General features: G+C 70.6%; 100 protein-coding genes and 1 riboswitch (2 of these 101 running past the window's edge). Of the genes, 33 read left to right on the top strand and 67 right to left on the bottom strand.

The genetic code is table 11. The annotated features are described in order from the left end of the window. The 9 genes from ACH4YL_RS28915 to ACH4YL_RS28875 form a co-directional block, all read right to left on the bottom strand. A protein-coding gene (locus tag ACH4YL_RS28915) for an ABC transporter permease subunit (RefSeq protein WP_398510374.1) crosses the window boundary here: on the bottom strand, positions 1-177 show its beginning. Its footprint begins 1809 nt before the window's first position; the window shows 177 of its 1986 coding nt (coding positions 1-177); the start codon lies at positions 175-177; its stop codon lies beyond the left edge, outside the window. A gap of 37 nt (positions 178-214) precedes the next feature. Beyond that, on the bottom strand, positions 215-1330 hold the full coding sequence (locus tag ACH4YL_RS28910; RefSeq protein WP_398510373.1) for a glycine betaine/L-proline ABC transporter ATP-binding protein: 1116 nt from the start codon (positions 1328-1330) through the stop codon (positions 215-217). Further along, on the bottom strand, positions 1327-2862 hold the full coding sequence (locus ACH4YL_RS28905) for a GMC family oxidoreductase (protein WP_398510372.1): 1536 nt from the start codon (positions 2860-2862) through the stop codon (positions 1327-1329). The genes ACH4YL_RS28910 and ACH4YL_RS28905 overlap by 4 nt, the downstream gene beginning before the upstream one ends. Positions 2863-2922: 60 nt before the next feature. Beyond that, positions 2923-4407 (bottom strand): aldehyde dehydrogenase family protein, encoded by a 1485-nt coding sequence (locus ACH4YL_RS28900; RefSeq protein WP_398510371.1) that lies wholly within the window; start codon positions 4405-4407, stop codon positions 2923-2925. A gap of 134 nt (positions 4408-4541) precedes the next feature. Then, positions 4542-5027 carry a hypothetical protein gene (locus ACH4YL_RS28895; RefSeq protein ID WP_398510370.1) on the bottom strand — a complete coding sequence of 162 codons (486 nt, stop codon included), beginning with the start codon at positions 5025-5027 and terminating at the stop codon, positions 4542-4544. A 139-nt stretch (positions 5028-5166) separates the two neighbouring features. Then, a complete protein-coding gene (locus ACH4YL_RS28890; protein WP_398510369.1) occupies positions 5167-6156 on the bottom strand; it encodes a malate dehydrogenase in 990 nt (329 codons plus the stop codon). 177 nt (positions 6157-6333) lie between these two features. Beyond that, entirely contained in the window at positions 6334-7371 is a 1038-nt protein-coding gene (locus ACH4YL_RS28885) for an XRE family transcriptional regulator (protein WP_398510368.1), read from the bottom strand. A 393-nt stretch (positions 7372-7764) separates the two neighbouring features. Then, on the bottom strand, positions 7765-8346 hold the full coding sequence (locus ACH4YL_RS28880; RefSeq protein ID WP_398510367.1) for a DUF3017 domain-containing protein: 582 nt from the start codon (positions 8344-8346) through the stop codon (positions 7765-7767). Between the two features lie 183 nt (positions 8347-8529). Further along, a complete protein-coding gene (locus ACH4YL_RS28875; protein ID WP_398510366.1) occupies positions 8530-9396 on the bottom strand; it encodes a bifunctional methylenetetrahydrofolate dehydrogenase/methenyltetrahydrofolate cyclohydrolase in 867 nt (288 codons plus the stop codon). A gap of 293 nt (positions 9397-9689) precedes the next feature. Here ACH4YL_RS28875 and ACH4YL_RS28870 point away from each other — a divergent pair, with 293 nt between their 5' ends. Beyond that, positions 9690-10271, top strand: coding sequence for a hypothetical protein (locus tag ACH4YL_RS28870; RefSeq protein WP_398510365.1), 582 nt, complete (start codon positions 9690-9692; stop codon positions 10269-10271). A 92-nt stretch (positions 10272-10363) separates the two neighbouring features. On the opposite strand, the gene purH is transcribed toward ACH4YL_RS28870, so the two are convergent. Next, complete coding sequence (purH, locus tag ACH4YL_RS28865) at positions 10364-11926, bottom strand: bifunctional phosphoribosylaminoimidazolecarboxamide formyltransferase/IMP cyclohydrolase (protein WP_398510364.1); 1563 nt, start codon at positions 11924-11926, stop codon at positions 10364-10366. After that, positions 11923-12576 carry a phosphoribosylglycinamide formyltransferase gene (gene purN / locus ACH4YL_RS28860; protein ID WP_398510363.1) on the bottom strand — a complete coding sequence of 218 codons (654 nt, stop codon included), beginning with the start codon at positions 12574-12576 and terminating at the stop codon, positions 11923-11925. The genes purH and purN overlap by 4 nt, the downstream gene beginning before the upstream one ends. 236 nt (positions 12577-12812) lie before the next feature. Between purN and ACH4YL_RS28855 the strand changes: the two genes are divergently transcribed. Further along, positions 12813-13574 (top strand): hypothetical protein, encoded by a 762-nt coding sequence (locus ACH4YL_RS28855; protein ID WP_398510362.1) that lies wholly within the window; start codon positions 12813-12815, stop codon positions 13572-13574. 43 nt (positions 13575-13617) lie between these two features. Here the strand turns inward: ACH4YL_RS28855 and ACH4YL_RS28850 are convergent, their stop codons facing one another. Next, a complete protein-coding gene (locus ACH4YL_RS28850; protein ID WP_398510361.1) occupies positions 13618-15072 on the bottom strand; it encodes a DUF6350 family protein in 1455 nt (484 codons plus the stop codon). A gap of 116 nt (positions 15073-15188) precedes the next feature. Here ACH4YL_RS28850 and ACH4YL_RS28845 point away from each other — a divergent pair, with 116 nt between their 5' ends. Next, positions 15189-16652 carry a helix-turn-helix domain-containing protein gene (locus ACH4YL_RS28845; protein ID WP_398510360.1) on the top strand — a complete coding sequence of 488 codons (1464 nt, stop codon included), beginning with the start codon at positions 15189-15191 and terminating at the stop codon, positions 16650-16652. 87 nt (positions 16653-16739) lie between these two features. On the opposite strand, the gene sucD is transcribed toward ACH4YL_RS28845, so the two are convergent. The 8 genes from sucD to ACH4YL_RS28805 all read right to left on the bottom strand — a co-directional run bounded on the left by sucD (position 16740) and on the right by ACH4YL_RS28805 (position 26366). Next, complete coding sequence (gene sucD, locus ACH4YL_RS28840; protein WP_398510359.1) at positions 16740-17624, bottom strand: succinate--CoA ligase subunit alpha; 885 nt, start codon at positions 17622-17624, stop codon at positions 16740-16742. 15 nt (positions 17625-17639) lie between these two features. Beyond that, positions 17640-18821 carry an ADP-forming succinate--CoA ligase subunit beta gene (sucC, locus tag ACH4YL_RS28835; protein ID WP_398510358.1) on the bottom strand — a complete coding sequence of 394 codons (1182 nt, stop codon included), beginning with the start codon at positions 18819-18821 and terminating at the stop codon, positions 17640-17642. Positions 18822-19168: 347 nt separating this feature from the next. Further along, on the bottom strand, positions 19169-19978 hold the full coding sequence (locus tag ACH4YL_RS28830; protein WP_398510357.1) for a hypothetical protein: 810 nt from the start codon (positions 19976-19978) through the stop codon (positions 19169-19171). A 109-nt stretch (positions 19979-20087) separates the two neighbouring features. Then, positions 20088-20918, bottom strand: a complete 831-nt coding sequence (locus ACH4YL_RS28825) for a hypothetical protein (RefSeq protein ID WP_398510356.1) — start codon at positions 20916-20918, stop codon at positions 20088-20090. A gap of 93 nt (positions 20919-21011) precedes the next feature. Next, the gene (locus ACH4YL_RS28820) at positions 21012-22187 is read right to left on the bottom strand and encodes a VWA domain-containing protein (protein ID WP_398510355.1); all 1176 of its coding nucleotides are present in this window, start codon (positions 22185-22187) and stop codon (positions 21012-21014) included. Next, positions 22184-24736, bottom strand: coding sequence for a DUF5682 family protein (locus tag ACH4YL_RS28815; RefSeq protein WP_398510354.1), 2553 nt, complete (start codon positions 24734-24736; stop codon positions 22184-22186). The genes ACH4YL_RS28820 and ACH4YL_RS28815 overlap by 4 nt, the downstream gene beginning before the upstream one ends. Further along, on the bottom strand, positions 24733-25845 hold the full coding sequence (locus ACH4YL_RS28810; protein ID WP_398510353.1) for an AAA family ATPase: 1113 nt from the start codon (positions 25843-25845) through the stop codon (positions 24733-24735). The genes ACH4YL_RS28815 and ACH4YL_RS28810 overlap by 4 nt, the downstream gene beginning before the upstream one ends. A gap of 110 nt (positions 25846-25955) precedes the next feature. After that, positions 25956-26366, bottom strand: a complete 411-nt coding sequence (locus tag ACH4YL_RS28805; protein ID WP_398510352.1) for an MmpS family transport accessory protein — start codon at positions 26364-26366, stop codon at positions 25956-25958. Positions 26367-26500: 134 nt separating this feature from the next. Here ACH4YL_RS28805 and ACH4YL_RS28800 point away from each other — a divergent pair, with 134 nt between their 5' ends. Next, a complete protein-coding gene (locus tag ACH4YL_RS28800; RefSeq protein WP_398510351.1) occupies positions 26501-27883 on the top strand; it encodes an SWIM zinc finger family protein in 1383 nt (460 codons plus the stop codon). Between the two features lie 22 nt (positions 27884-27905). Next, positions 27906-29522, top strand: a complete 1617-nt coding sequence (locus ACH4YL_RS28795; RefSeq protein WP_398510350.1) for a DUF5691 domain-containing protein — start codon at positions 27906-27908, stop codon at positions 29520-29522. Between the two features lie 266 nt (positions 29523-29788). Here ACH4YL_RS28795 and ACH4YL_RS28790 read toward each other — a convergent pair whose 3' ends face one another. After that, a complete protein-coding gene (locus ACH4YL_RS28790) occupies positions 29789-30202 on the bottom strand; it encodes a cobalamin B12-binding domain-containing protein (RefSeq protein WP_398510349.1) in 414 nt (137 codons plus the stop codon). Positions 30203-30619: 417 nt separating this feature from the next. Between ACH4YL_RS28790 and ACH4YL_RS28785 the strand changes: the two genes are divergently transcribed. Continuing rightward, positions 30620-31510 carry a lipase family alpha/beta hydrolase gene (locus ACH4YL_RS28785; protein WP_398510348.1) on the top strand — a complete coding sequence of 297 codons (891 nt, stop codon included), beginning with the start codon at positions 30620-30622 and terminating at the stop codon, positions 31508-31510. A gap of 257 nt (positions 31511-31767) precedes the next feature. After that, entirely contained in the window at positions 31768-33378 is a 1611-nt protein-coding gene (locus tag ACH4YL_RS28780) for a M23 family metallopeptidase (RefSeq protein WP_398510347.1), read from the top strand. A gap of 12 nt (positions 33379-33390) precedes the next feature. Here ACH4YL_RS28780 and pcrA read toward each other — a convergent pair whose 3' ends face one another. Beyond that, complete coding sequence (pcrA, locus tag ACH4YL_RS28775; RefSeq protein WP_398510346.1) at positions 33391-35826, bottom strand: DNA helicase PcrA; 2436 nt, start codon at positions 35824-35826, stop codon at positions 33391-33393. Positions 35827-36622: 796 nt separating this feature from the next. Beyond that, positions 36623-36788: riboswitch (cyclic di-AMP (ydaO/yuaA leader) on the top strand. A gap of 1 nt (position 36789) precedes the next feature. Between pcrA and ACH4YL_RS28770 the strand changes: the two genes are divergently transcribed. After that, positions 36790-37959, top strand: coding sequence for an NlpC/P60 family protein (locus tag ACH4YL_RS28770; RefSeq protein WP_398510345.1), 1170 nt, complete (start codon positions 36790-36792; stop codon positions 37957-37959). 83 nt (positions 37960-38042) lie between these two features. Here the strand turns inward: ACH4YL_RS28770 and ACH4YL_RS28765 are convergent, their stop codons facing one another. Beyond that, positions 38043-38396: a hypothetical protein gene (locus ACH4YL_RS28765; RefSeq protein WP_398510344.1), complete on the bottom strand. Its 354-nt coding sequence runs from the start codon at positions 38394-38396 to the stop codon at positions 38043-38045. 388 nt (positions 38397-38784) lie between these two features. On the opposite strand from ACH4YL_RS28765, the gene ACH4YL_RS28760 reads away from it, so the two are divergent. Continuing rightward, entirely contained in the window at positions 38785-39843 is a 1059-nt protein-coding gene (locus tag ACH4YL_RS28760) for an NlpC/P60 family protein (RefSeq protein WP_398510343.1), read from the top strand. Between the two features lie 44 nt (positions 39844-39887). Continuing rightward, positions 39888-40643, top strand: coding sequence for a GNAT family N-acetyltransferase (locus ACH4YL_RS28755; RefSeq protein ID WP_398510342.1), 756 nt, complete (start codon positions 39888-39890; stop codon positions 40641-40643). Positions 40644-40695: 52 nt separating this feature from the next. On the opposite strand, the gene ACH4YL_RS28750 is transcribed toward ACH4YL_RS28755, so the two are convergent. The 3 genes from ACH4YL_RS28750 to ACH4YL_RS28740 form a co-directional block, all read right to left on the bottom strand. Then, positions 40696-41805, bottom strand: coding sequence for an alpha/beta hydrolase (locus ACH4YL_RS28750; RefSeq protein ID WP_398510341.1), 1110 nt, complete (start codon positions 41803-41805; stop codon positions 40696-40698). Positions 41806-42036: 231 nt separating this feature from the next. Further along, entirely contained in the window at positions 42037-42732 is a 696-nt protein-coding gene (locus tag ACH4YL_RS28745; RefSeq protein ID WP_398510340.1) for a LuxR C-terminal-related transcriptional regulator, read from the bottom strand. Next, entirely contained in the window at positions 42729-44021 is a 1293-nt protein-coding gene (locus tag ACH4YL_RS28740) for a PspC domain-containing protein (protein WP_398510339.1), read from the bottom strand. Before ACH4YL_RS28740 ends, ACH4YL_RS28745 begins: the two co-directional genes overlap by 4 nt. A gap of 151 nt (positions 44022-44172) precedes the next feature. On the opposite strand from ACH4YL_RS28740, the gene ACH4YL_RS28735 reads away from it, so the two are divergent. Both ACH4YL_RS28735 and ACH4YL_RS28730 read left to right on the top strand, forming a co-directional pair. Then, entirely contained in the window at positions 44173-45474 is a 1302-nt protein-coding gene (locus tag ACH4YL_RS28735) for a PspC domain-containing protein (protein ID WP_398510338.1), read from the top strand. Continuing rightward, a complete protein-coding gene (locus ACH4YL_RS28730; protein WP_398510337.1) occupies positions 45461-45781 on the top strand; it encodes a hypothetical protein in 321 nt (106 codons plus the stop codon). Before ACH4YL_RS28735 ends, ACH4YL_RS28730 begins: the two co-directional genes overlap by 14 nt. On the opposite strand, the gene ACH4YL_RS28725 is transcribed toward ACH4YL_RS28730, so the two are convergent. From ACH4YL_RS28725 to ACH4YL_RS28715, 3 genes are all read right to left on the bottom strand, one after another. Then, positions 45688-46212 carry a DoxX family protein gene (locus ACH4YL_RS28725; RefSeq protein WP_398510336.1) on the bottom strand — a complete coding sequence of 175 codons (525 nt, stop codon included), beginning with the start codon at positions 46210-46212 and terminating at the stop codon, positions 45688-45690. The two genes, ACH4YL_RS28730 and ACH4YL_RS28725, sit on opposite strands and share 94 nt — an antisense overlap. Positions 46213-46354: 142 nt before the next feature. Beyond that, complete coding sequence (locus tag ACH4YL_RS28720; RefSeq protein ID WP_398510335.1) at positions 46355-47593, bottom strand: hypothetical protein; 1239 nt, start codon at positions 47591-47593, stop codon at positions 46355-46357. Between the two features lie 156 nt (positions 47594-47749). Next, a complete protein-coding gene (locus ACH4YL_RS28715) occupies positions 47750-48538 on the bottom strand; it encodes a class II aldolase/adducin family protein (protein WP_398510334.1) in 789 nt (262 codons plus the stop codon). Positions 48539-48606: 68 nt separating this feature from the next. Here ACH4YL_RS28715 and ACH4YL_RS28710 point away from each other — a divergent pair, with 68 nt between their 5' ends. Then, on the top strand, positions 48607-49047 hold the full coding sequence (locus ACH4YL_RS28710; RefSeq protein ID WP_398510333.1) for a cupin domain-containing protein: 441 nt from the start codon (positions 48607-48609) through the stop codon (positions 49045-49047). A gap of 13 nt (positions 49048-49060) precedes the next feature. On the opposite strand, the gene guaA is transcribed toward ACH4YL_RS28710, so the two are convergent. Further along, positions 49061-50653: a glutamine-hydrolyzing GMP synthase gene (gene guaA, locus ACH4YL_RS28705; RefSeq protein WP_398510332.1), complete on the bottom strand. Its 1593-nt coding sequence runs from the start codon at positions 50651-50653 to the stop codon at positions 49061-49063. 301 nt (positions 50654-50954) lie between these two features. Here guaA and ACH4YL_RS28700 point away from each other — a divergent pair, with 301 nt between their 5' ends. Further along, positions 50955-51251, top strand: coding sequence for a chorismate mutase (locus tag ACH4YL_RS28700; RefSeq protein ID WP_398510331.1), 297 nt, complete (start codon positions 50955-50957; stop codon positions 51249-51251). A 669-nt stretch (positions 51252-51920) separates the two neighbouring features. Beyond that, the gene (locus tag ACH4YL_RS28695; RefSeq protein WP_398510330.1) at positions 51921-52940 is read left to right on the top strand and encodes an LAETG motif-containing sortase-dependent surface protein; all 1020 of its coding nucleotides are present in this window, start codon (positions 51921-51923) and stop codon (positions 52938-52940) included. Positions 52941-53017: 77 nt separating this feature from the next. Here the strand turns inward: ACH4YL_RS28695 and ACH4YL_RS28690 are convergent, their stop codons facing one another. The 9 genes from ACH4YL_RS28690 to ACH4YL_RS28650 form a co-directional block, all read right to left on the bottom strand. Then, on the bottom strand, positions 53018-54859 hold the full coding sequence (locus ACH4YL_RS28690; protein ID WP_398510329.1) for a GMC oxidoreductase: 1842 nt from the start codon (positions 54857-54859) through the stop codon (positions 53018-53020). Between the two features lie 28 nt (positions 54860-54887). Next, positions 54888-56513 carry a succinic semialdehyde dehydrogenase gene (locus ACH4YL_RS28685; protein WP_398510328.1) on the bottom strand — a complete coding sequence of 542 codons (1626 nt, stop codon included), beginning with the start codon at positions 56511-56513 and terminating at the stop codon, positions 54888-54890. 104 nt (positions 56514-56617) lie between these two features. Further along, entirely contained in the window at positions 56618-58735 is a 2118-nt protein-coding gene (locus tag ACH4YL_RS28680) for a protein kinase (protein WP_398510327.1), read from the bottom strand. Further along, the gene (locus ACH4YL_RS28675) at positions 58732-60336 is read right to left on the bottom strand and encodes a serine/threonine-protein kinase (RefSeq protein ID WP_398510326.1); all 1605 of its coding nucleotides are present in this window, start codon (positions 60334-60336) and stop codon (positions 58732-58734) included. Before ACH4YL_RS28675 ends, ACH4YL_RS28680 begins: the two co-directional genes overlap by 4 nt. A gap of 76 nt (positions 60337-60412) precedes the next feature. Then, positions 60413-62008: a serine/threonine-protein kinase gene (locus ACH4YL_RS28670; RefSeq protein WP_398510325.1), complete on the bottom strand. Its 1596-nt coding sequence runs from the start codon at positions 62006-62008 to the stop codon at positions 60413-60415. A gap of 26 nt (positions 62009-62034) precedes the next feature. Next, complete coding sequence (locus ACH4YL_RS28665) at positions 62035-63657, bottom strand: protein kinase (RefSeq protein WP_398510324.1); 1623 nt, start codon at positions 63655-63657, stop codon at positions 62035-62037. Positions 63658-63769: 112 nt separating this feature from the next. Further along, positions 63770-66436, bottom strand: a complete 2667-nt coding sequence (locus tag ACH4YL_RS28660) for a protein kinase (RefSeq protein ID WP_398510323.1) — start codon at positions 66434-66436, stop codon at positions 63770-63772. A 138-nt stretch (positions 66437-66574) separates the two neighbouring features. Then, on the bottom strand, positions 66575-69082 hold the full coding sequence (locus ACH4YL_RS28655) for a protein kinase (RefSeq protein WP_398510322.1): 2508 nt from the start codon (positions 69080-69082) through the stop codon (positions 66575-66577). 271 nt (positions 69083-69353) lie between these two features. Then, complete coding sequence (locus tag ACH4YL_RS28650) at positions 69354-71060, bottom strand: glycerol-3-phosphate dehydrogenase/oxidase (protein WP_398510321.1); 1707 nt, start codon at positions 71058-71060, stop codon at positions 69354-69356. 232 nt (positions 71061-71292) lie between these two features. On the opposite strand from ACH4YL_RS28650, the gene ACH4YL_RS28645 reads away from it, so the two are divergent. Then, positions 71293-72534 carry a nucleotide sugar dehydrogenase gene (locus ACH4YL_RS28645; RefSeq protein WP_398510320.1) on the top strand — a complete coding sequence of 414 codons (1242 nt, stop codon included), beginning with the start codon at positions 71293-71295 and terminating at the stop codon, positions 72532-72534. Positions 72535-72639: 105 nt separating this feature from the next. Beyond that, on the top strand, positions 72640-73128 hold the full coding sequence (locus tag ACH4YL_RS28640; protein ID WP_398510319.1) for a hypothetical protein: 489 nt from the start codon (positions 72640-72642) through the stop codon (positions 73126-73128). A gap of 76 nt (positions 73129-73204) precedes the next feature. On the opposite strand, the gene ACH4YL_RS28635 is transcribed toward ACH4YL_RS28640, so the two are convergent. The 4 genes from ACH4YL_RS28635 to ACH4YL_RS28620 all read right to left on the bottom strand — a co-directional run bounded on the left by ACH4YL_RS28635 (position 73205) and on the right by ACH4YL_RS28620 (position 77722). Then, positions 73205-74329, bottom strand: a complete 1125-nt coding sequence (locus ACH4YL_RS28635) for a GuaB3 family IMP dehydrogenase-related protein (RefSeq protein ID WP_398510318.1) — start codon at positions 74327-74329, stop codon at positions 73205-73207. A gap of 267 nt (positions 74330-74596) precedes the next feature. Next, positions 74597-76096 carry an IMP dehydrogenase gene (gene guaB, locus ACH4YL_RS28630; RefSeq protein ID WP_398510317.1) on the bottom strand — a complete coding sequence of 500 codons (1500 nt, stop codon included), beginning with the start codon at positions 76094-76096 and terminating at the stop codon, positions 74597-74599. A 159-nt stretch (positions 76097-76255) separates the two neighbouring features. Beyond that, positions 76256-76843 (bottom strand): sigma-70 family RNA polymerase sigma factor, encoded by a 588-nt coding sequence (locus ACH4YL_RS28625; RefSeq protein WP_398510316.1) that lies wholly within the window; start codon positions 76841-76843, stop codon positions 76256-76258. 267 nt (positions 76844-77110) lie between these two features. Next, a complete protein-coding gene (locus tag ACH4YL_RS28620; RefSeq protein ID WP_003948568.1) occupies positions 77111-77722 on the bottom strand; it encodes a response regulator transcription factor in 612 nt (203 codons plus the stop codon). A 432-nt stretch (positions 77723-78154) separates the two neighbouring features. Here ACH4YL_RS28620 and ACH4YL_RS28615 point away from each other — a divergent pair, with 432 nt between their 5' ends. Continuing rightward, positions 78155-78478, top strand: a complete 324-nt coding sequence (locus tag ACH4YL_RS28615; RefSeq protein WP_398510315.1) for a WhiB family transcriptional regulator — start codon at positions 78155-78157, stop codon at positions 78476-78478. A 77-nt stretch (positions 78479-78555) separates the two neighbouring features. Here ACH4YL_RS28615 and ACH4YL_RS28610 read toward each other — a convergent pair whose 3' ends face one another. Beyond that, on the bottom strand, positions 78556-79446 hold the full coding sequence (locus tag ACH4YL_RS28610; protein WP_398510314.1) for a LysR family transcriptional regulator: 891 nt from the start codon (positions 79444-79446) through the stop codon (positions 78556-78558). Positions 79447-79525: 79 nt separating this feature from the next. Between ACH4YL_RS28610 and ACH4YL_RS28605 the strand changes: the two genes are divergently transcribed. The 5 genes from ACH4YL_RS28605 (at position 79526) to ACH4YL_RS28585 (ending at position 84768) form a co-directional block, all read left to right on the top strand. After that, positions 79526-80194, top strand: a complete 669-nt coding sequence (locus ACH4YL_RS28605) for an MOSC domain-containing protein (RefSeq protein ID WP_398510313.1) — start codon at positions 79526-79528, stop codon at positions 80192-80194. Between the two features lie 107 nt (positions 80195-80301). After that, a complete protein-coding gene (locus ACH4YL_RS28600) occupies positions 80302-81852 on the top strand; it encodes a multicopper oxidase family protein (RefSeq protein WP_398510312.1) in 1551 nt (516 codons plus the stop codon). A 10-nt stretch (positions 81853-81862) separates the two neighbouring features. Then, the gene (locus ACH4YL_RS28595; protein ID WP_398510311.1) at positions 81863-82636 is read left to right on the top strand and encodes an SDR family NAD(P)-dependent oxidoreductase; all 774 of its coding nucleotides are present in this window, start codon (positions 81863-81865) and stop codon (positions 82634-82636) included. A gap of 94 nt (positions 82637-82730) precedes the next feature. Beyond that, positions 82731-83717 (top strand): hydroxyacid dehydrogenase, encoded by a 987-nt coding sequence (locus tag ACH4YL_RS28590; RefSeq protein ID WP_398510448.1) that lies wholly within the window; start codon positions 82731-82733, stop codon positions 83715-83717. A gap of 121 nt (positions 83718-83838) precedes the next feature. After that, entirely contained in the window at positions 83839-84768 is a 930-nt protein-coding gene (locus tag ACH4YL_RS28585) for a sigma-70 family RNA polymerase sigma factor (RefSeq protein WP_398510447.1), read from the top strand. Positions 84769-84885: 117 nt separating this feature from the next. On the opposite strand, the gene groL is transcribed toward ACH4YL_RS28585, so the two are convergent. The 3 genes from groL to ACH4YL_RS28570 form a co-directional block, all read right to left on the bottom strand. Next, complete coding sequence (gene groL / locus ACH4YL_RS28580) at positions 84886-86514, bottom strand: chaperonin GroEL (RefSeq protein WP_398510310.1); 1629 nt, start codon at positions 86512-86514, stop codon at positions 84886-84888. Between the two features lie 92 nt (positions 86515-86606). After that, complete coding sequence (gene groES / locus ACH4YL_RS28575) at positions 86607-86915, bottom strand: co-chaperone GroES (RefSeq protein WP_266486653.1); 309 nt, start codon at positions 86913-86915, stop codon at positions 86607-86609. A gap of 673 nt (positions 86916-87588) precedes the next feature. Then, entirely contained in the window at positions 87589-88464 is an 876-nt protein-coding gene (locus ACH4YL_RS28570; protein ID WP_398510309.1) for a polysaccharide deacetylase family protein, read from the bottom strand. A 157-nt stretch (positions 88465-88621) separates the two neighbouring features. Here ACH4YL_RS28570 and ACH4YL_RS28565 point away from each other — a divergent pair, with 157 nt between their 5' ends. The 7 genes from ACH4YL_RS28565 to ACH4YL_RS28535 all read left to right on the top strand — a co-directional run bounded on the left by ACH4YL_RS28565 (position 88622) and on the right by ACH4YL_RS28535 (position 93968). Continuing rightward, the gene (locus ACH4YL_RS28565) at positions 88622-89800 is read left to right on the top strand and encodes a methyltransferase domain-containing protein (RefSeq protein WP_398510446.1); all 1179 of its coding nucleotides are present in this window, start codon (positions 88622-88624) and stop codon (positions 89798-89800) included. Between the two features lie 90 nt (positions 89801-89890). Continuing rightward, on the top strand, positions 89891-90280 hold the full coding sequence (locus tag ACH4YL_RS28560) for a WXG100 family type VII secretion target (RefSeq protein ID WP_398510308.1): 390 nt from the start codon (positions 89891-89893) through the stop codon (positions 90278-90280). 27 nt (positions 90281-90307) lie between these two features. Continuing rightward, on the top strand, positions 90308-90607 hold the full coding sequence (locus ACH4YL_RS28555; RefSeq protein ID WP_398510307.1) for a WXG100 family type VII secretion target: 300 nt from the start codon (positions 90308-90310) through the stop codon (positions 90605-90607). Continuing rightward, on the top strand, positions 90607-92328 hold the full coding sequence (locus tag ACH4YL_RS28550; protein ID WP_398510306.1) for an RNase A-like domain-containing protein: 1722 nt from the start codon (positions 90607-90609) through the stop codon (positions 92326-92328). The genes ACH4YL_RS28555 and ACH4YL_RS28550 overlap by 1 nt, the downstream gene beginning before the upstream one ends. A 10-nt stretch (positions 92329-92338) precedes the next feature. After that, a complete protein-coding gene (locus ACH4YL_RS28545; protein ID WP_398510305.1) occupies positions 92339-92998 on the top strand; it encodes a hypothetical protein in 660 nt (219 codons plus the stop codon). A 10-nt stretch (positions 92999-93008) separates the two neighbouring features. Next, the gene (locus ACH4YL_RS28540; RefSeq protein ID WP_398510304.1) at positions 93009-93314 is read left to right on the top strand and encodes an RNase A-like domain-containing protein; all 306 of its coding nucleotides are present in this window, start codon (positions 93009-93011) and stop codon (positions 93312-93314) included. A gap of 12 nt (positions 93315-93326) precedes the next feature. Next, on the top strand, positions 93327-93968 hold the full coding sequence (locus ACH4YL_RS28535; protein ID WP_398510303.1) for a contact-dependent growth inhibition system immunity protein: 642 nt from the start codon (positions 93327-93329) through the stop codon (positions 93966-93968). A 93-nt stretch (positions 93969-94061) separates the two neighbouring features. On the opposite strand, the gene ACH4YL_RS28530 is transcribed toward ACH4YL_RS28535, so the two are convergent. The 7 genes from ACH4YL_RS28530 to tsaB all read right to left on the bottom strand — a co-directional run bounded on the left by ACH4YL_RS28530 (position 94062) and on the right by tsaB (position 99158). Further along, a complete protein-coding gene (locus ACH4YL_RS28530; protein ID WP_398510302.1) occupies positions 94062-94709 on the bottom strand; it encodes a hypothetical protein in 648 nt (215 codons plus the stop codon). A 68-nt stretch (positions 94710-94777) separates the two neighbouring features. After that, complete coding sequence (locus tag ACH4YL_RS28525; protein WP_398510301.1) at positions 94778-96034, bottom strand: RNA polymerase sigma factor; 1257 nt, start codon at positions 96032-96034, stop codon at positions 94778-94780. A gap of 42 nt (positions 96035-96076) precedes the next feature. After that, a complete protein-coding gene (locus ACH4YL_RS28520; protein ID WP_398510300.1) occupies positions 96077-96433 on the bottom strand; it encodes a YciI family protein in 357 nt (118 codons plus the stop codon). A 173-nt stretch (positions 96434-96606) separates the two neighbouring features. Then, a complete protein-coding gene (locus ACH4YL_RS28515; RefSeq protein ID WP_398510299.1) occupies positions 96607-96870 on the bottom strand; it encodes a hypothetical protein in 264 nt (87 codons plus the stop codon). Beyond that, the gene (tsaD, locus tag ACH4YL_RS28510) at positions 96867-97976 is read right to left on the bottom strand and encodes a tRNA (adenosine(37)-N6)-threonylcarbamoyltransferase complex transferase subunit TsaD (protein ID WP_398510298.1); all 1110 of its coding nucleotides are present in this window, start codon (positions 97974-97976) and stop codon (positions 96867-96869) included. The genes ACH4YL_RS28515 and tsaD overlap by 4 nt, the downstream gene beginning before the upstream one ends. Before the next feature lie 40 nt (positions 97977-98016). Further along, on the bottom strand, positions 98017-98472 hold the full coding sequence (gene rimI / locus ACH4YL_RS28505; protein ID WP_398510445.1) for a ribosomal protein S18-alanine N-acetyltransferase: 456 nt from the start codon (positions 98470-98472) through the stop codon (positions 98017-98019). A gap of 29 nt (positions 98473-98501) precedes the next feature. Then, positions 98502-99158, bottom strand: a complete 657-nt coding sequence (gene tsaB, locus ACH4YL_RS28500) for a tRNA (adenosine(37)-N6)-threonylcarbamoyltransferase complex dimerization subunit type 1 TsaB (protein WP_398510297.1) — start codon at positions 99156-99158, stop codon at positions 98502-98504. Between the two features lie 102 nt (positions 99159-99260). Here tsaB and ACH4YL_RS28495 point away from each other — a divergent pair, with 102 nt between their 5' ends. After that, positions 99261-99812, top strand: coding sequence for a hypothetical protein (locus tag ACH4YL_RS28495; protein ID WP_398510296.1), 552 nt, complete (start codon positions 99261-99263; stop codon positions 99810-99812). A gap of 63 nt (positions 99813-99875) precedes the next feature. On the opposite strand, the gene ACH4YL_RS28490 is transcribed toward ACH4YL_RS28495, so the two are convergent. From ACH4YL_RS28490 to ACH4YL_RS28450, 9 genes are all read right to left on the bottom strand, one after another. Next, the gene (locus tag ACH4YL_RS28490; protein WP_398510295.1) at positions 99876-100055 is read right to left on the bottom strand and encodes a hypothetical protein; all 180 of its coding nucleotides are present in this window, start codon (positions 100053-100055) and stop codon (positions 99876-99878) included. A gap of 182 nt (positions 100056-100237) precedes the next feature. Continuing rightward, positions 100238-100756 (bottom strand): tRNA (adenosine(37)-N6)-threonylcarbamoyltransferase complex ATPase subunit type 1 TsaE, encoded by a 519-nt coding sequence (gene tsaE / locus ACH4YL_RS28485; RefSeq protein WP_398510294.1) that lies wholly within the window; start codon positions 100754-100756, stop codon positions 100238-100240. After that, on the bottom strand, positions 100728-101954 hold the full coding sequence (locus ACH4YL_RS28480) for an alpha/beta fold hydrolase (protein ID WP_398510293.1): 1227 nt from the start codon (positions 101952-101954) through the stop codon (positions 100728-100730). The genes tsaE and ACH4YL_RS28480 overlap by 29 nt, the downstream gene beginning before the upstream one ends. A gap of 10 nt (positions 101955-101964) precedes the next feature. Next, positions 101965-103116, bottom strand: a complete 1152-nt coding sequence (alr, locus tag ACH4YL_RS28475; RefSeq protein ID WP_398510292.1) for an alanine racemase — start codon at positions 103114-103116, stop codon at positions 101965-101967. A gap of 95 nt (positions 103117-103211) precedes the next feature. Beyond that, complete coding sequence (locus ACH4YL_RS28470) at positions 103212-104642, bottom strand: NAD(P)H-hydrate dehydratase (protein WP_398510291.1); 1431 nt, start codon at positions 104640-104642, stop codon at positions 103212-103214. 259 nt (positions 104643-104901) lie between these two features. Continuing rightward, positions 104902-105270: a holo-ACP synthase gene (locus ACH4YL_RS28465; RefSeq protein WP_398510290.1), complete on the bottom strand. Its 369-nt coding sequence runs from the start codon at positions 105268-105270 to the stop codon at positions 104902-104904. 46 nt (positions 105271-105316) lie between these two features. Continuing rightward, positions 105317-107164: a glutamine--fructose-6-phosphate transaminase (isomerizing) gene (glmS, locus tag ACH4YL_RS28460; protein WP_398510289.1), complete on the bottom strand. Its 1848-nt coding sequence runs from the start codon at positions 107162-107164 to the stop codon at positions 105317-105319. 58 nt (positions 107165-107222) lie between these two features. After that, a complete protein-coding gene (locus ACH4YL_RS28455) occupies positions 107223-108032 on the bottom strand; it encodes an ABC transporter permease (RefSeq protein ID WP_398510288.1) in 810 nt (269 codons plus the stop codon). Beyond that, entirely contained in the window at positions 108029-109021 is a 993-nt protein-coding gene (locus ACH4YL_RS28450; RefSeq protein WP_398510287.1) for an ATP-binding cassette domain-containing protein, read from the bottom strand. The genes ACH4YL_RS28455 and ACH4YL_RS28450 overlap by 4 nt, the downstream gene beginning before the upstream one ends. A 173-nt stretch (positions 109022-109194) precedes the next feature. On the opposite strand from ACH4YL_RS28450, the gene coaA reads away from it, so the two are divergent. Together coaA and ACH4YL_RS28440 are read left to right on the top strand one after the other, a co-directional pair. Beyond that, the gene (gene coaA, locus ACH4YL_RS28445) at positions 109195-110184 is read left to right on the top strand and encodes a type I pantothenate kinase (RefSeq protein WP_398510286.1); all 990 of its coding nucleotides are present in this window, start codon (positions 109195-109197) and stop codon (positions 110182-110184) included. A 20-nt stretch (positions 110185-110204) separates the two neighbouring features. After that, positions 110205-111155: a DUF389 domain-containing protein gene (locus ACH4YL_RS28440; RefSeq protein WP_398510285.1), complete on the top strand. Its 951-nt coding sequence runs from the start codon at positions 110205-110207 to the stop codon at positions 111153-111155. Between the two features lie 127 nt (positions 111156-111282). Here ACH4YL_RS28440 and glmM read toward each other — a convergent pair whose 3' ends face one another. The 4 genes from glmM to ACH4YL_RS28420 all read right to left on the bottom strand — a co-directional run. Continuing rightward, positions 111283-112641, bottom strand: coding sequence for a phosphoglucosamine mutase (gene glmM, locus ACH4YL_RS28435; protein ID WP_398510284.1), 1359 nt, complete (start codon positions 112639-112641; stop codon positions 111283-111285). Positions 112642-112783: 142 nt separating this feature from the next. Continuing rightward, a complete protein-coding gene (gene rpsI, locus ACH4YL_RS28430; protein WP_398510283.1) occupies positions 112784-113302 on the bottom strand; it encodes a 30S ribosomal protein S9 in 519 nt (172 codons plus the stop codon). Between the two features lie 44 nt (positions 113303-113346). Next, positions 113347-113790 carry a 50S ribosomal protein L13 gene (rplM, locus tag ACH4YL_RS28425; protein ID WP_398510282.1) on the bottom strand — a complete coding sequence of 148 codons (444 nt, stop codon included), beginning with the start codon at positions 113788-113790 and terminating at the stop codon, positions 113347-113349. A 247-nt stretch (positions 113791-114037) separates the two neighbouring features. Then, positions 114038-115343 carry the 3' portion of an ABC-F family ATP-binding cassette domain-containing protein gene (locus ACH4YL_RS28420; protein WP_398510281.1) on the bottom strand. It continues 314 nt past the right edge of the window, so 1306 of the gene's 1620 nt are visible here — the last part of the coding sequence; the start codon falls outside the window, past its right edge — the gene reads right to left on this strand; it ends in the stop codon at positions 114038-114040.

The following is a 115343-nucleotide window of genomic DNA, read 5'->3' as shown; positions in this document are numbered from 1 at the left end:
GGGCCAGCTGCCGCTGCCCCACAGTGCGACGCCGACGGGTATGAGCACGAGCGCGCCCAGCGCCAGCGCGATGAGCTTGCGCTGGGTGGGATGCGCCAGGAGCTGCCGCCATCCGCCCGTTGTGGGCGTGGCGGCCTTGTCCGGAGCGGTCTTGGTGACGCTGACGGTGGCGGTCATCCGCAACACCGCCCGTCGAAATCCGGCTGGAGCGATGTCACGCGGCCGCCTCCGCCCGGTCCAGGCCGGCCACGACGGCCAGCAGGTCGGTGTGGTCCACCACGCCGAGGCAGGCGCCCGCCTCCATGACGCGCGCCGTCTCGCCGGTGCGGGCAACCGCCTCGATCGCCTCGAAGACCGTCGCGTCCGGCGCGAGGGCCGGTCCGGACTCGCCCTCGTCGCCGACCGCCGGCCGCATGGCCGTACGCACCGTCATGACCTGCTCGCGCGGCACATCGCGGACGAAGTCCCGTACGTAGTCGTCCGCGGGCGAGCCCACGATCTCCTCCGGCGTGCCGAGCTGCACGATCCGTCCGTCGCGCATCAGCGCGATCCGGTCGCCCAGCTTCAGCGCCTCGCTCAGATCGTGCGTGATGAAGATCATCGTCCGGCCCTCTTCGCGGTGCAGCCGGATGACCTCCTCCTGCATGTCGCGCCGGATCAGCGGGTCGAGCGCGCTGAACGGCTCGTCGAACAGCAGCACCTCGGGATCGACGGCGAGCGCCCGTGCGAGCCCGACGCGCTGCTGCTGACCGCCGGACAGCTGGCCGGGACGCCGGTGCTCCAGGCCCTCCAGACCGACCTTCGCCACGACCTCCGCGGCCCTGGAACGGCGCGGGCCCTTGCCCATGCCCTGGATCTCCAGGCCGTACGCGACGTTGTCGAGCACCGAGCGGTGCGGCAGCAGGCCGAAGTGCTGGAAGACCATCGAGGCGCGGTGGCGGCGCAGTTCGCGCAGCCGGGCGCGGTCCATGGAGCGAACGTCCTCGCCGTCGATCGCGATCGCGCCGGACGTCGGCTCGATCAGCCGGGTCAGACAGCGCACGAGAGTCGACTTGCCGGAGCCGGAGAGGCCCATGACGACAAAGACCTCGCCCTTGCGGACGTCGAAGGAGACATCGCGTACGGCGGCGGTGCAGCCGGTGCGGCTGCGCAGCTCGGCGGGCGTGAGCGCGCCGAGTTCGGGGTCGCCGGGTATGCGGTCGGCCTTCGGCCCGAAGACCTTCCACAGGTCGCGCACCTGAAAGACGACCGGCGCACCCTCCGGAACGTTCTCGGCCTCGGCCTGGGCCTCGGATACCGCATCACTCTTGATCACAGTTTCGGGCTTCATCGGATCCCACCTCTTTCCTCCGAAGCCGCGGTCAGCAGCTCGGCGCACTTCTCTCCCACCATCAGGACCCCGATCATCGGGTTCACGGCAGGCATCGTCGGGAAGACGGACGCATCGGCGATGCGGATGCCGTCGAGGCCCCGGATCCTCAAGTCCGGTGACACTACGGCACCCTCATCGGCGACAGCACCCATCCGGCAGGTGCCGGCCGGGTGGTACACGGTGTGCGCGACCTTCCGCGCGTACTCGCTGATCTCCTCGTCCGAGGTGATCCCGGGCCCCGGGCAGACCTCCCGCTTCAGCCACCCGGCGAGCGGTTCGGCGCGGGCGATCTCGCGGGCGAGCTTGATCCCGTCGACGAGCGTACGACCGTCGTAGTCGTCCTCGTCCGTGAAGTAACGGAAGTCCAACGCAGGCTTTACATCCGGATCGGCGCTGGTCAGATACAGCCGGCCGCGGCTGCGCGGCTTCGGGATGTTCGGCGTCATCGACACTCCGTGCGCGGGCCGCTCGTAGCCGAGCCGCTCCGGATTGTCGGTGAACGGGACTTGGTAGAAGTGGAACATGAGATCGGGCCCCGGTGCCTCCGGGTCCCGGCGGACGAACAGCCCTGCGTCGCTGTCCATCGCGGAGTTCTCCGGGATCGGGCCATGTGTCTCCCAGACGATCACCGACTCGGGATGGTCCAGCAGGTTCTCGCCGACGCCCGGCAGTTCGTGCACGACAGGGATACCCAGCGCCTCGAGATCGGCGCGCGGCCCGATGCCGGAGTGCAGCAGCAGCCGCGGCGTGTCCACCGCGCCGGCGCAGACCAGGACTTCGCGGCGGGCCTCGACGAGCCGCTCCTCGCCGTCCTTCGTACGCACGCGCACCCCGGTCGCCCGGGTGCCGTCGAACTCCAGCCGGTACGCCCAGGTCTCCAGCGCGATATGAAGGTTCGGCCGGTCCAGGAACGGGTGCAGATACGCCACGGACGCGGACGACCGCTTGTTGTTCTCCGGGTGGTACGCGAGGTCGAAGAAGCCGACGCCTTCGTGGAACGGCTTCTTGTTGAAGCCGTCGACGCGCGGGACGTCGAGAGCGGCCTGGGCGGCGTCGACGAAGTCGCGGGCGATGGCGTTACGGTCCGCCTCGTCGACGGCGACGACGTTGTTGAGCAGCCGGTCGAAGTACGGGTCCATGGCGGCGGCGTGCCAGCCGTCGGCCCCGGCCTCGGCCCACTCGTCCCAGTCGGACGGCAGCGGCCGGAAGGCGATGAGGGTGTTGTGCGACGAACAGCCGCCCAGCACCCGGGCCCGGCTGTGCCGGATGTGGGAGTTGCCGCGGGGCTGCTCGGTGGTCGGGTAGTCGTAGTCGAGTTCGCCGCCGAGCAGTCCCATCCAGCGCCGCAGGGTCAGCACGTCGTCCCGGCCGACGTCGCTCGGCCCGCCCTCGATGACGGCGACGGTGACGTCCGCGTTCTCGGTGAGCCGTGACGCGATGACGGACCCTGCTGTGCCGCCTCCGACGACGACATAGTCGTACGTAGTCATGTCTTTCTCGTTCTCCAACTGCCTTGCTCCAACTCAGCCCTTGCCTACCGCCTTGTCCGGCTAGCCCTTGAACCAGCGGACGGGGCGCGGGGCGAGGTTCTGGTAGATGTGCTTGGCCTCGCGGTACTCGGCGAGCCCGGCCGGCCCCAGCTCGCGCCCGATGCCGCTCTTGCCGAAACCGCCCCACTCGGCCTGCGGGAGGTAGGGGTGGAAGTCGTTGATCCACACGGTCCCGTGCCGCAGCCGTCCGGCGACGCGCCGCGCCCGGCCGGGGTCGGCGGTCCACACCGCGCCGGCGAGCCCGTACTCGGTGTCGTTGGCGAGAGCGACGGCCTCGTCCTCCGTACGGAAGGTCTCGACGGTCAGGATCGGGCCGAAGGTCTCCTCGCGGACCACCCGCATCCCGCGGTGGCACTGGTCGAGGACGGTGGGCCGGTAGAAGTACCCGTCTCCGTCCGGCCGTTGCCCGCCGGCCCGCAGAACGGCGCCTTCGGCGAGCGCGGACGCCACGTACCCCTCGGTCTTGGCGAGCTGCTGCGCGGACACGAGAGGCCCGCACTCGACGCCGGGGTCGCTGCCGCGCCCGAGGCGGATCTTCTCGGCGCGGCGGGCGAGTTCGCCGACGAAACGCTCGCGGAGCGACTCCTCGACGATGAGCCGGGACCCGGCGGAGCAGACCTGTCCGCTGTGGATGAAGGCGGCGTTCAGGGCCTGGTCGACGGCGGTGTCGAAGGCCTCGTCGCTCTCGCACGCATCCGCGAAGACGACGTTCGGGTTCTTCCCGCCGAGTTCGAGTGCGACCTTCTTGACGGTGTCGGCGGCGGCGCGCATCACCTTCGTACCGCTGGTGAGCCCGCCGGTGAAGGACACCAGATCCACATCGGGATGCTCGGCGAACCGGGCCCCGACGGTGTCTCCGGCACCGGTCACGACATTGGCGACACCGGCCGGCAGTCCGGCCTCCTCGAGCAGCTGGACCAGCTCGACGGTCGACAGCGGAGTGATCTCACTCGGCTTGATCACAAAAGTGTTGCCCGCGGCCAGGGCCGGGGCAATCTTCCAGCTCGCTTGCAGGAGGGGATAGTTCCATGGCGTGATCAGCGCACAGACCCCGACGGGTTCATGCACCACGACGCTGTGTATCTCGTCCGATCCGGCATCGACGACCCGCCCGCCGCTCTCGTTCATGACGAGGTCGGCGAAGTATCGGAAGGCATCGCTGACACAGTCGACGTCGATGCGCCCTTCCTCGACGGTCTTCCCGGCGTCGCGGCTCTCCAGCTCTCCGAGCGCCTCCCGGTTCCGCTGCAGCAGATCCGCGACCCGCCGCAGCACGGCGGCCCGCTCGGCGACGGGTGTACGGGGCCACTCGCCCTGATCGAACGCGGCGCGTGCGGCCGCGATCGCGGCATCGGCATCCTCGGCCGCGCCCTCGGCGACGACGGCGAAAACGGTCGCGTCAGCGGGGTCGATGATCTCTCGCGTACGGCCGGAGAGGGCTCCGCGCCACTCTCCGCCCACGTGGATGGTCTGTTGTGCCGACACGTCGCGTATAGCCTTCCGTTCCCGTTTTGTTCCACGCTGGCGATATCCAGCGAACGGGTCGCCTGCCCTGGCGAATCGAAAGCATGCGCAATGGGTGGCCGAAAGTGGCCCGTGTCACTTATGGGGAGCAGTGATCATTCCGCGCGCCGCCCCGCCTCGGCCCGCCTCCTGACGGCGACCGCCCCCGACGCCACCGCGGCGAGCAGCAGCACCACGACCGCCGGGTTCACCACCCAGGGCACGAAGTCGAGGGTGCGGCCGTCCGCCCAGGTGCACGTCGAGCTCACGGGTATCAGGCTGTCGTGGTTCGACGTGAGCGGAGGTGTGCCCGGCATCTCCGGCCGGCCGTACCGCTCGATCATGCACGCGTGGTACGCGGACTCCAGCCGCAGGCAGCACAGGACCCCGTACGCATACACGGCGAGCGCCGCCGTCCCGCACAGCACGGCCACGTCCCGCCATGTGACGGCGCTGCGCCGGGTTACGAACGGCGGCAGCAGATAGGCGCCCAGCCCGAGCAACGCGGGTACAGCGACGATGACGATCAGCATCGAGACCGGGTTCTGTCCCGTGTCGGTGGCCAGTCGGACGGCAGGAGACAGCGCGGCGGTCAGCAGCATGACGCACATACTGCGCGACGGCCCACCGGACCTGGGCCGCAGGGCCACCGCATGACAAACGCCCCCGGCGGCCTGTCGGCTGCCGAGGGCGTTCGAGTCCGTGCGAGACGGAGAGGGAGACGGATCAGATCAGGTCGGATCAGATCAGGCCGAGCGAACGGACCGCCTCGCGCTCCTCCGTCAGCTCCGCCACCGACGCGTCGATGCGGGTGCGCGAGAACTCGTTGATGTCCAGGCCCTGGACGATCTCGTACTTGCCGTCCTTGGTCGTCACCGGGAACGAGGAGATGATGCCCTCGGCCACGCCGTACGAGCCGTCCGACGGGATGCCCATCGAGGTCCAGTCGCCGTCCGCCGTGCCGTTGACCCAGGTGTGGACGTGGTCGATCGCGGCGTTCGCCGCCGACGCCGCCGAGGACGCGCCGCGCGCCTCGATGATCGCCGCGCCGCGCTTGGCGACCGTCGGGATGAACGTGCCGGCCAGCCACGCCTCGTCGTTCACGACCTCCGCCGCGTTCTTGCCGGCGATCTCCGCGTGGAAGATGTCGGGGTACTGGGTCGCCGAGTGGTTGCCCCAGATCGTCAGGCGCTTGATGTCGGTGACCGGGGCGCCGGTCTTCTTCGACAGCTGGGAGAGCGCACGGTTGTGGTCGAGGCGGGTCATCGCCGTGAAGCGCTCGGCCGGTACGTCCGGGGCCGCCGCCTGGGCGATCAGGGCGTTCGTGTTGGCCGGGTTGCCGACGACGAGGACCTTGATGTCGTCCGCGGCGTGGTCGTTGATGGCCTTGCCCTGGGGCTTGAAGATGCCGCCGTTGGCCTCGAGGAGGTCACCGCGCTCCATGCCCTTGGTGCGCGGGCGGGCGCCGACGAGCAGGGCCACGTTCGCGCCGTCGAAGGCGACGTTCGGGTCGTCGGTGATCTCGATGCCGCGCAGCAGCGGGAAGGCGCAGTCGTCGAGCTCCATGGCGGTGCCCTCGGCCGCGCCGAGCGCCGGGGTGATCTCGAGCAGGCGCAGCTTGACCGGCACATCCGCGCCGAGCAGGTGGCCGGAGGCGATGCGGAAGAGCAGCGCGTAGCCGATCTGGCCGGCCGCGCCGGTCACGGTGACGTTGACGGGAGTGCGGGTCATGGCGATCTCCGTAAGACAGCTGGCGGTGGGGGTCCCTGCCCCTCGTGCGGGACGCCCCTTCGCACCTCTTACGAATCTTGACGTGAAGAGACATCCAGCGGTCAGGCTATCCGACCCCGGCCTCCTCCATTCCCCGGCCCCTTGTGGCGCGGCTCACGGCAACGCTCACGGCTGCGCTCACTGCGGCGTGGTGCAGCCGGTGGCTCCCGTCGTGAGCGTCGCGCAGGCCTTGGCCTCGGCAGGACCGGCCACCGCGGTCATCGGTGTGTACGCGTCGTTGTCCGCGTTGACCAGACCCTTCTGCGCGCCCTTGCCGCCGACGCTGATCTGCACCGTGTCGCCCGGTGCCGCCTGGGTGATGCGCGCCCAGGCCGACTGACAGGTCTTGCTGTAGCGGACCTCGACGAGCGCCTTGCCGACGGTCGCCGACGAGACCGTCTTGGCGAACTCGCCGCCGCAGCCCATCGCCTCCGGGTCCTGGCCCGTGCAGGCCTTGCCGCTGCATTTCACTCCGGCCGGCAGTGGCGGAGCGCTGGTGCTCGGGGCCGCCGACGGCGATTTGGCCGCGGGCTTGCCGCTGTCGTCGCCGTTCCCGCCGAGGTCGGTGAGGAGTACGGCCGCCGCGATCACCAGCAGCGCGCCGACGAGACCGGCCAGGAACACGACGACCTTGCGCTTGCCGCCGGGCGGCGTGGGCGACGGGGAGGGTGCGGGCGTCCCCGGTGCGTTCGGCAGCGGCGCATAGAGCGGATGCTCGGCGGCCGGTCCCGGTCCCGACCCTGGTCCGGACCCTGGTCCCGGTCCCCCGCCCGGTGCGGGCGCGGTCGTCCGCCCGCGCGGTCGCCCGCTGCCGCCCGCCGATGCCGACGCCGGACCGAACTCGCCGAGCGCGGCCCGCGCCTGCGAGATCCGTATTTGCTCCATCGTCATGTCGTGGCGCATCTCGGCACGGCTCCACGCGCGCTCCGCGAGCTCCCACATGGTGCTCAGATGGGCCGGGTTGGTACCGGTCACCTCGGCCAGTGCGACGATCGCGCCCTTGGGCGCGAGCAGCCGCCCGTTCAGATAACGCTCCCACGACGTCTTGCTGTAGCCCGTGCGGTCCGAGATCGCAGCCAGGCTCAGCCCGCTGCGGTCGACCAGCCGGCGCAACTGACTCGCGAACTCCCGGACCTGTGGGTCCAGCTCCTCAGGCAGTGCCTTCCACCGAGGCATGTACTACCCCCCCTTGTCCCCCTGAACGTGCGAACTTTCCCCCGCGCCTACCGCCCCCGCGACGACCCCAGGGAGTCCGTGTACGTCGACACGATGCCGGACTACCCAGTGGGATGCGCAGGGCCAGGATGTCAGTTCCGTTCATCGGCGTGCACGGGAGCATTCGGAACGCAGGTCGCGCCTCTTTGTGCGCCCCGCCCCCGCTGCCGCCTCAGTCTCCCATCCGTAGCCCGACGATCACACCGTGGCGGAATGGTCACTTCCGTGCCACAGGCATCAGTTGTCCCTTGTACGCGGTTGGCGCGTCCATGACTCTGGACACACGACGGCGCCCGTCCTGAACTCGGGGGAGAGGACGGGCGCCGTCACGTTGTCGCCGGCGCGAAAACGGCGCTAGCGGACGGTGAAGTGCACCGCGTCCTCCAGGAACGGCAGGTCCAGCCAGGGCTTGGGCTGCGCCACCAGGGCGAGCAGTGTGATGGCGACGCCGAGCAGTCCGTACGTGACCATGTCGGTGAACCGGGACCGTACGGCGAGCATGCCGACCGACGGCAGAACCCGGCGCATCACGGCACCGGTGATCAGTGCGACGCCGATCAGGATGACGCCGACGCGGAAGGCATCGGCGAAGGCGTTGGTGCCGACGATGATCAGCCCGAGCCCGGCGAGCGCGAGCACGGTGAGCAACGGCCACTGCCGCGCAGGCGCGGACGCGTCCCCGGGAGCTGCCCGCCCACCGCCTTCGGGCCGCGCGGTGTCCCGGGTGAGCGAGGGCGGCCGTCGGGAAGGCGACTTTTCGCCCGCGCGGGCGGAGGCGTAGGCGTGCCCGGCGGTACCGGCCTGGGCCGTGGGGTGCGTGCCGCCCTGCCCGGCGGCCTCATCGGCATCGGCGTCGGGTCCGCCCGCGCCCTCTCCGACGCGGCCCGCGACACCATTCGCGCCCGCAGCACCGTTCGCGCTCGCAGCGCCGTTCATGCTCGCGGCATCCTTCGCACCAGCGGAATCTTTCGCACCGGCGGCGCCATCCACGTCGGCAGCGCCGTCGGCGTCAGCCGCACGCTGTGGCTCGGCATCCGCTCCCACCCCGGTGCCCCTCTCCGGTGTCGGGTCGTCCGAGTCGTCGTTCGTGCGTACCGCCATGGGGTCGGCCTCTCCCCGTCAGACCGCCGCGGCGGCCGCGTTGCGCTCCGCCGCCTCGACCACGTTGACCAGCAGCTGCGCGCGGGTCATCGGGCCGACGCCGCCCGGGTTCGGGGCCACCCAGCCCGCGATCTCCGTGACGCCCGGGTGGACGTCGCCGACGATCTTGCCGTTCTCGTCGCGGCTGACGCCGACGTCGAGCACCGCGGCGCCCGGCTTGACGTCCTCCGGCTTGACCAGGTGCGGGACACCCGCCGCCGCCACGATGATGTCCGCCTGCCGCAGCTGCGCGGAGAGGTCGCGCGTACCGGTGTGGCACTGGGTCACCGTCGCGTTCTCGGACTTGCGCGTCAGCAGCAGCGGCATCGGCCGCCCGATCGTGACCCCGCGGCCCACCACGACGACATGCGCGCCGTTGATCTCCACACCGTGCCGGCGCAGCAGCGCGATGATGCCCGCCGGGGTGCACGGCAGCGGCGCCTTCTCGTTCAGCACCAGCCGGCCCAGGTTCGTCGGGTGCAGTCCGTCCGCGTCCTTCGCCGGGTCCATCAGCTCCAGCACCCGGTTGGTGACGATGCCCTTGGGAAGCGGGAGTTGAACGATGTAGCCCGTGCACTCGGGGTCCGCGTTGAGCTCACGTACGACCGCCTCGATCTCGGCCTGCGTGGCGGTCGCGGGCAGTTCGCGCTGGATCGAGGCGATGCCCACCTCCGCGCAGTCGCGGTGCTTGCCCGCCACGTACTTCTGGCTGCCGACGTCGTTCCCGACGAGCAGGGTCCCGAGACCGGGGACGATTCCACGCTCCTTGAGGGCCGCCACGCGGACGGTCAGATCGGACTTGATCGCGGCTGCGGTGGCCTTGCCATCGAGAATCTGGGCAGTCATGGCCCCATCCTCGCGGATGGACCCGCCCCGGTTCCAATCAGGCCCGTTTCGAGGCGCTGTTTCCTGGCTCCGCGGGCCGCTCCGCCGACGTCGGATCCCTTACGCGCCGGGCCGTAACTGGAGGTTGCACTTGCACAACACATACGGTCTTCGACTGGACAAAAAGTCGACGTTAATACGACGATGAGCCGCGCAGTACCGCGGGCAGTGTTGGGGGGCCAATCCGCTGATCTTGTGACGTTCCTCCGCTCGGACCGCGCAGTCCCCGCATTTTCCAACGGAGGAAAACCGCCATGAGCTTCGGCGACCCGAACAACCCTTACGGCCAGCAGCAGGGCGGTCAGCCGGGCTACGGCTACCCCCAGCAGGGACAGCCCCAGGGCCAGCCCGGTTACGGCTACCCGCAGGCGCCCCCGGTCCAGCCCTACGGCGGCGGTTACCCCGGCGGCCCGACCGAGATGCCGGGCGGCGTCAAGGCGGCCCGCGTGATGCTCTACGTGATCGCCGGCTTCCAGGTCATCGGCGCGATCCTCTTCATCTTCACCGGCGTGGCCATCGACAAGGCCAAGGACGACCCGGCGCTCAAGGACGACGTCCAGTTCCAGGACCTGGCCGACTTCTCGTCCGGCGCGATCTACGGCCTCGGTGTCGCCGTCCTGCTCTGGGGCGCGCTCGCCATCTTCCTCGCCGTCAAGTTCGGCAGCGGCGGCAACGGCATCCGCATCACCACCATGGTCTTCGGCATCATCACGGCGATCCTCGGCATCTACCCGTTCATCATCGTGGGCCTGGCGCACACCGTACTGGCCATCCTGGTCACGGTGTTCGTGGGCAAGTCGGACGGCGGCGCCTGGTTCGAGCGTCAGCGCGTCTGATCCGTACGCTCGCAGCGAGGCACGCCTGAGGGCCGCGCACCCGACTCGGGTGCGCGGCCCTCAGGCTGTACGGACCTCAGGCTGTACGGCCCTCAGTGGAAGAAGTGCCGCGTCCCCGTGAAGTACATCGTCACGCCCGCCTTCTTCGCCGCCTCCACCACGAGCTCGTCACGCACCGAACCGCCCGGCTGCACCACGGCCTTGACGCCCGCGGCCGTCAGGATCTCCAGGCCGTCCGGGAACGGGAAGAACGCGTCGGACGCGGCGTACGCGCCCCGCGCCCGCTCCTCGCCCGCGCGCTCCACCGCCAGCTTCGCCGAGTCGACGCGGTTGACCTGGCCCATGCCGACGCCGACCGACGCGCCGTCCTTCGCGAGCAGGATCGCGTTCGACTTGACCGCGCGGCAGGCCCTCCAGGCGAACGCGAGATCGGCCAACTCGGCGTCCGACAGGGCCTCGCCGGTCGCGAGGTTCCACCTCGAGGGGTCGTCGCCGTCGGCCTGGAGCCGGTCGGTGACCTGGAGCAGCGCGCCGCCGTCGATCGGCTTGATCTCGACCGGAGAGGCGGGCGCGTCGGGACAGCGCAGCACGCGGATGTTCTTCTTGCGGGCCAGCACCTCGACCGCGCCGTCCTCGTACGCCGGAGCGACGATGACCTCGGTGAAGATCTCGGCGACCTGCTCGGCCATCGTCACCGACACCGGGCGGTTGACGGCGATCACGCCGCCGAACGCGGACAGCGGGTCGCAGGCGTGCGCCTTGCGGTGCGCCTCGGCGACATCGTCACCGACAGCGATGCCGCACGGGTTGGCGTGCTTGATGATCGCCACGCACGGCTCGGCGTGGTCGTACGCGGCACGGCGCGCGGCCTCCGTGTCCGTGTAGTTGTTGAACGACATCTCCTTGCCGTGCAGTTGCTCGGCATCGGCCAGACCGCCATTGCCGTTGACGTACAGCGCGGCGCCCTGGTGCGGGTTCTCGCCGTAGCGCAGCACGTTCGAGCGCTCGTACGTCGCACCGAGGAAGCCCGGGAAGTTCGACTCGTCCGCCGACGCGTACGAAGAGGCGAACCAGGACGCGACGGCGACGTCGTACGCCGCCGTGTGCTGGAAGGCCGCCGCGGCGAACCGCTTGCGCAGCCCCAGCGTGAAGCCGCCCTCCCTGACCGCCTGGAGGACCGCGGCGTACGCGTCCGGGTCCGTCACGACCGCGACCGACGGGTGGTTCTTCGCCGCGGCGCGGACCATCGACGGGCCGCCGATGTCGATCTGCTCGACGCACTCGTCAGGAGTGGCGCCGGAGGCGACCGTCTCGCGGAAGGGGTACAGGTTCACGACGACCAGGTCGAACGGCTCCACACCCAGCTCGGCAAGCTGCTCACGGTGCGACTCGAGCCGCAGGTCGGCGAGGATCCCGGCGTGCACGCGCGGGTGCAGCGTCTTGACCCGGCCGTCCAGGCACTCCGGGAAGCCGGTGAGTTCCTCGACCTTGGTCACCGGCACACCCGCCGCGGCGATCTTCGCCGCGGTCGAGCCGGTGGAGACCAGCTCCACGCCCGCCTCGTGCAGACCGCGGGCGAGCTCCTCAAGACCCGTCTTGTCATAGACACTGACCAGCGCTCGCCGGATGGCCCGCGTCCCAGCCTCAACACTCACGGGAAAACTACCTTTCGTCCCTCAATGCGGTAGCCGTTACGGGCCAGACGCCCCACGACCTCGACGAGCAGCGCTCGCTCGACTTCCTTGATGCGCTCGTGCAGAGCGGCTTCGTCGTCCTCTTCCCGGACCTCGACCACGCCCTGCGCGATGATCGGGCCGGTGTCGACGCCGTCGTCGACGAAGTGGACGGTGCACCCGGTGACCTTCGCCCCGTACGCGAGCGCGTCACGCACTCCATGGGCGCCGGGGAAACTGGGCAGCAGGGCGGGGTGTGTGTTGACGCAGCGGCCGCCGAAGCGGGCGAGGAATTCCTTCCCCACGATCTTCATGAAGCCGGCCGAGACGACGAGATCCGGTTCGTACGCGGCGGTTGCCTCGGCCAGCGCACGGTCCCAGGCGTCACGCGTCTCAAAGTCCTTCACGCGGCACACGAACGTGGGCAGCCCGGCGCGTTCGGCGCGCTCCAGGCCTGCGATCCCGTCCCGGTCGGCTCCGACGGCGACGACCCGCGCGCCGAACCCCTGCGGGTCGTCGGCGATGGCGTCGAGCAGGGCCTGGAGATTGGTGCCGGAGCCGGAGACCAGGACCACGAGGCGGGCAGGTCGGGCGGAGGGGGCTGCGGAGGCCACGGCGGGTCTCTTTCTCATGGTGCTTCGCGCGGTGCAGTACGTGGTTTGTGCGGTCGTACGAACGAATCGCGCCCCTCGATACGGGGAACTCTACAAAGGGCCCGACCGTCAGCAACGATACCGGCACACAGCTCGGCCCCCACGGGACGGGGGCGTGGCCGGGAGGTAGCGTCTGGGGACAGGCCCGTCCCTCGGCGGGCACAACGACACAAGACCCCATGTGCGACTGGGTCTGAGGGGAAGACGTTCACCAGATGCCGGACCGACGCCGCCGCTTTACGGACCTCCTGTTGCCGCGGGAGCGCCAGTCCACCGACGACAACAACCCCTTCGCGCCGCCGCCGGAGGGACGGCCCGACCAGCCGTGGCAGCCGCGCCGTCCCGCGAACGGCGACGATTCCTCCTCCTCCGACTCCTCCGACTCATCCGGTTCGGACTCGTCCTCGGGCTCGTCCGACGACCGCAGCGGCCGGGGCAGCCAGTGGAGCAGCCGCCAGCCGGGCCGGTCGGGCGGCGGCTTCGGCGGCCAGAACGGGCCGACCGGCAACAACGGCGGCGACCGCCAGGGCAAGGACGGCGGCGGCCCGGCGCTGCGCTGGGACCCGACCGACCCCGCCCAGCGCCGGGCGCGGTATGCGCTGCTCGCGGGCATGTGGGCGTTCTTCTTCGCGCTCTTCGACTTCCCGGAGATCGCGCTGCTGCTGGGCGCGCTGGCGCTGTACTGGGCGATCAGCTCCCTGCGCGCCAAGCCGCAACTCCGCACCCCGTCGAATCCTGACGAACCCGCGCCGCCGGCGCCGCCGCAGGGCCCGACCAAGCCGCAGCTGACGGCGGCGGTGAGCGGCCTGGTGATGGCGAGCATCGCGCTGGTGATCGTGGCGCTGGGCTTCACGGCGCAGCTGGTCTACCGCGACTACTACACGTGCGTGAACGACGCCCTCACCAAGGACGGCCAACTGGCCTGCAACGACCTGCTTCCGGACCCGCTCGAGGGACTCCTCGGCGTGAAGGAGTAGCCGCGCGGGTTCCGGGGGTCCGGGGCTTGCCGTTGGGGAACTGCTACCGCTCCCCCGGCTCCCGGACCTCCGGCTCCGCCGGGACCTCCGCGTCCGCCGGAGTCACCGCCTTCGCCGGCGGGAAGTCGTACGGATCGAAGTCCGCGTCATCGATGTCGTCCAGGCCCTCGACATCCGGCACCAGCTCCGGTGCCGGTGCAGATGCAGGTGCGGGCACCGGCTCGGGCTCCGGAACCGGCGCCGCCGGCATCCCCCGTCCTCTCCACGCCCGCACCCCCAGTGCCACCGGCACCCCCACCCCCGCCGACCACACCAGCGCCGCCGCCCCGGTCAGCCACCACGCCGGACCGAACTCCGCCAACCGGCCCGTGCCCATGGCGCCGCCCGCCGCAGCGGCCAGCATCGCCGCGAGCAGGGCGCAGCCGACCGCGCCCAGCAGCGCCGTCAGCGCGGTCTCCCGCTTGCCGTACCGCACAGACCCCCGCCCGGCCGTGAACCAGCCGATCACCAGCCCCGCACCGACCGGCACCGCCACCGCCGCCCAGTTCCACAGCGTCCCCGGCCCCTCCGCCGGAATCGCCGCCAGCAGCGGGAAGCGCGGCATCGCCGGGTCGCCGACCAGGGCGAGCGGCGTCGCCGTCGCTCCCGTACCGATCGCGAAACCGGGGCCGAGTCCGTACGCCGCACCCCACACCGCCGCGTTCGGCACCAGTGCCAGCCCGAGCAGCAGCACCGCGAGCCTGCCCGACCACACGGACGAGAGGTGCAGGAACGAGTCCTGTGTCGCGTCCGCGTGCCACACCAGCGACGCGGCGACCAGCAGCGCCCCGCCGCCCAGCAGCACCAGCGCGCCCGCCCCGGCGGACCGCAGCGCGACCGCGATCCGCGTACGGGCCAGCTGCACCCGCACCCGTTCCGGCAGCCATCCCGGCAGCGGTCCGGTCGGCCGCCCGATCGCCGTCCACACGCCGGTCGCCGCGGCAACCACCGTCACCAGCGGCAGATGCAGCAGCGCGCTCGGCGGAACCGGCGCCAGCGGACCGCTCGCCGCGTAGACCGCCGCGGCGGCGCCGACCAGCAGATATCCCACGGTCACCGCCCACAGCGCACCCCGCGGCGACGGCCGCGGCCGTCCTTCGTCCGGCAGCAGCCCGTCCCGCGCGGCCCGGTGCGCCAGCCAGCCGGGCAGCGCGACGAGCAACAGCGGCACCATGCCCACCGGCGCGGGCTGCCCGGACAGCGTGTCGGCGCGTACCAGCTCCGTGCCGTGGGCCAGCAGCCACAGCCCCGCCGCGACATGGAGCGCTCCGCTCGGCCCGCTGTCCGGATACGGGGAGCTGATCCACAACACCATCACCAGGACGGCGAGCGCGCCGAGCCCGAGCCCTGCCGCGGTGGCCCCGCGCACCAGGCACGCGGCCAGCGCGCGCCTCCGGCCGCCCTGCACAAGTACCGGCGCCTGCTGCATCGCAAGGCTGTGATCGGTCGTCTGGGTCACGCGGCCATGCTGCCAACGACACGCGCTTTATCCGCGTAACGGGCGAATGGCCGTTGTGTCGCTCAAGATACGCTTATGTACTTTTTCGCCGAGTGCAGCGCCGCGGGGGGCCCTGGATGACGAAGAGCACCACGCCCTCCGCCATCCCCCTCCCCTCTGCGAAGGAACGGCGCAGGCTGCGCGAGTCGAAGGCGATGAGTGAGCAGGAAGTCGCAGAGGCGGTCGGCGTCACCAAGACGACGGTCCGGTCCTGGGAGACCGGCCGGAGCAACCCCCGCGGACGCAAGCGCGCGGCGTACGCGAGGCTGCTGGCCGCGCTCGAGGACGCGCCGGACATCGCACGGAAGCAGGAACAGGACACGGCGCAGGAACAGAAGAAGGCGCAGGAGCCGATGCAGGCCAAGTCCTCGATCACGAAGCCCGAACCGGCACCCGAGCCCAAGTCCCCGCAGGCCGAGAGCTCACCGGTCAAGTGCGTCCAGACCCTCGCCCAGACCCGCCGCGCCAAGCAGGCCCACTCCACCACCCGGCCCATGGCCGCGGCCAAACGCGCCGCCAAGCCGCCCACGGTCCCGGCCAACCCGGCCCCTCCGCAGCCGCACAGACCGGCGCGGGCGGAGCCGGAAGCGGAAGCGCAGGCGGAAACGCGGGCGCCGTCGAAGGCGCAGACACCCATGGCCGCAAACCGGGACAACCTGGGGCCGCCCGAACCGCCCGAACCTCACGAGCCTCACGAGCCCCAGGGAGAGCCGGTGCCCACATCTCCCGAACCCGTCGGCCTCACCCCCGCCGAAGCCTTCGACGCCCTGTACGCCTACGCCGCAGCCGCCCTCGTACGCCAGACGTTCCTGCTCACCGGCCGCCGCCGGCTCGCCCGCGAATCCGTCGAGCGCGCCTTCCATCTCGCCTGGGAGCACTGGCCCGAGGTCGCCCGCGACCGGGATCCCGTGGGCTGGGTGCGGGCCGCCGCGTACGAATTCGCCATGTCGCCGTGGAAGCGGCTGCGCCGCGCGCACCGCCGCCCCGACACCGCACCGGTCGACGGCGAGCGCCGCGCGCTGCTCGACGCACTGCTCGAACTGCCGCCCTCGTACCGCCGCACGCTGCTGCTCTACGACGGGATCGGCCTCGATCTGCCCGAGACCGCCGCCGAGACCGAGGCGACCACTCCGGCGGCGGCGAACCGCGTACTGCACGCCCGGGAAGCCATCGCGGAGCGGCTGCCGGAACTCAGCACGCCGGAGGCCCTGCACGAACAGCTCGCCGCGCTCGCACGCGACGCTCCGGTGCCGGAGCTGGCTCCGGCCCGTGAGGTGCGGACGCGCGGCGAGCGCCGCGCCAGGCTGTGGACGCGTTCCGCGCTCACCATCGCCACGGTGATCATGGGCGCCACCGCCTTCACGCTGGTGAACGCCCCGACGCGGTACGAACCGCCGCTTCCCGTGGGCCGGCAGGTGGTGGGCGTACCGCCACCGCTCAGCGGTCCGCAGGCGCTCACGAAGCACGCCGAGCAGCTGCGCAAGAAGCTGCTCGACAACCCGGCGCACGGGCCGGAACGACTACGGCCGCAGAACCGCTGAGCATGCGTGTGGGCCCGCGCCTCACAAGGAGGTGCGGGCCCACACGTACATACGGAGTTGCCGCGAAGGTAAGGCGGTAAAGCCGGGTCAGCCCGCAAGAATGGCGCGCGCCAGCTTGGCCGTCTCGGTCGGAGTCTTGCCGACCTTGACGCCCGCGGCCTCAAGGGCCTCCTTCTTCGCCGCGGCGGTGCCGGACGAGCCGGACACGATCGCGCCGGCGTGGCCCATCGTCTTGCCCTCGGGGGCGGTGAAGCCCGCGACGTAACCGACGACCGGCTTGGTGACGTTCTTCGCGATGAAGTCCGCCGCACGCTCCTCGGCGTCGCCGCCGATCTCGCCGATCATCACGATCAGCTCGGTGTCCGGGTCGGCCTCGAACGCCGCGAGGGCGTCGATGTGCGTCGTGCCGATGACCGGGTCGCCACCGATGCCGACGGCAGAGGAGAAGCCGATGTCACGGAGCTCGTACATCATCTGGTAGGTCAGCGTGCCGGACTTGGACACGAGACCGATGCGGCCGGGCTTGGTGATGTCGCCCGGGATGATGCCGGCGTTGGACTGGCCGGGGGTGATGAGACCGGGGCAGTTCGGGCCGATGATCCGGGTCTTGTTGCCCTTGCTGCCCGCGTACGCCCAGAAGGCGGCGGAGTCGTGCACCGCAATGCCCTCGGTGATGACGACGGCCAGCGGGATCTCGGCGTCGATCGCCTCGACGACAGCGGCCTTGGCGAACGCCGGCGGCACGAAGAGGACGGAGACGTCGGCCCCGGTCTTCTCCATCGCCTCGGCGACCGAGCCGAACACCGGTACCTCGGTGCCGTCGAAGTCGACGGTCGTACCCGCCTTGCGGGGGTTCACGCCACCGACGATGTTGGTGCCGTCGGCCAGCATGAGCTTGGTGTGCTTCATGCCGGTGGAGCCGGTCATCCCCTGGACGATGACCTTGCTGTCCTTGGTGAGGAAGATAGCCATGGTGGTCCGAATCCCTTACTTCGCAGCCGCGGCGAGCTCGGCGGCCTTGTCGGCCGCGCCGTCCATGGTGTCCACGCGCTGCACGAGCGGGTGGTTGGCGTCGGACAGGATCTTGCGACCCAGCTCCGCGTTGTTGCCGTCGAGGCGCACGACCAGCGGCTTGGTGACTTCGTCGCCCTTGGCCTTCAGCAGCTCCAGAGCCTGGACGATGCCCTTGGCCACCTCGTCGCACGCGGTGATGCCACCGAAGACGTTGACGAAGACGGACTTGACGTCCGGGTCGCCGAGGATGATCTCGAGGCCGTTCGCCATGACCTCGGCCGAGGCGCCGCCGCCGATGTCGAGGAAGTTGGCGGGCTTGACGTTGCCGTGGTTCTCACCGGCGTACGCCACGACGTCGAGGGTCGACATGACCAGACCCGCGCCGTTGCCGATGATGCCGACCTCGCCGTCGAGCTTGACGTAGTTGAGGTTCTTGGCCTTGGCAGCAGCCTCGAGCGGGTTGGCTGCGTCCTTGTCCTCGAGCGCCGCGTGCTCGGGCTGGCGGAAGTCGGCGTTCTCGTCGAGCGAGACCTTGCCGTCCAGCGCGATGACGCGGCCGTCGGCGACCTTGGCCAGCGGGTTGACCTCGACGAGGAGCGCGTCCTCTTCGATGAAGGTCTTCCACAGGGTCACCATGATGTCCGCGACCTGGTCGGCGACCTCGGCCGGGAACTTCGCCTGGGCGACGATCTCGCGGGCCTTCTCCAGGGAGACACCCTCATTGGCGTCGACCGGGACCTTCGCGAGGGCCTCGGGGTTCTCCTCCGCGACGACCTCGATCTCCACGCCGCCCTGGACGGACGCCATGGCGAGGAAGGTGCGGTTGGTGCGGTCGAGGAGGTACGAGACGTAGTACTCCTCTGCAATCTCCGGCGCGGTCTCGGCGATCATCACCTTGTGGACCGTGTGGCCCTTGATGTCCATGCCGAGGATGTCCGTCGCGCGGGCGACGGCCTCGTCCGGGGTGGCGGCCAGCTTCACGCCGCCGGCCTTTCCACGGCCGCCGACCTTCACCTGCGCCTTGACGACCGACTTGCCGCCCAGACGCTCGGTCACCTCGCGCGCCGTCTCAGGCGTGTCGATGACTTCACCGGCCAGCACCGGTACACCGTGCTTGGCGAAGAGGTCCCTCGCCTGGTACTCGAACAGGTCCACGCGCGTCCGTCCCTTTTCTGATTTCTCGCGGTTCGTTGTCTGCGTGGGCGTGCCGCGAAGGGCAACGTGACTGCGAGTCACAAGGGAGGCGCACACGATGTCCGAGGGCGCGGCATGTCCGTCCCGCAGGTTATCCCCGTGCGGCGTAGGTCCCTAAATCGCAGATCACACATGGGTGGTGATAACAGTCACAGATCGCGACGACGGTCGCTACTCGATCTTGCGCTGCCGCCTGTACGGCTGCGGACGCCTGTCTCACGGAACCGGGCGGCCCTCACCCCAATGAGGACCGCCCGGTCACCGGGCCGGGCCGGTGATTCCCTGTCGCCGCCGCGCGTGCGCGGGACTCAGATGCCGTACGAGGGCGACATGGGGGCGTAGCTCGGAGTCACCGCGGTGACGACGCCCTGGACTCCGCCGACGGCGTTGCCCGCGAGCGGCTGGACATCGGCGGTGACGGTGTCCGTCACGTGCTGCGCGAACGGCCGGACGTCGGAGACCACGCCGCCCGCGAACGGCGTCACATCGCCGACGACACCCGTCGCGAGGTTGCCGGCGCTGCCGCCGACGCCGTGCGTGAGCGGCTGGACGTGGGAGACGACGGTGTTGACGACCGGCTGCACCGAGCCGACGACGCCGCCCGCGAACGGACCGACCTCGGAGACGACGCCTCCGGTGAACGGACCGACCTCGGACACGACACCGCCCGCGAACGGCGTGACGTCACCGACGACCCCGTTGGCGAGCACGCCCGCGTCGCCGACGGCCTGGCCGGCGACCGGCACGACCTCCTCGACGGCGGTGGCGGCGATGGGCGGCAGCACGGCGGTCGCGGTCTCGTCGACGATCGGACCGGTCTGCTCGAGGTGCGGGGCGAAGTCGGCGAGCGGGCCGAAGAGGTAGTCGATCTCGCCCTGGACGTCCTCGACACTCTTGATGTCCTCGACGTCCTGGACGTTCTCGACGCGGTCCTTGACCTCGGTCTTCACGTCCTTGACCTCCGCCTTCACGTCGTCGACGGCGTCGGCCGCCTGGTCCGGCGTGGCGAGCGGTACGGAGACGGGCAGCTCGTCGGCACTGGCGGCAGCGGTCCCAAGGGCCCACACACCAGTGGCTGTCGCGGCTACGGCTATGGAACGGCGAATGTTCTTGTGCATGCTTGCGTCAATTCCTTTGAATTCGTTCGGCTGTCCGGAACATTCCGGATTGGCGGGCAGACCTGTCCCACCCCCGCGCGGGAGGTCTTGGGCGGGTGAACGGACTGCCCTAGCCGGGGAATTCGAGGATGTCGCGGGGTCGTTCGCGGGTCGGCGCCTTTGCCGCGGCACTGCCCGCGCCGGGCACGAGCGCGAACTCGACGCCGTACGCGCCGGCCGCCGCCTGCTGGTCGCCGGAGCGCGGTGAGTGCGTCTCACCGGACTGCTGGAGCGCGCCGGGCACAAAGTCACAGGGCTTGACGGGCGCTTGCGCGGGGCCGTTCCGCTCCTGGCGCGTGTCGCCCTTCGGCCGGTCGAGGACACCGGCGTACGCGTCGCCGCCATCGGCCGGCACGTAGGCGTACCGGAACGCGTCAAGGGTCTCGCTCTCGGCGGAACGCCCGGCGCTCGCGAGGCCGTTGGCGGTGGCCGGGCCCGCGGAGTGGCCCGCGGACGGGTCGGCCGGGAGCGGTGTCGTACCTCCCGGATCCGCGCCACTGCCCGAAGGCGGCAGCGGTGCCGGAAGCACCTCGTCCGGGACCTCGGTGAGCGGTGCGGTGACTGTGTCCACGGTCTCCAGGACCGGTTCGACAGCCACCCGGACGGTCTCCACTGCGGAGGAGGCCGCCGATGTCACGGCTTCCGACGAGTCCTTTGCCACACGCCGAAGTTCCTGCTCCGCGGCGGTACGGGCCGGCGACCCGACGCTCGCCGGGGCGGCAGCCGCGGGCTGCACCTGCACCGGTTGCGTGGACTCGGCCGCGTGCGCCTGGCCGCCGTAGAGAAAACCGGCCGTCAGCAGACCGCCGAGGAACAGCAGCACCCGCACCGCACGACGCTCCACGGCCGCCCGGCGCAGGGCGCGCAGGACGGCAGCGGAACGAGCAGCTGCGGCAGTCAAGACGAGTGGACCTTCCCAGTCGGCGGAAGCGGACCTTCCACGGCGATCGGGACGATGCTCGCACGAGTCTCCCGGGGCTGCGCAAGTCCCCTGTTACTGATGGGTCACCATGTCCGGTATGGGCAGTGGCCGCTTCTCGATCGCCGCCGCCATTACGTCCGGGAAGAGATCCGGCGTACAGGCGAAGGCCGGGGCACCCAGCGCCGCCAGTGCGGCGGCGTGTTCGCGGTCGTACGCCGGCGTTCCTTCGTCGGAGAGCGCGAGCAGCGCCACGAACTGCACGCCCGACGCCTTCATCGCGGCGACCCGCTTCAGCATCTCGTCCCGTATGCCGCCTTCGTACAGGTCGCTGATGAGCACGACGACGGTGTCGGCGGGCCGGGTGATCTGCGACTGGCAGTACGCAAGCGCCCTGTTGATGTCGGTGCCGCCACCGAGCTGGGTGCCGAAGAGGACGTCCACCGGGTCGTCGAGCTGGTCGGTGAGATCGACGACCGCGGTGTCGAAGACGACGAGGCGGGTGGCGATGGACCGCATGGAGGCGAGGACCGCGCCGAAGACCGAGGCGTAGACGACGGAGGCGGCCATCGAGCCCGACTGGTCGATGCAGAGCACCACATCCTTCTTCACGGACTGGCTCGCCCGTCCGTATCCGACCAGGCGCTCGGGGACGACGGTGTTGAACTCCGGCAGGTAGTTCTTGAGGTTGGCCCGGATGGTGCGGTCCCAGTCGATGTCCCGGTGACGCGGGCGGTTGATCCTCGCGGAACGGTCGAGCGCGCCGGTGAGGGTGGACCTGGTGCGGGTGGCGAGTCGCTTCTCCAGATCGTCGACGACCTTCCGTACGACGGCCCTGGCCGTCTCCTTGGTCGTCTCGGGCATCGCCTTGTTGAGCGAGAGCAGCGTGCCGACGAGATGGACGTCGGCCTCGACGGCCTCCAGCATCTCCGGCTCCAGCAGCAGCGCGGACAGCCCGAGCCGGTCGATGGCGTCGCGCTGCATGACCTGGACGACGGAGCTGGGGAAGTACGTACGGATGTCGCCGAGCCAGCGGGCCACGGAGGGCGCGGACGCGCCGAGACCGGCCGAACGGTTGCCGCGGTTGCCTGCCCCCTTGTCGGCGCCGTAGAGCGCGGTCAGGGCCCCGTCCATCGCCACGTCCGTCCCGGCGAGCGAACAGCCGGTGCCGTCGGCCGCCTCGCCGCCGAGCACCAGCCGCCAGCGGCGCAGCCGTTCGTCGTCCGTGGAACGCTCCGTCGTCGGGCTCATCGGGCCACCCCCGCAAGGTCGTTGTCGTCGATGGTGTCGCCGATGCTGTCGTCGACGCTGTCGCTGGTGCCGTCGTCGATTCCGAGGAGCAGCCGGAGCACCGGCAGCACCGCGTCCGCGCGCTGCTCGTCGAGACCGGCGCCGAAACCGGGCACCGTGGACTCGGCCCGCATCGGACCGGAGGCCGGCGCGGGTCCGCGCCGGACGAGCTCGCCGAGCGTGCGCCGCACTCCCGGCTCGTACGCCGAGAACGTGCGGCGCAGCAGCGGCAGTACGTCGGTGAACGCGTCCGCCGGCACACCCGTCAGCCAGGCGTCGACCAGGCCGAGCAGCCGCTCGTCATGGACCAGGAGCATCCCGCCGCCGGCCGCGCCGCCGACGAAGCCCTCGATCCACGCGGCGGCTTCGGCGGGCGGCGTGCCGAGCGAGAGGGCGAGGCTCATGAGCCGCGCGGCCTCGTCCTCTTCGAGCCGTCCGTCGTCCAGCAGGAGCCTCGCTGCCCGCCCGCGTATGACTCCGGGAACGCTGTCCCGGGCGGCGAGCCGGTGCAGTACCGAACCCCAGAGCGCACTCAGCTCGTCCGCCGTCGGCAGCAGGCCGATCGCGGTGTGCACCGCGTCCAGATGGCCGCGCATCTCGGCCGCGCCGTCCCCGTCGAGCCCGGTGCAGGCGGGCGGCAGGCCGACGCAGATCCGGTGGGCGAGTCCGGTCGCGACCTCGGCGAGCGCGGCCGTGTCCGTGGACCGCACATCCCCGTACCGCAGCGAGCGGGCCAGGGCGGGCAGGGCCTGGGCGAGATGGCCCACGTCCGCGTCGAGCGCGGCGCGGTCGGCGAGCGCGCGCATCACGACGGGGAGTGCGTCCGGCAGTTCGGCCAGCAGACACCGCTCAGCCAGGGCGGTGACCTCGGCAAGGGCGGACGCGGACACGGCCTCGTGCTCCGCCCTGGCCGTGGCGGCGGAGAGCACGGTGGTCCCCCACACTCCGGCCTCCGCGACCTTGACGAACAACTCCGGCTCCCAGCGCAGCCGCCAGCTCTCCCGGAACGTGCCGGTGCTGCCGCGTCCCGTCACCGGCTCGCCCCAGCCGACGGAGAGCAGTCGTAGCCGGTGCAGCAGCCGGCTCTTGGCCGCGTCGGTCTCCTTGCGCAGATCGAGCTCCAGCTCCCGCTCCAGCGCCTCCGGTTTGAGCCGCAGACTGCGCTGCAGCCGGCTCAGGTCACGCTGCAGCGGCACGGCCGGCGCTGCGTCCGGCACCTCCCCGAGGACGTCTCCGACGACCAGCCGCTCCCGGATCAGATCGAGCGGCACGTCGGAGCCGTCGCACATCACCGCTCGTACGGCATCCGTGGTCTCGGTCAGCCCTGCAAGTGGCCGTCCGCGCATGGCCGCGAGGGTCTCGGCGAGCCGTACCGCCTCGATCACATGCGCGGACGAGACGATCCGGTCCTCGTCCCGCAGCAGTCCGGCGACCTTGGTCATCCAGCGCTCGACGGGCCTGTCGGGCACCTGGAAGAGATGTCCGTACCAGCCGGGCGAGTCGATGCCCGCTCCGTAGCCACTGTGCCGGGCGAGCCTTCGGTGCGTCCACGGCACCCAGGTCATCTCCGTCTTGACCTTGGGCAGCCCCTTGAGGAGGGCCTTGTCGGCGGCGAGCGTCGTCTTCTCCTGAAGAGCGGGCACATGCCAGGCACCGCAGACGACGGCGACCTCGTCCCCGAACTCCTTGCGCGCGGCACGCAGTTGGATCCGCATATGGGCCTCCCGCGCGAGGTCCCGATCGTGTCCCCCGTGCCCATACATCCCGCGCAGCGCGGCCATGGCCTCCCCGACCGCGGCGAACGGCGCCCGGGGATCGCTCTCGCCGTCCCCGCTCCCCCGGTGCTCGACGACGTCCTCCCACCACCGCTCGGGATCGTCGTACCCGGCGGTCTCGGCGAGCACGGCGATGGGATCGATCCGCAGCCCACGCTCATCGGCCGGACCCCTCGCGCCCTCAGGCACGGCATCCCACTCAGGATCCGCGGCAACCGCCGCCGGGCCGGGCACGACGTCCCACTCAGGATCCGCGCCAACCGCAACCGCGCCGGGCACGACGTCCCACTCGGGATCCGCGGCGACCGCCGCCGGGCCCGGCACGGCGTCCCACTCAGGATCGGCCGCCCCCGCGTCCTCATCGCGCGCCTCCGGCGCGGGCCGGTCCGCCGTCGCGGACTCCTCCTCCGCCGCCAGCGCCAGCGAATGCGCGGCCGGGAGGTCGATGAAGCGCACCGGGACCCCGCGCCCCAGCGCCCAGCGGATCGCCACCCACTCCGGCGAGAACTCGGCCAGTGGCCAGAACGCCGCGCGGCCCGGGTCGTCCACGGCATGCGCCAGCAGGGCCACCGGCGGACGCATCTGGTCGTCCGCCGCGAGGGCCACCAGCGCGTCGCCCTCCGGCGGGCCCTCGATCAGGACCGCCCGGGGCAAGGCCGCGTCCAGCGCCGCCCGCACCGCCCGCGCCGAGCCCGGGCCGTGGTGGCGCACACCGAGCAGCAGCGGGCCGGTCATGCGCTCACCTCGCGGCAGGCGCGGTAGAAGTCCTTCCAGCCGTCCCGCTCGCGGACCACCGTCTCCAGGTACTCCTGCCAGATGACCCGGTCCGCCGCCGGGTCCCGTACGACCGCGCCGAGGATGCCGGCCGCCATGTCGCCCGGCCGCAGCACACCGTCGCCGAAGTGCGCGGCGAGCGCCAGCCCACCCGTCACCACGGAGATCGCCTCGGCCGTGGAGAGCGTGCCCGACGGGGACTTGAGCTTGGTGCGGCCGTCCGCGGAGACTCCGTCCCGCAGCTCCCGGAAGACCGTGACCACCCGGCGGATCTCCTCAAGACCCTCCGGCACGGCCGGCAGATCGAGCGAGCGCCCGATCTGGTCGACCCGGCGCGAGACGATCTCGACCTCGGCCTCGGGCGTCGCGGGCAGCGGCAGCACAACGGTGTTGAACCGGCGACGCAACGCGCTGGAGAGGTCGTTCACCCCGCGGTCGCGGTCATTGGCCGTGGCGATGAGGTTGAACCCGCGGACCGCCTGCACCTCCTGCCCGAGCTCCGGAATCGGCAGCGTCTTCTCGGACAGGATCGTGATCAGCGAGTCCTGCACATCCGCGGGGATACGGGTGAGCTCCTCGACCCGCGCGGTCATTCCGTCGGACATGGCGCGCATGACGGGACTGGGCACCAGCGCGTCACGGCTCGGGCCGTTGGCGAGCAGCTGCGCGTAGTTCCATCCGTAGCGGATCGCCTCCTCGGGCGTGCCCGCCGTGCCTTGCACGAGCAGCGTCGAGTCGCCGCTGACCGCCGCGGCGAGATGCTCGGACACCCAGGTCTTCGCTGTGCCGGGCACGCCGAGCAGCAGCAGCGCCCGGTCGGTGGCGAGTGTGGTGACGGCGACCTCGACGATCCGGCGCGGGCCCACGTACTTCGGCGTGATCACCGTGCCGTCGGGCAGGCTGCCGCCGAGCAGATAGGTCGCGACGGCCCACGGCGAGAGCCGCCAGCGGGCCGGCCGCGGCCGGTCGTCGGCCGCGGCCAGCGCCTTGAGTTCGTCGGCGAAGGCGTCCTCGGCATGCGGCCGCAGGGCCTCGCCGCCGGTGTCTGCACTGCTTTCGGGCGCGGTCATGGATCCCCCTCCAGATCGATCTACCGGATGTGGGTTCCACCGTGCACCATGCCACTGACAATCGGCCGTTTCCGCAGGCTGGAGCCGAAGTCAGCGGCTGGGCAGCCGAGTTACTCGGCGATCGGCGAGACCGCGACGCAGCCGCCGGCGGTCGCCAGACCCTCCCCCTTCGCCTCCTTGATCACCTTGCCCTTGTACGTGATCTTGCACGTGACCTCGGCGCCGGCGGCGTCCAGCGCAACCGGCATGACGGCCGGCGGCATGATGCCTTTCAGCGTCACGGTCTTCGTCCACGGCAGCGCGGGCTTCTGAACGGTCTCGATCTTCGGCTCCATCGCCGTGCCGCCACCGGCGTGGAAGTCGATCGAGTCGACGCCCTTGCCCGTGACCTCGTACGTCACCTCGTACGCCTCGTTCACGGCCTTGTCGACCTGGTCGACGGCCGCGTCGCAGGCGGTGAGGCCGATTGCGAGGCCGGCCGCGGCAAGCGCGCAGGCGGCGCTGCGGATGGTGCGGTTCATCTGGGATCCCCCCTCGGATCGCATGGCTGTGAGCCGCAGCGAATCGCAACGAACGGGCAGCGTCAAGCTGTTGCCGAACGTGCGAATCGGCAGGTCAGGGCCCTTTGTCAGTGGCGGCCCGTACCGTCGTCGACATGCTGCAACTCAACGGGGGAGAACCCCCGCACCTCCCGTCGCAGGGGGTGCGCTGGACGTCGGAACAGGTGCTGGCACTGGCTCCTGACGACGCGTCACGCAAGGCGGGAAACAGACTCGGCATGGCCGGGCCGTGGTCCGACGCGGGCAGCAGCGGCGCGGGAGCCGTGTGGGGCCTGTGCAAGGGCAGCGGCAGCAAGCCGTATCAGACGATCGTGGACACCACCGGGCCGGCGTACAAGTGCAGTTGTCCGAGCCGGAAGTTCCCGTGCAAGCACGCGCTGGGACTGCTGCTGCTCTGGGCGGCGGACGAGGACGCCGTGAAGGTCCGTGCCATCCCGGACTGGGCCGAGGAGTGGCTGGAGGGGCGGCGCAAGCGCGCCACCGACAAGGAGCAGAGCGACGCGGGCGCGGGACAGCCGGCGAAGGCCGCCGATCCCGAGGCTGCCAGGCGGCGGGCCGAGCGCCGGGCCGCGCGGATCACCGCGGGGGCGACGGAGCTGGAGCAGCGGCTGACGGATCTGCTGCGCGGCGGACTGGCGGCGGCCGAGCAGTCCGGGTACGGGCTGTGGGAGGAGACGGCGGCCCGCATGGTCGACGCGCAGGCGCCGGGACTCGCGGGCCGGGTGCGGGAGTTGGGCGCGATACCGGGCTCCGGCCCGGGCTGGCCGGTGCGGCTGATGGAGGAGTGCGCGCTGATCCATCTGCTGGATGCGGCGTGGCTGGGCCTGGAGCGGCTGCCGGAGCCGCTGGCGGCGACGGTCCGTACGAGGGTCGGCCTCACCGCGCCCGCAGAAGGCCCCGCCGTCCGTGACGGCTGGCTGGTCCTCGCGCAGTACGACTCCTCCGACGGCAAGATCACCACGCGCCGTATCTGGATGTACGGACGGAAGTCGGGGCGCACGGCGATGCTGCTCTCGTTCGGCGCGGCGGGCCGTTCGCCACAACTGGCGCTGCCGGTCGGGATGGTGATCGACGCCGAGCTCACGCCGTACGGCGGCGCGGGTCAGCTCCGCGCGGACCTGGGCGAGCAGTTCGGCGCACCGGCCCCGATCGGATCACCACCGCCGGGCGGGCCTGTCGCGGAAGCGCTCGACGCGTACGGGCGGGCGCTGCGCGACGACCCGTGGCTGGATTCGTGGCCGGTGACGCTGACCGGCGTGATACCCGTCCCGGCGGGCGACGGATGGCAACTGGCCGACGCCGACGGCGAGTCCGCGCTGCCCGTAGCACCGGCCGCGCTCGGCCGCCCGGGCCTGTGGAAGCTCGCGGCGCTCTCCGGCGGCGCCCCGGTCACCGTCTTCGGAGAGTGCGGCCACGAGGGCATCACGCCACTCTCCGCCTGGTCCGACGACGCGGCCGAGACGGTTCCTCTCGTCTGAACTCTGAGCGTACGGAGACTCCATGACCAGCATCACCAGCACCTCACTGTGGGAAGAGCTCGTCTCGTCCGCCCTTCTGGGCACAGACCGCCGCACGCCGCCGGACGCCGTCATGAGCCGGGACAAGGACGGGCCGACCGCGCTGCTGGACGCTGCCGCGGTCCATACGGTGCGGCGGCGAGCGGGCCTGCTGCCCGCACCTGCGGCCGAGCGGCCGGAGCCCGCGCCGCACGACGGGCGCCCGGAGCTGCCCGTGCCCGCCCGCCGCCGGCTGGCGCAGCTGCTGGCCGACCGGTCCGCGCCGTCCTCCAGCGGCCGCCGCGGGACGGCTCCCGATCTGACGGAGCTTCTGCCCCAGTGGCTCGCCGCGGCCAACGAGCACGGGTACCAGTCGCCACCGTCCCTGCTCCCCGCGTTGCTGGACGCGGCCCGGGCGCGTACGGATCTGCGGCCGCAGGCCCTCGCCTTCGCCGGGTCGCGCGGGCTGTGGCTGGCCCGGCTCAACCCGGACTGGAAGTTCGCACTGCGCGGCGCGTCCGGCGGCGGTTCGCTGCTTCCGGATCCCGCCGACTGCGCGGCGGTCCAGCAGCTGTGGGAGGTGGGGCTGTTCGCCGAGCGGGTGGCGCTGCTGGCGTCAGTGCGTGCGCAGGACGCCGACCGGGCGCTGGCGCTGCTGACCGCGACATGGACGACCGAGCGTGCCGAGGACCGGCTGATGTTCCTGGACTCGCTGCGCACCGGGCTGTCCGAAACGGACGAGCCCTTCCTGGAGCAGGCGCTGGCCGACCGCAGCCGCAATGTCCGCGCCACCGCCGCCGAGCTCCTCTCCGCCCTGCCGCACTCCGCGCTCGCCGGACGGATGGCGGAGCGGGCGGCCTCATGCGTGAGCCTGGACCGGAGCGGAGACGGGTCGGGAGCGGCGATAGCGGTGGAGGCGCCGCACGAATGCGATGCGGCCATGCAGCGCGACGGCGTGGTCCCGACGCCGCCGACGGGCCGGGGAGAACGGTCGTGGTGGCTGGGCCAGTTGGTGGAGGCCACCCCGCTGGCCACCTGGGCGGGGCGGCTCGGCGGGCGTTCGGCCCGGGAGATCGTCGCGCTGCCTGTCGCCGACGGCTGGGGCCAGGAACTCCACGCGGCGTGGTGCCGGGCAGCCGTGCGCCAGCGGGACGCGGAGTGGTCGCGCGCCCTGCTCGGCGCGCCGGGCAACCCGCCGGAGACCGGGCCCGGCACGTCGTCGCTGGCCGAGCGGGCGAAGCTGCTCGCGACGCTGTCGGCGGCGGAACGGGCGGTCTGGGTCGCGGACTTCATAGCCGCGCACGGCCTGTCGGAGGCGTTCCAGCTGCTCGGGGTCTGCGCGGTGCCGTGGGCGGAGCCGCTCGGCCGGGCGGTCGTCGACGCGCTCGACATCGCGCGGGACGCGGGCAGCTATCCGTGGAGCTTCAGCGGAGTGATGGGCCTGGCGGAACGCTGCCTGGACCCGACGGAGGCGAGCCGCCTGGAGCTGCTGACGGCGACACCGGACGAGGTGGAGGGGGCGTCGCCGGGGGCGGGAGGTTACTGGTCGGAGGCGTTCCAGCGCCTGGTATCGACGTTGCGCCTGCGCGCCGCGATGCGCCAGGAACTACTCGGGGTCTGACGCCGCCGGGCCCCGTCGCGGGGTGCGGCAGCTTCGCGCCGCCCAGAGCCACTGCGGGCTCCGCCCTCTCCAGGTGGAGCGGGGCCGTGCGGGACCGGCCCCGCTGAGGATCGGCGGCAAGACCCGCGTACGCAATGCAGGGCCTCTATGCCGCCGACGGCGAGGTGTCGAGCCCGCAGCGGCCCGGGGCCGGCGCCGGACGAGGGACCCGCAGTCCCGGGAGCAGGGCCCGCACGGACAGACCCGCCCCGCGCGCGACAGCGGGCTCAGGCTTCCGCGGGTGTGCGGACGTGCTCGTTCACCCACGAGACGATGGACGCCGTCGTCGCTCCCGGCGTGAAGATCTCCGCCACGCCCAGGTCCTTCAGCGGCGCGATGTCCGCCTCCGGGATGATGCCGCCGCCGAAGACCTTGATGTCCTCCGCGTCGCGCTCCTTCAGGAGCTCGATCACCTTCGCGAAGAGCGTGTTGTGCGCGCCCGAGAGGATCGAGAGGCCGATCGCGTCGGCGTCCTCCTGGATCGCCGTGTACACGATCTGCTCGGGGGTCTGGTGGAGCCCGGTGTAGATGACCTCCATGCCCGCGTCGCGCAGCGCCCGCGCGATCACCTTGGCGCCCCGGTCATGGCCGTCGAGCCCCGGCTTGGCCACCACCACACGGATCGGACCGGTCACACCCATCACTGCCTCCACAAACCGACTGCGCCGCCATGGGCACGCGTCCCGCGCCGGGAAGGCCCGGGGAAAGTGAACGAACGAAGTGAACGCACGTTATCTACAGCATCCCGCAAGCGGCCGTTTCGCGGTGGACAGCGAGGGGGAAATCACACGTGGGACATGTTCGCTATGCGTCGAACCCCGCACCACGCGGCACACCGGCCGCAACTGTGGCGCGGGGAAAGTCGCAGGGGAGCCGCTTCAGGGTCGTACCCCCGTGCCGTCAGCCGCGCGGCACGGCGGTACGACACCGTTGTCTTGACCCACCGGGCCCACCGCGGGCTCACCTCGGGGCCGGAGACACAGGACCTGACGTGGCAGCCCCATGAGGGCACACGGGGGACGGAGCGGTCTCCAGCGTGCCAGTACGGAGGTCGGCCCATGAAGGCCCTGCCGTTCTTTCCCTTCTTCCTGGACCCCGTGCGACACCTGCGCAACCTCTGCAGCCTGCGAATATCGGCCGCGCTCCTGCGTGCCACCGCCCTCGAGCTGGCGATCCTCGCCGGGCATCTGCTGCTCTACCCCTCCGGCCTCACGCCAGAGCGCCCGCACAGCCCGCAGCGCCCCGGCCGCATCCCCGCCCCCACCCCGGACCCGGACGCGCCTGCCACCGCGACACTGCCGACCGCCGGCCAGGACCACCCGCCGGTCGTGCTCCTGCACGGCTTCGTCGACAACCGCTCCGTCTTCGTACTGCTGCGCCGCTCCCTCGCCCAGCACGGCCGACGGCATCTCGAGTGCCTCAACTACTCGCCGCTGACCTGCGACATCCGCACGGCCGCCGAACTGCTCGGCCGCCATATAGAGGAGATCTGCGCGCGCACCGGCCATCGCGAGGTCGATATCGTCGGGCACAGCCTCGGCGGCCTGATCGCCCGCTATTACGCGCAGTGCCTCGGCGGCGATCAGCGGGTACGGACCCTGGTCACGCTCGGCACGCCGCACTCCGGCACCACCGTCGCCCCGCTCGCGAGCGCGCACCCGATCGTTCGCCAGATGCGCCCCGGCTCGTCGGTGATCGAGGAGCTGACCAAGCCCGCCCCCGGCTGCCGGACCCGCTTCGTCAGCTTCTGGAGCGATCTCGACCAGCTGATGGTCCCCGTCGAGACGGCCTGCATCGACCATCCGGACCTTCTGGCGCAGAACGTACAGGTCAGCGGAATCGGCCATCTCGCACTGCCCGTCCATCCCGCGGTAGCCACCGGCATCCGGCAGGCACTCGAGTCGAGCGACTCCGCGGCGGGCGCTTCCGGAGCGGTCTCCGTCGCCTGATTCGCTCCTGATTCGCGCCCGATTCCGCTCCGTGACGAGTACCAGATTGTCGAACGGTTTTCGAACGTAGGGCCAAAGCTGTGCCCGCAGTCCCCCGAAAGACGGCCGAATGCCCCTTTCCTGATTGCCCAAAACCTGCGGAAGATTGTCGCCGTCGCATACCGCCGGGTACAGTCGCGCCACTGCTTTCCCTCTGGGACCCCTGCGCTCCATGGCCCCAGAACCCAGGTCCTGCTGCCGAGGCGAGAGAGAAGTTGGTGAACGACCAGCACGCCCACGCCGGGTACGTCGGATACGACGGCTATCCCTCCGGCAGCTTCGACACCGACCCGCTCTTCGGTGCGCTCCCCGGGAGCTATGAGGCGGGCTACAGCGGTCAGTACGACTCCACTGGGTGGGACACCGGCTCCCAGCAGGTCGCTCACCACGTTCCGCAGCAGACCGCCGGTTACGACCCGTACGCGGTCCCGCAGCAGACGGAGCAGTACCAGGCGGAGCAGTTCCAGCAGTACGACACGAGCGGCCAGTACGACGCCGCCGCCGTGCAGTACGACACGACCGGCCAGTGGGACGCCTCGGCGTGGAACCAGTCCACGCAGACCGGCCAGTACGAGACCGCTGCCGCGGCCTTCTCGTACGACACCACCGGTCAGTGGGCGGCGCCCGTCTTCGAGACCGGTACGTACGACGCCACCGCGTGGAACGCGGGCACGGAAGCCGTCGTACCGCAACAGTTCACGCCTGAGCACGAGTTCGGCGCCGAGGCGACGCCCGACTACGGGACGCCCGCTCACGGGACTCCGGCCTACGGGACGACGGAGTACCAGTACGAGCAGTTCGAGCCGCACGAACAGCCGGCGCATGAACAGCCCGGCCAGCCGGAGCAGCTCGACCAGCAGGAACAGTTCGCGCAGTACGAACAGCACGAGCACTACGAACAGCACGAGCAGTTCGCGACGGAGACCGAGACCGGACACGAGACCGGACACGAGGCCGGGACCGAGCCGGAGTTCGAGGCCGCCGAGTACGACGAGTACGACGCGGAGCCCGAGCCCGAGCCCGAGGCCGAGCTCGAACCCCTCACCGCCGCCACGCCCGTCACCCCTCGCCCCGTCCGCCGCTCCGGCGGCAGCCGCGGCCGCCGCCGCACTCCGGCGAAGCGTTCCGCCCTTCTCACCGTCGCCGTACCCTCCGCCTGCGTGATGGGCGTCGCCGGCATCGCCGCCGCCTCCGTGGGCAGCCTCGGCAGCAGTGACACCAAGGACGACGCGGTCGCCGCCGCCGACCCGTCGTCCGTGAAGCCGATCGCCGCCAACAACAAGATGGACACACAGCTCGCCGCGCTCAGCGCCGACGCCCGTGACTTCGGCGACCGCGCCTCCCGCACCCAGGAACGCATCGATCTCAAGGCGCGCCAGGAAGCGGAGAAGCAGCGGAAGAAGGAAGAGGCCGAGCGTCGCGAGCGGCTGCGCCCCAAGTTCGCGCTGCCGGTGAAGCAGAACGGCCTCAGCGCTTACTACGGCCAGGCCGGCGTCAACTGGATGTCCCTGCACACGGGCATCGACTTCCCGGTGTCGTACGGCACCGAGGTGATGGCCGCGACCGACGGCACCATCCGTACGCAGTACAACGGCGCCTACGGCAACATGGCGATCGTGACCGCGGCCGACGGCACCGAGACCTGGTACTGCCATCTGAGCAGCACCAAGATCCGGTCCGGCTCCGTCAAGGCCGGCGATGTCATCGCGTACTCCGGCAACTCGGGCAACTCCACCGGACCGCACCTCCACTTCGAGGTCCGGCCCGGCGGCGGCTCGGCGATCGACCCGCTGCCGTGGCTCCGCAGCCACGGCCTCGAGCCGACGTAACCCAGCCGGCGGTCAGAGCTTCTCGACCGGCGCGTACCTCAGCAGCAGCCGCTTCGGCTTGGTGTCGCCGAAGTCGATCGTCGCCTGCGCGTCCGCGCCCGACCCCGTCACTTCCACCACGGTCCCCAGACCGAACTGGTCGTGCGTGACCCGGTCGCCCACCACCAGCGAGATCACCGGCTTGTCGCTCGTACGCCGAGTGGCGAAGCCCGACGAGCCGCCGCGCGAGCGCGAGGACGAGAGCGACGACGTGATGCCCGAAGTCGGGCCCGCCGGCGCGGCCATCGGGCCGGTGCGCTTCCACTCCAGGTGCTGGCCCGGGATCTCCTCCAGGAACCGCGACGGCGGGTTGTACGACGGCTGGCCCCAGGCGCTGCGCATCGACGAACGCGTCAGATACAGCCGCTCGCGGGCGCGTGTGATGCCGACATACGCCAGCCGGCGCTCCTCCTCCAGCTCCTTCGCCTGGCCGAGCGCGCGCATGTGCGGGAAGACGCCGTCCTCCATGCCGGTCAGGAACACCACCGGGAACTCGAGGCCCTTGGCGGTGTGCAGCGTCATCAGCGTGATGACACCGGAGCCGTCCTCGTCCTCGTCGGGGATCTGGTCGGAGTCGGCGACCAGCGCGACCTTCTCCAGGAACTCGGCGAGCGTGCCCGTGCCCTCCTCCTCGGCGCGGTCCTGCTCGAACTCGAGCGCCACGGCCGCCAGTTCCTGAAGGTTCTCGATACGGGTCTCGTCCTGCGGGTCGGTCGAGGCCTGCAGCTCGGCGAGATAACCGGTGCGCTCCAGGACGGCCTCCAGGACGGTGGCCGGTCCGGCGCCGGACTCGACGACCGTACGCAGCTCCTCCATCAGCACGTTGAACCGCTTGACGGCATTCGCCGAGCGGGCCGCCATGCCGTACGCCTCGTCCACGCGGCGCAGCGCCTGCGGGAAGGTGATCTTCTCGCGCAGCGCGAGCGCGTCGATCATCGCCTCCGCGCGGTCGCCGATGCCGCGCTTGGGGACGTTGAGGATCCGGCGCAGCGGGACATTGTCCTCGGGGTTGGCGAGGACGCGCAGGTAGGCCAGCACATCGCGGACCTCCTTGCGCTCGTAGAAGCGCACTCCGCCGACGACCTTGTACGGCAGGCCGACGCGGATCAGGATCTCTTCGAAGACACGGGACTGGGCGTTCGTACGGTAGAAGACCGCGACATCGCCGGCCTTCGCGTCGCCCGCGTCCGTGAGCCGGTCGATCTCGTCGGCGACGAACTGCGCCTCGTCGTGCTCGGTGTCCGCGACATAGCCGGTGATCTGCGCGCCGGCTCCGGCGTTCGTCCACAGGTTCTTGGGACGGCGGCTCTCGTTGCGCTCGATGACGGCGTTGGCGGCGGAGAGGATCGTCTGCGTCGAGCGGTAGTTCTGCTCCAGCAGGATCGTCGTCGCGTCCGGATAGTCCTCCTCGAACCGGAGGATGTTCCGGATGGTCGCGCCGCGGAAGGCGTAGATCGACTGGTCGGCGTCGCCGACGACGCACAGCTCGGCCGGCGGCAGGTCCTCCTGGCCGGCGCCCACCAGCTCGCGTACGAGCGTGTACTGAGCGTGATTGGTGTCCTGGTACTCGTCCACCAGAACGTGCCGGAAGCGCCGCTGGTAGTGCTCGGCGACGTCAGGGAACGCCTGGAGCAGATGGACGGTGGTCATGATGATGTCGTCGAAGTCCAGGGCGTTGGCCTCGCGCAGCCGCGACTGGTACATCCGGTACGCCTCGGCGAGCGTCTTCTCGAAACCGTCGGCGGCCTGGTCGGCGAAGGTCTCCTCGTCGATCAGCTCGTTCTTCAGATTCGAGATCTTGGCGCTGAAGGACTTCGGCGGGAACTTCTTGGGGTCGAGATCGAGGTCGCGGCAGACCAGGGCCATCAGGCGCTTCGAATCGGCGGCGTCGTAGATCGAGAACGACGAGGTGAAGCCGAGCCTCTTGGACTCCCGGCGCAGAATCCGGACGCACGCGCTGTGGAAGGTCATCACCCACATGGCGTTGGCGCGCGGACCGACCAGCTGCTCGACGCGCTCCTTCATCTCGCCGGCGGCCTTGTTCGTGAAGGTGATGGCCAGTATCTGACCGGGGTGGACGCTGCGGGTCCCCAGCAGATGCGCGATCCGGTGCGTCAGCACACGGGTCTTGCCGGACCCGGCCCCGGCGACGATGAGCAGCGGCGAGCCGATGTGCACGACGGCGGCGCGCTGCTGTTCGTTCAGCCCTTCCAGAAGGGCGGCGGGGTCCACGACGGTGCGCGGGGCGCCGTCGCGGTGGTACGGATCCCGGGCCGGGGGCAGGTCGAACTTCCCCTGGAAGAGATCGTCCGGGACCTCCTCCGGGGACGGGTCCTCGGGCGGCGGCGGAGTGTGCTCCGAGGTGGGCTGGAGGTCCGCCAGGAAGTGGTCGTCAAAGAGGCTGCTCATCGCTCTACGAGTCTAGGCGGCGGCACTGACAGCTCGCGGCCGCATTCGGATATGCCACGGGTGCCGGTCCCCCGCGGTCCCCCGGGGCTGGTGGGCCCCACCCCGGCGCGCGCCTGGCGGCGGGCGTGATCCCCTCCCCGCCCCTTCGCGAAACTGGGGGCTCGGCCCCCAGCCCCCTCCGCGGAGGGTCGACGGGGCTGACGCCCCCGCATCCCGCCCGGGTGGCAGCTTCGCGCCGCCCCGGGCGTAGGGGATTGGGCAGCGAGCGCGCCACAAGGACCGCCCGCCGAACAGGGTTGATGCGGGCCGAACCCAGCCCCCTCCGAAGAGGGTCGTCGGGCGCTGTCGGCAGCTTCGCGCCGCCCCGTGCCCGCCGGTTGGCGGGCGAAGCCCCCCAGGCGGCGAGCTCGCGCCACGAAACGACCCATCGGACAGGGTCGGGGGGGGCTGACGCCCCCGCCCCCCGGGCGGCAGGCGCCGCCCCATGCGGACTGAGGGTTGGGCGAAGCCCTCACCTCCACGCCGCGCGCGCACCGCAGGGGCAACCCGCCCGACCGCCGGCCGCAGGCGCGTTGTGGGATACAACACCCCGCGCACACCCCGCGTGGCGGGTTCGCGGCGCAGGGCGATCGCGGTGCGTCCGTAGGTGACCGAAGCAGACGCATATGCGTACGCCAACCGATAAGGTCACGAAAATGTATCGGGCAAATCGAACATCAACCTTCACAGCAGCCACACGAGTTGGCTAACGTGCTCGACCAGGTGGCCCGTACCCCCATGGCGATCAACGCCAATCGGGCGGCCTGCGCCGAATTCGGGCTTTCTTGACGGAAGTTCGGAACCGGGGACCCACCATGCACAACCGGGGTGAATCGGACCGGCTCCAACTCGGTCCGTAGGGCGACCTTCCGTTCCGCCCGAACCCGACAGCTAACCCGGTAGGCGGTCCAACGGAAGAAGGAGTTGTCGGCCTTGGCGTCGCATCGCAAAGCGCGAAGTCGAACCGCGAAGACCTCCCCGGCCGTCGGGTTCACGACGGCCGCCCTCGCGTCCGTCACGTTGCTGTCGACGCAGAGCGCGAACGCGGCTCCCGAGCCGAGGCCCAGTGTCGAAGAGGTGCAGAAGAAGGTCGACGACCTGTACCGGCAGGCGGGCACCGCGACGCAGAAGTACAACAAGGCGAAGGAATCCACCGAGGAGAAGCGGGCCGAGGTCGGACAGCTGCTGGACGAGGCCGCGCAGCGGACCGAGAAGCTGAACGAGTCCCGGCGGGTGCTCGGCAACTACGCCGCCGCGCAGTACCGCACCGGTGCCGTCACGCCGACCGCCGCGCTGCTGTTCGCCGACAGCCCTGAGTCGTACTTCGAGCAGACCCAGCTGATGAGCCGGATGACCGACCGTCAGCGCAACGTCATCACCGACTACGAGACCCAGCGCGCCGAGGCCGCCAAGCAGCGGGCCGAGGCGACCAAGAGCCTGGAGTCGCTGACGCGCTCCCAGAAGGCGCTGCGCACCAGCAAGCAGGACGTGCAGGCGAAGCTCGCCGAGGCGCGCACGCTGCTGTCGAAGCTGACGGCCGAGGAGAAGGCCCGGCTCGCGGCGATCGAGCGCGAGAAGCAGGAGGAGGCCCGCCGCAAGGCCGAGGAGCTGGCCAGGCAGCAGGCTGCGGAGGCCGAGCGTCAGCGCCAGGAGCAGGCGGCGCAGGAACAGGCGGCGCAGGAGCAGGCACAGCAGGAGCAGACGCCGAGCACCGGGACCGACACCGGAACCGACGGATCGAGCACCTCCAAGGCCGACAAGGTGCTGGCCTTCGCCCGCGACCAGATCGGCAAGCCGTACGTCTGGGGCGCGACCGGCCCGAGTTCGTACGACTGCTCCGGTCTGACCCAGGCCGCCTGGAAGGCGGCCGGCGTGGACCTGCCGCGCACCACCTGGGACCAGGTGAAGGTCGGCACGCGGGTCGAGACGAAGGATCTGATTCCCGGCGATCTCGTGTTCTTCTACGACGACATCAGCCACGTCGGCATCTACATCGGCGACGGAAAGATGATCCACGCGCCGAAGCCCGGCACGAACGTCCGCGAGGAGTCGATCTACTACATGCCGATCTACGGCAGCGTGCGCCCCGCGTAACAGAGGCGACAGTCGGACGCCCGGGCCTCGGAAGCGCGCCCGGGCGTTCTCATGCCCGCGGCCCGCTCAATTCCGCGGCCTTCTCACGTCCAGAGCGTCGCGATGAAGATGTTCGCCACCGTCAGGCCGCCCACCACGCCGAACAGCGCCTTCTCCACCTTCTCCTCGTCCCGCTTGACGTACACCAGGCCCAGGATCACCACCAGCACCGCCAACTTGATGCCGACCTTGAGGTTGTTGACCGGCTGATCGTCCGCCTGGTTGAGGCCGACCAGTGCCACGCCCGTGATCAGCATCGTCAGCGCGCCGTGCAGCATCGCCGGCGTGAAGCGGGCCGTTCCCGCGCTCATCGCCTTCATCTGGGTCAGGAAGCCGCCGAGCAGCGACGCGATGCCGATGATGTGCAGGGCGACGAAGACATTGATGAGTACGTCCATGGAGCGGAGCCTAACCACCCCTATACCACCGCCATCCAGGCAGGTATGCCTCATTCGCCGCATCGGTCACAGCGGTGTCCCGGCTGATGCCGATACCGTCCGTTGCGCTCGCAGAAAGCGCACCTGGATGTCCAGGTTCGACCAGTATCGGTCGCTACGCCGCGCTCCCGTGACCCGCCGGTTTAGCGTCCTCCCTCAGGTGGCCGACTCCCCACCGCCGCCGCGCAGCCGGGCGGCAGTCGGTCACCACCGCCGAGAGATCCGGCGGCGGGACGCTACCCCTGTGCGGACCGCCGCCGGACTCGAACCGGACTCGGGCTTCCCGAGGACCGGACCCCGTCGGGGACTCTCGGGACCGCAGGGACGACGGAAGGACGTGGACGCCCTCGTGGCTGCGCACCGGAAACCCAAGCAGCATCCGCTCAGCGGGCCCGCAGCCCGGACCGCCGCCACCCTCGCGCTCGCCGGTGCGGCGACCGCCACCGCCTTCGAAGGGACCGGGTTCGCCGAGCCCACCCTCACCCCGGCGCAGATCAAGGCGAAGGTCGACAAGCTCTACCAGGAGGCGGAGGCCGCCACCGAGAAGTACAACGGGGCCAAGGAGCAGACCGCGAAGGCGCAGGAGTCGCTCGACGCGCTGCGGGACCAGGCCGCCCGCAGGACCGAGCGGCTCAACACCTCGCGCAACGCGCTCGGTTCGATCGCGACCGCGCAGTACCGCGCCGGCGGCATCGACCCCGGCGTCCAGCTCGCGCTCACCTCCGACCCCGACGAGTATCTGGAGCGGGCCTCGATCGCCGAGCGGGTCGGCGAGCGGCAGGCGACCGCCGTCGCCGGAGTCCATCAACAGCTCGTGGAGATCGCCCGGTTGCGCGCGCAGGCCGGCGAGCGGATGAACGACCTCAAGGCCCGGCAGACGGAACTCGCCGGGCACAAGGCCACCGTCCAGCAGAAGCTGGCCGCCGCCGAGAGGATTCTCGCCCGCCTCACCGCCGAGCAGCGGACCGCCTACAACGCCGCGGACGGCCCCTCGGACCAGCGGGCCGACAGCCGCGCCGACCGCTCTCCGCTGCCCCGCGCCTCCCTCCAGGCACCCAACTCGCGTGCCGCACAAGCGGTCGCGTACGCCTACGGAGCTCTTGGAAAGCCGTACGTCTGGGGCGCGACCGGCCCGAGCTCGTACGACTGCTCCGGGCTCACGCAGGCCGCCTGGCGCTCCGCCGGAGTCTCGCTGCCGCGCACCACCTACACCCAGATCAACGCCGGACAGCGTGTCTCCCGCTCCCAACTCGCTCCCGGTGACCTGGTGTTCTTCTACTCCGGCATCAGCCATGTCGGGCTCTACATCGGCGGCGGCAAGATGATTCACGCGCCGCGGCCCGGCGCGCCCGTGCGCGTCGCGCCGATCGACGAAATGCCCTTCTCGGGGGCAACCCGTCCTGCATAGGATCCTCGGCGTCCCAGGATCCCGATCTCGGCAGGAGAGCCCTCGTGGAGCTCGACGTCCAGAACTACGTGCGTACGCTCGCGCTCCGCTCCCCCGACCATGTCCGCGTCGGACCTTTCACCGTGCGCTACAACCCCAACTGGCCGATCCCGCCCGCCAATTACGCCGTACCCGACCACGACGCCGCCCCCACGCCCGAAGAGATCGACGCGCTGATCGCCGTCTTCCGCGAGCGGGACCGGGTGCCGCGGCTGGAGTTCCTGCCGTCCTGCGCGCCCGAGGTCGAGCCCGCGCTCCTCGCCGCCGGTTTCGCGGTCACCGGCCGCGCCCCGCTGCTGGCCTGCTCGCCCGGCGACCTGCGTATGCCTCCTGCGGCGGCCGGAATCACCATGGGTGAACCGTCCGACCTGGCCGGATACACCGCCGCGGCGGGCGTGCAGCATCTCGCGTACGGCGACACCGGCGGGCCGACCGAGGGCGAGATCGCCTGGCTGCGAGGGGCGAACGAGAACGGCGGAGTCGCCGTGCTCGCCACGGACGGCACCGACGGCACTCCGGTCGGCGCTGGCGGCTGCTCGGTCCCGGTCGACGGACTGACGGAGCTCTGCGGCCTCGCGGTCGCCGCCTCGCACCGCCGCCGTGGCATCGGCGCGGCCCTGTCCGCGTATCTGACGGCCGCGGCCTTCGACCGCGGCTGCCGGGTGGTGTGGCTGGAGCCGGGCGACGCGGACGTCGAGCGGATATACGCGGGCATCGGTTACCGCCGAGTGGGCGACAAGGCGGACATGACCCTCGCGTAGCGGGGGCTCTCGACGGCTGGGCCCTCACCGTGCGCCCGCCGCCGCCGCACCGTCAGACCCGCGGCCGCATCTGCTGCGTCAGCCATTCGAACGCGTACGGCAGCTGCCTGCTCCACACCGGCGTCACATGCCCGCCCTTCGTCGCCTTCAGGTGCACCACCGTCGGCGGCTTCGCCACCCGCTGGAGCGCCAGACCCGGCCCGTAGCCGTCCGGGCCCTCGCCCGTCGCCAGCAGCGAGACCCGCGGCGGGGTCTTCGCCGACTTCAGGATGTGCAGGACGTCGTTCTCCAGGCGGAGCTTCGGATCCTTGGCCGTCAGCGAGCCCTTCTCCGCCGCCGGGTCGTTGTAGCCGGAGAGACTGACGGCCGCGCTGTACCGGTCGGGGTGCTGGAGCGCCAGTTTGGCTGCTCCGTGCGCGCCCGCGGAGTAGCCCGCGATGGCCCAGTTCTCGGGGCTCAGCGACACCCGGAAGTTGTCGGCGACCATCTTGCGCACGTCGACGGTGAGCCAGCTGTCCGCGTTGACCTTGCCCGGTATGTTCGCGTATCCGGTGTCCTTGTCGCCGAGCATGGTCCGCGGCGAGACCACAATGAACGGCGCGACCCGGCCGGACTCGATGAGCGGCTGGACGCGGTCCTGGAAGTGGAGCGTACGGAACCAGTTCTTGGACGAGCCGGGGAAGCCGGACAGCACCTCGACGACCGGGAACTTCTTGTTCGCGTACGCCGGGTCGCCGTACTGCGGCGGCAGCCAGACGTACACCTCGCCCTGCACGCCCGAGACCGCTCCCTTGAGTCTGGTCTTCAGCAGGCCGCCGCCGAGCGAAGGATCGCGCACCTTCTCGAACTCCTGGACCACCCTCGGCAGCGAGGAGATCTGCTTGCCGCCCGTGCCGGTCGGCCCGAGGTCGAGCGCGGATTCGACATGGTCGGAGGTGCCGAGCAGATCGCCCCAACTGTCGTAGAGACCGTTGGCGTTGTTCACCGACACGAAGACCACCAGGACGGCCGTGGCCTGTGCGAAGAGCACCATGAACAGCCGGCTCGCGCCGCGCGCCAGCGCGGGTCCGCGCACCCGGCTCCACAGAAGCAGTGGCAGCAGTACGGCGATCACGACCAGGACGACCGTGATCACGAAGAAGGTGTTCCCCGTCAAATTCATCACGCAAAACAAGAGGTGAACCGGGCATAGGGGGTTGCCCGCCTATGTACCAGTTACCTCACAACTGAGCCAGGGCCTGTCGTTTGGATCAGGCCGGATCAGCGAGCGGGGTCTGGCGCGTGCAGCTGCAAGGCGGAGGAAGGAGACGACGCGGAGCGTCGGCGACTGACGACAACGCAGCAGGTGTGCGTGTCAGGGCACGCGAGCCCGGCAAGATCCGAACGACAGGCCCTAGACCAGCCGACGAGCGGTGGCCCAGCGCGTGAGTTCGTGGCGGTTGGACAGCTGCAGTTTGCGGAGCACCGCCGAGACATGCGACTCGACCGTCTTCACCGAGATGAACAGCTGCTTCGCGATTTCCTTGTACGCATAACCCCGCGCGATCAGCCGCAGCACCTCGCGCTCGCGCTGAGTGAGCCGGTCGAGGTCCTCGTCGACCGGCGGCGCGTCCGTGGAGGCGAAGGCGTCGAGGACGAAGCCCGCGAGCCGCGGCGAGAACACCGCGTCGCCGTCCTGGACCCGGAAGATCGAGTCCACCAGATCCGTGCCCGTGATCGTCTTGGTGACATAGCCGCGGGCGCCGCCGCGGATCACGCCGATCACGTCCTCGGCCGCGTCCGACACGGACAGCGCCAGGAACCGTACGGGATGCTCCTGTGCCGCCATCAGCGAGGCGCAGCGCCGCAGTACTTCCACACCGCCGCCGCCCGGCAGGTGCACATCCAGCAGGACGACCTCCGGCCGGGTCGCCGTGATCACGGTGACGGCCTGGTCCACGTCGGCGGCCTCGCCGACGACTTCGACGCCGGTGCTGTCGGTCTGCCCGATCTCCGCCTGCACACCGGTGCGGAACATCCGGTGGTCGTCGACGAGCACGACCCGTACCCGCCGCTCGACGGTCTCTCCCGCAGCCTCGGTCTCGGTCATCCGTCCGCCCTCTCCATCTCGAGCTCCACCTCGGTGCCCCCGCCGGGCACCGAGCGGAGCCGCGCCGTCCCGCCGTTGCGCTGCATCCGCCCGATGATCGACTCTCGTACGCCCATCCTGTCGTCCGGCACCGAGTCCAGGTCGAATCCCGGCCCCCGGTCCCGTACCGACACGAAGACCGTACGGCCTTCGACCTCCGCGTAGACCTGTACGGCCCCGCCCTCGCCACCGTACTTGGCGGCGTTGACCATCGCCTCGCGCGCGGCCTGCATCTGTGCGGCCAGTTTCTCGTCGAGCGGGCAGTCGCCGACGACCACGACCTCCAGCGGGACGCCGTGCTTGTCCTCGACCTCGGCGGCGGCCTTCTTCACCGCCTCGGCGAGCGTGTGCGGCTCCTCGTCCTCGTCCTTGCCGTTGCCCTCCGGCTTGTACAGCCAGTTCCGCAGCTCGCGCTCCTGGGCGCGGGCGAGCCGGCGGACCTCGCCGCCGTCGTCGGCGCTGCGCTGAATGAGCGTGAGCGTGTGCAGTACGGAGTCATGGACATGTGCGGCGACCTCGGCGCGCTCCTGGGCGCGGATGCGCATCGTCCGCTCCTCCGAGAGGTCCTGGGTCATCCGCACCAGCCACGGCCCGGCGAGCAGCGCGACGCCGGCGATGACGGCGATAGCGGCGGTCAGTACGTTGCCGAGCTGGGCGGCCGAGCCGCGTACCACCACGAAGACGGTCAGGCCGAGGCCGACGAGCGCGACACCGGCCAGCGACCGGCCCAGCTGGAGCAGCCTGCGGCGGCGGCCGATCTGGGTCCAGCGGGCCCGCCGCGCGTTGTCCGCCTGCCGCCAGACCAGGACGACACCGGCGCCGATCAGCAGCGTCGGCCAGACATAGCGGTTGGTGCTGCTGCCCATGTCGACATTGGCGGCGAAGATCGCGGCGCCGAAGAGCAGCGCGACCATCGCCACCAGCTGGCCCTTGTCGGGCTTGCGCAGCCGCCGTCTGCCGTCGTCGGTGGTCTCGAAGACGGAGCGCGGCTCGGCGGCCCTGCCCCCGACGCCGAGCGGCACGACGATCCAGAACACCGCGTACAGCAGCACACCGAGGCCCTGTGCCATGAAGAGCCCAAGGAAGACCAGCCGTACCCAGATGACCGGCAGGCCCAGATGGCCGGCGAGACCGCGTGCCACACCGCCGAGGAGCCGGCCGTCGGCGCTGCGGTAGAGCTTGCGCAGCGGCTGCTCCTCGGGCGCGGGAGCGCGCGAGGGTCCGGCGGGTCGGGGCGTGGCGACTGGCATGCACCGATCGTCACACGCACGGGCAGGCAGCGGTATCAGGGTCGTCCCCCAAACCGACCCTGAAAGCGGAGGCGGGTCAGGGGCGGATATCAGGGAAGGGCCAGGGTCGGGGCGGGTGCCGCAGCGGCCGGGCGGCCGTCACCATGGACGTATGACTCAGCCGACCACTCCGCCTCGGGTGCCCGACGGGCCGCCGGACGATCGTCCCGAGGTGCAGCCGCTGCGCCGCGACCCCCGCCAGAAGGTGCTGGCCGGTGTCTGCGGCGGGCTCGGCCGGTACTGCGACATCGACCCGGTGATCTTCCGGATCGTGATCGGCGTGCTCTCGGTGACCGGCGGCATCGGCCTGATCTTCTACGGCTTCGCCTGGCTGCTGATCCCGATGGACGACGAGGAGGAGAACGAGGGCCGCCGGCTGCTGTCGGGCCGGGTCGAAGGCGCGGGTCTCGCGGCCGTGTTCCTCGCGCTCATCGGCTGCGGGCTGTTTCTCACCATGCTGAACAACGGCGGCATCATCGCCTTCGCCGCGCTGCTCTCGCTCACCGTCGGCGGCGCGGCCGTGTGGTCGCAGCGCCGCCGCACCGTCACACCCGACGGCGCGCCGCTCGACCCGGCGACCGCTCACGCGGTGTCCGAGGCCCCGCCGGAGACCAAGGCGCCGCCCGCGCCCGGCACCCCGTCGTGGTGGCGCGACCCGATCATCAAGGACGGCACCACCGGCCCGGTGGCGTCCGGCTATCTGTGGGGTCCGGAGTCGGCGCTCGCGGAGGCGGACGCGCCGCGCCGGGACCGTCCGCGCAGCGCTCCTCCGCAGGCGCGCGGCCCGCGCGGCATCGGCGGCGTGGTCTTCCTGACGGCGCTGGTCGCGGGCGGCCTCGGGACCAGCCTCAGCTGGGACAGCAACCCGCTGGGCACGAGCCTGCAGATCGGTCTGGTCTGCGCGCTGGCGGTGTTCGGCCTCGGTCTCGCGGTCAGCGCGGTGATCGGGCGTACGGGCTTCGGCACGATCATGCTGACGATGATCACGGCGGTGCTGCTTGCGGGTGCGGCCGCGCTGCCGAAGGACATCACCACGGAGTGGATGCGCACGGACTGGAAGCCGGCCTCCGTCACGGCCGTCCAGCCGCACTACGAACTGGGTTCTGGCGTCGCGACCCTCGACCTGTCCGCCGTCACCGTGCCCAAGGGACAGACGGTGACGACCAATGCGGAGGTCGGCGCGGGCCAGCTCAAGGTCGTGCTGCCGAAGGACGCGTCGGTGGAGCTCCGGGCCGAGATGGGCCTGGGCGACATCCGGCTCCCCGAGGACGCGGCCAACGACGTCGACGTCTCGGCGGGCCAGGACCGTACGGCGAAGCTGCCGGCGCCGGCCGGGGCGAAGCCGTCCGGCACGCTGGAACTCCGCCTCGAAGTGGGCATCGGACAGGTGGAGGTCACCCGTGCCACGCAGTGAAATGACTCAGCGCGAGATGTCGCAGCACGAAAGGCCGCGCCGCGAATTCCGGCACGGCTTCAGGCCCGGCAAGCTGGTCGCGGGCATGGCGGTGCTGGCCGCGACGCTGCTGTACGCGGGCGACGCGGCCGGCTCCTGGCAGACCCCGTGGTTCGTGGTCTTCCCGGTGGTCTTCGGCGGTCTGTTCCTGGCAGGCGCGGTGAGCTGGACGCACTACAGCGTCCGGCGCCGCCGTTCAGCCAGGCTCGCGTCGATGGAGAACACCGCGGCGCCGGCGAGCACCAACGGCAGCCAGGCCATCAGATAGGCGAGGTCGTTTCCGTAGTAGTACGGCTCGGTCTGCCAGCTCACCGTCAGCCACAGGCTCAGCGAGATCAGCGCGCCGCCGAGCGCGGCGAGCCGGGCGAGCAGCCCGACCAGGGTGCCGATGCCAACGGCGAGCTCGCCGAAGGCGATGGCCATGCCGAACGCCTCGGGGTTCTTGAGTGAGAGGTCCACCAGCGCCGGAATGGCGGAGGTGTCGCGCACACTGCGCATCAGATCGCCGATGGATCCGGTGCCGCTCGCCGCCATGAACTGGCTGTCCGTGAGCTTGTCGATCCCCGCATAGATGAAAGTGACGCCGAGGAAGAGCCGCAGTGGCAGCAGCGAATAGCGGCGGGCCGTCTCCTTCCAGCCGCCGCCTTGCCCTCCGTCGAGCGATCCGTAGCCGGATGTCGTCCGATATGTGTGTGTCATCGCTGGTCCCGCCTTCGGTTGACCCGTCAACTGACCATACGTACGACGAAGCCGCCAGGCTCACCAGGCGTGCGGCTCACACTGTGACAACCGCACCTTCGGACCCGGGGCAGAGCCCCCGGGCCCGGTCTTTCGCCTCGGCTCATTCAGTGACGTCGATCGGGCAGAGATTGCTCTCCACTCCGGCCGCGGTCACCACCCGCACGTCCACTTTCCCGGGCTCCACCTCGACCGGCAGCGGCACGGTGAGCACCGCGTCCGTCGGGTTGGCGAAACCGCCGGCGACCGGGACCAGCGGCACGTGCACATGCACCGCGCCGATGCGCACGACCGTCCGGGCGAGCAGATCGGGCGCGCCCGCACCCGGCGGCACAAAACCGGTACCGCGGATCTCGATGTCGTCGCCGGTACGGATCGGCGCGTCCAGGTCGCCCGCCTCACGGGCCCGTACGACGGAGAACACCACGGGTCTGCCGCCTTCCGCGTACTTCCCGGCGAAGTACGTCGCCGCTGAGACCGCGACCAGCAGCACCAGACCCCACGGCACATCGGGCAGCTGCTCGGGCCGCCGGGCCAGCCGCACCAGCACGAAGACCGCCGCGACGGCGCCGACCAGTGCGTACTGCACATCCGCGAAGCTGCCGCGGCCGTTGTCGTCGCAGAGCAGATCGGCGGTGCGCGGACGCTCGGCCCGCACCTTCTGCAGCCGCTGCCCGATGACGCGCACGGCCACCACATGCCGTACGACGACGGCAATCGCGCACACCAGCGCCAACGCGGCCAACAGGCCGGCGCCCCGCGCCGGTTCGAGCCCGTCGATCAGCCTGTCGCGGTCCGCGGAGGACGCGAAGGCCAGCCGGAGGGCCAGCACCAGCACGGCGTAGACAACGAGCAGCACCCAGGCCGATGCGACCGCTCGCGAGGTGGAGAGCCGGTTGTCCTCGCCGGTCACCGGCGCGAGCAGGCCGCCGCGCGACCGGTGCAGCCGGGCCGCGCCGGTCAGCAGCCCGCCGACGACGACGGCGGCGAGCAGTCCCGCCGTACGCGTGGCGGTCCAGCCGCCACCGACCGCGGTCACGAGCTGGCCGAGCCCCAGCGCCACGACGCCCGCCCAGACGGCCAGCAGCGAGCGCTGCCATACCAGTTGGAGCCAAGCCTCGCCGGCGGCCCGGCCGCGGTCGGCGACCGTGCGGGCCGACTGGGTCAGCTCGTCCGACACCCACTGGCGCGATGCTCCGGGCGAGTGGGCGACCGCGGCGGGCAGCCCCTGACCTGCGGCCAGCTCGTCACGCTTGGCGAGGAACGCGGCGACCGCGCGCCGATGGCCCTCGCGCGCGCTGTGCGTGCATTCGTCGCACTGTTCCGCTTCTTGCAACGCCACGACCGTACGCCGCCTTCCCAGCCCTAGGCCGAGTAACTTGCTTGTGATTCCTGGGAATTGTGCCGTACGGACGCGGCGTGCGCTCCGGCGGCCGGGGCGTTGAGGAGTGAAAGTCCAGCCGTTCGATTGACCTGGGGTTACTCGGAAGGCGTGTGGCTACTGCAGCAGTTCGGGCTCCGCCCGGCTGATCTGCCGCCACATCGGCTGGTAGTTGATCCACGCCACGAGATCGGTGCCGAGCTGTTCACGGGTGGCGACGGCGTCCCGGTGCTCGATCAGCACCGGCTTGCCGGCCGCCCGCGCCGCGAGCTGCACCTGCGCGCAGCGATCCATCGAGATGAACCACCAGGCCGCCGCGTCGACCGAGTCGCCGACCGTCAGCAGCCCGTGATTGCGCAGGATGACGCCCTTGTACGAGCCGAGCGCGGCCGCGATCCGCCGGCCCTCCTCCTCGTCGACGACCACGCCGGTGTACCGGTCGACCAGTGCGTGGTCCTCGTAGAAACCGCAGGACTCCTGGGTGATCGGCTCGATCAGCTCGCCGAGCGCGGACAGCGCCCGCCCGTGCACGGAATGGGTGTGCGCGACGGCCACGACATCGGGCCGCGCGCGGTGCACCTGGGCGTGCACGGCGAAGGCCGCCTGATTGACGTGGTACCGGCCGACCACGACCTGTCCCTGCTCATTGGCGAGGACCAGATCGCCGGCTGTGACATGCGCGAACGGCACGCCGAAGGGATTGACCCAGTAGCAGTCGGTGAACTCCGGGTCCCGCGCGGTGATATGGCCGGACACCCCGTCCTCGTAACCGAACCGCCCGAAGAGCCGCAGCGCGCCCGCGAGCCGCTCCTTGCGGTACGCGCGCTCCTCGACCACCGATTCGTGCACCGGCGGCATGGCGAATCGGAGCTGGTCAACCGGGATCGGCGCGGGCGTCTCAGTCATGGCTGGAAGCTACCTGGGGGTACCCGAAGTGACCAGAGACTTCACGCGCCTTGTACGAGAATGCGCGCATGACCGACACGACTTCCCCGCTGGTCTCACTTCTCGGCCTCGAACCGCACATCGAGGGCGGATGGTTCAAGGAGACCTGGCGGACGACGGGCTCGACGACCCCGCCCGGCTATCCCGGCGAGCGCTCGTACGCCACCGGCATCTACTTCCTGCTGCACCCCGGCGAGCGGTCGCGCTGGCACCGGGTGCGCTCCGACGAACTGTGGCTGTGGCACCGCGGCGGCCCGCTCCGGCTGCACCTCGGCGGCGACGGCGAGGAGCCGTCGGCCGCCACGACGCTCACGCTCGGCCCGTCGGTGGAGTCCGGCGAGCTGCCGCAACTGCTGGTGCCCGCGGGCACCTGGCAGGCGGCAGACCCGGCGGGAACGGAGCCCGTCCTGGTGACCTGCATCGTCTCGCCGGGCTTCCACTACGACGACTTCGAACTCGAGAAGCCTTAGAGCTTCCTGAGGGCTACTCCCACTCGATCGTGCCCGGGGGCTTGCTCGTCACATCGAGGACGACGCGGTTGACGTCGGCGACCTCGTTGGTGATCCGGGTGGAGATCTTCGCCAGCACGTCGTACGGCATCCGCGTCCAGTCCGCGGTCATCGCGTCCTCGGACGAGACGGGCCGCAGCACGACCGGGTGTCCGTACGTACGCCCGTCACCCTGCACGCCGACGCTCCGGACGTCCGCGAGCAGCACGACCGGGCACTGCCAGATGTCCCGGTCGAGGCCGGCCGCGGTCAGCTCCTCGCGGGCGATCGCGTCGGCCTCGCGGAGCAGGTCGAGACGGTCCCTGGTGACCTCGCCGACGATCCGGATACCGAGGCCGGGGCCCGGGAAGGGCTGGCGCTGGACGATCTCCTCGGGCAGGCCGAGCTCCTGGCCGACCATCCGGACCTCGTCCTTGAACAGCTGGCGCAGCGGCTCGACGAGCTCGAACTCCAGGTCCTCCGGCAGGCCGCCGACATTGTGGTGCGACTTGATGTTGGCGGTGCCGGTGCCGCCGCCGGACTCGACGACGTCCGGGTAGAGCGTGCCCTGCACGAGGAACGCGACGTCCTCGCCGTGCTCGGCCTCGGCGATGATCTCGGCCTGCGCCTGCTCGAAGACCCGGATGAACTCGCGGCCGATGATCTTCCGCTTCTGCTCGGGGTCCGAGACCCCGGCCAGCGCGTCCAGGAACCGCTCCTGCGCGTCGACGACCTTCAGCTGTACGCCGGTGGCCGCGACGAAGTCCTTCTCGACCTGCTCGGTCTCGCCCTTGCGCATCAGCCCGTGGTCGACGTACACACAGGTCAGCTGGGAGCCGATGGCCTTCTGGACGAGAGCGGCGGCAACGGCGGAGTCCACACCGCCGGACAGACCGCAGATCGCACGCTTGTCGCCGACCTGCTCGCGGATCGCCGCGACCTGCTCGTCGATCACATTGCCGGTGGTCCAGGTCGGGGTGATGCCCGCGCCCCGGTAGAGGAAGTGCTCCAGGACCTGCTGGCCGTAGGTCGAGTGCATGACCTCCGGGTGGTGCTGCACTCCGTACAGCTTCTTCTCGTCGTTCTCGAAGGCCGCGACCGGCACGACGTCCGTGGACGCGGTGACGGTGAAGCCCTCGGGCGCGGCGGAGCAGGCGTCGCCGTGGGACATCCACACCGGCTGCTCGGCGGGCGTGCCCTCGAAGAGCGTGGAGCCGGTCTTGCTGACGTGCAGCGGCGTACGGCCGTACTCCCGGGCGCCGGTGTTGTCGACGGTCCCGCCGAGCGACGTGGCCATCAGCTGGAAGCCGTAGCACATGCCGAAGACGGGGACACCGGCCTCGAAGATGGCCCGGTCAAGACGGGGAGCGCCGTCCGCGTACACGGACGACGGACCGCCGGAGAGGATGATCGCCTTCGGCTGCTTGGCCAGCATCTCGGCCACCGGCATGGTGGACGGGACGATCTCGCTGTAGACCCGGGCCTCACGGACGCGGCGGGCGATGAGCTGGGCGTACTGCGCGCCGAAGTCGACAACGAGGACTACGTCCGGGCTGCTGACGGGTGCGGCGGGGGACGCTGGGGACACGGGCGGCCTTCCGGCGGTGGGAGGGGGTCGGTTTTGTCGATTCTACCGGCGTGGCGGGTCCGCTTTTCGTCTCACCATCCGAACCGGCTTGGGCCCTGTCCTCCCGGCGGTCCATACTGCTCCCATGCTCCAGCAGATGACCTTCGTCTTTACCTATGGCACCGGCCCGTCCGGCTGCCATGGTCGTGCTGCTTGAGCAACTGACAAGCGACTTCCCAGGCGCCCCGGGCCGACAAGGCCCGGGGCGCTCTGTCATTTCCGGGACTTGCCGCCACGGGGCCACCCGCAAAGGAGCCCCACCATGACCGTCACGGAGAAGACCGGCACGGAGAAGACCGGCGCCCGCACCGACGAGGCAGCGGGTCTGATCACCGACTCCCGCGAACGCATCGACGCACTCGACGACCGGATCATCGGCCTCGTACAGGAACGGATGGCGGTCTCGGCCGTCATCCAGGAGGCCCGGATCTCCTCCGGCGGCCGCCGGGTCAATCTCTCCCGCGAGATGGAGGTTCTCGGCCATTTCCGCGACGCGCTCGGAAAGCCGGGCACGACGCTCGCGATGACGCTGCTGGAACTGTGCCGGGGCCGCATCTGAGTTCGGGTCCGCTCTCACTCGTACGGCGCGTGACCGCACGCGAGGGCCCTTCGTTGGTACCGGTGTCCGTGCCAGCCAGGGGCGGGCCTCGCAGGAAACCACGCGTGGCTCCGCTGGGGCGTGTGACGTACCGCAGGTACGTCGTGGGACCTCGCCCCAGCGCGCGTGACCGGTCGGCAGGGGACAGCAGCCCGGTCACCCCAAGGGCGGTCGGCTCCGGGGACGCCCGGGGCCGACCGCATCCGGTCGAAACGGTTGCGCACCCCGCAGCCCGTCCAGCACGATGCCAGGACAAGCGCATCCCCCTCTGCGCGACCACACTGCCAAAGGTCGATACCACCCGCGCGCCCCCCGCGCGCCGGGTCGGCGACCCTCCCCCCGCGGCGCTACCCCCCGGTGCCGCGCCTCGGCACCGGCGCTGCCCTGACGTCGGTGCTGACCCCCAAGGGCCCCGCGGACGCACCGTCCGCGGGGCCCTTGCCTTGCGTCCGGCCACAGAGGTCCGTGATCCACGCCACATAAACTTTCTGTCAGATCGGGTGCAACCTTTTCGGCCATTGGTGGGTCAACCATGCGTACCAACGGCCTCACCCGTGCACCCCCGTCTCGGAAGGCCCTTCAGACTCCGTACTGCAGCGATGCAGTACGCCGGACTTCACTGAGGTCTTCATGAAGCTTCGCCGCGCTATGGCCGTCGCAGCAGCGACCGCTGTCATAGCCCCCGCCGCGCTCCTCTCGGCTCCGGCCGCGTTCGCGACGGACACCCCGGGCACGCTCGAGACGTCGCAGTCCGCGACGCCGACCGCGCCCGAGACCTCTGTCTCTGCCTCACCGTCGGACGATGAGTCGACCCCGGCGACGGACACGAGCTCGACCCCGGCCGCGACGCCGAGCAGCCCGGCCGCGGACAGCAGCTCGCCTGCCGCGCCCTCGTCCTCTCCGGCCACCTCGCCGAGCGCTTCGGCCACCACGCCGGACGAGACGTTCTCCTGCGAGGACGGCGAAGAGTCCTCGTACGACGAGAACCTGCAGACCAGCCTCACCGGCCTGCCGTCGAAGATCGTCGCGGGCAGCGGATACCACCAGTTCAAGCTCAACGTCACGAACAAGGGCAAGAACAGCTACAAGCGTGTGGACCTCGGCGTCTTCGCCGCCCAGATCGACGAGGACAGCTGGGAGGAGCGGACCGGCCACCTGTCCCTGCAGTACAAGGACCCCGAGTCCGGCGCCTGGACGGACATCTCCCTCGACACGGACGACAAGGGCGCGGGCTACCTCGGCTACGCGGACATCAAGGCGAAGGAGTCGTTCTCCATCGACCTTCGTGTGAGCGTCGACAAGGCCGCCCCGGCCGGCTTCGGATTCGCCGTCAGCGTCGCCATGTACGCGGACGACAAGGGCAACTGCGTCTTCGGCCACGACGAGGCGTACTACGAGTTCGACATCCTCGCCGCCGGTACGGAGCCGGGTGACGTCGACGACGCCGAGCCGCAGGAGGGTGGCAAGAAGCCGCTTCCGGAGAAGAAGCCTTCCGGCAACACGGAGATCCAGCCGCAGGGCAACCTCGCTGAGACCGGCTCCAGCTCCGTCCTCCCCACCGTCGCCGTCTCCGGCGGCATCGCCGTCGTCCTCGGTGCCGGTGTCGTCTTCGCGATGAAGCGCCGCCGCAACAGCGACGTCACCGCGTAACACAAGCTGACCGCAAGAGCAGAGAGGCCGCTGCACTCGGAGGGGGGTGCAGCGGCCTAGCTGTGTCGTCAGGCAGGTCAGGGCTTCTTCGGCGGGACCGGCGGGATGCCCAGCAGCGGGAGCTTCAGCGCGCCGAAGGCCGATTCCGGGACCGCCGGGGACTTCGGGGCGATCGGGGTGAGGCGTTCGTACGAAGTGCCCTGCGCCGGGCGGGGGTCGGCCTCGCCCTCGTTCGGCCAGAAGGACATCGCGCGTTCCGCCTGTGCGGTGATCGTGAGCGACGGGTTCACGCCCAGGTTCGCCGAGACCGCCGCGCCGTCGACGACCGAGATGCCCGGGTGGCCGTACAGCCGGTGGTACGGGTCGATGACGCCCGACTCCGCGGAGGAGCCGATCGGGCAGCCGCCCAGGAAGTGGGCCGTCAGCGGGGTGCCCATCAGTTCGCCGATGTTGGAGCCGGCGAAGCCGTTGATCTCCTCGGCGAGGAGTGACGCCGCGCGGGTGGCCTCGGGGATCTGGTTCGGGTTGGGCGCGCCGTGGCCCTGGCGGGCCGTGAGGAGGCCTTTGCCCATGCCCTTCGGCTTGCGGTATGTGGTCAGGGAGTTGTCCAGGGACTGCATGACCAGGCCGATGATGGTCCGCTCCGACCAGCGCCGGTTGGAGAGCGAACGGACCGCGAGCCACGGGTGGCGGGCCATGTTGCCGAACCAGGCGGCGACCCTGGCCCGGGCGCTGTAGGGGACTTGGAGGACCGTCAGGCCGCCCATGGCGTTGGAGCCCTTGCCGTACCGCACCGGTTCGATGTGGGTGTTCGCGTCCGGGTGGATCGACGAGGTGATCGCGACGCCACGAGTGAAGTCGACCTTGTCCTTGCCGTGCCGCTTGCGGTACCGGCGGTTGTCGGTCTGTGCGCCGACCAGGGCTTCGGAGTTGGTACGGGTCAGCTCGCCGAGCCGCCCCGAGATCCGGGGCAGCAGTCCGCTGTCCTTCATCCGGTGGAGCAGCGTCTGGGTGCCGTACGTCCCGGCGGCGATGACGACGCGCCGGGCCGTGAACGTACGGGCCGCGCCCTTGCGTTTGTTGTCGCTCGGCAGCGTCTTGACCGCGAAGCCGCCGCGCGAGTCCTCGGTGACCGCGACGACCGAGGTCATCGGGTGGATGACCGCGCCCGCCCGCTCGGCAAGGAAGAGGTAGTTCTCGTTGAGCGTGTTCTTCGCGCCGTGGCGGCAGCCCGTCATGCACTCGCCGCATTCGGTGCACGCCCGGCGGGCGGGACCCGCGCCGCCGAAGTAGGGGTCGGGGACCTCCGCCCCCGGATCTGCCTTCGCCGTGCCGTCGGCGTCCTCACCGTCGCCGAAGAACACCCCGACCGGCGCGAGGTGGAACGTGTCGCCGATGCCCATCGCGTCGGCGGTCGCCTTGAGATGGACGTCGGACGGCGTCATCGTCGGGTTGAGCCGTACGCCGAGCATCCGCCGCGCCTGGTCGTAGTACGGCTTCAGCTCCTCCTGCCAGTCCGTGATGTCCTTCCACTGCGGATCCTCGAAGAAGGGTTTCGGCGGTACGTAGAGGGTGTTGGCGTAGTTCAGCGAGCCGCCGCCCACCCCCGCGCCCGCCAGCACCATCACATTGCCGAGCAGGTGGATGCGCTGGATTCCGAAGAGGCCGAGAGCCGGGGCCCAGAGGAAGTTGCGCAGGTCCCAGGAGTTCTTCGGCAGCGTCTCGCGCGTGAAGCGGCGGCCGGCCTCCAGGACTCCGACGCGGTAGCCCTTCTCGGTCAGCCGGAGGGCCGTGACCGAGCCGCCGAAGCCCGAGCCGACCACGATGACGTCGTAGTCATAGGTGGAGTCGTCCGGATTCTGGGCCGGTTTTTGGGCCGGATTCTGGGCCGGTTTTTGGGCAGGGGGTACCGCTGGCATGGCTCTCCTCCGTACGAAAAGGGACGTACTACCGCAGGCCGACGGCCTTCATCACCTTCAGGCTGCGGCTCATGAACGCGGCGTACTTCTCGTCGTTCATCCCGAACGACGGCGCGAGCGGCATCAGCCGCTGCTGGGCGACGGTCTGCGCCTCCGTGTACTTGAGGATGCCCTCCGAGCCGTGCCGCCTGCCGAGCCCCGAGTCCTTCATTCCGCCCATCGGGGCCCGCACACTGCCGTAGGCCGGCGCGTATCCCTCGTTGATGTTGACCGTGCCGGTGCGCAGCTTCGCCGCGACCTCGTGGCCGCGCCTGCCGTCGCGCGTCCAGACGCTCGAATTCAGGCCGTACGGCGTGGCGTTGGCCAGCTTGACGACCTCGTCCTCATCCGTGAAGCGGTAGATGGAGACGACCGGGCCGAAGGTCTCCTCGGTGCAGACGGCCATCGGGGACTCGACGCCGTCGAGGATGGTCGGCTCGTAGAACAGCGGGCCGATGTCGGGGCGGGCGACGCCGCCGGCGACGAGGGTCGCACCCTTGGCGACGGCCTCCTCGACATGGCGGGTGACGGTCTCCAGCTGGCGCTCGCCGACGAGGGAGCCCATGTCCGCGCCGTACGCGAGGGACTTGCCGAGGCGCAGCGCCTTCGTACGGGCGGCGAAGCGCTCCACGAACGCGTCGGCCACCGACTCGTGGACGTACAGCCGCTCGATGGAGATGCACAGCTGGCCCGCGGAGGAGAAGCAGGCGCGTATCGCTCCGGCGGCGGCCTTCTCGATGTCCGCGTCGTGCAGCACCAACATGGCGTTCTTGCCGCCGAGTTCGAGCGAGACGCCGACGAGACGGGCGGCCGCGCCCTGTGCGACCTCGCGGCCGGTGCGGGTGGAGCCGGTGAAGGAGACATAGTCCGCGTGCTTGACGACCTCGGGGCCGACGACCGGGCCGTCACCTATGACGACCTGGAAGACGCCGGCCGGCAGGCCCGCCTCGATCAGCAGGTCACGGGCCCACAGCGCGGTCAGCGCGGTCTCGGTGTCGGGCTTCATGACGACCGCGTTGCCGGAGACGAACGCGGGCAGCGCGTCGCCGACGGACAGCTCCAACGGGTAGTTCCACGGGGCGATCTGGCCGACGACGCCGCGCGGCTGGCGCAGTTCGGTCGTCTTGGTGAGGACCGGGACGACGCCCAGGTGCCGCTTCGGCTTCAGGTAGGCGGACGCCTTACGGCCGTAGTGACGGGCGGCGACGGCGACGGACTGGACCTCTTCGTGCGCGTGCAGCCTGGCCTTGCCGGTCTCCAGCTGGATGAGGTCGAGGACCTCGGCCTGCCGCTCCAGGACCAGGTCGTGGAAGCGCAGCAGTACGGCGGCGCGGGCGCGGACCGGGAGCGCGGCCCAGGCGGGCTGCGCGGCGCGCGCCTGCTCGAAGGCCTCGGCCACGTCCTCGGGAGTGGACTCGGGCAGGTCCGCCAGCTTCTCGCCGCTGAACGGCGTGTGGTTGGCCGTACGGCCGGAGCCGACGACGCCACGGGTGAGCTGGGCGACCACCTCGGGTGTGACCACGTCGGCGGCGGTACGCGCGCCGGCCGGCGCGGCGGCTGTCGGATTGGTGCCGAGGGCGGCGGCGGGGGCCTTCGAGTCCGTCTGGTCCGTCATGGGGGCGAGAGTATGCCGCAAACGGAGCTTTGGGTACCCGTCGGTAACAGCTTTTCACCGACCCCTCACCACCGTGCCAGCGATCGCTGGCACATCGGCGCTGATCAGGGGCTTGTCTCGGCTTTGCCGAGCTTGAGGCGGTCTCGTACGCCGCGGAACAGATCCTGGCCCTCGGCCTCTTCCTTGCCGCCCTGCGGCATCTCGACGAGGACCGTGTAGCGCTCGCCGGCGTCCGTGACGACATAGAACGCCAGCCGGTGGACGGGGCGGGCGGTGTCGCCCTCCTGCGCGAAGTACGTGACGTCCAGGACGGCCGCGTCCACGCCGTGGTGGTTGGCGCGGTGGACGCTGCCCTTGGCTTCGTTCGCGGTGAACTCGCCGCCGCGCGGCCCTCCTTGCTTCAGCCATGCGAGTTCGCGCTGCGCCCACTGGATGGGGTTTTCCGTGTCCTTCTCACCGCGGATGAGCTCGACCCAGACGGGGTTGCCGCGCTCCTCGAAGGTGATCTCCTTGTCGCTCGCGAGAGCCTTTTGGGAGGTGACGGGTTCGCGCTTGTACGAGGCGGGGACGGAGATCTCGGCGTCGAGCCGGGACTCGAAGTGGGGTCGCCAGCGCCAGGAGTCGGGGGTGGGGATGGGGGTGGTGTTGATGTTGGTGCTGCGGCCGGTGGAGGGGGGTGAGGTGCTGTCACGGGCCGCCGCCCATACGGCGAAGCCGAGGGTGGCGCTTGCGGCGACCGCGCCGGCGACGATCGCGTACCGGGTACGGCGACGGCCGACGCCTGCGGCGGGCCTGCTCCCCTCCCCGCCCCTTCCCGAAACCGGGGGCTCCGCCCCCGGGCCCCCGGCGGGGGCGGAAGGCGTGGGGTCGGGGGTGCCGGTCCCGGCGGGCCGGGCTTCGCCGGCCGAAGCGGCAGGCGTGGCGTCGGAAGTGCCCGCGCGTGCGGGCCGAGGCTCACCGCCCGGGGCAAAAGCACCTGGCCCGGTTTCGCCGGCCGAAGCGGCAGGCATGGGCGCTGCCCCCGGCCCGTCGGCGCGCCCTTCGCGCCGGGCTTCGCCGGCCGAAGCGGCAGGCGTGGCGTCCGAAGTACCCGTCCCGGCGGACCGAAGCTCACCGCCCGGGGCAAACGCACCAGGCCGGGCTTCGCCAGCCGAAGCGGCAGGCGTGGCGTCCGAAGTGCCCACGCCGGCGGGCCGACGCTCACCGGCAGAAGCGAGCGGCGTGGGCTCCACCCCCAGCCCGTCAGGGGCGAACACCCCGGCAGACCCATCAACCACGTCCGGCCGTACGGGCCCTCCGGCCGACGAAGGCGCACGGGGCACCGAGGCGCCGGGGGTGGAGCCCCCCGTCAGAACCACCGTCTCCGAGTCCTCGGCGGACCGCTCCGACACCGCCGACAGTTCACCCTCCACCTCGGCCACCGCCGGGCGGTCGCCCGGGTCCTTGGCCAGCAGGCGGACGATCAGCCCCGACAGCGGCCCCGCCCGCACCGGCTTCGGCGGTTCCGCCTGGAGGATCGCCGCCAAGGTGGACTCCAGCGTCGTACGGCGGAACGGGGACCAGCCCTCCACCGCCGCGTACAGCAGCACACCGAGCGACCACAGGTCCGACTCCGGACCCGCCGGGACGCCCTGCATCCGTTCCGGGGCGATGGATTCGAGCGAGCCGACGAACTCGCCGCTCACTGTCAGCGGCTCCTCACCCTGGATCCGCGCGATGCCGAAATCGGTGAGCACCACCTGGCCGTGCGGCCCGAGCAGCACGTTCGCGGGCTTCACATCACGGTGGACGATCCCCTTCGCGTGCGCCGCGCCCAGCGCGCCCGCGATCGCGAGGCCGATCCGCGCGGTCTCGGCCGGCGGCAGTGCGCCACGCTTGAGGCGTTCGTGGAGGGATTCGCCGCGGACCAGCTCCATGACGATGCACGGGACTCCGCCGTCCATGACGACGTCGTGGACGGCGACGGCGGCCGGATGTTCTACCCGTGCCGCCGCCCTGGCCTCGCGCCGCAGCCGGGCGTACAGCCGCTGAGCCGCGGGTTCGGCGGGGTCGCCGAGGAGTCGCGGTTCCTTCACCGCGCAGTCCCGGCCCACGAGTTCATCGTGAGCGCGCCACACCGTGCCCATCCCGCCGGAGCCGATGCGTTCGACGAGCCGGTAGCGGCCTCCCAGCAGCCGGCCCTCACCGGCCGCCGCGCCGCCGCCCGTTCCCGCGCCGGTCACAGATCCTGGATCTTCAGATGCTCGACGACCTGGTCGAAGAGTCTGTCGCCCTCCTTCGACGCCCAGCCCTCCGCAGGACCGGAGACCCGCAGCCGCCAGTAGACCTCGCTCGCGCCCTTGCCGGTGGCGACGACGCGTTCGTGCCAGCGGTAGCGGACCGGATCGTCGATCGACGTGCTGTATTCCACATAGTCGACGACGGTGTCGAAGGCCTTCTTGCCCTGCTGCGTGGTCTGGGAGGTCGTCACATCCTGGTCCTTGATCTCGGTGCCGTTCGCGCCGCCCTTCTCGTAGTACCCGCGCCACACGTCCTCCGTGGGCTTCAGCTCACCGTCCACGGCCGCAGTCTCGACGCGCTCCAGGAAGACCTGGAAGACGCCACTTGGGTCCCAGTACGTGACGGTGTTGCCGGAGTCGCCCTCGACGCGTTCGTACTCCGACGGCACGGCGACATTCGCGGCCACGACCTCGCGGTCCGGGCGGACCTCCCAGCCGGCCGGGATCGCGTCGCCTCCGAAGGGGTCGGTGAGGAGGAGGACCGTCGCGACGGCGGCGGCCAGCAGTACGCCGCCGAGCCCGAACTGGGCGACGCGGTTGCCCTGCAGCACCGGCGGCACCCACCGGCTGCCGGTGTTCGAAGGCCCTCCCGGGAAGAGTTTCGTCGCGTCGACCGGGACCGGCCGCGCCACGGACTGAAGCGTCTGGCTGATCTCCGCCGTGTCCGGCCGCATCGCCGGATCCTTCCGCAGCAGCTGCATGACCAGCGTGCCGAACGCGCCCGATCCGCGCGCCGGCATCTGCGGTTCGGCGGAGAGCACGGCCTGCAGGGTCGCCGGAGTGTTGGAGCGGCGGTACGGCGACATGCCCTCGACCGCCGCGTACAGCACCACGCCCAGCGACCACAGATCGGACTCGGGTCCCGGGCGCTGGCCCAGCACCCGTTCCGGCGCGATGAATTCGGGCGAGCCGACGAAGGCGCCGGTCTCGGTGAGTCCTTGCTCGCCCTCGACCTGTGCGATGCCGAAGTCGGTCAGTACGACCCGGTCGCCGCGACCCAGCAGCACGTTGCCCGGTTTGACGTCGCGGTGCAGCACTCCGGCCTCGTGTGCCGCGGTGAGCGCGCCGAGTACGGCGAGGCCGATCCGGGCCGCCTCGCGGACGTCGAGCGTGCCGTCCGCCAACCGGTCGGCGAGCGACTGTCCGGGCACCAGCTCCATGACGATCCAGGGCTTGGCGTCCTCGGTCACCACGTCGTGCACGGTGACGACGGAGGGATGGTCGATACGGGCGGCGGCGCGCGCCTCGCGCTGCATCCGCAGGTAGACCTTGTCCCGCTCGTTCTCGCTCAAGTGCTCCGGTACGCGCGGCTCCTTCACCGCGACGTCGCGGTCCACGACCTCGTCACGGGCCCGCCAGACCGTGCCCATGCCGCCGTGGCCCAGGCGGCTCACCAGGCGGTAGCGGCCGCCGATGAGCCGGCCCGTGTCGGGGACGGACGTGGAGGCGGGCAGTCCGGTCGCCTGGGTGGGCACATGCGCGGCGTTCGGCGGCCGAAGTCCGTAGCTGGTGGGCTCGTTCGCCCAACCCCCGTCGTTGGTCATGTTCACATCCTGGCCAACTGTGGTGGTGGATGCCACCGCGGTAAGGGAGCGGATGCAGACCCGTGACAGTGGGCGATCAGGAAGCTCCGGCGGTGAAGGAGTCGAGCGCGGTGTCGAAGTGCCGCCGTGCCTCGTCCACTCTGCCGACCGGCGTGGAGACCCACACGTCGTACATCGTCCCGTTTTCCTCCCAGCAGATGTCGATCGTGGCCCGGTCTCCTTCGGCCTGGGAGAAGCCGTTCCAGGTGAACTCCCACAGGGCCGCGGACAGTCCGTTGTGGGTGGTCTCGGTGACCTTGCCGTCGCGGTAGCCGGGATTGGTGTTCGGACCGTCGGCGTCGGACCGGCGCATCGAGCCGAGCGGCCCGCCGGGCACCGGCTGCTGCAACCGGATGCCGATCCTGATGGCCTTGTCCGCGTCCATGTAGTACACGCGCTTGTCGTCCTCGGAGCGCACGAAGCCCTCCGGGACCGCGAGCGCAAAGCCGTCCGGGTCGGCGACCGAGGCGTATCCGGCGGGCGCGGGCGGCCTGTTGACGACGGTGGCGGAGGTGGTCACGGTCACCGTGGGGGTGGGCGTCGGCGTCGTCGCCGGGGACTGCGTCGTACGCACCGGCGCCGTGCTGCTCGGACTCCCCGTGGCCGACGGTCCCGCCGCGTCGGCGCCGTTGTCCATCAGCAGCGCGACCGCGCCTCCCGCTCCGGCCAGCGCCGCGACGACGGCGGCGGCGACCAGCAGTGGCGTACGACGACGGGGCGAGGGCTTCGCAGCCGGCTCCTGGACCGGCGTACGGGGCATGTCCTGCGGGCCCGTGGGCTGCTCCGGCAGCATCGGCACGGACCCCGTGGTCACGTATGTACGCAGCAGCCGCTCGGCCTCGGACGCGTCGAGCCTGCGCTCCGGATCCCGCTCCAGCAGCCCGAGCACCAGCGGACGCAGCGGCGCCGCCTGCGCCGGCGGCCGGATTTCGTCCTCGACGACGGCGTGCAGGATGCCGCCCAACGAGTCGCGGCGGAACGGCGATTGGCCGGCCACCGCCGCGCACAGCAGCACCCCGAGCGACCACAGATCCGACTCGGGACCCGCCGTGACGCCCTGCATCCGCTCCGGCGCGGTGTACTCCGGCGATCCGACGAACGATCCCGTCTCCGTGATCGTCGTGGACCCGGCGAACCGCGCTATGCCGAAGTCGGTCAGCACGACCCGTCCGGTGGCTTCCTCCAGCAGTACGTTGGCGGGCTTCAAGTCCCGGTGCAGCACACCGAGTTCGTGCGCGGCCCGCAGCGCGCCCAGCAGCGCGAGACCGATCCTGGCCGCCTCGGCGGCATCGACCGGGCCGCGGCGCGAGAGCCGGTCGGCGAGCGAACCGCCGTCGACCAGTTCCATGACGATGTACGGGCGGCCGTCGTCCACCACGACGTCGTGCACGACGATCACATGCGGATGCTTGACCCGGGCGATGGCGCGCGCCTCGCGCAGCGGTGCGGCGGCCGAGGTGTACGGGGACGAGGAGCGGCCGCTCCCGGAGTCCTCCTCCAGGTGGAGCTCCTTGACGGCGACGCGCCGGCCCAGCAGTTCGTCGTCGGCACGCCACACCGTGCCCATGCCGCCTCGCCCCAGCCGGTCAAGGAGCCGGTAGCGGCCCGCGACGAGCCGCGTTTCCTCGGACACCCAACTCCCTCTCGATCAGCCTGCGCTCATTCTGCCGGAGGCCGCCAGCTCTGGAGCATGATGTCGAACTGTTCGCGGGTGGTCGCCCAGTCCTCCGCCGGGCCCGACATGTAGAGCGCGTACTCCGTGCCGTCGTCCTCGTAATAGATCTGGTCGATGGCCCGCCGCTTGCCGGGGTGGGTCTTGCGCTCGGTCCAGGTGAACTCCCACAGCGCGGAGTTCGTCTGGTCCCGGAAGGTGTTCGGCGCGAGCTTCAGCCGCTTGTACTTGGGCAGCCGCTGGAGTTGCTTCTCCAGGTCCAGCATGTGCATGTACGGGTTCTCGAAGTCCGGCGTCTCGTCGCTGCTGATCCGGATGCGGTGTTTGCCGTTGTCGGGCGTGTAGTCGATCTGGTCGCCGTCCAGCTGGCGCTTCCAGCCGTTCGGCACGAGCAGGCTGAAACCGGCCTCGTCGTTCACGCGGTGCCAGCCCGGCCTGCCGGTCGGGGTCTTGCCCGGCGTGTTCGGCGACTGGGTGGTGGTGCCATTGCCCTTGGGGTCCTGGCCGTCGTCACCGCCCGCGTACTTCATGGCAGCCAGGCCCGCGCCGACGCCGACGACGGCCGAGAGCACGACGACGATGACCGCCGTGCGCAGCCTCCCGCCGCGCCGTGGGGCCGACGGCGGGGTGGCGTAGTGCGGGACGTGCGGTGTGGGCGTCGGTGTCTGCATCTGTGCCGGGGCGGGCGCGGGCATCTGAGCGGTCGCGGGACGCGGCTGGCGCCGGGTCACCTGCTGGGCCGGCACCCGCGGCTGCGGCTCAGCCGGGGCGGGCGGCCGTCCCGCCATCGCCTGCTGGAGCATCCGCTCGGCCTGCGCGGCCGACGGACGCGCGGCCGGGTCCTTGCGCAGCAGCGCCATGATCACGGGCGTGAGCAGACCCGCGTACTCGGGATGGCGCGGCTCCTCGCCGACCACCGCCTGCATGGAGGCCAGCGGCGTGCCGCGGCGGAACGGCGACTCGCCCTCCACCGCGGCGTACAGCGTCGCGCCGAGCGACCAGAGGTCGGAGGCCGGACCGGGGTCCGCGCCACGCACCCGCTCGGGGGCCAGGTAGTCGATGGAGCCGACGATTTCGCCGGTCCTGGTGATCGTCGAGTCGCCTTCGATCGCGGCGATGCCGAAGTCGGTGATCAGCGCCCGGCCGTCCCGGCTGAGCAGCACGTTCGCGGGTTTGACGTCCCGGTGCAGCACGCCGGCGGCATGCGCCGCGCCCAGAGCGCGCAGCACGTGCAGTCCGATGCGGGCCGCCTCCAGCGCCGGTATCCGGCCGGACTCCTTGGCCGCGTCGGCGAGCGAAGGACCGTCGACGTACTGCATGACGATCCACGGGCGGGCGTCGTGTTCGAGGACGTCGTGGACGGTGACCACGCCGGGGTGGCTGATCCGGGCCGCGGCCCGGGCCTCTTTCTGCGTACGGGCGTGCAGCACGATCCGGTCCGCCTCGGAGGCGTACCGTCCGGCGGTCAGCTCCTTGACGGCGACGACCCGGTGCAGCACTTCGTCGTGCGCGCGCCACACTTTGCCCATGCCGCCGCTGCCGATGGACTCGGCCAGCCGGTACCGCCCGGCGAGCAGCAGCCCCGCGCCCGTACTTGAAGAGTTTTCCACGTACCCCGCCCCGTTCCTTGGGATCACAGGTTACGGAGGTGAAGTACGGGCGCGGTACCTCGGATGCCTCAAGTGACCGCACCGTAATGCGCGCTGCCCGTTCGGGCGGCTGTCAGCGCAGCGAGCGATACGCGTTGGTGGCCTCGTGGTACGCCTCGGTCACCTTGTCCCGCTGCTCCTCGGGCCCGATGACCTGGATGACGTGGTAGCGGCCGTCGACGACGATCGCGAGATTGCGCACGTACACCTGACGGCCGCTGCTGTCCTGCCAGGTGAACTGGCCCTCGGCCATGGCCTGCTTGCCGACGTCGATCCGGCGCAGCCCGGTCGCGGTCGCCCACGAGGAGTCGCGGAACGGCTGGAGCTCGCGCTCCTTGTCGCGCTGGTAGACGAGCGGATCGTCGCCGTTCGCCTGCACGGTGTCCCGGCCTGGGACGACGATCAGGGTGAAGTCGCCGTCGCTGTAGCGGACTTGGCCGATGTCGTTGATCGGCCGCCGCTGCCAGGTCTTGTCGACGGCGACCTGGAAGCCCTCCGGGTCCTTGCGCAGGGCATAGCCGTACGGAAGGTTCCCGGCCGGTGCCGAGGTCTGCGGCTGCTGCGAGCCCGGCGCTCCGGTGGAGGCCGACGGCGGATCGGCCGGGGCGGAGGGGCCGGGCCCGGGGGCGGAGGCCGTCGGAGTCGCACCGCCCTTGTCCCCCTTGCCCTGGGGCTCGTTCTGCTGCTGCGAGTCGGCCTTCGGCATGAACAGCACGGCATACGCCACGGCCGCGACGAGCAGCAGGAATATCAGCAGCAGCAGCGTGCGGCCGAGCGAGCGAGGTCCGCGGCGCTCACGCCGGGACTTCTTGTGCCGGTGGCGGCCGTGCACCACTTCGGCAGAGCCCGTGCGGCGCTTGCGCACCAGCTCGCCGCGGCGCCGTACGACCGGCAGCCTGCTGCCGTCGACCGCGCCGGCGGGCACAGGAACCACATCCATCCCGGCCTCGGGCTCGGGCGCCGACCGCACCAGCGAACGCAGCCAGCCGCGCAGCTCCTCGAAGTCCGGGCGCTCGGTCGGGTCCTGACGCAGCAGCGACTCGACGACCGGACGAAGTGGCCCGCACTCCTCGGCGAACGCGGGCGGCTCGGCGCAGACGAGCTGGACCAGCTCGAAGGCGCTCTCCTCGGGATAGGGCGCATGGCCCTGCACGGCCCGGTAGAGCAGCGCACCCAGGGCCCAGAGGTCGGTGGCGGGGCCGACGGGGGCCGCCAACTGCCAGTTCTCGTGGACGGGTCCGGCCTGCTCGGGTGCCCATCGCTCGGTGACGGCTCCGACGACCGCGATCCGCGCCTGCCGGGCCCGCTCGGCGGCGAGCGGCGTGTCCGGGCCGCGGTAGGCGGGTGTTTCGGCGCCCGCGACGACCTCGTCCCACCGGCCGGCCGGAGCCTGCGCGGCGGCCGGAACGGGCTGGCGCTGCGCATCGGCACGCAGCGCCTCGGGCCCGGCGCCTCCGCGCTGCCAGCCACCGGTGCTGGGAAGAGCGGGCACGCCGCCGCGGTCGGAGCGCGGGGCGGGCAGGGCCTTGCGCACGCCGTACGGGTCGGTGTCGCGCTGAGGGTGGCGCGTACCGCCTGCGGGGTTTCCGGTGGCGGGGCTGCCGCCCGCGGGCAGCGGGCGGGGGCCGTCCTGGCCCGGGAGCGGGTTGTCGTGCCAGGTGCCGGCGAGCTGGGCGCGGCCCGGGCCTTCGGGGCCGTAGCCGTCGAACTCGTCGTCGTCGAGGTCCTCTTCGATGTCGCTGTGGTGCGCGGCGAGCTGTGGCCGCGGCTCGCCCGGCTTCCTGGCCCACCAGTCCGGGTCGTAACCCGTCTGCACGGGAGGGTCGTCCTGGCGCTGGTCCTCGCTGACCCGCGCCGCGGCCCGGGCGCCCGCGCGGTATGCCGCGATCGCGCCCGCCCGCGCGGCACGCACGTCCGGCGAAGTTCCGTACGGACGTGTCTCGTCCGGGGCGGCGGCGGGTGCGGGCTCGAGGGCGGCAGGGCCGCCCGGCAGCTCGTCGTCGGCCTCGTCGAAGCCGTCATCGAATGGACCGTCCGCGTCAGGCCCGTCCTCGTCAGGCCCGTCCTCGTCGGGACCGTCCTCGTCCGAGTCGGGCGACAGCTCGTCGTACGGCAACTCCTCGTACGGCAGCTCCTCCGGCGGCGCGGGCACCGGTGCGTACCCGCACAGCGCCTCCTCCGCCGCGCCGGACGCCAGTCCGGTCAGCACCACCCGGCCGTCGTCGCAGACCAGGACCGTCCGGGCGGTGATGTTCCGGTGGGTCCAGCCGTGCGCGTGCAGGACGCGCAGCGCGGTCAGCACGTCGGAGGCGACTTCGGCGGCGCGGTAGGGAGTGAGCGGCTTGTCCGCGAGGAGAGCGGCGAGCGGGCGGGCGGCCACGCGTTCGCTCACTATCCACAGCGAACCGCTCTCCGCGAACACGTCGAAGACCTGGTCCAGGCGCGGATGGTCGGGTATCTGCGCGGCGGCCTGCGCGGCCTCCATGGCTCGCCGCACGGCCGGATCGGTGGGCCTGCGGGTCGTACGCCCCTGGGCCCTCCTGGGCACGGCAGCCCCGGCGAGACCCGCAGCCTCGACGACCTCAGCCTCGACGACCTCCGGCAACGGCACCTGCCGGACCAGGACTTCCTGGCCGCTGTATGTGTCGAATGCTCGGGTCTCGACCAGTTCGTACTCGTCGGACGGAGGCAGCGGAAGGCGATAGCGGTCGGCAAGCACCCTTCCCGCATAGTCGTCCACGACGCCTCCCCACGAGCGCGCTGTCCGCCGGCTGGCCCCGGGGACCGCGGTAAAACGTCAATACGTGTCAATTCCGGTCGTTCTGCGGCCCCTTGTGGCTGCGTACCGTCCGCGAGCTCTCACGATACGTGTCCTGACTCAGTCCTTGGGCTTGAATGTGTCGAACGCCGTCTTGCGCAGCGTCGCGCACTCCGTGCCGTCCCATTCACTGGCCTTGCAGGTGATCATGATCGAGTAACCGTGGTCGGCGTCCACCTTGAAGCCCCTGTTGAGGACCCGTACCCGCTCGCCGCGCTGATTGCGCTCGAACTCCCAGTCGGCCACGGTCGGATACCCGTTGTACTCGACCTGCCCGATGCCGATGTGCTTGTATCCGTCGCTGGTGGCCCGAGTTCCGGCCATCGCGGCGGTCCAAGCGGCAACGGCATCGTCCTTGGGGCTGTCGTTGAAGTCGACCTGGACCCGCGGGAATCCGCCGTTCACGCTGAAGATCCCGCCGGAGCTCACGCCTGCCACACCGGTCTGCTTGAAGGCCTTGGGCATCGCCATGGTGAAGTGGAACCGGTCGTTCGACACCATCACGTATCCGGCCGGCAGACCGTTGCCGCCCGCGGGGCCATCGGCCTTCGGCGTCTCGGCCCCCTGCCCACCGTTGTCGGTGCCGGTGTCGCCGCCGCCGTCCTGGCCGGTGTCCTTGGGATCGTCCTCCGTCTTGCCCTTGTCGCCGCTGCCAGTGCCGCTGCTCGTTCCGGCCGAAGCTGTCTTGTCGCCCTTGGTCTTGCTCTGGCCGCCCTCGTCGCCGCCGCCGAGCGTCAGATAGAGCGCGGTGGCCAGCACGGCCAGCACGACGACGACCGCGATGACGACAAGCGTGCGGCGAGGCACGACATCGGTGAGCGGTGCGCGCGGCGGCGTGGGCCGCTGCGGCTCGGGCGCGGGCTTCGGGTCCGTCTTGTCGGTCGCCGCCGCGTTCCGTACGGAGCGCAGCGCACCGCGGACCCGGTCGGCGGCCGGATCGCGCGGCTTGGCCACCGGCGGCGGAGGAATCGGCGGCAGGGCTATGGCCCGAGTGGCGTCCGGCGGCGGCTCCGGCTCGAAGCCACCCTCGGACTCCTCGGGCGCCCGAAGCACATCGGTCAGCAACGCCCGCGCACCCGCGTCGTCGAGCCGCTGCTCCGGATCCTTGGCGAGCAGGCCGTAGATGACCTCCTCCAGCGGGCCCGCGTTCTTCGGCGGGTCGAGCGGCTCGGTCATCACGGCGGTCAGCGTCGCGATGGCGGAACCCTTGTCGTACGGCGGGCAGCCTTCAACGCTCGCGTACAACAGCCCGCCCAGCGACCACAGGTCGGCCGCGGGACCGGGCTTGTGGCCACGGGCACGCTCCGGCGAGATGTACGAAGGCGCGCCGACGAGCATGCCGGTGGAGGTGATCGAGGGGTCGCCCTCGACCTGCGCGATGCCGAAGTCGGTGAGCACCACGCGCCCGTCCTCGGCGATCAGGACGTTGGACGGCTTCACATCGCGGTGCAGGATGCCTTCGCGGTGCGCGGACCGCAGTACGTCCAGAATCGCGAGCCCGACCTCGGCGGCCCGCCGCGGCGTCAGCGTGCCGTCCTCGCGCACGGCCTCGGCGAGGGACTTGCCCTCGACCAGCTCCATCACGATCCACGGGCGGTCGTCCTCGTCGACCACGTCGTACACCGTAACCGCGCTGTTGTTGCGGATCCGGGCGATCGCCTTGGCCTCGCGGAGGGTACGCGTGATGAGCCGGCGCTTCTCCTCCTCGTCGATGCTGTTCGGAAAGCGCAGCTCCTTGACGGCGACAGTGCGCCCGAGGGTCTCGTCCACGGCCCGCCAGACGGTTCCCATCCCGCCGCGGCCGAGGACTCCACCGAGCCGGTACCGCCCGGCAAGCAGCCGCCCTTCGGCCTCCCGCCCATAACTCCGCCCACCGGCCCCGCCGGTGCTCCCCTTGGCGGCCACCGCCACGGCCTCCTTCGCGGAAGCCTGCCGCGGCAGACTGACGGCCCGCTGGACGTCGCCACCGGACGGGCCGTCGGACTCGGCATCAGCCGCCGGGTCGGCCTCGGGCCGAGCTGCCGCCCGCGGTTCGGACCGGGCTCCGCCGCGTACGGGCGCACCGGCCTCGGACTCGGCGTCAGCCGCCGGGTCGGCCTCGGGCCGAGCGTCAGCGCCCGCGTCGTCGTCGCTCGCGTCGTCGCTCGCCTCAGTCACGGCCTTCGCCTCAGCGCCCGCTTCGGACCCGGCGTCAGCAACCGGTGCCGCCACCGCTCCCGACTTCGCCGCAGGCTCAGCCTCGGTCTCGGCGTTCGGCTTCGCATCCGACCCTGCCCGGACGTCCGACCCCGTCTCGGGCTCCGGCTTCGCCGCGCGCTCCGCGTCCGAACCGGCTCCGGTCTCGGCGTCAGCGTCGGTCTTCGGCTCGGCATCGGGCTGCGCACCGCTCGGGCCCTCGGCCACCGCAGGCTCCACGTCCGAACCGGTCCCGGCGTCAGGCTGCACGCCGGTCGCGCCCTCGGCCGCGGCGGGCTCCGCAGAGCCCTGCGGAGGGACCGCCTTCCGGGCCTCACCCCCCGGACCGGCCATGTCCCGCTGGGGTTCCCGCGACTGCTCCGCCTCCGACATGCGTCCCCTCTGCGATCCCTGATCTTCGCCCGCGACTGCCGCTCCCGCGCGATGCGGTAACACGCCCTGGCAGAGCCTCCATTGTCCCTCACTCCGGGACCGGCGTTTCTCCCGGGTCCGCCGACCGCCGGGACGGGTCCGGGAGGCCGGGACCACCCACCATGCCACTACTCGGGGCCAAGCCGGCGCCTTGGCTGGTCGTGGCCCTGCCCGGCCACCCCATGCAACCGGCCGCCCACGCAGGCAGAACGGGCCGATCAGAGCGGGTCGATCAGAGCGGCACGATGTCCGGCGCGCCCAGCCGCGCCGCGTCCGCCGTCAGATCGTCCGGCTGCCGCTGCGACTCGCGCTCCGCCTCCACCCGCTTCTCGTAGTGCTCCACCTCCTTCTCGATGTGCTCCTTGTCCCAGCCCAGCACCGGCGCCATCAGGTCGGCGCACTCGCGCGCGCTGCGCGTCCCCCGGTCGAAGGTCTCGATCGAGATCCGGGTCCGCCGAGTCAGCACGTCGTCCAGGTGCCGTGCCCCTTCGTGCGAGGCCGCGTAGACGACCTCGGCCCGCAGATAGTCCTCCGCACCGACGAGCGGCTCGCCGAGCTTCGGGTCGTCGGCGATGAGCGCGAGCAGCTCCTCGACCATGGAGCCGTACCGGTTCAACAGATGCTCCACCCGGACCACATGAAGGCCCGTCTGCGCGGCGATCCTCGCCCGCGCGTTCCACAGCGCCGAGTAGCCCTCCGCGCCGACCAGCGGCACGTTCTCCGTGACGCAGTCCGCGACGCGCTGGTCGAGGCCGTGCACCGCCGCGTCCACCGCGTCCTTCGCCATCACGCGGTACGTCGTGTACTTTCCACCGGCGACGACCACCAGACCCGGCACCGGATGCGCCACCGTGTGCTCGCGCGAGAGCTTGCTGGTCGCGTCCGACTCGCCCGCGAGCAGCGGCCGCAGCCCCGCGTACACCCCTTGGACGTCGTCCCGCGTCAGCGGCACGGCGAGCACCGAGTTGACGTGCTCCAACAGATAGTCGATGTCCGCGCTGGACGCCGCCGGATGCGCCTTGTCGAGGTCCCACTCGGTGTCCGTGGTGCCGACGATCCAGTGCCGTCCCCAGGGGATGACGAACAGCACCGACTTCTCGGTCCGCAGGATCAGCCCGGTCGTGGAGTGGATCCGGTCCTTGGGCACCACCAGGTGAATGCCCTTGGAGGCGCGCACATGGAACTGTCCGCGCTCGCCGATCAGCGCCTGCGTGTCGTCCGTCCACACGCCCGTCGCATTGACTATCTGCTTGGCGCGGATCTCGTACTCCCCGCCGCCCTCGACGTCCTGAACCCGCGCCCCGACGACCCGCTCACCCTCCCGCAGGAAGCCGATCACCCGGGCCCGGCTGGCGACTTGGGCCCCATAGCTCGCGGCCGTGCGCACCAGGGTCGCCACGTAGCGCGCGTCGTCCATCTGAGCGTCGTAGTACTGCAACGCGCCGACCAGCGCGTCCTTCTTGAGGGCCGGTGCCACCCGCAGCGCCTGCCGCCGCGACAGGTGCCGGTGCACAGGCAGCCCTCGTCCGTGTCCCGACGACACGGACATCGCGTCGTACAGCGCGACGCCCGATCCCGCGTACAGACGCTCCCAGCCCTTGTGCTGCAGCGGATACAGGAACGGCACCGGCTTCACCAGATGCGGCGCCAGCCGCTCCAGCAGCAGCCCGCGCTCCTTCAGCGCCTCCCGGACGAGCGCGAAGTCCAGCATCTCCAGATAGCGCAGCCCGCCATGGATGAGCTTGCTCGACCGGCTCGATGTGCCCGACGCCCAGTCACGCGCCTCCACCAGGCCGGTGGAGAGCCCTCTTGTCGCGGCGTCCAGCGCGGTCCCGGCGCCGACCACGCCCGCGCCGACCACCAGCACGTCCAGTTCACGCTCGGCCATTGCCGCGAGCGCCTCGGCGCGCTCCTCGGGTCCCAGTGTCGCTGTCCTCACTGCGCTGCCTCCCGTCGCCCCCGTGTGCCCTGTGCGGTCAGGCTCACAACGTCGATTCTGTCCGCAGTCGACGACTTCAGCCACCGCCTGTGGATAACACTCGGACAGCCACGAGCTCGCAATACGGCATAACGGTCATATTTACGCCTAGTCTGACATTGCGCCTGCCCGTTCTGCCCACAGGGCTTGCGCTATCGCTCCCCTCCGGTTAAGGGAAGGACGGGCCTACAACATGCCCGCAGATCTCGCCGTCATCGGACTCGGTCACATCGGCCTGCCGCTCGCCCAGGCCGCCGTCGCCGCCGGCATCGAGACCATCGGCTACGACGCCGACCCGCGGCAGCTCAGCGACCCGGCGGCGGGACGCACGCCGGCCGACATTCGCCGCATGCTGTCCGGCGGGTTCAGAACCGTCACCGACCCGGCCGAACTCGGCCGCGTACGCACCGCGGCGATCTGTGTCCCCACCCCGCTCGGCCCGGACGGCGGCCTCGACCTCACGGGCCTCGCCGAGGCCGCTCGCACGCTGGCCGCGCGGCTGCGCCCGCACACCACCGTGGTGCTCGAATCGGCGGTCCAGCCGGGCACGACGGAGACCTTCCTGCGGCCGATCCTCGAAGAAGGCTCCGGGCTGCGGGCCGGCCGCGACTTCCATCTCGCCCACTCCCCCAGCCGCGTCGACCCCGGCAGCCGTACGCACGGCTGTGCCAACACCCCCAAGGTCATCGGCGGCCTCACCCCGGCCTGCACCGAAGCTGCCGCCGCCTTCTACGGCCGCCTCACCGACAAGGTGGTCCGCGCCCGCGGCCCGCGCGAGGCCGAGACCGTCAAGGTCCTCGAAACGAACTTCCGCCATGTCAACATCGCGCTGGTCAACGAGATGGCGGTGCTCTGCCACGACCTCGGCGTCGACCTCTGGGACGTGATCCGCTGCGCCGAGACCAAGCCGTTCGGTTTCCAGGCCTTCCGCCCGGGCCCCGGCGTCGGCGGCCACGGCGTCCCGCTGGACCCCAGCTGCATCCCGCACAGCGGCCGCACGCCGGGCCATCCGCTGCGGATCGTCGGACTCGCGCAGGACATCAACAACCGCATGCCGCAGTACGTCATCCAGCGCTGCGCCTCGCTCCTGAACGAGCACGGCAAATCGGCCCGCGGCGCGCGGGTGCTGCTCCTCGGCATCACCTACAAGCCAGACCTCGCCGACCTGGAAAGCTCGCCGGCCACCGAGATCGCCCGCCGTCTGATGGACCTGGGTGCCGCGGTCAGCTACCACGACCCGTACGTCCCGGCCTGGCGGGTCCGCGAACAGCCGGTCCCCCGCGCGGACTCGCTCTACGAGTCCGCGGCAGCCGCCGACTTGACGGTTCTGCTCCAGCACCACCGCACCTACGACCTCCAGGGCCTGGCGGTGAAGGCCCAACTCCTGCTGGACACAAGAGGGGCGACTCCTGCCGGGGCCGCGCACCGCCTGTAAGGCGGTGCCCGACAACCCAGTGCCGCACTGTCCGACTGGGCTGCTAGTGTCCGGGACTTCCGCTCGCACACCCGTGCATGCATTCGTCCCTGGGGGAAGTCACTTATGAGCCAGCCCGTTCCACCGCCGTCCGGCAACCCGTTCGCCGACCCGGGAGCCGCCTACGCGCCCGTTCCGCCGCCGGCTCCCGCGCGTGACAACGTCGGACTCGGCATCGTCGTCGCACTCGTCGCCGCCCTGGCCGGCGCGGCCGCGTACGGCGCACTCGGCGCTGCCATCGAGCGCGAGATCGGCTACGCGGCCATCGGCGTGGGCGCTCTCATCGGCTTCGCCGCCGGCAAGGTCGGCGGCCGCAACCCGGCGCTGCCCTTCGTCAGCGGGCTGCTCGCGCTGCCGGCCGTGTACCTGGGCCAGCTGATCGCCATCGCGGCCATCGTGGCCGATCTCCAGCAGACCGCGTTCGCGGACATCTTCGTCGACCGGTTCGGCGACCTGGTCGACACGTGGAGCAAAGCGGCGGACGGCATGACGTACGTCTTCCTCGTCATCGGCGCCGTCGCCGCCTACGGCGCCGCCAAGAAGGCCAACGCCTGATCCCGCTGTACGTGAAGGGGCCCGGCACCATCACGGTGCCGGGCCCCTTCACGTACAGCGGGAAAACGAAAAAGCGTCAGCGCTTGTGCTGCGAGTCCGCCACCGTCACCTCGACGCGCTGGAACTCCTTCAGCTCGCTGTAGCCCGTCGTCGCCATCGCCCGGCGCAGCGCGCCGAAGAAGTTCATCGAACCGTCCGGCGAGTGCGAGGGACCCGTGAGGATCTCCTCCGTCGTGCCCACGATGCCGAGGTCCACCAGCTTGCCGCGCGGCACGTCCTCGTGGACCGCCTCCATGCCCCAGTGGTGCCCCTTGCCCGGCGCGTCCGTCGCGCGGGCCAGCGGGGAGCCGATCATCACCGCGTCCGCGCCGCACGCGACGGCCTTCGGCAGGTCGCCCGACCAGCCGACGCCGCCGTCCGCGATGACGTGGACATAGCGGCCGCCGGACTCGTCCATGTAGTCGCGACGGGCCGCGGCCACATCGGCCACCGCCGTCGCCATTGGGACCTGGATGCCCAGCACGTTGCGCGTGGTGTGCGCGGCCCCGCCGCCGAAGCCGACCAGCACGCCCGCCGCGCCCGTACGCATCAGGTGCAGCGCGGCCGTGTAGGTGGCGCAGCCGCCGACGATGACCGGGACGTCGAGCTCGTAGATGAACTGCTTCAGGTTCAGCGGCTCCGCCGCACCCGAGACGTGCTCCGCCGAGACCGTCGTGCCACGGATGACGAAGATGTCCACACCCGCGTCCACCACGGCCTTGGAGAACTGCGCGGTGCGCTGCGGCGAGAGCGCGGCCGCGGTGACCACACCCGAGTCGCGCACCTCCTTGATCCGCTGCCCGATCAGCTCTTCCTTGATCGGCTCGGCGTAGATCTCCTGCAGACGGCGGGTCGCGGCCTCGGTCTCGAGACCGGAGATCTCGTCGAGCAGCGGCTGCGGGTCCTCGTAACGGGTCCACAGACCCTCGAGGTTCAGTACGCCAAGACCGCCCATCTCGCCGATGCGGATCGCGGTCTGCGGCGAGACCACCGAGTCCATCGGAGCGGCCAGGAAGGGCAGCTCGAAGCGGTAGGCGTCGATCTGCCAGGCGATCGAGACCTCCTTCGGGTCCCGCGTACGCCGGCTCGGTACGACGGCGATGTCATCGAACGCGTACGCCCGGCGGCCGCGCTTGCCGCGCCCGATCTCGATCTCAGTCACGTTGTGTGGCCTTTCCCTCTACGTCTGCGCCTACCAGTATCCCCGACGCATGCATGAGGGGCGGGGGCGGGGGGCCCCCGCCCCCCCCCCCCCCCCAGCCGCCGCAGCAGAACACCGGGATTTAGCGGCACCGGCCCCCGGACCGATTGGGGGACGGGGGGGGGAGTGTCGACCCCCCCCGCCCCCCCGCCCCCCCCCCCCCCCCCCCCCCCCGCGGGGGGGGGCGCCCCCCCCCCCCCCCCCCCCGCCCCTCCAAGCACGCGTGCGCTACTTACGGCTGTAGTTCGGCGCCTCGACCGTCATCTGGATGTCGTGCGGGTGGCTCTCCTTGAGCCCCGCCGACGTGATCCGCACGAACCGGCCGCGCTGCTGCAGCTCCGGAACCGTCCGGCCGCCGACGTAGAACATCGACTGCCGCAGCCCGCCGGTCAGTTGGTGCACGACCGCGGAGAGCGGGCCTCGGTAGGGCACCTGGCCCTCGATGCCCTCGGGCACCAGCTTCTCGTCGGAGGCGACGCCCTCCTGGAAGTACCGGTCCTTGGAGAAGGAGCGCTGCTCGCCGCGGGACTGCATCGCGCCGAGCGAACCCATGCCGCGGTACGACTTGAACTGCTTGCCGTTGATGAACAGCAGCTCGCCGGGCGACTCCTCGCAGCCCGCGAGCAGCGAGCCGAGCATCACCGTGTCCGCGCCCGCGACCAGCGCCTTGGCGATGTCGCCGGAGTACTGCAGACCGCCGTCGCCGATCACCGGGACGCCGGCCGCCTTGGCGGCGAGCGCGGCCTCGTAGATCGCCGTGACCTGCGGGACTCCGATGCCCGCGACCACTCGGGTCGTACAGATGGAGCCAGGGCCCACACCGACCTTGATGCCGTCGACGCCCGCGTCGATCAGCGCCTGGGCGCCGTCACGTGTGGCGATATTGCCGCCGATGACATCCACCGAGGAGTTCGACTTGATCTTGGAGACCATGTCCCCGACGAGCCTGGAGTGGCCGTGCGCGGTGTCGACGACGATGAAGTCGACGCCCGCCTCGATCAGCGCCTGGGCCCGCTCGAAGGCGTCGCCCGCGACACCGACGGCCGCGCCGACCAGCAGCCGGCCGTCCTTGTCCTTCGCGGCCATCGGGTACTTCTCGGCCTTGACGAAGTCCTTGACCGTGATCAGGCCCTTGAGCACGCCCGCGTCGTCGACCAGCGGAAGCTTCTCGATCTTGTGCCGGCGCAGCAGCTCCATGGCGTCCACACCGGAGATCCCGACCTTGCCGGTGACCAGCGGCATCGGGGTCATGACCTCGCGCACCTGGCGGCTGCGGTCCGACTCGAAGGCCATGTCGCGGTTGGTGACGATGCCGAGCAGCTTGCCGCCGCGGTCGGTCACCGGGACGCCGCTGATGCGGAACTTCGCGCACAGCTGGTCGGCCTCGCCGAGCGTCGCGTCCGGGTTCACCGTGATCGGGTCGGTGACCATGCCGGACTCGGAGCGCTTCACCAGGTCGACCTGGTTGGCCTGGTCGGCAATGGAGAGATTGCGGTGCAGCACGCCCGCGCCGCCCTGGCGGGCCATCGCGATGGCCATCCGGGCCTCGGTGACCTTGTCCATGGCGGCGGAGAGCAGCGGGATGTTCACCCGCACGTTCTTCGAGATGTACGAGGCGGTGTCGATCTGGTCGGGCGCCATGTCCGACGAGCCCGGCAGCAGCAGCACATCGTCGTAGGTCAGCCCGAGTGTCGCGAATTTATCGGGCACTCCGTCGACGTTGGTCATGACACCTTCCCCAATGGCCTTGATCGGTGCGGATGTCCATGCTAACGGGCTCCGCGGCAGTCTCATTCCACGATCAAGATCACCGAGCAGCTTTGTGCGTTCGTACGGACACATTCGTACACACGCGACCGTACGGCTCCGACGAACTCCGCCGCTCGGTTACTGCTCAGCCAGTGCGCGCAGCCGGCTCAGCGCCCTGTGCTGCGCCACCCGTACCGCGCCGGGCGACATCCCCAGCATCTGGCCCGTCTCCTCGGCGGTCAGACCGACCGCGACCCGCAGCACCAGCAGCTCCCGCTGGTTCTCCGGAAGATTGGCGAGAAGTTTCTTCGCCCACTCCGCGTCGTCGGAGAGCAGGGCGCGCTCCTCGGGACCGAGAGAGTCGTCCGGCCGCTCCGGCATCTCGTCGGACGGCACGGCCGTCGAGCCCGGGTGGCGCATGGCCGCGCGCTGCAGATCGGCGACCTTGTGCGAGGCGATGGCGAAGACAAAGGCCTCGAAGGGCCTTCCGGTGTCCTTGTAGCGAGGCAGCGCCATCAGCACCGCGACACAGACCTCCTGTGCGAGGTCCTCCACGAAGTGGCGCGCATCGCCCGGCAGACGGCTCAGCCTGGTGCGGCAGTAGCGAATCGCGAGCGGATGGACATGCGCGAGCAGGTCGTGCGTGGCCTGCTCGTCGCCGTCGACGGCACGGTGAACGAGCGCACCGATGGCCCCCTGGGCACTCGCCCCGTCGTCGTCGCGCATCGGTCCATGGTGCCTTGGCGGCCGTTCGTCCGTGGCACCGCGTCCAATGTTGTGCACCGAAGCGTTATGAGCAGTGTTTTGAGTAGGTGCGCCGGAACTCATGGCCTGCGCCCTCCCCTTCCGCTCGACCGACTCGTCCCCGAGGAACTCCACATCTCAAGGATGCGGCATCCCGAGCGAAACGAGTGCCCGCGGACGTCCGTCTCCCCGCCCACCGTACGGCGGGCGGGGTCCGGCGTACCCCCGCGGCGGCCCACTCGCCCGGTCCTAGCGGACCAGGCCCCAGCGGAATCCGAGCGCCACGGCGTGCGCCCGGTCCGAGGCGCCCAGCTTCTTGAAAAGCCGCCTGGCGTGCGTCTTCACCGTGTCCTCGGAGAGGAAGAGCTCGCGCCCGATCTCGGCGTTGGACCGGCCGTGGCTCATTCCTTCGAGCACCTGGATCTCGCGCGCGGTAAGCGTGGGCGCAGCACCCATTTCGGCGGACCGGAGTCGGCGCGGCGCGAGCCGCCACGTCGGGTCGGCGAGCGCCTGGGTGACCGTCGCCCGCAGCTCGGCGCGCGACGCGTCCTTGTGCAGATAGCCGCGCGCCCCTGCGGCGACCGCGAGTGCGACGCCGTCCAGGTCCTCTGCGACGGTGAGCATGATGATCCGGGCGCCGGGGTCGGCGGAGAGCAGCCGGCGGACCGTCTCGACGCCGCCCAGACCGGGCATGCGTACGTCCATCAGAATCAGGTCCGAGCGGTCGGCGCCCCAGCGGCGGAGCACTTCCTCGCCGTTGGCCGCGGTCGTCACGCGCTCAACGCCGGGCACGGTCGCGACCGCGCGGCGAAGCGCCTCTCGGGCAAGCGGGGAGTCGTCGCAGACGAGGACGGATGTCATGGCCGCCCTCCGCAGCTGATGCGCGTCACCTTGAGCCTCCAGGCTGGGTACGTTTCGTCACCTGTGCGGTTGAACGCTTTCGGACATGTGCCCGAGCGCTTGTTCCTTCAACCGCCTCCGCACTCTCAACGACGGTCACTCGAAAGAGTTACGGGTCGGACTGCCGCCTTCAGCACTCTATGTGAGGGGTCGTGCGCGGCCGAGAGCTTTGCAGGTCAACGGTCCTTCACTCAGAAGCTATGCCCCATTTAGCGGCTTTTCTTCCCTTTATGTGGTGTCTGTGGCTAGATTCGCAATGAGTCATATTTACATCTACTTACACAGTAGATGTACGGTCGTGGGGCATGGTGCGGGTGCCGGATGCGGCTCGTATCCCCGCTCGCACGCGACCTGACCCGTATCCACTCAGCCAGGTTTCAAGGGGCAAGCGCTATGGCAGATTTCTCCCGCCTTCCCGGACCCAACGCCGACTTGTGGGACTGGCAGCTCCTCGCGGCCTGCCGCGGGGTGGACAGCTCGCTCTTCTTCCACCCCGAGGGGGAGCGGGGCGCGGCACGGAGTGCGCGCGAGAACTCGGCAAAAGAGGTCTGCATGAGGTGCCCGGTCCGCGCGGAGTGCGCGGCGCACGCGCTGGCGGTGCGGGAGCCGTACGGCGTCTGGGGCGGACTGACGGAGGACGAGCGCGAGGAGCTCATGGGGCGTGCGCGGCATCGACTGATCCCCGCGACCAGCGTCACCGGCGCCGGGCGGGGCTGACCCTCAAAGCTCGAAATCGTTCGAAGAAACGTTCCTGCACACCACCCTCGTCCGCGGGCCGGACGAGGGTGGTCGCGTCAGCGCGGAGCGGCCAGCACCAGTTGGTTCAGCGTGGCCGCGACGGCGGGCACCTGGGCCAGATCGGGCAGCGTCAGGGCGACGATCTCGCGCTCGACCTTCGGCTCGACGGTGACGGTGCGCGCGCCCTTGGGCCGTACCGACTCCAGCGCGAGCTCCGGCAGCACCGCCACGCCGAGACCCGCTCCGACCAGGCCGATCACCGCCGGATAGTCGTCGGTGGCGAAGTCGATGCGCGGCGTGAAACCGGCCTCCTCGCAGACCTCGACCAACTGGCGGCGGCAGCGCGGACAGCCCGCGATCCACGGCTCGTCGGCGAGATCGCCGATGGTGACGGTGTCCGCGGCGGCCAGCCGGTGGTTCTGCGGGATCAGCCCGACGAGACGGTCGGTGAGCAGCGGCCGGACGATCAGGTCGTCCCACTCCGTGGCCGCGCCGCCGTAGCGGAAGGCGAGCGCCACATCGCAGTCACCCTCACGGAGCATCTCCACCGAACGCGGCGGCTCCGCGTCGACCAGCGAGACCTTGGTGCCGGGGTGTGCCGCGCGCAGTGCGGCGAGGGCGGTGGGCACCAGCGCGGACGAGCCGCTGGGGAACGACACGAGGCGCACCCGGCCGGCCCGCAGTCCGGCGATGGCCGCGACCTCCTCCTCGGCGGCCGTCAGTCCGGCGAGGATGCCGGAGGCGTGCCGCACGAGCGCTTCACCCGCTTGGGTCAACCGCATCTCCCGGCCTGTACGGATGAGCAGCGGCGTGCCCGCCGAGGTCTCGAGTGCCTTCATCTGCTGGCTGACGGCGGGCTGTGTGCAGCCGAGCGTGCGCGCGGCGGCGGAGAAGGAACCGGTGGCGGCCACTGCTCGCAGCACTCGGAGATGACGGGCTTCGATCACGCACTGAATATAAGCGCCGCTTTGGGCTGGAGCGAATTACTGAGTGGATCGTTTGAGACGGTGGAGTTAGCGTGATGTCATGAAGCTTCTGACCGTGAATGTGGGCCGGCCCAAGATCGTGGAGTACTCCGATGCCCCGGGCGGTGCGACGGGAATCGACAAACGGCCGGCCGAAGGCGCCGTTCGAGTGGTCGACCCCGGCCCGAAGGGCGAAGGCGGCAGCGGGCTCGTCGGCGACACTATCTGCGATCTGCGCCACCACGGCGGGACGCATCAGGCGGTGTACGCCTACGCCCGCGAGGATCTGGACTTCTGGGAGCGGGAGTTGGGCCGCCCGATCTCCAACGGCACCTTCGGCGAGAACCTCACCACGGTCGGGCTCGACGTCGGCGGCGCGAAGATCGGCGAGCGCTGGCGGATCGGCGACGACCTGGTGATCGAGGTGACGAGCGGCCGCCTGCCCTGTCGTACGTTCGCCTCCTGGCTCGGCGAGCAGGGCTGGGTCAAGCGCTTCACGCGGCACGGCGCCCCCGGCGCGTATCTGAAGGTCGTGGAGCCCGGCGAGATCCGCGCGGGTGACGCGATCGAGATCGTGCACCGGCCGGACCACGAGGTGACGGTCGATCTGGCGTTCCGCGCCGAGACCACCGAGCGGGCGCTGCTGCCGAAGGTGCTGGCGGCGGGCGACGCGCTCCATCCCGAGCTGCTGCGGGCGGCGCGCGACTACGTGGAGAAGTACAGCGCGTAGCCGCACGGGTCGTAGGGGAAATCCCTTAGTAAGTAAGGGAGTTGTTGGGGGGCGGGCCGGGGTCGGTCCCCGATGCTCCCGCGAGTGGCCTCCGGGACGCTCGTTGTATGCCTCGAACTCCTCGCCAGAAGCCGCCCCGGCCGAAGCGCTCGGTCCTCAAGCGCATCCTCATTGTGCTCTCGACGGTCGTCGCCGTCATCGCCCTCGCGCTCGGCGGCGGCGCCCTGTGGCTCTACTCCAGTGCCACGGTCTCCACCGCCGGCACGGAGTTCAGCAACGAGCTGGCCGTGCCGCCGCTCGCGAAGTCGACGGTGAAGCGCGACGGAACCCGGGTCTTCCAACTGACCATGCAGAGCGGCCAGAAGGAGTTCACGGCCGGCCGGCAGACGCCCACCTGGGGCTTCAACGGCGACCATCTCGGGCCGACGCTGCGCGCCGCGCGCGGCGAGAAGGTCGAGGTGAAGATCAAGAACACCCTCGGCGAGGAGTCCACCGTCCACTGGCACGGCATGCACCTGCCCGCGAAGATGGACGGCGGCCCGCACCAGATGGTCGCCCCCGGAGCGACCTTCACCCCGCGCTGGGCGGTCGACCAGCCCGCCGCCACCCTCTGGTACCACCCGCATCCGCACGGCAAGACGGAAAAGCATGTGCAGCGCGGACTGGCCGGGATGTTCCTGCTCGACGACCAGAAGTCCGCGCGGCTGCCGCTGCCGAAGAAGTACGGCGTCGACGATCTGCCGGTCATGGTCCAGGACGTGAAGTTCGACGGCGCGAAGTTCGACCACGGGAAGGGGTTGCTCCGGGACACCGGCTTCCTCGGTGACCGCACGATGGTCAACGGCACTCTCGATCCGTACAAGGAGGTCGGCGACGAGCTCGTACGGCTGCGGCTGCTCAACGCCTCGACCGCCCGCATCTACGACTTCGGGTTCGCCGACAACCGCCGGTTCGCGCTGATCGGGACCGACGGCGGGCTGCTGGAGAAGCCGGCCCGGACGGACCGGATCCAGCTGTCGCCCGGCGAGCGCGCCGAGATTGTCGTGCGGATGCAGCCCGGCGAGCGCACCGTGCTGCGCAGCTTCCCGCACAAGAGCTACGGCGGCGGCTGGGAGGCGCGGTTCGCCGGCGGCGACGACACCTTCGACGTACTTCAGCTGCGCGCGGCGAACACGCTGCGGCCCTCGCCCGAACTGCCGGGCACACTCGGCGAACTGGAGGTGCCGGACGGCACCGATTCCGTGCGCGAGCGGTTCTTCGGCCTGCTGACGACCGGCATCAACGGCAAGGCGATGAAGATGAACCGGATCGACGAGACCGTCGTCCGCGGCACGGCCGAGACCTGGACCGTACGCAACGAGCACGGCACTCCGCACAACTTCCATGTGCACGATGTGCAGTTCCGCGTGCTGGAGGTGGACGGAAAGGAGCCGCCGCCCGAGCTGCGCGGCGCGAAGGACACGGTATTCGTCCCTCCGCACAAGACCGTGAAGCTCGCGATGCGGTTCGACGGGCCTGCGGACCCCAACACTCCGTATATGTACCACTGCCATCTGCTGTACCACGAGGACCTGGGGATGATGGGCCAGTTCGTGGTGGTCGAGAAGGGCCAGAAGGCGGGGCAGGTGCGTACGCCGCACTCACACGCGGGGCACTAACGTGCCGCTTATGACGACTGCACTGATTACGGGAGCGACCGCGGGCATCGGCGCCGCGTTCGCGCGGCGGCTCGCCGCCGAGGGACACAACCTGGTGCTGGTGGCCCGCGACACCAAGCGGCTGCAGGAGCAGGCCACCGAGCTGCACGACACGCACGGCATCGAGGCGGAGGTGCTGACCGCGGACCTGTCCCTCGACGACGGGATCAATGCGGTCGTCAAGCGGCTGAGCGACCGGAAGAACCCGGTGGAACTGCTGGTCAACAATGCCGGGTTCGGCAACAAGGGACGCTTCCTCGAGGTGTCCATGGACGACGAGCTGACCATGCTGAAGGTGCACGTCGAGGCGGTGCTGCGGCTCACCGCGGCGGCGACGGAGTCCATGCGCGAGCGCGGCCGCGGCGGCGTGATCAACGTGGCCTCGGTCGCCGCGTTCGTCCCGCGCGGCACCTACGGTGCGTCGAAGGCGTGGGTCGTGCAGTTCACCCAGGGCGCGGCGCGGGATCTGGCGGGGACCGGTGTGAAGCTGATGGCGCTGTGCCCCGGATTCGTACGCACGGAATTCCATGAGCGGGCGGGCATGGGGACGGACAACATCCCGGGCTGGATGTGGCTGGACGCCGACAAGCTGGTGTCGGCGGCGCTGGCGGACCTGGAGCGCGGCAAGTCGGTGTCGATCCCGGACCCGCGGTACAAGGCGCTGATGGGTGTGGTGAAGCTTGCGCCGCGCGGGCTGCTGGGCGGCGTCACCTCCAGGACGGGCCGCAAGTACGGCCCCCAGTAGGCACCGCAGTGAGAACCGGAGTGAGCAACGGAGCAAGAACCGAGTGAGCACCGCGGTGCACGCCACTGACAATCCGCCTGCGGTCCTGCTCGCGATGGGGCCGGGCGTCGCCGAGCGCCTGTTCACCGACCGCCACTACGACCGGCTGAGTGCACTCGCCCGTACCGATCCGCGGCTCGTCGCCCATGACCTCGCCGCACCGACGCCTGCCGTCGAGGCCGCGCTCGCTCAGGCCGAAGTGCTGCTGACCTGCTGGGGCGCGAGCCCGCTGACCGCCGGCGTACTCGAATCCGCACCGAGGCTGCGCGCGGTCGTGCACGCGGCCGGAACCGTCAAGAACCATGTCACCGACGCCTGTTGGGAGCGCGGCATCACTGTGGCGTCGGCAGCCGCGGCCAATGCGCTGCCCGTCGCCGAGTACACACTCGCCGCGATCCTCTTCGCCGGGAAGCAGGTGCTGCACTCGGCCCGGCGCTACGGACAGCGGCGCGCCGGCCACGACTGGACTCGCGAGCCGACGGCACTCGGGAACTACCGGCGCACGATCGGAGTCGTCGGCGCATCCAGGATCGGCCGCCGGGTGATCGAGCTGCTGCGCCCCTTCGACGTACAGGTCCTGCTGTACGACCCGTACGTCAGCGCCGCCGACGCCGACGCACTCGGAGTCTTACGGACCGAGCTCGACGAACTGTGCAGCCGCAGCGACGTCGTCACCGTCCATGCGCCGGAGCTGGCGACGACTCGCCACATGATCGACGAACGCCGGCTCGCGCTGATGACCGACGGCACAACGCTGATCAACACCGCACGCGGCTCGCTGATCGACGAAGAGGCGCTGCTGCGGGAGCTGACGACGGGACGGCTGTACGCGGTGCTCGACGTCACCGACCCCGAGGTCCCGGCCGCCGACTCGCCGCTGTACACACTGCCCAATGTGCTGCTGACCCCGCACGTCGCGGGTTCCCTCGGCAATGAGCTGTACCGGATGGCGGACCGGGCGCTGGACGAGCTGGAGCGGTACGGGCGGGGCCTGCCGTTCGCGGATCCGGTGCTCGCGGGGACGCTGCACCAGTCCGCCTGAGATTTCCGCGCCCGAGTACAGGCCCTGTCACATCCTCCGGGTTTCGTTCGTCAGTCGTATGAGAGGCGCAGCAGCCGAGAGGCGCGACGGCGCGACGGAGGAATGGGAGCCGATGGAAGCCATGGACGAGAACGAGTTTCTGGCGGAGCGCTTCGACGCCGACCGGCCCCGTCTGAAGGCGGTGGCCTACCGGATGCTCGGCTCGCTGACCGACGCGGACGACGCAGTCCAGGAGGCCTGGATCCGGCTCCAGCGCTCCGGCACCGGCGAGGTCGAGAATCTCAGCGGCTGGCTGACGACCGTCGTCGGCCGGGTCTGCCTGGACATGCTGCGCACGCGCAAGGCACGGCGCGAGGAGCCGCTGGACGTACGCGTGCCCGATCCGATCGTGCACAGTGCGGGCATCGGCACGGACGCCGGTCCGGGCGTCGGTCCGGGCGTCGGTCCGGGCGTCGCCGATCCCGAGCACGAGGTGCTGTTGGCTGACTCGGTGGGCCTCGCGCTGCTGGTGGTGCTGGAGACGCTCGGGCCCGCCGAACGGCTCGCGTTCGTACTGCACGACATGTTCGGCATGCCGTTCGACGAGATCTCGCCGATCGTGGGGCGCACGCCGACCGCGACCAGGCAGCTGGCCAGCCGGGCCCGCCGCCGGGTGCAGGGCACGACCACGGTCCCGGACGATCTCAGCCGTCAGCGTGAGGTCGTCGATGCCTTCCTCGCGGCCTCGCGCGGCGGCGACTTCGACGCGCTCGTGGCGCTGCTCGACCCGGATGTCGTGCTGCGCGCCGATGTCGGAGCGATGCCCGGCGCGGTGTCGCACGAGGTCCGCGGGGCACGCGAGGTGGCCGGGCAGGCGCTCACCTTCCAGCGCTTCGCGCAGTTCGCACGGCCTGCGCTGGTCAACGGCGGTGCCGGCGTCGTCACGGCGCCGGGCGGCGAGCCGCTGTCGGTCATGGGCTTCACGATCACGGGCGGCAGGATCGTCGAGATCGACATCCTGGCCGATCCGGAGCGGCTGAGCCGGCTCGACCTGGCGTTCCTCAACGACTGACGCTGGTCGTGGTCCGGAAAAGCACCGGGCCCGGTGCCCCCGCGACGGGGGCACCGGGCCCGGCTTCGTACAGCTGCTCAGCCAGTCAGCTGCTGAGCTACTCAGCTAGTCAGCTACTCAGTGGGAGTGGCCGTGACCGTGGCCGTGACCCGCCTCGGACTCGTCCTCGGCCGGCTTCTCGACGACCAGGGTCTCGGTCGTGAGCAGCAGCGAGGCGATGGACGCGGCGTTCTCCAGCGCGGAGCGCGTGACCTTGACCGGGTCGATGACGCCGGCCTTCACCAGGTCGCCGTACTCGCCGGTCGCGGCGTTGAAGCCCTGGCCCTTGTCCAGCTCCGCCACCTTGGAGGTGATGACGTAGCCCTCGAGGCCGGCGTTCTCGGCGATCCAACGCAGCGGCTCGACCGCGGCGCGGCGGACGACGGCGACGCCGGTGGCCTCGTCACCCTCCTTGCCGAGGTTGCCCTCGAGCACCTTCACGGCGTGGACGAGCGCGGAGCCACCACCGGAGACGATGCCCTCCTCGACCGCGGCGCGGGTCGCGGAGATGGCGTCCTCCAGACGGTGCTTCTTCTCCTTCAGCTCCACCTCGGTGGCGGCGCCGACCTTGATCACGCACACGCCGCCGGCCAGCTTCGCGAGGCGCTCCTGGAGCTTCTCGCGGTCCCAGTCGGAGTCCGTGGACTCGATCTCGGCCTTGATCTGGTTGACGCGGCCCGCGACGTCCGCGGAGTTGCCGCCGCCGTCGACGATGACGGTGTCGTCCTTGGAGATCGTCACGCGGCGGGCGCTGCCCAGCACGTCGAGACCGGCCTGGTCGAGCTTGAGGCCGACCTCCTCGGCGATGACGGTGGCACCGGTGAGGGTGGCCATGTCCTGCAGCATCGCCTTGCGGCGGTCGCCGAAGCCCGGGGCCTTCACCGCGACGGCGTTGAAGGTGCCGCGGATCTTGTTGACGACCAGCGTGGACAGGGCCTCGCCCTCGACGTCCTCGGCGATGATCAGCAGCGGCCTGGAGCCGCCGGCCTGGATGACCTTCTCCAGCAGCGGCAGCAGGTCCTGGATCGAGGAGACCTTGCCCTGGTTGATCAGGATGTACGGGTCGTCGAGGACGGCCTCCATACGCTCCTGGTCGGACACCATGTACGGGGAGAGGTAGCCCTTGTCGAAGGCCATGCCCTCGGTGAACTCCAGCTCCAGACCGAAGGTGTTGGACTCCTCGACGGTGATGACACCGTCCTTGCCGACCTTGTCCATGGCCTCGGCGATGAGCTCGCCGACCTGCTGGTCCTGCGCGGAGAGCGCGGCGACGGCAGCGATGTCGGCCTTGTCCTCGATCGGACGGGCGGTCGCCAGCAGCTCGTCGGAGACGGCCTTGACGGCGGCGTCGATGCCCTTCTTCAGGGCGGCCGGGGAGGCACCCGCGGCGACATTGCGCAGGCCCTCGCGGACGAGCGCCTGGGCCAGCACGGTGGCGGTGGTGGTGCCATCACCAGCGATGTCGTTGGTCTTGGTGGCCACCTCCTTCACCAGCTGCGCGCCGAGGTTCTCGTACGGGTCCTCGACCTCGACCTCGCGGGCGATGGTGACACCGTCGTTGGTGATGGTGGGTGCGCCGAACTTCTTGTCGATGACGACGTTGCGGCCGCGGGGGCCGATCGTCACCTTGACCGTGTCGGCAAGCTTGTTGACGCCGCGCTCGAGGGCGCGACGGGCGTCCTCGTCGAACTTCAGAATCTTCGCCATGGGAGCTTTCTGTCCTCTCAAACGAGCTGCGCCCCTGGCCACCCGGCGACATCAGTGCGGGAGCCAGGGGCGCAGATCAAAACGTGGGTGAATTACTTCTCGACGATTGCGAGCACGTCGCGAGCCGAGAGGACGAGGTACTCCTCGCCGTTGTACTTCACCTCGGTGCCGCCGTACTTGCTGTACAGCACGACGTCGCCGGTCTTGACGTCGAGCGGCAGGCGCTCGCCGTTCTCGAAACGACCCGGACCGACCGCAAGGACGACGCCCTCCTGGGGCTTCTCCTTCGCGGTGTCCGGGATGACCAGGCCAGAGGCCGTGGTCTGCTCGGCGTCGAGCGGCTGGACCACAATGCGGTCCTCGAGCGGCTTGATGGCAACCTTGGAGCTGGCGGTCGTCACGATCCGACCTCCCCCTTCGGAGATCTCACGGGGTTAACTGTCTGAGTGGCGACCAGGTGGATCCGTCGTCGCGGGTGCCGGACCTGCCTGTCGCGCGTTGGCACTCTCCAGTGGGGAGTGCCAGAGCCGAGACTATGACCGCGATTAGCACTCGGTCAAGCGGAGTGCCAATCCACTGCGCTGTGCGAGTCCCGCAGACTGCCCGCGAGGGCCGGGGCGCGGGTGCTCGATCATTGTGCGGCGGTGCGACCCCGATGGGGACAACGCGCGTGCGCGCCACTCCGTTCCGCACGAACGTACGGACATGTGCAGCGGCCCGTCGTCACGGCTGCGAGGCGGAATGAATCCCGTGGATACGGCGCAGCAGACGGGTCGTCGGTTCCGTGAGATCGGGGGCCTGAGGGCCGTCGGTGCGAGGTGACAGGCGGGGGCCGTGGTCCTGGCGGGCGTGGTTCTGGCGGGCGTGGTCCTGGCGGGCATGGTGCGCGGGAGGGCCGGGATCCGCGCCCGCGCGCGGCTGGGCGGGGGCGGAGTACCGGACGGGGCGGAGCAACCCTCTGCACGGCCTTGCTGCCGAGCCGTTCGATGGGATCGACGCACGGCGTACAGCCCGAGGAGGCGAGCAGCGCACCGGTCACGACCGCCAGCGCGGCCGGAATCCGGTGCGCGCCGCTCATACGTAGTCCTCCAGCTTCGCCACCGCGTATCCCTTGTCCGTGACCGTCTTCATCACGCGCCGGATCATGTCGGGCATGGTGCCCTTCCAGTCATCGCGCCCGCGGAAGTGCGTGAGGATGATGTCGCCGGGATGCAGGTCCCGGTCCCATTCCCGCCACTCCATGTGATCGGGAAACGCCTCGGCGGCCCACAGGGGCACGGCCTTGACTCCGCACGACTTGGCGGCGCGCAGGGTGCTCTCGTTGTAGTTCCCGTACGGCGGACGGAAGAGCGGCGGCCGCTTTCCGTAACGCTTCTCGATCTTCGCCTGCTGACCGCAGATCTCGGTCTTCTGCTTGGCGTACGAAAGTCCGGGCAGATAGCGGTGGTTGAGGGTGTGGTTGTGCAGCGAGACGCCGAGATCCTGCATCCGCTTGAAGTAGCCGTAGTTGTCGTTGATCACGTAGTCGCTGAGGAAGGCGCTGTACGGGATCTTGAGCTCGCTCATCATGCGGAGCAGGTTGGGGTCCTTCTCCGCGCCGTCGTCGATCGTCAGGAAGACAATCTTCTCCTTGACCGGGACCGTGGTGAAGACCGGTGGCAGGGACTCGCCACCGTCGACCTCGAAGCCCTTGCGGGTGGTGATCTTCGGCTTGACGGCGGGCGGCCGAGGCGCGGCCAGCGGAGTCTTCGCGAGCCCCCACTTCTTGGCGACGGCGGCGCGCGCGACCTGATCGCGCCGGACCTTCTCCGTGTACGCGGCGAGCGCGGCAGCCGGACCCGCCGGCCCTTCGGCCAGCTGACCCGGGGCGGGCTCCGACCCGTCGCGCTCGTCCGAGGGCCCGGCCGCGCAGGCGGAACCGGCCAGGGCGACGAGGAGCACGCCCGCCATCACCCGTACGTGTCGCAGTTGACGAACCGGCGGGCAATTCACCCGGCTTTTCTGCTTTTGTCTTACTAGCTGCATGGCGCCGCATCCTGTCAGCGCCGGACCCGGACGACCGGCCGACACCGCCGCCACAGGCGCACCATCCCCCGCCTGGCCCACAATGGGTCCGGTGAACGACCTCGACTCATTCGCCGCGCTCCGTACCGAGGAAGGCCGGGCCCTGCTCGCCGAGCTGCGGGACTACGACCCCGCACAGGAACTGGCCGTCGCCACCCGCCTGCGCCGCGAGCACCCGGCCGGACTGGTGTCGGCGGCACTGGGCCAGGCACGGCTGAGGCAGCGGGCCGCGGCGAAGTTCGGGGCCGAGGACGCGCAGCGGATGTTCTTCACGCCCAACGGCGTCGAACAGTCCACCCGCCGCACCGTCGCCGCCTACCGCGCCGAGCGCTTCGCCGCTCTCGGCGTGCGCAGCGTCGCGGACCTCTGCAGCGGCATCGGCGGCGACGCGATCGCACTCGCCCGCGCCGGCATCCGGGTCCTCGCGGTGGACCACGACCCGCTGACCGCGGCCGTCGCACAAGCGAACGCCGAAGCGCTCGGCCTGGACGGACTGATCGAGGTCCGGTGCGCGGACGTCATGGAGACCGACTCGGCCGAGTACGACGCCGTGTTCGTGGACCCGGCCCGCAGAGGCGGCCGGGGCCGCATCTTCGACCCGGAGGCGTACTCGCCGCCCCTGTCCTGGGCCATCACGGCAGCCCGCACCCGCCCGCACGCCGCACTCAAGATCGCACCGGGCATCCCGCACGAGGCGGTGCCGGAGGACGCCGCGGCGGAGTGGATCTCGGACGGCGGCGACGTGAAGGAAGCGGTCCTCTGGTTCGGCACGTCCCCGGGCACAATCACCGCGACCCTGCTCCCGGGCCCGCACTCCCTCACCGGCCGCGGCCTGCCGAACCCACAGGTCCGCAAGACGGGCCGCTTCCTCTACGAGCCCGACGGCGCGGTCATCCGCGCGCACCTGGTCGCCGAGGTGGCACAGGAGCTGGACGGCGGACTGCTCGACGAAACGATCGCGTACATCACGGCGGACGAGCTGCGCCCGACGCCGTACGCGACGGCGTACGAGATCACCGACGAACTCCCCTTCAGCCTGAAGAGGTTGAAGGCCCTGCTGCGGGAGCGGGAGGTCGGCGTCCTGACGGTGAAGAAGCGCGGCTCGGCGGTGGAGCCGGAGGAGCTGCGGCGGAAGGTGAAGCTGCAGGGGCGGAATGCGGCGACGGTGTTCCTGACGCGGGTGGCGGGGGCGCCGACGATGCTGATCGGGCAACCGGTGTAAGCGGGTTCACATGTGCCGCGTCGTTTGCAACCGCCGTGCTGTCAGCGGACGTTGTTAGTGTTCATGGTTGCGCGCCGAGGAGGGGGAACCATGGTGGACAACGCGAATCTTGACGTCTCCGACGAGGATCTGACCCGGTTGGCCGGGGACCTCGATGACATGCAACGCCATCTGGACAACCAGGTACGGCGGATGGACGCGATCGTCGACCGTATCGAAGCCGGCTGGAAGGGCGACGCGGCCAAAGGGTATCGGGCGCTGCACCAGGGCGCGGCGGAGGACGCCGTACGGATCCGGGAGACCCTCGTCGTTCTGGAGGAAGCAATGCGGCTGAGCCGGGACGGCTTCAGCCAGCAGGAGCTGGACACCCTGCGGCAGATGCGCCAGGCGGAGAGCCAGGTGGACGTTGCCCGTGAAGCCCGCGAGCTGTCCGAAGGCACCGCGCCAGTCGCTCCCACCAGCCGAATACTTGGCATCTGACGTCGACTCAAACACGGGGACCAAAAAATGGCCGACGACTACATAGGCGTCAGCTTCACCACGCTGCGCGAAGCCGCGGGCGAGTTGGAGGACATCCTCAAGCAGCTCAACCAGCGGCTCGAAACCCTCTACGGCCGCACGGAGAAGGTCGTCCTCACGTGGCAGGGCGACACACGCGAAGCGTTCGTAGAGGAACTCGACCAGTGGGACAAGCAGATGCAGGACCTCCAGGCCGCACAGGCCTGGCTGCATGAGGTGGTCACGACGGGCCACGCCAACTACGCGGAGGCACACCGGGCCGTGCTGCGTGGGTGGGGCGCCGCCTGATGGGTACGCCTCCGCCGCCGTCCCAGAACGGCACCATCGACGTCAAGCCATCAGACCTGCACCGTGTCTCCGGCGGCTTCGCGAGCCAGCAGCCGATTTACAGCCAGGCCGCGAAGACCCTGCTCACGGCGCTCAAGGAGCACCCTGACGCAGGCGGGTACGGCACGGCCGCGCAGTCCTTCGCCTCCGCCTACGTCAAGGTAGGCAACCGCTTCCTCGAAGTCTGGGCCAGGAGCGTTGTGAGCGTCGGCGGCGCCGCCGTCGGCTTCACCACCACGGCCAACAACTACTCCAAGGCAGAGGCGGCCGCCGACCCGACCGGCAAGAAGCAGCCGGTCGTCCAGCCTGCCCCCCAAGTCATCGACAAGGCACCGGACTACGGCCAGGTCCCCAACCTGAAGTGGGGCGACGACGACGGCGGCGACGGCTGGCTGCGGAGCATCCTGGAGTGCATCCCCGAGGTCGTACGGGACCTGATCCGCCCTGTCCTCAAGCATGCCTTCCGCTGGGGCAAGGTCGCGGATGTCTATCCGTATCCCCAGCAGCACTACCTCAACGACCTGTCCAAAGCCTGGCGGGACATGACGATCGCACTCTCGATGACGGAGAGTTCCCTTACCGGCCAGGTCAGCAGCATCACGCAGCAGAGCAACAGCGAATGGCACGACGCCATGCGGCAGTTCTGCAGCTCGCTGTGGGGTACCACCGCCTGGGGCAAGTCCACGGCCGGGTACGAGTGGAAGCACGACTCCGCCTCGTCGAACACAGGCGCCACCCACCCGGTGATGACGGTGCTGTTCGACACGGCTGTCAAGGTCAGCGATCTGCTGTACGAGTTCGCCCAGGCTGCCGTCGACCTCAACGGCAAGGTCTGGGACATCTACATGGAGGCGGTGCGCGAGGCCGTAGGGAAGATCGATCTCAGCGACGGGGTCGGCATGGACGACGTCAAGGAGGGGGCCAAGACGGCGGGCCGCTTCCTCAAGGGCCTGGTCAAGGGCGCGGCCGAGCTCAGCGTGGAGATCACGCTGAACATCGACACCGCCGCGATCAACGCCGTCGTTGATGCGTACAACACCCGGGTGAACGGTCTGGTGCCGAAGCTCGATGCGCTGATGGAGCCGCTGAACGAAGCATTCATCAGTGCTCCCAGCTTCAAGGCCGAAGAGGCGCGCGCTCAGTCTTTCGGCGCTCGCGCACTGCACGAGTTCAAGCCCGAGCACACCTACACCGTTCCGAACGAGGACAGAAACAACCACTTCTTCGCCATCGACCTGGCCGGCCAGGAGGGAATCGAAGGAAGCCACCCGGTCGACAAACACGTCGGCAAGACGGACGAACAGCTGGCTCAGCGCCTCCGTGATCAGCAGACCGTACGGCCCGATGGAACCGTGGCACCGAGAGCCATCTCTACTTTCGCGGACCACGCTTCAGCACAGCGCCTCACACAGACCGTTCTGGACGATGTAAGAAATGTCCTGCTGATCGAGCGATGGATTGAAGGGCAAGAGAACAATTACAACCCGAGATCAAAGCCGAGTTACAGCCTGTCCTTCCCCAACGAGGTGACCGGCCGATCACTCAGCCGGGCCGACTACGACGCACACGGCATGCAAGCGCAAGCCCAGGACGTACACAGTGTCAAGGTGACACTGAAGTACATAGGCAACAATCAGGACCCTCCATTCATCGTGCTGACGTCCATGCCGGAAGCCCCTTAGCATGCACAATGTGACTACTTACACCGGAGCCGTGTTCAACAACGGGGCGATCTCCAGACTCCTTGAGTTGGCCGTCGCGTGCCGCCGCGACAACACCAAGGTTTTCGAGGACGAACTGGCCCGGTTCTGCCGAACCATCAGAAACTCACCGGAAACCGACTGGGCCATGCCCATCGCCACGGTGTCGGCCCTCCTCGATCTCCTCTCCAATCAGCTCGAATCCGAACAACCGCCGACGCTGCCGGTCGGGTTCTCCGAGAAGCTCGACGAGTCCGCCGGCGATCTCCAGGGGCCAGATTTCCTCAGACTGCTTTCCGGCTTGCTCCGATTGCAGGATCGGGAGCTTATTCCGGACTTCGAGAGCCTGCCGATGGCGACCTGGGAAGCCCACCTTAAGTTCGGAAGAATTCAGCAGTTCTGGTGGTGGGTCGACTCGGGAGAGTATGAGGACTTCGATGAAGGGGTGCGGGCAGGAGTTGCGAGCGAGCATCCGAACGGCTGCCGCCAGGAAATGTCTGCACTGGCGGCCGAGTTGCAGGAGGCTCTGTTGCTCTTCCCTACACCGGAGTCGTTCAGGAATGGGCTCGCCGAGGCGGTCCCATGGGCTTCCCGGCCGGTCCTGCATGCCATCCTCGCGGCCATTCATGTCCACTTTGAAGCACAGCACTGAGGTCAATCCCGTGTCGAATCCGAATCGTTCCGCCACCTACCCCGACCGGGAAACGGCCCAGTGGGCGACCCAGCAGGTGGTGACCGCGAATGAGCAGGTCATCCATCGCTGGCTGGCCCAGTCGACCCGTCAGCGCCTGACCATCGAGGCCGCCTGGCCCTCCCGGCTCGAGCCCGTCGGCCGCGTCCTGCTCCAGGCGATGATGTTGGCCGGCCACGAGCCGGTCGATGTGCGCGCCGCCCGCGTCGTCCTCAAGCGCGACACCGCGAGCCCGCACGGCTTCACCGTCCACGCCACCTTCCCGATCTACCTCTAGAGGCAGCAACCCGTGTCCCTGAAGCCGCGCGAACACGACCGTAAGTACGGCGAGTTGGACCAGGTCATCCGCGCCTATCTGGGCCGGACGGCCGACGACGACGAACCGCTGACCGCCTACCTCCGTCACACCTGGCGCACCCGGCCGTGGGCCATCCCGGTCGCCGAGGAGCAGCTCCGGGCGTATGCCGACAATCCGCCCGGGCGACTGCGGCTGCGCCTCGGCGAGTTCTACCCCGTACCCGACGTCGGCCTGCCCGACTCAAAAATCCAGGCGTGGCTGGTGAGCCTCGCGGACCGGCTCAAGGAAAGCATCGAGGCGGGCCATGCACCGCCGCCCGCGACCCCGCAGACCCGCTGGGAATGGCATGCCCGCTTCCCGGAACTGGCTCAGTTCCTCGGCGGATGGTTCTCGCAGGACATGCCGGACGAGTTCGAGGACCACGACGCCGCCGTCCAGGACTACCTCGACACCACCGACTCGGGCCTGATCGCCCAGCTCACGGGCGAGTTGCACGACCTGCTGACGCTGCCTCTGGACGAGTCGGACTACGCCCTCGCCGTGGCCGAGCTCGGCATGGAGGTCGATCCTCCCGAGCCCTTCGCCCCCGGCGGATGGCTCGCCGAACTGGCCAACAGCCTGCGCCGACGGTGACCCTCCAACTCGGCCCCGGCAAGCTCCAGATCAAGAAGCATGGGAGTCCGAGGCTCCTGGACGGCGGGACGTCGACCGACGGCGCCCAGCCGCTCAGCGGTGCGCGTCGTCCGTCTCCCGCGATGCGACCGTGCCCAACAGCCGCACCGCCCACCGATAGTGGATCACCGCCTTCGCCACGCCCATCAGGCCCGTCAGCCACAGGATGAAGCCCGTCCCCACCGCAAGAGTCACACCCGCGTACGTCTGTTCGCCGCGCCGTGCCGTCGCCGGGTAGGCGATGCACAGCCAAAGCCCGAGAGCGCACAGCAGGAACGACGGCACCAGCCAGAACAGGCTCTCGCCCGGAAAGCGGTAGCGGGCGTCGCGGGCAGGGTCGCGGGCCAATGACGCCCACTGGCCCAGGCGTTCGCGCACGACCTTGTCACGGCGGATGCCGAAGCCGATCGCCAGCCCCGTCGGCACCATGCAGCCGAGGCCCAGGCCCACCATGACCGCGATGATCATGTAGGAGAAGACGTCCACGCTCTCTTCGAAGGACTTCAGAGCCGCGCCGATCAACACCCAGCCCACGACGAATCCCGCTGCCGCCAGCCAGAACAGCAGCAATCGCGGCACCCCGATGCTCAGTCGGCCCAACTCGCCCATCGCCCTGGCCCGGTCGGCGAGCAGCGATTCGTGGTCGGGCCAGGCCCGCATCTCGATGGGCGGTGGAGGGGGCGGCAGCGTACGGCGGGACATATGTACGAGGCTATCGCCTGGTCATGCGGCGGATCGCGTCAGCTCCCCGCTCAAGCCCGGATCCCCGCTCAAGTCCCGGACGACGCCTGGGCGGCCCGCTTCAGAAGAAGCTGACGCTCCCGCTCATTCCGCGTCAGCCCCGCCGCCCGCTCGAACTCCCCCCGCGCCTCCGCCATCCGCCCCAGCCGCGCCAGCAAGTCCCCCCGCACGCTCGGCAGCAGGTGGTACTCCTTCAGCGCCGGTTCGGACGCCACCGCGTCCACGACCGCCAGGCCCGCCTCCGGGCCCTCCGCCATCGAGACGGCGACCGCGCGGTTCAGCTCCACCACCGGGGACGGGGTGAGCGTCGCCAACCGGCCGTACAGGGTGGCGATCGTCCGCCAGTCCGTGTCCTCGTAGCGGATCGCCTGTGCATGGCATGCGGCGATCGCCGCCTGGAGTGCGTACGGTCCCGGTGGTCCGCCCGCCGCGTTCGAGCGGCCGAGGGCCGCGAAGCCGCGGCGGATCAGGAGTTGGTTCCAGCGTGTGCGGTTCTGGTCGGCGAGCAGCACCGGTTCGCCGTCCGGGCCCGTCCTGGCCGATGTGCGGGACGCCTGGATCTCCAACAGGGCCGTCAGGCCGTGGACTTCGGGTTCCTTCGCCATCAGGCCCGCAAGTACCCGGCTCAGGCGGAGTGCGTCCTCGCAGAGGGCCGGGCGGATCCAGTCGTCGCCGGCCGTTGCCGCGTAACCCTCGTTGAAGATCAGGTAGATGACTTCCAGGACCGACGAGAGCCGGGCCGCGCGATCGGGCCCGTACGGCACTTCGAACGGGACGCCCGCCTTGGCCAGCGAGCGCTTCGCGCGGACGATGCGCTGGGCGACCGTCGGCTCCGCGACGAGGTAGGCGCGCGCGATCTCCTCGGTCGTCAGGCCGCCGAGCAGCCGCAGTGTGAGCGCGATCCGCGCGTCGGTGGAGAGCACCGGATGGCAGGCGGTGAAGATCAGCCGCAGCAGGTCGTCGTCGATGTCCTCGGCGCCCGCCGGCTCGGGCGGCGGTGCCACGTCCTCCAGTGCCCGTCCGACCTCCGCGAGCTTGCGCGCGTAGGTCTCCTTGCGGCGTACGAGATCGATGGCGCGGTGCTTGGCCGTGGCCATGAGCCAGGCGCCCGGCTTGTCCGGGACACCTGACTCCGGCCACTGCTCCAGTGCGGCGACCAGAGCGTCCTGCGCCAGCTCTTCGGCGATGCCCACGTCCCTCACGATGCGTGCGACACCGGCGATGATCCGCGCCGACTCGATTCTGAATACCGCTTCGACCGTCTCGGTCGCGCTTGCTGCCGTCACGGCCACCCATCAGAGCACCCGCGAAGCGCGGCAGCAAACAGGTCAGCCTTCGACGATTTCGCGGATCTCCGACGTGACCGTCCAGTGCTCCTCGTGCACCTGCAGGAAGCGCTTGGTCCATTCGAGGACCTCGGCCCTGTCCTTGGCCTGCAGGATGGCGTATCCGCCGACGACTTCCTTGCTCTCGGTGAAGGGTCCGTCGGTGTACGACAGCTTCCCGCCGGACCACGTGACCCTGGTGCCCTCGGAGGTCGGATGCAGACCAGCCGTGTCCAGCAGGACCCCGGCCTTGGTCATCTCCTCGATCAGCTGGCCCATTCGTTCCATGAGCTCGGGGCTGGGGCCCTCGGCGGGTGCGTTCTGCTCGTCGATGCGGACCATCGTCAGGTAACGCGGCATGGTGACTCCTCGGTCGGGAGGGCGGGGCTTTCCCGGCCTCTCACCCTTGCGTCGAACCGCCGGCGGCCGGATCGACAGCTCCACCGGAATTCTTCTGAGAATTTTCCGGGACGGCCACCGGTACGGGCACAAGCACGGTCACGGACACCAGCAGGGCCACCGGTCCCGCCCGGTCAGGCGCCGGTGCCGAGGCTCTCGAAGCGCCAGCGGTGCACCGGCCGCGTGATCAAGTCCGCCGCCGGCTCCGGGAGTTCCGGCAGTTCGGCGCTTGCGTCCGCCGCCTCCCACCACGTCATCACGAGCACCCGGTCCTGCGCCGCGCGGAATGTCTCGCGGCGCACCGGCTCGTGCGCCAGTTCCTGGGCACGGGCCCATTCGAGCAGTTCGGCGGAGCGGCCCTGGACCGCCCGGGCCTCCCACATCAGCGCGACCCTCATGAGTACAGGTTGTCCTTGCTGATCTCGTGCACATGGTCGTGCGAGGGGGCGTGAGTGTGCGCGGCGCCCGGCACATGCGGGTCGGTCACCGGCAGGGACGAGTCCGCGGACAGCTCCAGATCCGAGGCCGGGCGGTTGCGGGCCACCATCTCCGCGCCGAGCGCCGCGACCATCGCGCCGTTGTCGGTGCACAGACCGGGCCGCGGCACCCGCAGCCGGATCCCGGCCCGCTCGCACCGCTCCTGGGCGAGCGCGCGCAGCCGCGAGTTCGCGGCCACTCCCCCGCCGATCATCAGGTGGTCCACGCCTTCGTCCCGGCAGGCCCGTACCGCCTTGCGGGTCAGCACGTCGACGACCGCCTCCTGGAAGGACGCCGCCACATCCCGTACCGGCACCTCCTCGCCCGCCGCCCGCTTCGCCTCGATCCAGCGGGCCACCGAGGTCTTCAGGCCGGAGAAGGAGAAGTCGTACGCCGCGTCCCGAGAGCCGGTGAGCCCGCGCGGGAACGCGATCGCCGCCGGGTCGCCCTCCTTCGCCAGCCGGTCGATCACCGGACCGCCCGGGAAGCCGAGGTCCAGCACCCGCGCGATCTTGTCGAAGGCCTCGCCCGCTGCGTCGTCGATCGTCGCGCCCAGCGGCCGTACGTCCGTGGTGATGTCGGGCGCGAGCAGCAGCGACGAGTGCCCGCCGGAGACCAGCAGCGCCATCGTCGGCTCGGGCAGCTTTCCGTGCTCCAGCTGGTCGACGCAGATGTGCGAGGCCAGGTGGTTCACGCCGTACAGCGGCTTGTTCAGCGCGTACGCATACGCCTTGGCCGCCGATACGCCCACCAGCAGCGCGCCCGCGAGGCCCGGCCCCGCCGTCACCGCGATGCCGTCGAGGTCGCGCGCCGAGACGCCCGCCTCCTTCAGCGCGCGCTCGATGGTCGGCACCATCGCCTCCAGATGCGCGCGCGAGGCGATCTCCGGCACCACGCCGCCGAAGCGGGCATGTGTGTCCACGCTGGACGCCACGGCGTCGGCGAGCAGCGTCGTGCCGCGCACGACGCCGACGCCGGTCTCGTCGCAGGAGGTCTCGATGCCGAGTACGAGCGGTTCGTCAGCCATCAGCAAGCCCAGCCATCAGTCGGTTCAGCGTGTCCAGCCATCAGTGAGTCTCTGTTCCTTGTACGTGAAGCCGCATGACGAGCGCGTCGACATTGCCCGGCTGGTAGTAGCCGCGGCGGAATCCGATGGGCTCGAAGCCGAAGCGCTCGTACAGCTTCTGGGCCCTGGTGTTGTCCACCCGCACTTCGAGGAGCACCTCGTCGCACTCGAAGGCAGTGGCGTGCTGCAGCAGTTCGGTGAGCAGCCGGGAGCCGAGGCCGGTGCCCCACTGCTCGCGGGCGACGGCGATGGTCTGCACGTCCGCGAGATCGCCGGCGGCCGCCAGGCCCGCGTATCCGACGATCTTCCCGTCCGTCTCGGCCACCACATAGCGGCGGGTGGACTGCGGTCCGCGCGCATGCGCGAGCTCGGACCAGAACATCCCGGGCGACCAGGCGTCCTCGGGAAAGAGCGTGTGCTCGAGTTCGAGCACCGGCCCGAGGTCCCACCAGCGCATCTCGCGCAGTCCGGCGGTCGGTGGCACGGTCACTTGGGCGTGACCACCTTGTAGTTCTTGGGCACCTGGGCGTCCGGCCGGCGCAGATACAGCGGCAGCGGCGGCAGGAACTCCTCATCGCCCGCCGCCAGCTTCTCGGCGGCCAGCGACGCCAGCGCACCGGCCGAGACGTACTCGGGCTCGCGGGCGTCCGGGAAGGTCTCCGGATAGAGCAGCGCACCGGCGCCGACGGCGGGCAGGCCGGCGACCTGCGCCGCGATGTCGGCGGGCCGGTCGACGGCGGGCTCGCCCACGCGCGTCCGTGCGGATTCGTACCGCGCCCAGTACACCTCCTTGCGGCGGGCGTCCGTCGCCACGACGAACGGCCCTTCCAGGCCGGAGGCGTACGCAAGCCCGTCCAGCGTGCACAGCCCGTACACGGGCACGCCCAGCGCCGAGCCGAAGGTCGCCGCCGTCACCAGACCGACCCGCAGTCCGGTGTACGGGCCGGGTCCGACGCCGGTCACCACGGCGGTGACGGCGTCGAGTGTCACACCGGCCTCGGCGAGGACGCGGTCGACGGCGGGCAGCAGCAGTTCGCCGTGCCGGCGGGCGTCGACGCTGCTGGACTCGGCGACGACGGATGCGCCGTCGTGGAGGGCGGCGGTGACGGCGGGCGTGGCGGTATCAACAGCGAGCAGGAGCACGCAAACAGCCTACGGCTCCCGCGCCCGGGCCACGGCGCCCCGAAGGACCGTTGGGCTGCTGCTACCGTCACATCTGATACGTCAACCAGAGAGGTGGGCACGGTGGCACGGAGCAGCTCGGGACTGGTGGCCGGGCTCACGGCAGCCGCTCTGGCAGGCGTCGGATTCCTCGCCTACCAGGCGTCGGCGAGCGCCCCCGACCAGCTCGGCAAGCCCGCGACACCGAGTTCGGCGCCTTCGGCGCAGACTCCCAGGGAGAACGCGAAGAACCCGCTCACGCTGCCCGCGAAATCGGGCGTCGGTGTGCGCGTGGTCTATGCGCTGGGTGACCGGCGCGTGTGGCTGGTGGGCCCGAAGGCGAAGGTCACGCGGACCTTCGCGGTCATGCCGTCCACGGTGAGCCCGCCGCCCGGTTCGTACACGGTGACCTCGCGGTCGGGGAAGGTGCCCGGCTCGGACGGCGTGTCGATCGAGCATGTGGTGCGGTTCGCGAACGTCGACGACGTGTCGATCGGCTTCAGCGCCGCGGTGAACGGGTCGATGGCGAGCCCGGACCCGAAGAGGAAGACCGGCGGCGTACGGATGGCCAGGGCGGACGGCGACGCGATGTGGACGTTCGCGACGATCGGCTCGAAGGTCGTCGTCGTTCCGTAGTCGGTCGCGTTCCGCGGCCGGGCGCTGTCCGTGTCCGGGCTCCGCGGATTCCGCTCGTACGAATTACGCGGCGTCGCGCCGTGGTTCACGCTCGCCCGCGTGCTCGTCGCGCGGCGGAGTGGAGACCGCGCTGGCCGCGGCGCAGGACGCCAGCAGATCTCGCATCGACAGGGCCGACGGTGCCGGCGGCATCGGTCTGGCCGACTCCTGCCGTGGCTGGGTCTCGCGCTCGGACGCCGACATGGATGCCTCCTGGGTCTCTCCGGGGGCAGGCCTGGTTAGGTAGACCTAACCAGATCTCCGTACCATGTGACCACGCGCGGCACGGCCCGCGCAACATCTTGCCGACGTCTTGTCGGAACATCCACAGTCCGGATGTACGGACCGGCTCCGAACGGACCTGGCCGCGCTCGGAAGCCGGCGGCTCAGGCTCCCGCCGCTGCCAGGTCCACAGCGGCCCAGCGCGCGCCGAAACCGGTCAGCGTCACGTGTCGGCGGTCGTCGTCCGTATGCGCGACGACCCGGTGGATCACCACATGCAGCCGGTCGTCCGAGAGGTCCTCGACCTTCCCGTCGCCCCACTCCACCGCCACCACCGAATCCGGCAGCGAGACATCGAGATCGAGGTCCTCCATCTCGTCCAGGCCGCCGCCGAGGCGGTACGCGTCCACATGGACCAGAGCGGGACCGCCGGTCAGCGACGGATGCACGCGGGCGATCACAAAGGTCGGGGAGGTGACGGCGCCGCGGACTCCGAGGCCCTCACCCAGGCCCCGGGTCAGCGTCGTCTTGCCCGCGCCCAGCTCGCCCGTGAGCATCACCAGATCGCCGGGGCGCAGCAGCTTCGCCAGTCGCCGCCCCACCTCCTGCATCTGCTCCGGGGTTTCGACGGCGAAACGGGCGACGGCGACGGCCTCAGCCGCCGGGCTGTGCGGTGCTTCCATACGGGCCAACGTTAGCCGGTGCCGGGACCGCTCCGACCCGGGCCAGCAGGTCCGCCAGCCGGTCCGTGACGGCCTCCGGATGCTCCAGCATCACCAGGTGCCCGCCGTCCGGCACGATCACCAGCTCCGAGTCCGGCAGCAGGTCCGCGATGGCCTCGCTGTGCGAGCTCGGTGTCACCAGATCCTTGTCACCCGCGAGGACGAGCACCGGCACCTCGCGGAAGACGGCGAGCGACTCGGCCTTGTCGTGCTCGACGAAGGCCGGGTAGAACTCCGCGACCACGTCGATCGGCGTCGACTCGATCAGCCGCTCGGCGAACCGCGCGACCGCCGGGTCCACATCCCTGGACGAGAACGAGTACCGCTTGATCAGGCCCGCGAACAGGTCGGCGGTGGCACGGCGGCCACGCTCGACCAGCTCGGCCTGCGAGCCGAGTGCCTTCAGCACGCCGGGCAGCACCCGCCGCACCGCGTTCACCCCGGCCAGCGGCAGGCCGTAGTTCACCTCACCGAGCCTGCCGGCCGATGTGCCGACGAAGGCGGCGCCGACGACCCGGTCCCGGATCAGCTCCGGATACTGGTCGGCCAGGGCCATGATCGTCATGCCGCCCATGGAGTGGCCGACCAGCACCAGCGGCCCCTCGGGCGCCGCCGCGTCGATCACCGCCTTCAGGTCACGGCCGAGCTGATCGATGGAGACCGGCACGGCGTCCGGGCCCGCCTGTGCCGCGCCGCGGGCCGACCGGCCGTGGCTGCGCTGGTCCCAGTGCACCGTGCGCACCAGCCCGCGCAGGGCGGCGCGCTGGAAGTGCCAGGAGTCCTGGCTCAGGCAGTAGCCGTGGCTGAAGACGACGGTGACCGGGGCCGGGGCCTTGCGGCCGAAGAGCCTGCGGCGGCGCGGGCCGCCCGCCTCCGGGTCGACCTCGTCCGCCTCGTAGTACAGCTCCGTGCCGTCGTCGGAGTACGCCTTGCCCGGCATTCCGCGCAGCGCGCCGTACGGGCCCGACGCGTCCAGCGCGAGCCTGGCCTTCTTGCGCATGCCGCGGCCCACGGTCAGCCGCTCTATGGCGACGCCCGCGGCCGCGCCCGCGGCGATGACGCCTATCGCGGTGCCGGCGATGCCCGCCTTGCGCCAGTTGCCCGTCGTGGCGGCCGCTGCTGCGGCAACCACGGCGTCCCCCGTGCTGGTCTCGCTCACCGTGCCGCTCCTACTCGTCGGAGTACTCGTTCAGGTAGACGCGCGGAACTCTCGTACCGATGCGGGTGACGATCTCGTACGCGATGGTGCCCGCCGCCTCGGCCCAGTCCTCGGCGGTCGGCTCGCCCCGGCGGCCCGGTCCGAAGAGCAGTGCCTCGGCGCCCTCCTGGACCTTCTTGCCGCCGAGATCCACCACGAACTGGTCCATGGCGACGCGGCCGGCGATCCTGTGCCACTCGCCGCCGACCAGGACAGGTCCCCGGCCGGAGGCATGGCGCGGGATGCCGTCCGCGTAGCCCAGCGGGATGAGGCCGAGAGTGGTCTCGCCCGCCGTGACGTAGTGATGCCCGTAACTGACGCCGTGACCCGCAGGAACGCGCTTGACCAGGGCCACGGAGGCGGCCAGGGTCATCACCGGCCACAGGCCGAGCTCCTCGTGCGTGCCGAGCTCGGGGCTGGGCGAGATGCCGTACATCGCGATGCCGGTGCGCACCAGGTCGAAGTGGGCCTCCGGGAGGGTCAGCGTCGCCGGCGAGTTGGCGATGTGCCGGACCTCCGGCTCGATGCCCTCCTTCTCGGCGTACGCCAGCATCTCGCGGAACACGTCCAGCTGGGCGGCGATGGAGGGGTGTCCCGGCTCGTCGGCGCAGGCGAAGTGCGACCAGAGGCCGGTGACCTTGACGGTGCCTTCGGCCTCGGCGGCGAGCGCGGCGGCGACCAGTTCGGGCCAGTCGGCAGGCTGGCAGCCGTTCCGACCCAGGCCGGTGTCGGCCTTGAGCTGGATACGGGCCGGGCGCCCGGCCTCCCGCGCGGCGGCGGTGACCTCTGTGAGCGCCCACAGGCCGCTCACGGACATGTCGAGATCAGCCTCGATGCCTTCGCGCCACGGGTCGCCGGGAGTCCACAGCCAGCACAGGATGCGGGCGTCGATGCCCGCGGCCCGCAGCGCGAGCGCCTCCTGCGGCGTGGCGGTCCCGAGCCAGCTCGCCCCGGCTTCGAGCGCGGCCTTGGCGCAGGGCACCATGCCGTGTCCGTACGCGTCCGACTTCACCACGGCCATCAGGGCAGCACGGGGCGCGCGGCCACGAAGCGCACGCACATTGGCGCGCAGGGCCGCGAGGTCGATCTCGGCACGGGCTCGAAGAGGCGTTGACTGACTCATCGCGCCCAGTGTCTCAGAGGGGTACGACAGGACTCGTACAACAGGTCGCCGTTTCAACGAGCGAGCGCTGTGCGGTTCCTCACGAGTACGCGGCCTCAGTCCCGTACGTCACGCCAGGCGGACGCGAGCGCGGCGGCCACTTCGTACGAGGTGATCGGCGTGCCTTCGGACGCGGCGTGCCGGGCCGCCAGGCCGTGCAGATAGGCCGCCACCGACCCCGCGTTCCGTGCCTCGAGACCCGCGGCCAGCAGCGAGCCGGCCAGGCCCGAGAGGACGTCGCCGCTGCCGGCTGTCGCCAGCCAGGGAGTGCCCATCGGATTCACCCGCACAGGCGTGTGGTCGGGCGCCGCGACGAGTGTCGTCGAGCCCTTGAGCAGGACCGTCGCGCCGTACCTCGCCGCCAGTTCGCGTACGGAGGCCAGCCGAGCCGACTCCACCTCCTCGCGCGGGACGCCGAGCAGCGCCGCCGCCTCGCCCGCGTGCGGAGTCAGCAGCGTCGGCGCGGACCTGCCTCGTACCGCCGCCGGATCCAGCAGGCGCAGGCCGTCCGCGTCGATCAGCACCGGGACGTCGGACGCCAGCACGTCCTGTACGGGATCGAGTTCGTCGCCGAGGCCGGGACCGACGACCCACGCCTGCACCCGGCCCGCCTTCGCGGGAGGTCCGGCGTGGACAAGCGCCTCCGGGAAACGGGCGATCACCGCTTCGGCCGCGGGCCCGACGTACCGCACGGCGCCGGCGCCTCCGCGCAGCGCACCCGCCACCGCGAGCACGGCCGCGCCCGGATAGCGCGAGGACCCGGCGGCAATGCCCACCACGCCGCGCCGGTACTTGTCGCTCTCCGCGGCGGGTACGGGCAACAGCTGCGCCACATCCACGTGTTGCAGCGCCTCGAGATCGGGCACGGACGGCAGATGCTCCTCGAGCCCGATGCCGACGAGCCGCACCGTCCCCGCGTACTCCCGCGCGGGATCGATCAGCAGCCCCGGCTTGTATGTGCCGAAGGTGACCGTCGCGTCGGCCCGCAGAGCCTCGCCGCGCACCTCGCCGCTGTCCGCCTCGACGCCACTGGGCAGGTCGACGGCGACGACGGCCGCGTTGGAGCCGCGGGCCGCGCGGGCCACCGGCACCGCGTCCGCGCGCAGACCGCCCTGTCCGCCGATCCCGGTGACACCGTCCATCACCAGATCCGCGACGGCCAGCACCTCGAACGGATCGTCCGCGACCCGCCCGCCCGCGCCGAGCAGCGCCGCGAGCCCGGCTTCGTGCGTACGCGACCCGAGCAGCACCGCGGACACCCCGGCGCCCCGGCGGGCCAGCCGCGCGCCGGCGTACAGCGCGTCGCCGCCGTTGTCCCCGCTCCCGACGAGCAGGACGACTCTCGCTCCGTACACCCGGCCGAGCAGATCCGCGCAGGCGGCGGCCAGTCCGGCGGCGGCGCGCTGCATGAGCGCGCCGTCCGGCAGCCGTGCCATCAGCTCGGCCTCGGCGTTCCTCACGGTCTCCACGCTGTACGCAGTACGCATGTCCACGAGTCTGCCGCACCGCACGCTCCCGGGCGCGGAGTTGCGGCCGGGCCCGGTCACGCGCGCTAGGGCCTTTCGTCTGGGTCAGGCCGGATCAGTGAGCCGGTCTGGTGCCATGGGGCCTCCCCGGGCCCCCAGGGCCCAGGGGACGGATCGCAAGGCGGAGGAGGGAGGCATGGCGGAGCCATGCCGACCTACGACAACGCGGCGAGGCGCGGTGCCAGGGCACGCGAGCCCGGCAAGACCCAGACGACAGGCCCTACCCCTCCGCGATCACGACCGCGGAGGCCACGCCCGCGTCATGGCTCAGCGAGACGTGCCACGACCGCACGCCGAGCTCGGCCGCGCGCGCCGCGACCGTCCCGCGCACCCGCAGCCGCGGCCTGCCGCTGTCCTCGACGTACACCTCGGCGTCGGTCCAGTGCAGCCCGCCGGGCGCGCCGAGCGCCTTGGCGACCGCCTCCTTGGCGGCGAACCGGGCGGCCAGCGAGGCATAGCCGCGCCGCTCACCGCTCGGCAGCAGCAACTCCCGCTCCAGGAAGACCCGTTCGGCCATCCGCGGGGTACGTTTCATCGACTCGGTGAACCGGTCGATCTCGGCGACATCGATCCCCACCCCAATGATCATTCGACGGTGACCGCCGTACTCAAGAGCCCTGCTCCGCTCGCTGTGCTCACTCCACCGTCACCGACTTCGCCAGGTTGCGCGGCTGGTCGACCTCGTTGCCGCGGGCCGTCGCCAGCTCGCAGGCGAAGACCTGCAGCGGCACCGTCGCGACCAGCGGCTGGAGCAGCGTCGGCGTGGCCGGGATGCGGATGAGGTGATCCGCGTACGGCACAACCGTCTCGTCGCCCTCCTCAGCGATCACGATCGTCCTCGCCCCGCGCGCCCTGATCTCCTGGATATTGGAGACGATCTTGTCGTGCAGCACCGAGCGCCCGCGCGCCGACGGCACGACGACCACCACCGGCAGGTCCTCTTCGATCAGCGCGATCGGCCCGTGCTTGAGCTCGCCGGCCGCGAACCCTTCCGCGTGCATGTACGCCAGTTCCTTCAGCTTCAACGCGCCTTCCAGCGCCACCGGATAGCCGACATGGCGGCCCAGGAACAGCACGGTGTTCTTGTCGGCGAGCGACCGGGCCAGCGCGCGCACCGGCTCCATGGTCTCCAGGACCCGCTCGACCTCGTCGGAGATCCGCGCCAAGTCCCGGATGACGGCCCGGATTTCGTCGCCCCACTTGGTGCCGCGCACCTGGCCCAGATAGAGCGCCACCAGATAGCAGGCCACCAATTGCGTCAGAAAAGCCTTGGTCGACGCGACGGCGACCTCGGGCCCGGCGTGCGTGTACAGGACGGCGTCCGACTCACGGGGAATCGTGGAGCCGTTCGTATTGCAGATGGCCAGCACCTTCGCGCCCTGCTCGCGTGCGTGCCGCAGCGCCATCAGCGTGTCCATGGTCTCGCCGGACTGCGAGATCGCGATCACCAGCGTCCGCTGGTCCAGGATCGGGTCGCGGTAACGGAACTCGCTCGCCAGCTCCACCTCGCACGGGATCCGGGTCCAGTGCTCGATCGCGTACTTGGCGATCAGCCCGGCGTGGAAGGCCGTTCCGCACGCCACGATGACGACCTTGTCGGCCGCGCGCAGCACGGAGACGGGGATCCGCACCTCGTCGAGCGTGAGCGAGCCCGCCGCGTCGATCCGGCCCAGCAGGGTGTCGGCGACCGCCTTCGGCTGCTCGGCAATCTCCTTGAGCATGAAGTAGTCGTAGCCGCCCTTCTCGGCCGCCGACGCGTCCCAGTCCACGTGGTACGCCCGCACGTCCGCCGGCGCTCCGTCGAAGTCGGTGACCGTCACACCGTCCCGCCGCAGCTCCACCACCTGGTCCTGGCCGAGCTCCAGCGCGGAGCGGGTGTGCGCGATGAACGCGGCCACGTCGGAGGCGAGGAACGACTCGCCCTCGCCGACGCCGACCACCAGCGGCGAGTTCCGCCGAGCGCCCACCACCACGTCCGGCTCGTCCGCATGCACGGCGACCAGCGTGAACGCGCCCTCCAGCTGCCGGCACACCTGGCGCATCGACTCCGCCAGATCACCGCACGACGAGAACGACTCGGCGAGCAGATGCGCCACGACCTCGGTGTCGGTCTCCGACGCGAGTTCGTGTCCGCGCTCGGCCAACTCGGCGCGCAGCACGGCGAAGTTCTCGATGATGCCGTTGTGCACGACGGCAACACGGCCCGCGTTGTCCAGATGCGGATGGGCGTTGGCGTCGGTCGGCCCGCCGTGCGTCGCCCACCGGGTGTGCCCGATGCCGGTGGAGCCGCTCGGCAGCGGCCGGCCCACCAACTCCTTCTCCAGATTGACGAGCTTGCCCGCCTTCTTCGCCGCGGCAAGCCCGCCGTCGGCGAGTACCGCCACACCGGCCGAGTCGTAGCCCCGGTACTCGAGCCGCTTGAGGCCCGCGATGACCACATCAAGCGCCGACTGTCCGCCGACGTAACCCACGATTCCGCACATGTCGGCAGCCTACGGCGTGCACCGCGCGGTGCCCCGGACCCCGGTCGGAAGACCCCGGCTACACCTTCGCCCGGTACGCCCGCATCGCCAGCGGGTAGAAGACGGCGGCTATGCCCGCCGCCCAGAGCAGCGACCAGAGCACCGGCTCGGCCACGGGTCCGCCGACCAGCAGCCCGCGGTACGCGTCCGACAGATGCGTCACCGGGTTGACGTCGCTCCACGCCTGGAGCCAGCCCGGCATCGTGTCGACCACCACGAACGCGCTGCTGGTGAAGGTGATCGGGAAGATGATCGTGAACGCGAACGCCTGCACCTTCTCGGCGTCGCCCGCCAGCATCCCGATCAGCACCGCGCTCCACGACACCGCCGCCGCGAACACGACCAACAGCACCGCGCCGAGCAGGAATCCGTCGAAGCCGCCGGTGAGGTCGAAGCCCAGCACCAGGCCCAGGCCGATCATCAGCAGCATCGCCCAGACATGCTTGGCGAGGTCGGCGGTGATCCGGCCGATGAGCGGCGCGGAGCGGGCTATCGGCAGGCTGCGCAGCCGGTCGAAGACGCCTTTGGTCAGGTCGGTGTTGAGCGCCATCGCGGTGTACATCGTCATGAACAGCGTGTTCTGCACGATGATGCCGGGCAGCGCGTACTCCAGATACGCCTCGGGCGAGCCGGCCATCTGGCCGCCGAGGACGTACGTGAACAGGAACACGAACATGATCGGCGTGATGCTGTAGTCCACCAGCTCCAGCGGGTTGTGCTTGACGGCCACCAGACTGCGCCAGGCCATGGTCAGGGTCTGCTGGAGCCCGGCCAGCGGACGCACCCGGCCCGATTTGGTCAGCGGCGCGGTGATGGTCGTGGCCGTCATGCCGAACTCACCTTCTCGAACTCGCTCTCGTCCACGTCGGTCTCCTCCGGCGCCTCGGGCTCCGCCCGGTGCCCGGTCAGTGTCAGGAAGACCTCGTCAAGCGAGGAACGACGCAGCGTCAGCTCACCCACCGCTATCCCGGCCCGGTCGAGCCGCCGCACCACCGCCGGCATCAGCTCCGGATCCTTCACCGGGGCCGTGACGGACTCGCCCTCGATCCGGGTCAGCCCACCGGCCGCCTCGGTCACCAGCTCGTGCGCCGTCACCAGATCCGCGGAATTGACCGGCCTGAGCTCCAGCACCTGGCCGCCGACCTGCGACTTCAGCTCGTCGGGCGTGCCGTCGGCGATCACCCGGCCCTTGTCGATCACCACGATGTCGTCGGCGAGCACATCAGCCTCGTTCAGATACTGCGTGGTCAGCAACGCGGTGGCGCCGTCGGCGACCAGGCCCCGCAGCATGTCCCACACCTCACCACGGCTGTGCGGGTCGAGACCGGTCGTCGGCTCGTCGAGAAAGAGGATCCGCGGCCTGCCCACCAGGCTCGCCGCCAGGTCCAGTCGGCGCCGCATGCCGCCGGAGAACGTCTTCACCGCCCGTCCGGCGGCATCAGTGAGCTGAAAACGCTCCAGCAGCTCGTCCGCCCGCGCATGCGCCGCTCGTCTGGACAACCCGAGCAGCCTGCCGATGAGCAGCAGATTCTCGGTGCCGGTCAGATTCTCGTCGACCGCCGCGTACTGCCCGGTGAGCCCGACCAGCGAGCGCACGGCCCCGGCTTCCTTCACGACGTCATGACCGGCCACCAGCGCGCGTCCGGCATCGGGCTGGATCAGCGTGGCGAAGATCCGGACCGCCGTCGTCTTCCCCGCCCCGTTCGGCCCCAGCAGCCCGAGCACGGTTCCTGCCCGTGCCGCCAGATCCACTCCGGCCAGCGCCTGAGTGTCCTTGAATCGCTTGGCCAGGCCCTCCGCCTGGATCGCATACGTCATCGGTTTTCCCCTCGCGGGTCCGTGAACGTCAGGCCGGCGCCCACTCCTCACATAACTGTGACCCACGCCACTGACATTCCTCATCGGCCGCCCACAGGACGGGGTGAGAACGGGCGGGAACGAGTGAGGGACGCCACTCCGCGCACGGACCGCCCAGCGCCGACAATGTCCTTGTGATCACTTCGCCGCCACGAAGCAGCCATCGCAGGGCAGAGCCGACGCCGTACGTCGATCTGACCCGCTCCGAATGGAGCGCGCTGCGCGACAAAAGCCCGCTTCCTCTCACCGCCGAGGAGGTCGAGCGGCTGCGCGGGCTCGGCGATGTCATCGACCTCGACGAGGTACGGGACGTCTATCTGCCGCTGTCGCAACTGCTGAATCTGTACGTCCAGGCGACCGGCGAGCTGCGCGGAGCGCTGAACACCTTCCTCGGCGAGGCGGGCAACGGCCACGGCACCCAGCGCGGCACCCCGTTCGTCATAGGCGTGGCCGGCTCCGTCGCCGTCGGCAAGTCCACCGTCGCCCGTCTGCTGCAGGCCATGCTCGCCCGCTGGCCGGAGCACCCGCGCGTGGAGCTGGTCACCACCGACGGTTTCCTGCTCCCGATGAAGGAGCTCCAGTCCCGCGGGCTGATGTCGCGCAAGGGCTTCCCGGAGTCGTACGACCGGCGCGCGCTGACCCGTTTCGTCGCCGACATCAAGGCGGGCAAGGACGAGGTCACCGCGCCGGTCTACTCGCATCTGATCTACGACATCGTGCCGGGCGAACGGCTGACCGTACGCAGGCCGGACATCCTGATCGTCGAAGGGCTGAACGTCCTGCAGCCCGCACTGCCCGGCAAGGACGGCCGCACCCGCGTCGGTCTCGCGGACTACTTCGACTTCTCCGTGTACGTCGACGCGCGCCCCGAGGACATCGAGACCTGGTACCTCAACCGCTTCCGCAAACTGCGCGAGACGGCCTTCCAGAACCCGTTCTCGTACTTCAGGAAGTACACACAGGTGTCCGAGGAGGAGGCGCTGGACTACGCCCGTACGATGTGGCGCACCATCAACAAACCGAACCTGCTGGAGAACGTGGCGCCGACCCGTGGACGCGCCACGCTGGTGCTGCGCAAGGGCCCGGACCACAAGGTCCAGCGCCTGTCCCTGCGCAAGCTGTGAACCCCTGAGGAGCCGACGGCGTGCTGCATCTCCGCCTGATCACCCCGGCCGACCGCACCGCCGAAGTCGTCCAGCTGGTCGAGCAGACCGTCGGCACCGCGCATCTCGCCGTCATCCCCGGCGCCGCCCGCAATCCGCGCGGCGACGTGGTGATGTGCGACGTGGCGCGCGAGGCGGGCGACGGGCTGATCGGCGGCCTGCGTGCGCTCGGCATCGACGAGACCGGCTCGATCGCCGTCGAGAACATCGGCCTCTCGCTGTCCCGGCGCGCCGACAAGGCGGAGGAAGAAGCCCCGGGCGAGGGCGCGGACGCGGTGCTCTGGGAGCACCTGGCGGACGCGACGCACGAGGAGTCCACGCTCTCCGTCACGTACATCGCGTTTCTGACACTGGCGACGATGATCGCGGCGTGTGGCGTGGTGCTCGACAACGCGATCCTGATCGTGGGCGCGATGGCGGTCGGCCCGGAGTTCGGCCCGCTGGCCGGCCTGTGCACGGCGCTGGTGCAGCGCGCCCCTCGGCTGGCCTGGCGCTCGTTCCTGGCGCTGATCGTGGGCTTCGCCGCGGCCATGGTGCTCACCGTGGTCTTCAGCCTCTTCATGGACTGGGTGGACCTCTTCAGTGCGGCACAGCTGGACGCCGACCGCCCCAACACGGCCTTCATCTACAACCCGGACTGGTTCTCGTTCGTGGTCGCGGTGCTCGCGGGCTCGGCCGGCATGCTGTCGCTGACCTCGGCGAAGTCCGGCGCGCTGGTGGGCGTGGCGATCTCGGTGACAACGGTCCCGGCTGCGGCGAACGCGGCGGTGGCCTTCAGCTTCCAGCGGTACGACCAGGCCTGGGGCTCGACGGAACAGCTGCTGCTGAACCTGCTGGGCATCGTGCTGGCGGGCATACTGACGCTGGTGATCCAGAAGCTCCTGTGGGCGCGCCACCAGGAACGTACGGCGTCCAAGGCCACATACCTCTGAGCTCAGTGCCCCCGGGCGCTCGGGAACTGCGCGCCCGCCCGCCTGCCGGCTCGGGGCCCCGAACCGGGCCGGGGCCCAACGCCCCACCCCCGAGGGTGGAGCGCAGGGCCCCCGTCCCCGCGCAGTACTAGCCCAGCGCCGACTTGACCGCGTCCGCCAGCCGTCCCGCCACCGACCGCGCCTGCTCGATGTCCGCCGCCTCGACCATCACGCGGACCAGCGGCTCCGTGCCCGACGGACGCAGCAGCACGCGCCCTGTCGCGCCCAGTTCCCGCTCCGCCTCGGCGACCGCGCCCGCCAGCTCCGCGGAGGTCTTCACTCGCGACTTGTCGACGTCCGGCACATTGATGAGCACCTGCGGCAGCCGCTCCATGACCGCCACCAGATCCGCCAGCGAGCGCTTCGTCGTAGCGACGCGCGCCGCCAGCATCAGGCCGGTGAGCGTGCCGTCGCCGGTCGTCGCGTGGTCCAGCACGATGACGTGGCCCGACTGCTCGCCGCCGAGCGCGTAACCGTGCTCCTTCATCGACTCCAGGACGTACCGGTCGCCGACCGCGGTCTGCACCAGCTGTACGCCCTCCCGCTCCATCGCGATCTTGAAGCCGAGGTTGGACATGACGGTCGCCACCACGGTGTCGCCGCGCAGCGTGCCCGCCTCGCGCATGGCGAGCGCCAGCACCGCGAGAATCTGGTCGCCGTCGACCTCCGCGCCAGCGGCGTCCACGGCCAGGCAGCGGTCCGCGTCGCCGTCGTGCGCGATGCCGAGGTCCGCGCCGTGCTCGGTGACCGCGGCCTTCAGCAGGTCCAGATGCGTCGATCCGCAGCCGTCGTTGATGTTGAGCCCGTCCGGGTCCGCGCCGATCGTGATGACCTCGGCCCCGGCCCGCGCGAACGCCTCCGGCGACACTCGCGCCGCCGCGCCGTGCGCCTCGTCGAGTACGACCTTCAGCCCGTCGAGCCGGTTCGGCAGTACGGCGATGAGATGCGCGACGTACTTGTCGAAGCCCTCGTCGTAGTCCCGGACCCGCCCCACGCCCGCGCCGGTCGGCCGCTCCCACGGCTCACCCGTGCGGTGCTGCTCGTACACCGTCTCGATGCGGTCCTCGAGCTCGTCGGCCAGCTTGTGCCCGCCGCGCGCGAAGAACTTGATGCCGTTGTCCGGCATGGCGTTGTGGCTGGCGGAGAGCATCACGCCGAGGTCCGCGCCGAGCGAACCGGTGAGATACGCCACCGCCGGCGTCGGCAGCACGCCGACGCGCAGCACGTCCACGCCCGCGCTTGCGAGACCCGCCACGACGGCGGCCTCCAGGAACTCTCCCGACGCACGCGGGTCCCGCCCGACAACGGCGGTCGGCCGGTGCCCTTCAAAGGTGCCCGCTTCGGCGAGCACATGCGCCGCCGCGACCGAGAGGCCGAGCGCGAGCTCCGCCGTCAGATCCGCGTTGGCAACACCGCGCACGCCGTCCGTGCCGAAGAGTCGTCCCACAGTTGTCCTCCGAAAATGCTCCGAAAATGCAAACCTCGAAACGCGTATGCCCGTTATACGCCCGAGGTGGTGGAAAGACGTACGCCCCGGCAGCACGGGAGTGCCGCCGGGGCGTACGTAAAAAGCAGACCGAGCAGGCGATTTAGCGCTTGCTGTACTGCGGGGCCTTGCGGGCCTTCTTCAGACCGGCCTTCTTGCGCTCGACCGCACGGTCGTCGCGGGAGAGGAAGCCGGCCTTCTTGAGCGCCGGGCGGTTGTTGTCCACGTCCGCCTCGTTCAGCGCGCGGGCCACGCCGAGGCGCAGCGCGCCGGCCTGGCCGGAGACGCCGCCACCCGAGATGCGGGCGACAACGTCGTAGCGGTTGTCGAGCTCGAGCACCTTGAAGGGCTCGTTGACTTCCTGCTGGTGCACCTTGTTGGGGAAGTAGTCCTCAAGGGTGCGACCGTTGATCTTCCACTTGCCGGTGCCCGGAACGATCCGGACGCGGGCAATGGCGTTCTTGCGACGGCCCAGGCCGGCAGCCGGCTGCGGGTCGCCGAAGCGGGACGCCGTGGACTCGGAGGTGTACTCGCCCTCGACAGGGGCTTCCGACTCGAAGGTCGTCACCTCGGCGAAGGTCTCTTCGCCCTCGACGGGGGTCTCTGCAGTGGTCTCGGCCACGATTCTCCTCAGATTTTTCTTTATGTCTTAGGGGGTGGCCGGAACTACTGCGCGACCTGGGTGATCTCGAACGGGACCGGCTGCTGAGCAGCGTGCGGGTGGTTCTCGCCCGCGTAGATCTTCAGCTTCGAGAGCATCTGACGGCCCAGGGTGTTCTTGGGGATCATGCCCTTGATGGCCTTCTCCACGGCCTTCTCCGGGCTCTTGGCCAGCAGCTCGTCGTAGCGGACGGAGCGGAGACCACCCGGGTACCCGGAGTGGCGGTACGCCATCTTCTGGGTCTTCTTGTTGCCGGAGAGGTGAACCTTCTCGGCGTTGATGATGATGACGAAATCGCCCATGTCCATGTGGGGGGCGTAGGTCGGCTTGTGCTTGCCGCGCAGGAGGTTGGCGGCAGTGGTCGCCAGACGGCCCAGGACGATGTCCTGCGCGTCAATGACGTGCCACTGGCGAGTCACATCGCCGGGCTTGGGGCTGTACGTACGCACTTCGCAGCCTTCTTCTTCAGTGGATGGGTGCTGACACATGGCATCACTGAAGCGATCGTGCAGCTGGGGACGGCAATGCCGGGAACACTGCCCGTATGCCGCCCACTGGTAACTGCTCCAGGGAACCTACGTAAGGGCCTCTCGTGTGAGAACGACCAAGCCGATACGCATAACGAACTCGAAGAGTACCCGCGGTGCCCTGTTCGGGTCAAAACCGGTGGACAGGCCCGACGCGGCCCGGGCTCGGCTACCTCGCCCGCTCCACTCGGCGCTCGTCCCACACCGGGCCGTCGGTCTCGCGCACCCGCCCGTCCGTGCCGAAGACCAGATAGCGGTCGAACGACTTCGCGAACCACCGGTCGTGCGTCACCGCGAGCACGGTCCCCTCGTACGCCTCCAGGCCGTCCTGGAGGGCCTCCGCCGACTCCAGGTCAAGGTTGTCCGTCGGCTCGTCCAGAAGCAGCGCAGTGGTCCCCTGAAGCTCCAGAAGGAGGATCTGGAAGCGGGCCTGCTGTCCGCCGGACAGCTTGTCGAAGGGAAGGTCGCCGGAGCGCTCCAGTTCGTACCGCCGCAGCACCGACATCGCACCGCCGCGGTCCTTCGCGTGTTCCGTCCACAGGATGTCGACCAGTGTCCGTCCCAGCAGCTCGGGATGCGCGTGCGTCTGGGCGAAGTGCCCGGGCACCACCCGCGCGCCCAGCTTCCACTGCCCGGAGTGCGCCACCGGCTCTCCTGCGAGCAGCCGCAGGAAGTGCGACTTCCCGGAGCCGTTCGACCCGAGGACCGCGACCCGCTCGCCGTAGAAGATCTCCAGGTCGAACGGTTTCATCAGACCCGTCAGCTCAAGACCGGCGCAGGTCAGCGCCCGCACCCCGGTGCGTCCGCCGCGCAGCCGCATCCGGATGTCCTGCTCACGCGGCGGCTCCGGCGGCGGGCCTGCCTCCTCGAACTTCTTGAAGCGGGTCTGCATCGCCCGGTACCGCGAGGCCATGTCCGGGCTGATCGCCGCCTGCTGCCGCAGCCGGAGCACCAGCGCCTTCAGCCGGGTGTGCTCCTCCTCCCAGCGCCGCTTCAGTTCCTCGAACCGCGCGAACCGCTCCCGCCGGGCCTCGTGGTACGTACCGAAACCGCTTCCGTGCACCCATACGTCCGATCCCGCGGGCCCCGGCTCCACGCTCACGATCTTCTGTGCCGTACGCGACAGCAGCTCCCGGTCGTGCGAGACGAAGAGGACCGTCTTACGGGTCTCCTTCAGCCGCTCCTCCAGCCATCGCTTGCCGGGCACGTCCAGATAGTTGTCCGGCTCGTCCAGCAGCAGCACCTCGTCGGGACCGCGCAGCAGCGCCTCCAGCGCCAGCCGTTTCTGCTCGCCGCCGCTCAGCGTCTTCAGCTCACGCCACTGCGCCCGCTCGTACGGAACACCCAGCGCGGCCGTCGTGCACATGTCCCAGACGGTCTCGGCCTCGTATCCGCGCGCCTCCGCCCAGTCGCTCAGCGCCTGCGCGTACTGCATCTGAGCCGACTCGTCGTCGACCGTCAGGATCAGGTGCTCG

It is taken from the genome of Streptomyces sp. NPDC020681 (assembly GCF_044334895.1).
Taxonomy (GTDB): domain Bacteria; phylum Actinomycetota; class Actinomycetes; order Streptomycetales; family Streptomycetaceae; genus Streptomyces.
This window is presented reverse-complemented; position numbering and strand designations above follow the sequence as displayed.

What these genes read in the sequence shown, in the direction of transcription:
- ACH4YL_RS28910 (WP_398510373.1), bottom strand. Translation starts at nt 1,330, where the DNA reads ATGAAGCCCGAAACTGTGATCAAGAGTGATGCGGTATCCGAGGCCCAG.
- ACH4YL_RS28905 (WP_398510372.1), bottom strand. Translation starts at nt 2,862, where the DNA reads ATGACTACGTACGACTATGTCGTCGTCGGAGGCGGCACAGCAGGGTCC.
- ACH4YL_RS28895 (WP_398510370.1), bottom strand. Translation starts at nt 5,027, where the DNA reads ATGCTGCTGACCGCCGCGCTGTCTCCTGCCGTCCGACTGGCCACCGAC.
- ACH4YL_RS28890 (WP_398510369.1), bottom strand. Translation starts at nt 6,156, where the DNA reads ATGACCCGCACTCCCGTCAACGTCACCGTGACCGGCGCGGCCGGCCAG.
- ACH4YL_RS28885 (WP_398510368.1), bottom strand. Translation starts at nt 7,371, where the DNA reads ATGCCTCGGTGGAAGGCACTGCCTGAGGAGCTGGACCCACAGGTCCGG.
- ACH4YL_RS28880 (WP_398510367.1), bottom strand. Translation starts at nt 8,346, where the DNA reads ATGAACGGCGCTGCGAGCGCGAACGGTGCTGCGGGCGCGAATGGTGTC.
- ACH4YL_RS28875 (WP_398510366.1), bottom strand. Translation starts at nt 9,396, where the DNA reads ATGACTGCCCAGATTCTCGATGGCAAGGCCACCGCAGCCGCGATCAAG.
- ACH4YL_RS28870 (WP_398510365.1), top strand. Translation starts at nt 9,690, where the DNA reads ATGAGCTTCGGCGACCCGAACAACCCTTACGGCCAGCAGCAGGGCGGT.
- purN (WP_398510363.1), bottom strand. Translation starts at nt 12,576, where the DNA reads ATGAGAAAGAGACCCGCCGTGGCCTCCGCAGCCCCCTCCGCCCGACCT.
- ACH4YL_RS28855 (WP_398510362.1), top strand. Translation starts at nt 12,813, where the DNA reads ATGCCGGACCGACGCCGCCGCTTTACGGACCTCCTGTTGCCGCGGGAG.
- ACH4YL_RS28845 (WP_398510360.1), top strand. Translation starts at nt 15,189, where the DNA reads ATGACGAAGAGCACCACGCCCTCCGCCATCCCCCTCCCCTCTGCGAAG.
- sucD (WP_398510359.1), bottom strand. Translation starts at nt 17,624, where the DNA reads ATGGCTATCTTCCTCACCAAGGACAGCAAGGTCATCGTCCAGGGGATG.
- ACH4YL_RS28830 (WP_398510357.1), bottom strand. Translation starts at nt 19,978, where the DNA reads ATGCACAAGAACATTCGCCGTTCCATAGCCGTAGCCGCGACAGCCACT.
- ACH4YL_RS28820 (WP_398510355.1), bottom strand. Translation starts at nt 22,187, where the DNA reads ATGAGCCCGACGACGGAGCGTTCCACGGACGACGAACGGCTGCGCCGC.
- ACH4YL_RS28815 (WP_398510354.1), bottom strand. Translation starts at nt 24,736, where the DNA reads ATGACCGGCCCGCTGCTGCTCGGTGTGCGCCACCACGGCCCGGGCTCG.
- ACH4YL_RS28810 (WP_398510353.1), bottom strand. Translation starts at nt 25,845, where the DNA reads ATGACCGCGCCCGAAAGCAGTGCAGACACCGGCGGCGAGGCCCTGCGG.
- ACH4YL_RS28805 (WP_398510352.1), bottom strand. Translation starts at nt 26,366, where the DNA reads ATGAACCGCACCATCCGCAGCGCCGCCTGCGCGCTTGCCGCGGCCGGC.
- ACH4YL_RS28800 (WP_398510351.1), top strand. Translation starts at nt 26,501, where the DNA reads ATGCTGCAACTCAACGGGGGAGAACCCCCGCACCTCCCGTCGCAGGGG.
- ACH4YL_RS28795 (WP_398510350.1), top strand. Translation starts at nt 27,906, where the DNA reads ATGACCAGCATCACCAGCACCTCACTGTGGGAAGAGCTCGTCTCGTCC.
- ACH4YL_RS28790 (WP_398510349.1), bottom strand. Translation starts at nt 30,202, where the DNA reads ATGGGTGTGACCGGTCCGATCCGTGTGGTGGTGGCCAAGCCGGGGCTC.
- ACH4YL_RS28785 (WP_398510348.1), top strand. Translation starts at nt 30,620, where the DNA reads ATGAAGGCCCTGCCGTTCTTTCCCTTCTTCCTGGACCCCGTGCGACAC.
- pcrA (WP_398510346.1), bottom strand. Translation starts at nt 35,826, where the DNA reads ATGAGCAGCCTCTTTGACGACCACTTCCTGGCGGACCTCCAGCCCACC.
- ACH4YL_RS28765 (WP_398510344.1), bottom strand. Translation starts at nt 38,396, where the DNA reads ATGGACGTACTCATCAATGTCTTCGTCGCCCTGCACATCATCGGCATC.
- ACH4YL_RS28750 (WP_398510341.1), bottom strand. Translation starts at nt 41,805, where the DNA reads ATGAATTTGACGGGGAACACCTTCTTCGTGATCACGGTCGTCCTGGTC.
- ACH4YL_RS28745 (WP_398510340.1), bottom strand. Translation starts at nt 42,732, where the DNA reads ATGACCGAGACCGAGGCTGCGGGAGAGACCGTCGAGCGGCGGGTACGG.
- ACH4YL_RS28740 (WP_398510339.1), bottom strand. Translation starts at nt 44,021, where the DNA reads ATGCCAGTCGCCACGCCCCGACCCGCCGGACCCTCGCGCGCTCCCGCG.
- ACH4YL_RS28735 (WP_398510338.1), top strand. Translation starts at nt 44,173, where the DNA reads ATGACTCAGCCGACCACTCCGCCTCGGGTGCCCGACGGGCCGCCGGAC.
- ACH4YL_RS28725 (WP_398510336.1), bottom strand. Translation starts at nt 46,212, where the DNA reads ATGACACACACATATCGGACGACATCCGGCTACGGATCGCTCGACGGA.
- ACH4YL_RS28715 (WP_398510334.1), bottom strand. Translation starts at nt 48,538, where the DNA reads ATGACTGAGACGCCCGCGCCGATCCCGGTTGACCAGCTCCGATTCGCC.
- ACH4YL_RS28710 (WP_398510333.1), top strand. Translation starts at nt 48,607, where the DNA reads ATGACCGACACGACTTCCCCGCTGGTCTCACTTCTCGGCCTCGAACCG.
- ACH4YL_RS28700 (WP_398510331.1), top strand. Translation starts at nt 50,955, where the DNA reads ATGACCGTCACGGAGAAGACCGGCACGGAGAAGACCGGCGCCCGCACC.
- ACH4YL_RS28695 (WP_398510330.1), top strand. Translation starts at nt 51,921, where the DNA reads ATGAAGCTTCGCCGCGCTATGGCCGTCGCAGCAGCGACCGCTGTCATA.
- ACH4YL_RS28690 (WP_398510329.1), bottom strand. Translation starts at nt 54,859, where the DNA reads ATGCCAGCGGTACCCCCTGCCCAAAAACCGGCCCAGAATCCGGCCCAA.
- ACH4YL_RS28685 (WP_398510328.1), bottom strand. Translation starts at nt 56,513, where the DNA reads ATGACGGACCAGACGGACTCGAAGGCCCCCGCCGCCGCCCTCGGCACC.
- ACH4YL_RS28675 (WP_398510326.1), bottom strand. Translation starts at nt 60,336, where the DNA reads ATGACCAACGACGGGGGTTGGGCGAACGAGCCCACCAGCTACGGACTT.
- ACH4YL_RS28655 (WP_398510322.1), bottom strand. Translation starts at nt 69,082, where the DNA reads ATGTCGGAGGCGGAGCAGTCGCGGGAACCCCAGCGGGACATGGCCGGT.
- ACH4YL_RS28645 (WP_398510320.1), top strand. Translation starts at nt 71,293, where the DNA reads ATGCCCGCAGATCTCGCCGTCATCGGACTCGGTCACATCGGCCTGCCG.
- ACH4YL_RS28640 (WP_398510319.1), top strand. Translation starts at nt 72,640, where the DNA reads ATGAGCCAGCCCGTTCCACCGCCGTCCGGCAACCCGTTCGCCGACCCG.
- guaB (WP_398510317.1), bottom strand. Translation starts at nt 76,096, where the DNA reads ATGACCAACGTCGACGGAGTGCCCGATAAATTCGCGACACTCGGGCTG.
- ACH4YL_RS28625 (WP_398510316.1), bottom strand. Translation starts at nt 76,843, where the DNA reads ATGCGCGACGACGACGGGGCGAGTGCCCAGGGGGCCATCGGTGCGCTC.
- ACH4YL_RS28620 (WP_003948568.1), bottom strand. Translation starts at nt 77,722, where the DNA reads ATGACATCCGTCCTCGTCTGCGACGACTCCCCGCTTGCCCGAGAGGCG.
- ACH4YL_RS28615 (WP_398510315.1), top strand. Translation starts at nt 78,155, where the DNA reads ATGGCAGATTTCTCCCGCCTTCCCGGACCCAACGCCGACTTGTGGGAC.
- ACH4YL_RS28605 (WP_398510313.1), top strand. Translation starts at nt 79,526, where the DNA reads ATGAAGCTTCTGACCGTGAATGTGGGCCGGCCCAAGATCGTGGAGTAC.
- ACH4YL_RS28600 (WP_398510312.1), top strand. Translation starts at nt 80,302, where the DNA reads ATGCCTCGAACTCCTCGCCAGAAGCCGCCCCGGCCGAAGCGCTCGGTC.
- ACH4YL_RS28595 (WP_398510311.1), top strand. Translation starts at nt 81,863, where the DNA reads ATGACGACTGCACTGATTACGGGAGCGACCGCGGGCATCGGCGCCGCG.
- ACH4YL_RS28590 (WP_398510448.1), top strand. Translation starts at nt 82,731, where the DNA reads ATGGGGCCGGGCGTCGCCGAGCGCCTGTTCACCGACCGCCACTACGAC.
- ACH4YL_RS28585 (WP_398510447.1), top strand. Translation starts at nt 83,839, where the DNA reads ATGGACGAGAACGAGTTTCTGGCGGAGCGCTTCGACGCCGACCGGCCC.
- groL (WP_398510310.1), bottom strand. Translation starts at nt 86,514, where the DNA reads ATGGCGAAGATTCTGAAGTTCGACGAGGACGCCCGTCGCGCCCTCGAG.
- ACH4YL_RS28570 (WP_398510309.1), bottom strand. Translation starts at nt 88,464, where the DNA reads ATGGCGGGCGTGCTCCTCGTCGCCCTGGCCGGTTCCGCCTGCGCGGCC.
- ACH4YL_RS28565 (WP_398510446.1), top strand. Translation starts at nt 88,622, where the DNA reads ATGGGTCCGGTGAACGACCTCGACTCATTCGCCGCGCTCCGTACCGAG.
- ACH4YL_RS28560 (WP_398510308.1), top strand. Translation starts at nt 89,891, where the DNA reads ATGGTGGACAACGCGAATCTTGACGTCTCCGACGAGGATCTGACCCGG.
- ACH4YL_RS28555 (WP_398510307.1), top strand. Translation starts at nt 90,308, where the DNA reads ATGGCCGACGACTACATAGGCGTCAGCTTCACCACGCTGCGCGAAGCC.
- ACH4YL_RS28550 (WP_398510306.1), top strand. Translation starts at nt 90,607, where the DNA reads ATGGGTACGCCTCCGCCGCCGTCCCAGAACGGCACCATCGACGTCAAG.
- ACH4YL_RS28530 (WP_398510302.1), bottom strand. Translation starts at nt 94,709, where the DNA reads ATGTCCCGCCGTACGCTGCCGCCCCCTCCACCGCCCATCGAGATGCGG.
- ACH4YL_RS28520 (WP_398510300.1), bottom strand. Translation starts at nt 96,433, where the DNA reads ATGCCGCGTTACCTGACGATGGTCCGCATCGACGAGCAGAACGCACCC.
- ACH4YL_RS28515 (WP_398510299.1), bottom strand. Translation starts at nt 96,870, where the DNA reads ATGAGGGTCGCGCTGATGTGGGAGGCCCGGGCGGTCCAGGGCCGCTCC.
- tsaD (WP_398510298.1), bottom strand. Translation starts at nt 97,976, where the DNA reads ATGGCTGACGAACCGCTCGTACTCGGCATCGAGACCTCCTGCGACGAG.
- rimI (WP_398510445.1), bottom strand. Translation starts at nt 98,472, where the DNA reads ATGCGCTGGTGGGACCTCGGGCCGGTGCTCGAACTCGAGCACACGCTC.
- ACH4YL_RS28490 (WP_398510295.1), bottom strand. Translation starts at nt 100,055, where the DNA reads ATGTCGGCGTCCGAGCGCGAGACCCAGCCACGGCAGGAGTCGGCCAGA.
- tsaE (WP_398510294.1), bottom strand. Translation starts at nt 100,756, where the DNA reads ATGGAAGCACCGCACAGCCCGGCGGCTGAGGCCGTCGCCGTCGCCCGT.
- alr (WP_398510292.1), bottom strand. Translation starts at nt 103,116, where the DNA reads ATGAGTCAGTCAACGCCTCTTCGAGCCCGTGCCGAGATCGACCTCGCG.
- ACH4YL_RS28470 (WP_398510291.1), bottom strand. Translation starts at nt 104,642, where the DNA reads ATGCGTACTGCGTACAGCGTGGAGACCGTGAGGAACGCCGAGGCCGAG.
- ACH4YL_RS28465 (WP_398510290.1), bottom strand. Translation starts at nt 105,270, where the DNA reads ATGATCATTGGGGTGGGGATCGATGTCGCCGAGATCGACCGGTTCACC.
- glmS (WP_398510289.1), bottom strand. Translation starts at nt 107,164, where the DNA reads ATGTGCGGAATCGTGGGTTACGTCGGCGGACAGTCGGCGCTTGATGTG.
- ACH4YL_RS28455 (WP_398510288.1), bottom strand. Translation starts at nt 108,032, where the DNA reads ATGACGGCCACGACCATCACCGCGCCGCTGACCAAATCGGGCCGGGTG.
- ACH4YL_RS28450 (WP_398510287.1), bottom strand. Translation starts at nt 109,021, where the DNA reads ATGACGTATGCGATCCAGGCGGAGGGCCTGGCCAAGCGATTCAAGGAC.